General features: G+C 72.7%; 101 protein-coding genes (2 of these 101 running past the window's edge). 60 read left to right on the forward strand and 41 right to left on the reverse strand.

Translation table 11 applies throughout. The features are described from left to right. The 3 genes from J2S41_RS38475 to J2S41_RS38485 all read left to right on the forward strand — a co-directional run. Positions 1-889, forward strand: the 3' portion of a protein-coding gene (locus J2S41_RS38475) for a DUF1800 domain-containing protein (protein ID WP_310375750.1). The gene continues 647 nt to the left of window position 1, outside the view; only the last 889 of its 1,536 coding nucleotides appear in the window; the start codon falls outside the window, past its left edge; the stop codon is at positions 887-889. A gap of 32 nt (positions 890-921) precedes the next feature. Next, positions 922-2,151: a DUF1501 domain-containing protein gene (locus tag J2S41_RS38480; RefSeq protein WP_310375751.1), complete on the forward strand. Its 1,230-nt coding sequence runs from the start codon at positions 922-924 to the stop codon at positions 2,149-2,151. A gap of 183 nt (positions 2,152-2,334) precedes the next feature. Beyond that, the gene (locus J2S41_RS38485; protein ID WP_310375752.1) at positions 2,335-4,458 is read left to right on the forward strand and encodes a bifunctional metallophosphatase/5'-nucleotidase; all 2,124 of its coding nucleotides are present in this window, start codon (positions 2,335-2,337) and stop codon (positions 4,456-4,458) included. Between the two features lie 160 nt (positions 4,459-4,618). Here the strand turns inward: J2S41_RS38485 and malQ are convergent, their stop codons facing one another. Beyond that, positions 4,619-6,577: a 4-alpha-glucanotransferase gene (malQ, locus tag J2S41_RS38490; RefSeq protein WP_310375753.1), complete on the reverse strand. Its 1,959-nt coding sequence runs from the start codon at positions 6,575-6,577 to the stop codon at positions 4,619-4,621. An 80-nt stretch (positions 6,578-6,657) separates the two neighbouring features. Next, positions 6,658-7,935, reverse strand: coding sequence for an ABC transporter substrate-binding protein (locus tag J2S41_RS38495; RefSeq protein ID WP_310375755.1), 1,278 nt, complete (start codon positions 7,933-7,935; stop codon positions 6,658-6,660). A gap of 132 nt (positions 7,936-8,067) precedes the next feature. Between J2S41_RS38495 and J2S41_RS38500 the strand changes: the two genes are divergently transcribed. Genes J2S41_RS38500 through J2S41_RS38510 form a run of 3 tightly spaced genes read left to right on the forward strand, consistent with a single transcriptional unit; the run spans position 8,068 to position 10,168 of the window. After that, positions 8,068-8,313 (forward strand): hypothetical protein, encoded by a 246-nt coding sequence (locus J2S41_RS38500; RefSeq protein ID WP_310375757.1) that lies wholly within the window; start codon positions 8,068-8,070, stop codon positions 8,311-8,313. 22 nt (positions 8,314-8,335) lie between these two features. Then, positions 8,336-9,166, forward strand: coding sequence for a phosphoribosylaminoimidazolesuccinocarboxamide synthase (locus J2S41_RS38505; protein WP_310375760.1), 831 nt, complete (start codon positions 8,336-8,338; stop codon positions 9,164-9,166). A gap of 21 nt (positions 9,167-9,187) precedes the next feature. Next, positions 9,188-10,168 (forward strand): acetylxylan esterase, encoded by a 981-nt coding sequence (locus J2S41_RS38510; protein WP_310375762.1) that lies wholly within the window; start codon positions 9,188-9,190, stop codon positions 10,166-10,168. A 154-nt stretch (positions 10,169-10,322) separates the two neighbouring features. Here J2S41_RS38510 and J2S41_RS38515 read toward each other — a convergent pair whose 3' ends face one another. After that, positions 10,323-11,624 (reverse strand): family 16 glycosylhydrolase, encoded by a 1,302-nt coding sequence (locus tag J2S41_RS38515; protein ID WP_445343943.1) that lies wholly within the window; start codon positions 11,622-11,624, stop codon positions 10,323-10,325. Positions 11,625-11,776: 152 nt separating this feature from the next. Here J2S41_RS38515 and J2S41_RS38520 point away from each other — a divergent pair, with 152 nt between their 5' ends. Next, positions 11,777-12,715 (forward strand): ribose-phosphate diphosphokinase, encoded by a 939-nt coding sequence (locus J2S41_RS38520; RefSeq protein ID WP_310375765.1) that lies wholly within the window; start codon positions 11,777-11,779, stop codon positions 12,713-12,715. Between the two features lie 816 nt (positions 12,716-13,531). Here J2S41_RS38520 and J2S41_RS38525 read toward each other — a convergent pair. Then, on the reverse strand, positions 13,532-15,502 hold the full coding sequence (locus J2S41_RS38525; protein WP_310375767.1) for an MFS transporter: 1,971 nt from the start codon (positions 15,500-15,502) through the stop codon (positions 13,532-13,534). A gap of 28 nt (positions 15,503-15,530) precedes the next feature. Further along, positions 15,531-15,947 (reverse strand): ATP-binding protein, encoded by a 417-nt coding sequence (locus J2S41_RS38530; protein ID WP_310375769.1) that lies wholly within the window; start codon positions 15,945-15,947, stop codon positions 15,531-15,533. A 121-nt stretch (positions 15,948-16,068) separates the two neighbouring features. Here J2S41_RS38530 and macS point away from each other — a divergent pair, with 121 nt between their 5' ends. From macS to J2S41_RS38550, 4 genes are read left to right on the forward strand one after another with little or no spacing between them, the layout of a single operon-like run. Further along, a complete protein-coding gene (gene macS, locus J2S41_RS38535) occupies positions 16,069-17,193 on the forward strand; it encodes a MacS family sensor histidine kinase (RefSeq protein WP_310375770.1) in 1,125 nt (374 codons plus the stop codon). A 27-nt stretch (positions 17,194-17,220) separates the two neighbouring features. Then, positions 17,221-17,856 (forward strand): response regulator, encoded by a 636-nt coding sequence (locus tag J2S41_RS38540; RefSeq protein WP_310376853.1) that lies wholly within the window; start codon positions 17,221-17,223, stop codon positions 17,854-17,856. A 20-nt stretch (positions 17,857-17,876) separates the two neighbouring features. Continuing rightward, on the forward strand, positions 17,877-18,743 hold the full coding sequence (gene folP / locus J2S41_RS38545) for a dihydropteroate synthase (RefSeq protein WP_374728310.1): 867 nt from the start codon (positions 17,877-17,879) through the stop codon (positions 18,741-18,743). Then, positions 18,740-19,459 carry a pyrimidine reductase family protein gene (locus J2S41_RS38550; RefSeq protein WP_310375773.1) on the forward strand — a complete coding sequence of 240 codons (720 nt, stop codon included), beginning with the start codon at positions 18,740-18,742 and terminating at the stop codon, positions 19,457-19,459. Before folP ends, J2S41_RS38550 begins: the two co-directional genes overlap by 4 nt. A gap of 52 nt (positions 19,460-19,511) precedes the next feature. Here the strand turns inward: J2S41_RS38550 and J2S41_RS38555 are convergent, their stop codons facing one another. Continuing rightward, entirely contained in the window at positions 19,512-20,495 is a 984-nt protein-coding gene (locus J2S41_RS38555) for an SDR family oxidoreductase (RefSeq protein ID WP_310375775.1), read from the reverse strand. A gap of 159 nt (positions 20,496-20,654) precedes the next feature. On the opposite strand from J2S41_RS38555, the gene J2S41_RS38560 reads away from it, so the two are divergent. Then, positions 20,655-21,821 (forward strand): glycosyltransferase, encoded by a 1,167-nt coding sequence (locus J2S41_RS38560; protein ID WP_310375777.1) that lies wholly within the window; start codon positions 20,655-20,657, stop codon positions 21,819-21,821. A gap of 1 nt (position 21,822) precedes the next feature. Here J2S41_RS38560 and J2S41_RS38565 read toward each other — a convergent pair whose 3' ends face one another. From J2S41_RS38565 to aroA, 4 genes are all read right to left on the reverse strand, one after another. Further along, positions 21,823-22,719 (reverse strand): hypothetical protein, encoded by an 897-nt coding sequence (locus tag J2S41_RS38565; RefSeq protein ID WP_310376854.1) that lies wholly within the window; start codon positions 22,717-22,719, stop codon positions 21,823-21,825. 141 nt (positions 22,720-22,860) lie between these two features. Beyond that, entirely contained in the window at positions 22,861-23,673 is an 813-nt protein-coding gene (gene hisN / locus J2S41_RS38570; RefSeq protein WP_310375779.1) for a histidinol-phosphatase, read from the reverse strand. Between the two features lie 32 nt (positions 23,674-23,705). Further along, positions 23,706-24,701, reverse strand: a complete 996-nt coding sequence (gene rsgA, locus J2S41_RS38575) for a ribosome small subunit-dependent GTPase A (RefSeq protein WP_310376856.1) — start codon at positions 24,699-24,701, stop codon at positions 23,706-23,708. A 54-nt stretch (positions 24,702-24,755) separates the two neighbouring features. Then, the gene (gene aroA / locus J2S41_RS38580; RefSeq protein ID WP_310375781.1) at positions 24,756-26,048 is read right to left on the reverse strand and encodes a 3-phosphoshikimate 1-carboxyvinyltransferase; all 1,293 of its coding nucleotides are present in this window, start codon (positions 26,046-26,048) and stop codon (positions 24,756-24,758) included. A gap of 104 nt (positions 26,049-26,152) precedes the next feature. Here aroA and J2S41_RS38585 point away from each other — a divergent pair, with 104 nt between their 5' ends. From J2S41_RS38585 to J2S41_RS38615, 7 genes are all read left to right on the forward strand, one after another. After that, positions 26,153-26,884: an SOS response-associated peptidase gene (locus J2S41_RS38585; RefSeq protein WP_310376857.1), complete on the forward strand. Its 732-nt coding sequence runs from the start codon at positions 26,153-26,155 to the stop codon at positions 26,882-26,884. 185 nt (positions 26,885-27,069) lie between these two features. Continuing rightward, positions 27,070-27,486 (forward strand): WhiB family transcriptional regulator, encoded by a 417-nt coding sequence (locus J2S41_RS38590; protein ID WP_310375783.1) that lies wholly within the window; start codon positions 27,070-27,072, stop codon positions 27,484-27,486. A gap of 49 nt (positions 27,487-27,535) precedes the next feature. Next, a complete protein-coding gene (locus J2S41_RS38595; protein ID WP_310375785.1) occupies positions 27,536-28,141 on the forward strand; it encodes an alpha/beta hydrolase family protein in 606 nt (201 codons plus the stop codon). Between the two features lie 128 nt (positions 28,142-28,269). Further along, positions 28,270-29,082, forward strand: coding sequence for a sigma-70 family RNA polymerase sigma factor (locus J2S41_RS38600; protein WP_310376859.1), 813 nt, complete (start codon positions 28,270-28,272; stop codon positions 29,080-29,082). 4 nt (positions 29,083-29,086) lie between these two features. Further along, positions 29,087-29,371, forward strand: a complete 285-nt coding sequence (gene rsrA, locus J2S41_RS38605) for a mycothiol system anti-sigma-R factor (protein WP_310375787.1) — start codon at positions 29,087-29,089, stop codon at positions 29,369-29,371. 119 nt (positions 29,372-29,490) lie between these two features. Then, positions 29,491-30,324: an alpha/beta fold hydrolase gene (locus tag J2S41_RS38610; RefSeq protein ID WP_310375789.1), complete on the forward strand. Its 834-nt coding sequence runs from the start codon at positions 29,491-29,493 to the stop codon at positions 30,322-30,324. Further along, a complete protein-coding gene (locus J2S41_RS38615; RefSeq protein ID WP_310375791.1) occupies positions 30,317-30,934 on the forward strand; it encodes a TetR/AcrR family transcriptional regulator in 618 nt (205 codons plus the stop codon). Before J2S41_RS38610 ends, J2S41_RS38615 begins: the two co-directional genes overlap by 8 nt. Before the next feature lie 61 nt (positions 30,935-30,995). Here J2S41_RS38615 and J2S41_RS39995 read toward each other — a convergent pair whose 3' ends face one another. Then, positions 30,996-31,070: a 50S ribosomal protein bL37 gene (locus J2S41_RS39995; RefSeq protein WP_369700219.1), complete on the reverse strand. Its 75-nt coding sequence runs from the start codon at positions 31,068-31,070 to the stop codon at positions 30,996-30,998. A 174-nt stretch (positions 31,071-31,244) separates the two neighbouring features. Between J2S41_RS39995 and J2S41_RS38625 the strand changes: the two genes are divergently transcribed. After that, positions 31,245-31,460: a biotin/lipoyl-binding carrier protein gene (locus J2S41_RS38625; RefSeq protein WP_310375795.1), complete on the forward strand. Its 216-nt coding sequence runs from the start codon at positions 31,245-31,247 to the stop codon at positions 31,458-31,460. 1,108 nt (positions 31,461-32,568) lie between these two features. Here the strand turns inward: J2S41_RS38625 and J2S41_RS38630 are convergent. Then, positions 32,569-34,347, reverse strand: a complete 1,779-nt coding sequence (locus J2S41_RS38630) for a tetratricopeptide repeat protein (RefSeq protein WP_310376861.1) — start codon at positions 34,345-34,347, stop codon at positions 32,569-32,571. 278 nt (positions 34,348-34,625) lie between these two features. Here J2S41_RS38630 and J2S41_RS38635 point away from each other — a divergent pair, with 278 nt between their 5' ends. After that, positions 34,626-35,660, forward strand: coding sequence for an SIS domain-containing protein (locus J2S41_RS38635; protein WP_310376863.1), 1,035 nt, complete (start codon positions 34,626-34,628; stop codon positions 35,658-35,660). A gap of 348 nt (positions 35,661-36,008) precedes the next feature. Next, complete coding sequence (locus J2S41_RS38640; protein WP_310375797.1) at positions 36,009-37,577, forward strand: sensor histidine kinase; 1,569 nt, start codon at positions 36,009-36,011, stop codon at positions 37,575-37,577. Positions 37,578-37,599: 22 nt separating this feature from the next. Here the strand turns inward: J2S41_RS38640 and J2S41_RS38645 are convergent, their stop codons facing one another. From J2S41_RS38645 to eccB, 3 genes are all read right to left on the reverse strand, one after another. Beyond that, positions 37,600-38,889: a WXG100 family type VII secretion target gene (locus J2S41_RS38645; RefSeq protein ID WP_310375799.1), complete on the reverse strand. Its 1,290-nt coding sequence runs from the start codon at positions 38,887-38,889 to the stop codon at positions 37,600-37,602. Continuing rightward, complete coding sequence (locus J2S41_RS38650) at positions 38,882-39,256, reverse strand: DUF2563 family protein (protein WP_310375801.1); 375 nt, start codon at positions 39,254-39,256, stop codon at positions 38,882-38,884. Before J2S41_RS38650 ends, J2S41_RS38645 begins: the two co-directional genes overlap by 8 nt. Before the next feature lie 157 nt (positions 39,257-39,413). Then, a complete protein-coding gene (gene eccB / locus J2S41_RS38655; protein ID WP_310375803.1) occupies positions 39,414-40,826 on the reverse strand; it encodes a type VII secretion protein EccB in 1,413 nt (470 codons plus the stop codon). A 126-nt stretch (positions 40,827-40,952) separates the two neighbouring features. Here eccB and J2S41_RS38660 point away from each other — a divergent pair, with 126 nt between their 5' ends. From J2S41_RS38660 to J2S41_RS38670, 3 genes are all read left to right on the forward strand, one after another. After that, on the forward strand, positions 40,953-42,143 hold the full coding sequence (locus J2S41_RS38660) for a type VII secretion protein EccE (protein ID WP_310375805.1): 1,191 nt from the start codon (positions 40,953-40,955) through the stop codon (positions 42,141-42,143). After that, on the forward strand, positions 42,140-42,841 hold the full coding sequence (locus J2S41_RS38665) for a hypothetical protein (protein ID WP_310375807.1): 702 nt from the start codon (positions 42,140-42,142) through the stop codon (positions 42,839-42,841). The genes J2S41_RS38660 and J2S41_RS38665 overlap by 4 nt, the downstream gene beginning before the upstream one ends. 334 nt (positions 42,842-43,175) lie before the next feature. Next, positions 43,176-44,375 (forward strand): IS110 family RNA-guided transposase, encoded by a 1,200-nt coding sequence (locus tag J2S41_RS38670; RefSeq protein WP_310364796.1) that lies wholly within the window; start codon positions 43,176-43,178, stop codon positions 44,373-44,375. A 744-nt stretch (positions 44,376-45,119) separates the two neighbouring features. Here J2S41_RS38670 and eccD read toward each other — a convergent pair. Further along, positions 45,120-46,511: a type VII secretion integral membrane protein EccD gene (gene eccD / locus J2S41_RS38675; RefSeq protein ID WP_310375809.1), complete on the reverse strand. Its 1,392-nt coding sequence runs from the start codon at positions 46,509-46,511 to the stop codon at positions 45,120-45,122. A 138-nt stretch (positions 46,512-46,649) separates the two neighbouring features. Here eccD and eccCa point away from each other — a divergent pair, with 138 nt between their 5' ends. From eccCa to J2S41_RS38695, 4 genes are all read left to right on the forward strand, one after another. Beyond that, entirely contained in the window at positions 46,650-50,600 is a 3,951-nt protein-coding gene (gene eccCa, locus J2S41_RS38680) for a type VII secretion protein EccCa (protein ID WP_310375811.1), read from the forward strand. Between the two features lie 200 nt (positions 50,601-50,800). After that, positions 50,801-51,115, forward strand: coding sequence for a WXG100 family type VII secretion target (locus J2S41_RS38685; protein WP_310375813.1), 315 nt, complete (start codon positions 50,801-50,803; stop codon positions 51,113-51,115). Positions 51,116-51,140: 25 nt separating this feature from the next. Continuing rightward, complete coding sequence (locus tag J2S41_RS38690; RefSeq protein ID WP_310375815.1) at positions 51,141-51,422, forward strand: WXG100 family type VII secretion target; 282 nt, start codon at positions 51,141-51,143, stop codon at positions 51,420-51,422. 93 nt (positions 51,423-51,515) lie between these two features. Then, positions 51,516-52,715 (forward strand): S8 family serine peptidase, encoded by a 1,200-nt coding sequence (locus J2S41_RS38695; protein ID WP_310375817.1) that lies wholly within the window; start codon positions 51,516-51,518, stop codon positions 52,713-52,715. Positions 52,716-52,758: 43 nt separating this feature from the next. On the opposite strand, the gene mycP is transcribed toward J2S41_RS38695, so the two are convergent. After that, positions 52,759-53,946 (reverse strand): type VII secretion-associated serine protease mycosin, encoded by a 1,188-nt coding sequence (gene mycP, locus J2S41_RS38700; protein ID WP_310375820.1) that lies wholly within the window; start codon positions 53,944-53,946, stop codon positions 52,759-52,761. A gap of 395 nt (positions 53,947-54,341) precedes the next feature. On the opposite strand from mycP, the gene J2S41_RS38705 reads away from it, so the two are divergent. The 3 genes from J2S41_RS38705 (at position 54,342) to J2S41_RS38715 (ending at position 57,800) form a co-directional block, all read left to right on the forward strand. After that, complete coding sequence (locus tag J2S41_RS38705) at positions 54,342-56,048, forward strand: nitrite/sulfite reductase (RefSeq protein ID WP_310375821.1); 1,707 nt, start codon at positions 54,342-54,344, stop codon at positions 56,046-56,048. A gap of 151 nt (positions 56,049-56,199) precedes the next feature. After that, positions 56,200-57,009, forward strand: a complete 810-nt coding sequence (locus J2S41_RS38710; RefSeq protein WP_310375823.1) for a phosphoadenylyl-sulfate reductase — start codon at positions 56,200-56,202, stop codon at positions 57,007-57,009. After that, positions 56,991-57,800 carry a sirohydrochlorin chelatase gene (locus J2S41_RS38715; RefSeq protein ID WP_310375825.1) on the forward strand — a complete coding sequence of 270 codons (810 nt, stop codon included), beginning with the start codon at positions 56,991-56,993 and terminating at the stop codon, positions 57,798-57,800. The genes J2S41_RS38710 and J2S41_RS38715 overlap by 19 nt, the downstream gene beginning before the upstream one ends. Before the next feature lie 370 nt (positions 57,801-58,170). Here J2S41_RS38715 and J2S41_RS38720 read toward each other — a convergent pair whose 3' ends face one another. The 3 genes from J2S41_RS38720 to J2S41_RS38730 form a co-directional block, all read right to left on the reverse strand. Continuing rightward, the gene (locus J2S41_RS38720) at positions 58,171-58,425 is read right to left on the reverse strand and encodes a WhiB family transcriptional regulator (protein ID WP_033345527.1); all 255 of its coding nucleotides are present in this window, start codon (positions 58,423-58,425) and stop codon (positions 58,171-58,173) included. Positions 58,426-59,470: 1,045 nt separating this feature from the next. Continuing rightward, a complete protein-coding gene (locus tag J2S41_RS38725; RefSeq protein ID WP_310375827.1) occupies positions 59,471-59,869 on the reverse strand; it encodes a hypothetical protein in 399 nt (132 codons plus the stop codon). Further along, positions 59,866-60,129: a hypothetical protein gene (locus J2S41_RS38730; RefSeq protein ID WP_310375829.1), complete on the reverse strand. Its 264-nt coding sequence runs from the start codon at positions 60,127-60,129 to the stop codon at positions 59,866-59,868. Before J2S41_RS38730 ends, J2S41_RS38725 begins: the two co-directional genes overlap by 4 nt. A 103-nt stretch (positions 60,130-60,232) precedes the next feature. On the opposite strand from J2S41_RS38730, the gene J2S41_RS38735 reads away from it, so the two are divergent. Then, entirely contained in the window at positions 60,233-60,646 is a 414-nt protein-coding gene (locus J2S41_RS38735; protein ID WP_310375831.1) for a hypothetical protein, read from the forward strand. A 4-nt stretch (positions 60,647-60,650) separates the two neighbouring features. Here J2S41_RS38735 and J2S41_RS38740 read toward each other — a convergent pair whose 3' ends face one another. After that, positions 60,651-61,037 carry an ATP-binding protein gene (locus J2S41_RS38740; protein ID WP_374728311.1) on the reverse strand — a complete coding sequence of 129 codons (387 nt, stop codon included), beginning with the start codon at positions 61,035-61,037 and terminating at the stop codon, positions 60,651-60,653. A gap of 166 nt (positions 61,038-61,203) precedes the next feature. Next, positions 61,204-61,608 (reverse strand): superoxide dismutase, Ni, encoded by a 405-nt coding sequence (gene sodN / locus J2S41_RS38745; RefSeq protein WP_310375835.1) that lies wholly within the window; start codon positions 61,606-61,608, stop codon positions 61,204-61,206. A gap of 87 nt (positions 61,609-61,695) precedes the next feature. Here sodN and J2S41_RS38750 point away from each other — a divergent pair, with 87 nt between their 5' ends. From J2S41_RS38750 to J2S41_RS38760, 3 genes are all read left to right on the forward strand, one after another. After that, positions 61,696-61,992 carry a S26 family signal peptidase gene (locus J2S41_RS38750; protein ID WP_310375839.1) on the forward strand — a complete coding sequence of 99 codons (297 nt, stop codon included), beginning with the start codon at positions 61,696-61,698 and terminating at the stop codon, positions 61,990-61,992. 193 nt (positions 61,993-62,185) lie between these two features. Next, a complete protein-coding gene (locus tag J2S41_RS38755; RefSeq protein WP_310375841.1) occupies positions 62,186-63,331 on the forward strand; it encodes an NAD(P)-dependent malic enzyme in 1,146 nt (381 codons plus the stop codon). An 87-nt stretch (positions 63,332-63,418) separates the two neighbouring features. Then, entirely contained in the window at positions 63,419-64,372 is a 954-nt protein-coding gene (locus J2S41_RS38760) for a zinc-binding dehydrogenase (RefSeq protein ID WP_310375843.1), read from the forward strand. Between the two features lie 140 nt (positions 64,373-64,512). Here J2S41_RS38760 and J2S41_RS38765 read toward each other — a convergent pair whose 3' ends face one another. Beyond that, complete coding sequence (locus tag J2S41_RS38765; protein ID WP_310375844.1) at positions 64,513-65,430, reverse strand: alpha/beta hydrolase family protein; 918 nt, start codon at positions 65,428-65,430, stop codon at positions 64,513-64,515. 41 nt (positions 65,431-65,471) lie between these two features. Further along, positions 65,472-66,392, reverse strand: a complete 921-nt coding sequence (locus J2S41_RS38770; protein ID WP_445343950.1) for an alpha/beta hydrolase family protein — start codon at positions 66,390-66,392, stop codon at positions 65,472-65,474. Between the two features lie 229 nt (positions 66,393-66,621). Here J2S41_RS38770 and J2S41_RS38775 point away from each other — a divergent pair, with 229 nt between their 5' ends. Then, complete coding sequence (locus J2S41_RS38775; protein WP_310375849.1) at positions 66,622-66,801, forward strand: hypothetical protein; 180 nt, start codon at positions 66,622-66,624, stop codon at positions 66,799-66,801. 11 nt (positions 66,802-66,812) lie between these two features. On the opposite strand, the gene J2S41_RS38780 is transcribed toward J2S41_RS38775, so the two are convergent. The 4 genes from J2S41_RS38780 to J2S41_RS38795 form a co-directional block, all read right to left on the reverse strand. Then, positions 66,813-67,910, reverse strand: coding sequence for an acetate kinase (locus J2S41_RS38780; RefSeq protein WP_310375850.1), 1,098 nt, complete (start codon positions 67,908-67,910; stop codon positions 66,813-66,815). After that, positions 67,907-69,994, reverse strand: coding sequence for a phosphate acetyltransferase (pta, locus tag J2S41_RS38785; protein ID WP_310376865.1), 2,088 nt, complete (start codon positions 69,992-69,994; stop codon positions 67,907-67,909). The genes J2S41_RS38780 and pta overlap by 4 nt, the downstream gene beginning before the upstream one ends. Positions 69,995-70,266: 272 nt before the next feature. After that, the gene (locus J2S41_RS38790) at positions 70,267-70,446 is read right to left on the reverse strand and encodes a DUF6104 family protein (protein ID WP_310375852.1); all 180 of its coding nucleotides are present in this window, start codon (positions 70,444-70,446) and stop codon (positions 70,267-70,269) included. A gap of 84 nt (positions 70,447-70,530) precedes the next feature. Further along, positions 70,531-74,217 (reverse strand): multifunctional oxoglutarate decarboxylase/oxoglutarate dehydrogenase thiamine pyrophosphate-binding subunit/dihydrolipoyllysine-residue succinyltransferase subunit, encoded by a 3,687-nt coding sequence (locus tag J2S41_RS38795; RefSeq protein WP_310375854.1) that lies wholly within the window; start codon positions 74,215-74,217, stop codon positions 70,531-70,533. A gap of 411 nt (positions 74,218-74,628) precedes the next feature. On the opposite strand from J2S41_RS38795, the gene J2S41_RS38800 reads away from it, so the two are divergent. Then, positions 74,629-75,594 carry a lysophospholipid acyltransferase family protein gene (locus tag J2S41_RS38800; protein ID WP_310375856.1) on the forward strand — a complete coding sequence of 322 codons (966 nt, stop codon included), beginning with the start codon at positions 74,629-74,631 and terminating at the stop codon, positions 75,592-75,594. 133 nt (positions 75,595-75,727) lie between these two features. Here J2S41_RS38800 and J2S41_RS38805 read toward each other — a convergent pair whose 3' ends face one another. Further along, positions 75,728-76,387: a TIGR03086 family metal-binding protein gene (locus tag J2S41_RS38805; protein ID WP_310375858.1), complete on the reverse strand. Its 660-nt coding sequence runs from the start codon at positions 76,385-76,387 to the stop codon at positions 75,728-75,730. Positions 76,388-76,501: 114 nt separating this feature from the next. Between J2S41_RS38805 and J2S41_RS38810 the strand changes: the two genes are divergently transcribed. The 11 genes from J2S41_RS38810 (at position 76,502) to J2S41_RS38860 (ending at position 89,633) form a co-directional block, all read left to right on the forward strand. After that, the gene (locus J2S41_RS38810) at positions 76,502-77,140 is read left to right on the forward strand and encodes a TetR/AcrR family transcriptional regulator (RefSeq protein WP_310375860.1); all 639 of its coding nucleotides are present in this window, start codon (positions 76,502-76,504) and stop codon (positions 77,138-77,140) included. A 51-nt stretch (positions 77,141-77,191) separates the two neighbouring features. Then, positions 77,192-78,070 (forward strand): DUF4097 family beta strand repeat-containing protein, encoded by an 879-nt coding sequence (locus tag J2S41_RS38815; RefSeq protein ID WP_310375862.1) that lies wholly within the window; start codon positions 77,192-77,194, stop codon positions 78,068-78,070. Next, entirely contained in the window at positions 78,067-79,005 is a 939-nt protein-coding gene (locus J2S41_RS38820; RefSeq protein ID WP_310375865.1) for a helix-turn-helix transcriptional regulator, read from the forward strand. The genes J2S41_RS38815 and J2S41_RS38820 overlap by 4 nt, the downstream gene beginning before the upstream one ends. Positions 79,006-79,171: 166 nt before the next feature. Further along, positions 79,172-79,873 carry a response regulator transcription factor gene (locus tag J2S41_RS38825; protein ID WP_310375867.1) on the forward strand — a complete coding sequence of 234 codons (702 nt, stop codon included), beginning with the start codon at positions 79,172-79,174 and terminating at the stop codon, positions 79,871-79,873. A 6-nt stretch (positions 79,874-79,879) separates the two neighbouring features. After that, positions 79,880-81,502 carry a sensor histidine kinase gene (locus J2S41_RS38830; RefSeq protein ID WP_310375869.1) on the forward strand — a complete coding sequence of 541 codons (1,623 nt, stop codon included), beginning with the start codon at positions 79,880-79,882 and terminating at the stop codon, positions 81,500-81,502. Between the two features lie 81 nt (positions 81,503-81,583). Continuing rightward, positions 81,584-83,179 (forward strand): S1C family serine protease, encoded by a 1,596-nt coding sequence (locus J2S41_RS38835; RefSeq protein WP_310375871.1) that lies wholly within the window; start codon positions 81,584-81,586, stop codon positions 83,177-83,179. 222 nt (positions 83,180-83,401) lie between these two features. Beyond that, on the forward strand, positions 83,402-86,623 hold the full coding sequence (locus J2S41_RS38840) for a cyclic nucleotide-binding protein (protein WP_310375873.1): 3,222 nt from the start codon (positions 83,402-83,404) through the stop codon (positions 86,621-86,623). Positions 86,624-86,658: 35 nt separating this feature from the next. Next, complete coding sequence (locus J2S41_RS38845; protein ID WP_306834945.1) at positions 86,659-86,874, forward strand: hypothetical protein; 216 nt, start codon at positions 86,659-86,661, stop codon at positions 86,872-86,874. Next, the gene (locus tag J2S41_RS38850; RefSeq protein ID WP_310375876.1) at positions 86,874-87,599 is read left to right on the forward strand and encodes an Os1348 family NHLP clan protein; all 726 of its coding nucleotides are present in this window, start codon (positions 86,874-86,876) and stop codon (positions 87,597-87,599) included. The genes J2S41_RS38845 and J2S41_RS38850 overlap by 1 nt, the downstream gene beginning before the upstream one ends. Positions 87,600-87,631: 32 nt before the next feature. Further along, the gene (locus J2S41_RS38855) at positions 87,632-88,240 is read left to right on the forward strand and encodes a DUF6082 family protein (protein ID WP_310375878.1); all 609 of its coding nucleotides are present in this window, start codon (positions 87,632-87,634) and stop codon (positions 88,238-88,240) included. A 91-nt stretch (positions 88,241-88,331) separates the two neighbouring features. Beyond that, on the forward strand, positions 88,332-89,633 hold the full coding sequence (locus J2S41_RS38860) for an ABC transporter ATP-binding protein (protein ID WP_310375880.1): 1,302 nt from the start codon (positions 88,332-88,334) through the stop codon (positions 89,631-89,633). A gap of 419 nt (positions 89,634-90,052) precedes the next feature. Here the strand turns inward: J2S41_RS38860 and J2S41_RS38865 are convergent, their stop codons facing one another. Beyond that, complete coding sequence (locus tag J2S41_RS38865; protein ID WP_310375882.1) at positions 90,053-91,399, reverse strand: serine/threonine-protein kinase; 1,347 nt, start codon at positions 91,397-91,399, stop codon at positions 90,053-90,055. Positions 91,400-91,548: 149 nt separating this feature from the next. Here J2S41_RS38865 and J2S41_RS38870 point away from each other — a divergent pair, with 149 nt between their 5' ends. Genes J2S41_RS38870 through J2S41_RS38885 form a run of 4 tightly spaced genes read left to right on the forward strand, consistent with a single transcriptional unit; the run spans position 91,549 to position 97,334 of the window. Then, entirely contained in the window at positions 91,549-92,385 is an 837-nt protein-coding gene (locus J2S41_RS38870; RefSeq protein ID WP_310375884.1) for a patatin-like phospholipase family protein, read from the forward strand. Between the two features lie 7 nt (positions 92,386-92,392). Further along, positions 92,393-93,439, forward strand: coding sequence for a 1-acyl-sn-glycerol-3-phosphate acyltransferase (locus tag J2S41_RS38875; protein ID WP_310375886.1), 1,047 nt, complete (start codon positions 92,393-92,395; stop codon positions 93,437-93,439). A 10-nt stretch (positions 93,440-93,449) separates the two neighbouring features. After that, positions 93,450-93,770, forward strand: coding sequence for a divalent-cation tolerance protein CutA (gene cutA / locus J2S41_RS38880; protein ID WP_310375888.1), 321 nt, complete (start codon positions 93,450-93,452; stop codon positions 93,768-93,770). A gap of 48 nt (positions 93,771-93,818) precedes the next feature. Next, entirely contained in the window at positions 93,819-97,334 is a 3,516-nt protein-coding gene (locus tag J2S41_RS38885; protein WP_310375890.1) for an SCO7613 C-terminal domain-containing membrane protein, read from the forward strand. A gap of 186 nt (positions 97,335-97,520) precedes the next feature. Here the strand turns inward: J2S41_RS38885 and J2S41_RS38890 are convergent, their stop codons facing one another. The 3 genes from J2S41_RS38890 to J2S41_RS38900 all read right to left on the reverse strand — a co-directional run bounded on the left by J2S41_RS38890 (position 97,521) and on the right by J2S41_RS38900 (position 99,631). Next, positions 97,521-97,928 (reverse strand): hypothetical protein, encoded by a 408-nt coding sequence (locus tag J2S41_RS38890; RefSeq protein WP_310375893.1) that lies wholly within the window; start codon positions 97,926-97,928, stop codon positions 97,521-97,523. 192 nt (positions 97,929-98,120) lie between these two features. Continuing rightward, positions 98,121-99,269 (reverse strand): FHA domain-containing protein, encoded by a 1,149-nt coding sequence (locus J2S41_RS38895; RefSeq protein ID WP_310375895.1) that lies wholly within the window; start codon positions 99,267-99,269, stop codon positions 98,121-98,123. A gap of 59 nt (positions 99,270-99,328) precedes the next feature. After that, entirely contained in the window at positions 99,329-99,631 is a 303-nt protein-coding gene (locus tag J2S41_RS38900) for a 4a-hydroxytetrahydrobiopterin dehydratase (protein WP_310375897.1), read from the reverse strand. A gap of 119 nt (positions 99,632-99,750) precedes the next feature. Here J2S41_RS38900 and J2S41_RS38905 point away from each other — a divergent pair, with 119 nt between their 5' ends. After that, positions 99,751-100,548, forward strand: coding sequence for a hypothetical protein (locus J2S41_RS38905; RefSeq protein ID WP_310375899.1), 798 nt, complete (start codon positions 99,751-99,753; stop codon positions 100,546-100,548). Positions 100,549-100,603: 55 nt separating this feature from the next. Here the strand turns inward: J2S41_RS38905 and rocD are convergent, their stop codons facing one another. The 3 genes from rocD to J2S41_RS38920 form a co-directional block, all read right to left on the reverse strand. Beyond that, positions 100,604-101,824, reverse strand: coding sequence for an ornithine--oxo-acid transaminase (gene rocD, locus J2S41_RS38910; RefSeq protein WP_310375901.1), 1,221 nt, complete (start codon positions 101,822-101,824; stop codon positions 100,604-100,606). A 1-nt stretch (position 101,825) separates the two neighbouring features. After that, positions 101,826-102,629 carry a dimethylargininase gene (ddaH, locus tag J2S41_RS38915; RefSeq protein WP_310375903.1) on the reverse strand — a complete coding sequence of 268 codons (804 nt, stop codon included), beginning with the start codon at positions 102,627-102,629 and terminating at the stop codon, positions 101,826-101,828. Positions 102,630-102,883: 254 nt separating this feature from the next. Further along, on the reverse strand, positions 102,884-103,423 hold the full coding sequence (locus J2S41_RS38920) for a hypothetical protein (RefSeq protein ID WP_310375905.1): 540 nt from the start codon (positions 103,421-103,423) through the stop codon (positions 102,884-102,886). Between the two features lie 157 nt (positions 103,424-103,580). On the opposite strand from J2S41_RS38920, the gene J2S41_RS38925 reads away from it, so the two are divergent. Together J2S41_RS38925 and J2S41_RS38930 are read left to right on the forward strand one after the other, a co-directional pair. Continuing rightward, complete coding sequence (locus J2S41_RS38925; RefSeq protein ID WP_310376867.1) at positions 103,581-105,770, forward strand: esterase-like activity of phytase family protein; 2,190 nt, start codon at positions 103,581-103,583, stop codon at positions 105,768-105,770. A 3-nt stretch (positions 105,771-105,773) separates the two neighbouring features. Further along, positions 105,774-106,760 (forward strand): arylsulfotransferase family protein, encoded by a 987-nt coding sequence (locus J2S41_RS38930; RefSeq protein ID WP_310375907.1) that lies wholly within the window; start codon positions 105,774-105,776, stop codon positions 106,758-106,760. 89 nt (positions 106,761-106,849) lie between these two features. Here J2S41_RS38930 and J2S41_RS38935 read toward each other — a convergent pair whose 3' ends face one another. Together J2S41_RS38935 and J2S41_RS38940 are read right to left on the reverse strand one after the other, a co-directional pair. Then, positions 106,850-107,593: a hypothetical protein gene (locus J2S41_RS38935; RefSeq protein WP_310375909.1), complete on the reverse strand. Its 744-nt coding sequence runs from the start codon at positions 107,591-107,593 to the stop codon at positions 106,850-106,852. Continuing rightward, entirely contained in the window at positions 107,583-108,062 is a 480-nt protein-coding gene (locus tag J2S41_RS38940) for a ribosomal maturation YjgA family protein (protein ID WP_310375910.1), read from the reverse strand. Before J2S41_RS38940 ends, J2S41_RS38935 begins: the two co-directional genes overlap by 11 nt. On the opposite strand from J2S41_RS38940, the gene J2S41_RS38945 reads away from it, so the two are divergent. Continuing rightward, entirely contained in the window at positions 108,049-108,663 is a 615-nt protein-coding gene (locus tag J2S41_RS38945) for an HAAS signaling domain-containing protein (protein WP_310375913.1), read from the forward strand. The genes J2S41_RS38940 and J2S41_RS38945 overlap by 14 nt on opposite strands. A gap of 221 nt (positions 108,664-108,884) precedes the next feature. Then, positions 108,885-109,619, forward strand: a complete 735-nt coding sequence (locus J2S41_RS38950; RefSeq protein ID WP_310375915.1) for a polyprenol monophosphomannose synthase — start codon at positions 108,885-108,887, stop codon at positions 109,617-109,619. 46 nt (positions 109,620-109,665) lie between these two features. Here the strand turns inward: J2S41_RS38950 and rfbB are convergent, their stop codons facing one another. Then, a complete protein-coding gene (gene rfbB, locus J2S41_RS38955; protein WP_310375917.1) occupies positions 109,666-110,625 on the reverse strand; it encodes a dTDP-glucose 4,6-dehydratase in 960 nt (319 codons plus the stop codon). A 97-nt stretch (positions 110,626-110,722) separates the two neighbouring features. Between rfbB and J2S41_RS38960 the strand changes: the two genes are divergently transcribed. Further along, on the forward strand, positions 110,723-111,301 hold the full coding sequence (locus J2S41_RS38960) for a dTDP-4-dehydrorhamnose 3,5-epimerase family protein (RefSeq protein ID WP_310375919.1): 579 nt from the start codon (positions 110,723-110,725) through the stop codon (positions 111,299-111,301). Here J2S41_RS38960 and J2S41_RS38965 read toward each other — a convergent pair. Beyond that, positions 111,273-112,004 carry a ferredoxin reductase gene (locus J2S41_RS38965; RefSeq protein ID WP_374728233.1) on the reverse strand — a complete coding sequence of 244 codons (732 nt, stop codon included), beginning with the start codon at positions 112,002-112,004 and terminating at the stop codon, positions 111,273-111,275. The genes J2S41_RS38960 and J2S41_RS38965 overlap by 29 nt on opposite strands. Beyond that, a complete protein-coding gene (locus tag J2S41_RS38970; protein ID WP_310375920.1) occupies positions 111,974-112,573 on the reverse strand; it encodes a sulfite oxidase-like oxidoreductase in 600 nt (199 codons plus the stop codon). Before J2S41_RS38970 ends, J2S41_RS38965 begins: the two co-directional genes overlap by 31 nt. Positions 112,574-112,632: 59 nt before the next feature. Between J2S41_RS38970 and J2S41_RS38975 the strand changes: the two genes are divergently transcribed. After that, on the forward strand, positions 112,633-112,981 hold the 5' portion of the coding sequence (locus tag J2S41_RS38975; RefSeq protein WP_310375923.1) for a hypothetical protein. It continues 8 nt past the right edge of the window; the window shows 349 of its 357 coding nt (coding positions 1-349); the start codon lies at positions 112,633-112,635; the stop codon falls past the right edge of the window.

Raw genomic sequence — 112,981 nt, forward strand, 5'->3', positions numbered from 1 at the left:
GGAGCTGCACACGGTCGGGCTGATCTACGGCGAGGCCGACGTGCGCCAGGCCGCGGTGCTGCTCACCGGCATGACCGTGGACAGCCGGACCGGCCTCTACCGGTACGACCAGGCCGCGCACGCGACCGGCGCGGTGACCGTGCTCGGCTTCCGCCACCCGAACGCGAGCGCGGCCGGCGAGCCCGCGGTGACCGCGCTGCTCGACTACCTGGCCACCCACCCGGCCACGGCCGAGCGGATCGCCCGGAAGCTGTGCGTGCGGTTCGTCGCGGACGAGCCGCCGGCCGCGCTGGTCGCCGCGCTGGCCAAGGTCTACCTGGCGAACGGCACGGCGATCGCGCCGGTGCTGCGCGCGCTGTTCACGTCCGCGGAGTTCGCCGCGTCGGCCGGCCGCAAGCAGCGCACGCCGCTGGAAGACCTGGCCGCCACGGTACGGACGCTGGGCTTCGGCCCGGACGCCGCCGGCACGGCCGGGCTGTCCTCGCTCTACTGGGCGCTGGAGCCGAGCGGGCACCAGCCGATGGCGTGGGCGCCGCCGAACGGCTACCCGGACGTGGCCGCGGCCTGGGCGTCGCCGTCCGGGATGCTGAGCCGCTGGAACCTGCACATGAACCTGGCCGCGAACTGGTGGTACAAGCAGCTCACCCGGCCGGCGTCGCTGCGGGCCGCGCTGCTGCCGACCGTGCCGGCCACCTACGGCGCACTGGTGGACGCGCTGGCGCTGCGGCTGTGCGGCACCAGGATGTCGGCGGCCCACACCGCCGCGCTCGCCGCCTATTTCGGGAAAAGCACCGGAACCGCGCTGAAATCCACCGATCCCGCGGTGAACGGCAATTTTCCCTATCTCGTCGCACTCGTCCTTGACTCGCCGTACTTCCTCGTGCGCTGAACCCGTACCTGCTATTGATTGGTGTTGAATTCATGACGCTGCCGACCGAGTGCGGATGCGCGGAGAACAGGGGCCTCACCCGGCGCGGGCTGCTGGGCCGCGGGCTGGCGGCCGGGTTCGCGGGGCTGGCCGGCGCCGGGCTCTCCAGCCAGCTGGCGTTCGCCGCGACGCCGCACACCGGCGACGTGCTGGTCGTGGTCTCGCTGCGCGGCGGTTTCGACGGGCTCTCCGCGGTGGTGCCGGTCGGCGACCCGGACTACTACGCGGCCCGGCCCGGCATCGCGGTGCCGAAGTCGCGGATCGTGGCCGGTGACGCCATGTTCGGCCTGCACCCGGCGTTGAGCCCGCTGGTGCCGCTGTGGCAGCAGGGCAGGATGGCCGCGGTGCACGCGGTCGGCCAGGCCGCGCCGAACCGCTCGCACTTCGCCGCGATGGAGGAGCTGGAGCGCGCCGCGGCCGGCACCGCCACGCGTACCGGCTGGCTGGACCGCATGCTGGGTGGGCTCGGCGCGACCGGGCCGCTGGCCGGCGTGGCGGTCGGCTCGGCGCAGCCGCACCGCGGGTTCGCCGGCCCGAGCGCGGACCTGAGCCTGCGCACGATCGACTCGTTCACGCTCGGCGGCGAGTCGAACGGCCGGATGGCGACCGCGCTGTCCGCGCTCTACTCCGGAGTGTCGCCGGAACTGGCGACGCCGGCCCGGTCCGCGGTGGGCGCGCTCGCCGCGGTCGGCGCGGTGCGCGCGGTCACCACGGACGTGACCTATCCGGACACCCCGCTGGGGCGCGCGCTGCGCGACGTGGCCCGGCTGATCAAGGCGGACACCGGGCTGGTCGCGGCCGCGGTGGACTCCGGCGACTGGGACATGCACGAGGGGCTCGCCGGGCGCATGCACGACAACCTGTCCGGGCTGGCCGGCGCGCTGGCCGCGTTCGCGGCGGACACCGCGCTGCGCAACGTCACGGTGCTCACGATCAGCGAGTTCGGCCGGCGGGTCGCGGAGAACGGCTCCGGCGGGCTGGACCACGGGTACGGCAACGCGATGCTGGTGCTCGGCGGCGCCGTGCGCGGCGGCACGGTGTACGGCGCGTGGCCGGGGCTGAGCGCGGCCCGCCTGGTCAATGGCGATCTCGCGGTGACGACCGATTATCGTTCCGTGATCGGGGAGATTCTGCGGAAGCGCTGCGGCGTCTCCGCGACCGCGCTGGCGAACGTATTCCCCGGCGTCAACGGAAACGATCTAGGATTGGTTCTGTCTTCATGATCACTGATTTCCGGACGCGCGAGCGATACGCGGCGGCCGGAGGCTGACCCTAGGATCGCACGGATCGAGGATTGTTCGGCGCCGCACTCGACCGGCGCGTCACCGTCGGTAACCACGGTGGACTCCGCCGCGCTGACCGATCCTCACCACCCTCCAGCCGTTCCATCTCGGAGGCTTCATCCGATGCGTTTGACCCCTTCCAAGGCCGCTGTGGCGCTTGCCGGCGCCGCGGCGCTGGTCGCCACCGCGGCACCCGCGCAGGCCGCTCCGGCCACCGTGGACCTCCAGCTGCTCGCGATCAACGACTTCCACGGCCGCCTGCAGTCGCCGGCGACCGTCAACGGGCAGGCGGTGGGCGGCGCGGCCCAGCTGGTCGGCCTGGTCGACCAGTTGCGCGCGACCAACCCGAACACCGCGTTCATCTCCGCCGGCGACAACATCGGCGCGTCGACGTTCGTGTCCGCCATCGACAACGACAACCCCACGCTGGACGTGCTCAACGCCGGCGGGCTGGACGTGTCGGTGGTCGGCAACCACGAGTTCGACAAGGGCATCGACGACCTGCTCCACCGCGTCATCCCGCGCTCGGAGTTCGACTTCCTGGGCGCGAACGTCTACCGGGACGGGGTCCGCGCGCTGCCCGCCTACTCCGTGCAGGAACTGGGCGGCGTCACGGTCGGCTACGTCGGCGTGGTCACCACCCAGACCGGCGAGATGGTCAGCCCGGACGGCATCCGCGGCGTCGAATTCCGCGACCCGGTCACGGAGGCGAACGCGGTCGCGGCCGAGCTGTCCGACGGCGACGCCGGCAACGGCGAGGCGGACGTGGTCGTGCTGCTCGCCCACGAGGGCGCGGCGGCCGAGAACATCACCTCGGTCGAGGACCTGGCCGGCGACCCGGTGTTCGGCCGGTTCATCGACGCCAGCGCGGACATCGACGCGATCTTCAGCGGGCACACCCACCAGCCGTACGCGTTCCTGGCGCCGGTCCCCGGCACCGACCGGACGCGCCCGGTCATCCAGGGTGGCGAGTACGGCAAGATGCTCAGCAAGGTCACGCTGACCGTGGACGCCACCACCGGTGACGTCACCGCCGCCACCGCGGCGCTGCTCGACGTGGTCGGCGCGCCGTCCAACGGCACCGTCGCCGGCGTGGTCAACGCGGCCGTGGCCAACGCGGCCGTGCTCGGCGCCCGGCCGCTCGGCCAGGTCACCGCGGACATCAAGCGCGCCTACACGGACGGCAACGAGAACCGTGGCCTGGAGTCGCCGCTCGGCAACTTCATCGCGGACGTGCAGCTCGACGGCACCAAGGACGCCGGCCGGGGCGGCGCGCAGATCGCCTTCATGAACCCGGGTGGCCTGCGCACCGACCTGCTCTACGCGCCGGACGGCGTGGTCACCTACTCCGAGGCCTTCTCGGTGCAGCCGTTCTCCAACGACGTGATCACCCAGACGCTCACCGGCGCGCAGATCAAGCAGGTGCTCGAGGAGCAGTGGCAGCCGGAGGGCGCGTCCCGTCCCAAGCTGCACCTGGGCGTCTCCAAGGGCTTCAGCTACCGGTACGTCGAGGACGCGCCGCGCGGCTCGCACGTGATCGCTGGCTCGATCACGCTCAACGGGCAGCGGATCAGCCCCACCGCCACGTACCGGGTGACCTCGAACTCGTTCCTGGCGGCCGGCGGCGACAACTTCACCACGCTCGGCCAGGGCACGGACCGCGTCACCACCGGTGACAACGACCTGACCATGCTGACCGCGTACCTGGCGAAGTACTCGCCGGTCACCGCGGACCAGGCGCCGCGCTCCGCGGTCGGCCCGGCCTGCACGCAGAGCGTCACCGGCACCGTCAAGGGTGCACTGACCGTCTCGTCCGGCCTGGTCTGCGTCGACGGCGCCACCGTGCGCGGCGCGATCACGGTCCTGCCCGGCGCGAGCCTGATCGTCGACGGCGGCACCGTGCAGGGCGCGATCACCGCGCTGTTCGGCGCCGAGGTCGAGATCACCGGCGCCACCGTCACCGGCGCGATCAGCCTGATCGGCGGCACCGGCGCGGTCACCGTCACCGGCGGCACGATCAAGGGCGCGGTCAGCGTGCTCTCCGGCCGGGGCGGCGTCACGCTGGACACCAACACGGTGAACGGCGCCGCGCTGCTCACCGGCAACACCGGCACCGCGGCCAACACGGTCGCGGCAAACACGGTCAAGGGCACGCTCGTCTGCACCGGCAACACGCCGGCGCCGGCCAACGACGCCCGCCCGAACACGGTCAAGGGCCTCGCCCTCGGCCAGTGCAAGGGCCTCTGAGCAGCTCATCCGACGCCGGCACCCCGCGACTTCGCGGGGTGCCGGTTTTTGGTCCACCCGCTTCCGGCGTGGTCGCGGTCCGCACGCTCGGAACGGGCACGGCCGGCCGCAGGAGCGCAGCGGGTGGGCGGCCGGGCTTCCCGCCGGGGCCGTCGTGGGCTCAGTGCTTGTTGAGGATCTTGATGATGCGCTCGACGCGGGGGTCGGTGCGGAACTCCTCCAGCGTGGCGGGGAGCGGGATGCGCCAGTTCGGGTACTGGTCGACCGTGCCGGGCAGGTTGGGCTGGCGGGGTTCGCCCAGGACGTCGTAGGGGGAGGCGACGACCAGACGGCACGGGGTGGCGGCCAGCGCCTCGTGCATCGCGACGATGATCTCCTCGACCGAGACCGGCGCCGGCTCGGGCGGCAGGAAGCCGTTCTCGCGCAGCAGCGCGACCAACTGGCCGCGGTCCCGGCGCGCCTCCGCCTCCGCCTCGGCGACCGGGCCGGCCAGCAGCTCCAGCGACGACCGGACGCCGATGTGCGCCTCGGTCAGGAAGCCGGCCGCGGTCGGCAGGTCGTGCGTGGAGATCGAGGCCAGCGCGTTCGGCTGCCAGCCGGAGAGCGGGATGAAGCCGTCCGCCCACGCGTCCGGGTCGCGGGCGAACCACATGACCGCGGAGCCCAGCATGTTGCGCCGCTGGAGGCCGCGCGTCACGATCGGCAGCACGGTGCCCAGGTCCTCGCCGATCACCACGGCGCCGGCCCGGTGCGCCTCCAGCGCCAGGATGCCGGCCATCGCCTCCGGGTCGTACGTGACGTAGGTGCCGTCCGCGGGGCCCGCGCCGGGCAGCACCCACCAGAGCCGCCACAGCCCGGCCACGTGGTCCACCCGGAGTCCGCCCGCGTACCGCAGGATGCCGCGCAGCATCTCCCGGTACGCCCGGTAGCCGGTCGCGACCAGCTGGTCCGGGCGCCACGCGGCCAGGCCCCAGTCCTGCCCGAGCTGGTTGAACGCGTCCGGCGGCGCGCCCGCGTGCACGCCGGCGGCCAGCACGTCCTGCAGCATCCAGCCGTCCGCGCCGCCCGGGTCGATGCCGACCGCGAGGTCGTGCACGATGCCGACCGGCATGCCGGCCGCGGCCGCGGCGTCGTTCGCGGCCGCGAGCTGCGCCTTGCACAGCTCCTGGAGCCAGCAGTGGAACGCGACCCGCTCGCGCAGCTCCGCGGCGAGCGCGACCACCGCGGGGGCGGCCGGATGCCGCAGCTCCGTCGGCCACTCCCGCCAGTTCGCGCCGTGCACCTCGGCGATCGCGCAGTACGTGGCGTACCCGCGCAGGTCCTGATCGTCCGAACCGGCGTAGCCGGAGAGCGGGAAGAGCAGCTCCAGCGCGGCCCGCTTGGCCCGCCAGACCTCGTCGTAGTCGATCAGATCGCCGAGCGCCGGGCGCAGCGCGTCGATCTCCGCGCGCTTGTCCTGATAGCCGGGCACGTCGCTGATGCGCAGATAGAGCGGGTTCCAGAACCGGCGGCTGGACGGCGAGTACGGCGAGGACGGCACCGGGTGCACCGGGACCGGCGCGTGCAGCGGGTTGAGCAGCGTCAGCCCGGCGCCGGACTCGCCCGACCAGGACGCCAGCGTGCGCAGGTCGCCGAAGTCACCCATGCCCCACGACTCCGCGGAGTGCATCGCGTACAGCTGGAGCATCCAGCCCCAGGCCCGGGGCGCCTCGGGCAGCGCGTCCGGCACCACGACCAGCGTCACGTCCTGGCCCGCGCAGGTCAGCCGGTGCCAGCCGAGCGGCAGGCCGGCGGGCAGCTCGCCGGTCACCTCACGGGACGAGCCGTCCTCGAACGTGATCGTGCCCGGGGACGGCAGCGCCCGGGTGGCGGACGCGCGCAGCACCACGGTCGCGGGCAGCCGGCGCGGGTCGTGCGCGGCGCGGACCTCGGCCAGCGCGGCGGCGACCGAGTCCGGCGTGGAGGCGTCCACGCCGAGCAGGCGCAGCGTGCCGGTGACGGCGGCGCGGCTGACGTTCGTGGGCTCGCGGCGCCAGTTCTCGTACCAGGTGGCGACGCCGTGCGCCTCGGCCAGCGCGACCAGATCGGGCTCCAGGTCCCGGTTGACGTACGTCTCCAACGCGCCCCTCCACCCGTGCTGCGGCCTGCGCCGCCGTGCATACCCTTTCACGGTGGCGCTTACTCCGGGCGGTTTAGACGCTATGTCAGTGCCGCGTTCGCCTCCGTGACGAACTGCGTCGCGGCCAGCGCGGGCGTGAGCGTGCCGGTCTGCGCGGCCTCCGCGGCCTTGACCAGCGCGGCGCGGATCGCGCCGTGGCCCTTCGGCGGCGGCAGCGGCGCGCTGCCGTACCGGGTGCTCATCTCGTTGGTGTACGCGATCGACGCCTTCATGATCGGGTCGGTCAGCGAGACCTCGAGCGCGCGCCGGTTCTGCAGGTTGGGCGCGAGGCCGCGCTCGGTGCCGAGGATCTCCGCCGCCTCCGGGTCGTTGATCAGGAAGTCGATCACGCCGGCGACCGCGTCCGCGTGCGGCGTCTCGCGGTAGCCGCTCCAGTACATCGAGGCGCGCGCCCAGGCCGCGGACTCGGTACCCGGGTACGACACGATGCCCAGCTCGTTCTCGGTTCTCGTCTGCATCTCGGGCAGCTGGTTGGACCACATGAACGAGGTGGCGGCCTTGCCGGTGACCACCGGTTGCTTGGTGACGTCGCCCACGTTCGCCTCGTGGGTGACCGCCGCGGGCGGCGTGATGCCCTGGTCGCGCGCGTCCTTCCACAGCGTGAACCAGGCGGTCGCGTCCGCCTCGGTGAAGCCCAGCGCGGAGCCGGCGTAGAACTCCTTGCCCTGCGAGCGCAGCCAGAGCCAGAACGCCTTGTAGTCGCCGGACGCGTCGGTGGTGCCGGCCACCGCGCCCGCGCTCTTCCGGCTGACCTGCTCGGCCCACCGGAGGTAACGGGGGTAGTCCATGCCGTTGGTCGGCGCGTCGACGCCGAGCCGGCCGAGCAGCGTCTTGTCGTAGACCAGCGCGGCCGTGTTCTCCGCCGCGGCCACGCCGACCTGCTCGCCGTCCACCCGGCCGTACCGGACCAGCCCGTTCGACACCTGGGTCAGGTCGATCCGGTCGTCCGCGACGTAGGCGCCGAGGTCGAGAAGGTAGTCCCGCTGGGCGAACTCGGTGAGGTAGTTGTCGTCGATCTGGAACAGGTCCGGCGCGTCGCCGGCGTCGATGCGCGTCGCCAGCGTGTCGAAGTAGCCGGAGTTCGGCTGCGCGGCCACCGAGAACGAGATCTCGGGGTGGCGCCGGTGATAGAGATCCAGCACCTTCTCGGTCAACTCGATGCGCTTGTCGCCGCCCCAGAAGAAGAACTTGAGCTGCACCGCCTCGTCGCCGGTCCCGCCCTGGTCGCAGGCGGCGGCACCGAGGACCAGCAGGACGGCGGCGGCCGCTCGCAGCGCGGTGGATGGTGAAAAGCCCACGATGTCTCCAGCCAGACCGAGTGACGCCCGTCTCTTCAGCGGCAGCCAGTCTCCAGCGTCCGGCGATTCCTGAAACGACACCCGAACGGGGGTCAAGTCGCCATCCTTGCGGGGGAAGGTCAAGATGGATACATGTCTGACCTGAAGCGCTGGGCCGCCCGCCTGGGCGCGCTGTTCACCACCCTGACCCTGAGCATCCTGGTCCCGGCCGCGGCCTGGGCGAGCACCAACGGCGTCGCCGACGCGCTGATCGAGGAGCGCCGCCGGCGCGGCGGAGGCGGTGGGATCTTCATCATCGGCGCGCTGTGCTGCGTCGGCGTCGTCGTCGTGATCGCGGTCATCGTCCTGCTGGTGTCCCGCGGCCGTCGCCGTAAGTGAGGGCCGTGATGTACTAGCCCGCGTGGAGCTGCTGCACTCGGGCAAGGTCCGGGACGTCTACGCGGACGGCGAGGACCTGATCCTCGTCGCGTCCGACCGCGTCTCGGTCTACGACGTGGTCCTGCCGACGCCGATCCCGGACAAGGGGAAGATCCTCACGCAGCTCTCCCTCTGGTGGTTCGACCAGCTCGCCGACCTGATCCCGCACCACGTGATCAGCGCGACCGACGTGCCGGAGGAGTGGGCCGGTCGCGCGATCCGGTGCAAGCGGCTGCGCATGGCCAAGGTCGAGTGCGTCGCGCGCGGCTACCTGACCGGCTCCGGCATGCGGGACTACCTGCGGGACGGCGCGGTCTCCGGCGTACCCCTGCCGGAGGGTCTGGTCGAGGCGTCCCGGCTGCCCGAGCCGATCTTCACGCCGAGCACCAAGGCGCCGCTCGGCGAGCACGACGAGCCGATGACCTTCGCCGAGGTGGAGAAGGAGGTCGGCGCGGACGTCGCGGCCCGGCTGCGCGACGTCACGCTGGCCGTCTACCGGCGCGGTGCCGAGATCGCGGCCGAGCGCGGCCTGATCATCGCGGACACCAAGCTGGAGCTGGGCTGGGACGCGGACGGCGTGCTGACGCTCGGGGACGAGGTGCTCACGCCGGACTCGTCCCGCTTCTGGCCCGGCGACGAGTACCGGCCCGGCCGCGTGCAGTTCTCGTTCGACAAGCAGTACGTGCGCGACTGGTCGGTGAGCACCGGCTGGGACAAGACGCCGCCCGCGCCGGAGGTGCCGGCGGACGTGGTCGAGGTCACCCGCGCCCGCTACGTCGACGTCTACGAACGGATCACCGGCACGCGCTGGTGAGGACGGGTAATCTCCCGCCTCATGGCGCACTTCGATCTACCGCTGGACGAGCTGCGGACGTACCGGCCGGAGCCGCACGTTCCCGAGGATCTGGACGCGTTCTGGGCGGAGACGCTGGCCGAGGCGCGGTCCGCGGCGGCCCGCCCGGTCGCGACGCCGGTGGAGACCCCGTTCGCGAACCTCCGCACCTACGACGTGACGTTCACCGGTTTCGCCGGGCAGCCGGTCAGGGGCTGGCTGAACGTGCCGGCCGGCGCGGACGGCCCGCTGCCGGTGGTGGTGGAGTTCATCGGGTACGGCGGCGGCCGCGGTCTGCCGCACGAGTGGCTGCTGTGGGCGTCCGCCGGCTACGCGCACTTCGTGATGGACACGCGCGGGCAGGGCGCGTCCTGGCGCGGTGGTGACACGCCGGACCCGGGCCCGGACGGCGCCGGCCCGTCCCACCCCGGCTTCATGACCCGGGGCGTCCTCGACCCGTACACCTATTACTACCGGCGGCTGTTCGCGGACGCGGTGCGCGCGGTGGAGAGCGCGGCCGACCTGCCCGGCGTGGACGCGTCGCGGCTCGCGGTGGCCGGCACCAGCCAGGGCGGCGCGCTCTCGCTGGCCGTGGCCTCGCTGGCGCCGTCGCTGGTCAAGGCCGTGGTGTCGCAGGTGCCGTTCCTCTGCCACATCCGCCGGATGGTCACGCTGACCGACAGCGACCCGTTCCACGAGCTGGTCCGGTTCTTCCGGGTCAACCCGGACCGGGTCGCCGCCGCGCAGCGGACGCTGGACTACGTCGACCTGCTGCACCTGACGCCGCGGGCGACCGCGCCACTGCTGGCGTCGGCCGCGCTGATGGACGCCACCTGCCCGCCCTCGGGGATCTTCGCCGCGGTCAACGCGTACGGCGGCGCGGAGAAGGACATCGCGGTCTACGAGTGGGACGGTCACGAGGGCGGACGCGCCGACTTCCAGGCCCGGAGCGTCGCGTTCGTCAACGGCGTCCTCACGCGCTGATCCCGCGACGGAGAAGCGGGTCGCGGCGTGAGCCGCGACCCGCTTTTTGTGCTCTTTCTCAGCCACCCACCCGACGTGCAGGGAGGAGCGCCAGCGACGACCGGTGCCCGCGGGAGCATGCGGGCAGCACCACGCCGGAAGCGGGAAAATGGATCTAAGCTCTGTTCCACTTCTGGTTCGGCGTGCCCGCGCAGTCCCAGAGCTGCAGCTTCGCGCCGCCGCCGGTCGCGCTGTCGCGGACGTCGACGCACTTGTTCGCCGCGATGTTGACCAGGTCACCGGCGCCGCTCAGGGTGAACTGCTGCCAGCCCGAGCCGTTGCAGTTGGCCAGCTGGATGTTCGTGCCGTTGGCGGGGTTGCCGCCGGCCACGTCCATGCACTTGCCGACCGCGGTCAGCGAGCCGTTGCCGTTGAACGTCCACTTCTGTGCCGCGGTGTTGTTGCAGTCCCAGATCTGCAGCGGCAGGCCGTCCTGCGACGCGCCGTTCGGCACGTCGATGCAGCGGCCGGACTGCACGCCCTTGAGCGAGACACCACCGGTGGCCGGCGGCGGCTGCGTGCCGCCGTCGTAGGAGTAGACCCGCACGTAGTCCGCGACCAGGCTCTGCGGGAACTGGGTGCTGCCGTCCGGGTTGCCCGGCCAGTTGCCGCCGACCGCGAGGTTCATGATCATGAAGAACGGCTTGTCGAAGACCCAGCGGTTGCCGTTCAGGTTGGCCGGCGTCTTGCGGGTGTACTCGACGCCGTCCAGGTACCAGACGATCAGGTTCGGCGACCAGTCCACCGTGTACGTGTGGAAGGCGTCGCCGAGCGGGGCGTTGTGCACCTTCGAGCCGGTCAGGCCGCCACCGCCGGAGTAGCCCGGGCCGTGGATGGTGCCGTAGACCGTGTTCGGCTCCTTGCCGACGTTCTCCATGATGTCGATCTCGCCGCTGTTCGGCCAGCCGACCGAGCCGATGTCCGCGCCGAGCATCCAGAACGCCGGCCAGATGCCCTGGCCCTTCGGCAGCTTCAGGCGGGCCTCGAACCGGCCATACGTCTGGGTGAACTTGCCGTTCGTCATCAGGCGCGCGGACGTGTACTGACACGAGCCGTAGTGGCACTGGAAGCCGCCCGGGTTCTCCCGGCGGGCCGTGATCACCATGTTGCCGGCGCCGTCCAGCGACGCGTTGCTGGCACGGTTCGTGTAGTACTGGAGCTCGTTGTTGCCCCAGCCGTGTCCGCCGGTCTCCATGGTCCACTTGCCGCCGTCCGGCAGTGTGCCGGCGGCACCGTTGAACTCGTCCGACCAGACCAGCGTGCTGGCCGCGGACGCCTCGGGCTCGCTGTTGGTCAGGTACAACGCACTGCCGAGTCCGGTCGCGACGACGGACAGCGCGAGGAGCGATCGGCCGATCTTGCTGGAGTAGAGCCAACGGGCGCGTCGGGGGCGGTGGGCCCCGGGCATCCGGTGCATGGGGGTGCACCTCCGGTCGAACGTGGTGGTAAACGGAACATCTGGATGGCACCTTATCGATGCGCCTCGCGTCAAGAGAGCGCTCTCAAATTTAGGGTGGACTTAGGCCGGGCCTGCTCAACGATGATCAGGCCGTGGTTAAGCTGCCAGCCGTGCGTGACATCGCAGTGTTCAGCGGAAGTGCCCACCCGGAACTCGCCGAGGAGATCTGCAGCCACCTCGGCGTACCGCTTCTCCCCACCCGCGTCTCCCGATTCGCCAACGACTGCCTGGAGGTCCAGCTACAGGCCAACTGCCGGGAACGCGACGTCTTCCTGATCCAGCCGCTGGTCCCGCCGGTCCAGGAAAACCTGGTCGAGCTGCTGCTCATGCTGGACGCGGCCCGCGGCGCCTCCGCCGCCCGCACCACGGTGGTGCTGCCGCACTACGCCTACGCCCGCTCCGACAAGAAGGACGCGCCGCGCATCTCCATCGGCGGCCGGCTCGTCGCCGACCTGCTGGTCACCGCGGGCGCCGACCGCGTGCTCGCCATGACGCTGCACTCGCCGCAGGTGCACGGCTTCTTCAGCATCCCCGTCGACCACCTGCACGCGCTGCGCGAACTGGCCAGCCACTTCAAACAGTACGACCTGACCGACACCGTCGTGGTCTCGCCCGACCTGGGCAACGCCAAGGAGGCGGCCGCGTTCGCCCGCATGCTCGGCACCCCGGTCGCGGCCGGCGCCAAACAGCGCTTCACCGACGACAAGGTCCAGATCTCCGCCGTCATCGGCGACGTGATCGACCGCGACGTGATCGTCCTGGACGACGAGATCGCGAAGGGCAGCACGGTGATCGAGCTGATGGACCACCTGCGCGACCTCAAGGTCCGGTCGATCCGGCTGGCGTGCACGCACGGACTGTTCTCCAGCGACGCGTTGCAGCGGCTCAGTGACCAGCCCGGTGTGCTGGAGATCGTGTGCACGAACACGGTGCCGATCCCGGAGGGCAAGCGGGTGCCGAAGCTGCGCATGCTCTCGGTGGCGCCGGCTCTCGCGGAGGCCATGCGCCGCATCCACAACGGCGAATCGGTGAGCGCCCTCTTCCTGTAGCGGTCCCCCCAGCCCTTCACGGCTCTCGCGGTACGCGCCCGAAATTTCGTCATATCGCGGTATCTCGGGATCTCGCCGAAGGCGTGATCGTGGTTTCGGATTCGCTGGTCGGTCACCTTGTGAGGCGTAGGCACGTTATTCGGCGCGAATTACGTGCCTGGGGCTCACATAGTCGCGGTGGGCGATCGACTGGCGTTCGCAATATGGTGAAATTTCGGGCGCGCAGCGCCCGGGTGCCGGTAGCGGGAACCGTCTCGCCGGGGTTGCGCGGGCTGCCGAGGGTCTCGCGGGTCGCGCTGGTCCCGGGTGCTCTCATGGGACGCGCCGGGTTCGGGGTTGTGCGGGTCTTCTTGTGGGTCTCGGGTGGTTTCGTGGGATGCGGGTCTCGTGGCGCGTGCGGAGTTCGGCTGGTCCCGGCGGGTTCGGGGTCGTGTGGGTCTTGCGAGGCTCGGGTGGGCTCGCGGTTCCGCTCCGCGCCGGTGAGTACCTCGGCGTCGGGTCGCGCCGATCTCGTGTTCGCGCGGGTCCGGCCGGTCCGCTGCGTCCGCGGTGAATCAGATCGTGCCTCACTTGCTTACATGTCCTCACGCCTGCCCGAAATTTCACCATATAATTGTCTCGTCGCATCGCTCGGCGAGGCGTGATCTTCGTGCGGATCCGCTGGTTGGCCACTTTGTCAGGCGTAGGCACGTTATTCGGCGCGAATTACGTGCCTGAGGCTCACATAGTCACAGTGGACGGCCAGTTGCCGCTCGCAATATGGTGAAATTTCGGGTCCGGAGTGCCCGGACGTGCCAGCGACCTAAGCCGTCATGCTCAGGCCACGTCGATGCGCTGCTTTGGGGCGAACCGAACGTCGCCGGAGTCGGACTTGCCAGCCAGGCTGACCTTGCCAGCCTGGCTGGATATATCGGCTCCGCCGGATGTGTCGGTCGCGTCGGACGTGCCGGACTCGGTGGAGATATCGGTCCCGCCGGATGTGCCGGTCGTGCTGGACATGCCGGTCCCGCTGGACGTGCCGGTGCCGCCGGAGGTGCCGGTCCCGCTGAACGTGCCGGTCCTGCCGGAGGTGCCGGTGCCGCTGGACGTGCCGGCCTCGTCGGAGGTGCCGGTCGCGCTGGACGTGCCGGTCCCGCTGGACGTGCCGGTCGCGTTGGAGGTGCCGGTCCTGCCGGAGGTGCCGGTCGCGCTGGACGTGCCGGTCCCGCTGGACGTGCCGGTCGCGTTGGAGGTGCCGGTCCTGCCGGAGGTGCCGGTCGCGCTGGAGGTGCCGGTCCCGCCGGACGTGCCGGTCGCGCTGGAGGTGCCGGTCGCGTTGGAGGTGCCGGTCCTGCCGGAGGTGCCGGTCGCGCTGGACGTGCCGGTCCCGCCGGACGTGCCGGTCCCGCCGGACGTGCCGGTCCCGCCGGACGTGCCGGCCTCGCCAGACGTGCCGGCCTCGCCGGACGTGCCGGCCTCGCCGGATATAGCCGGCTGGGTTGTGGCTGTGCGGGGGGCCAGCAGAAGTGTGGCCAAGGCGGCGGTGGCGGTGAGTGCCAAGGCGCCGGTGAAGCCCCACGGGCCGAGCCCGTGGAAGACCAGCCCTGTCACGGAGAGTGCGATGCTGGCGGCGGCAGCGTCGGAGATGGCCTTGGCGCCGAGGTTGAAGCCCTGGGTCTCGGAGGTCGAGAAGGCGAGCACCGCGGTGCTGACCCGTGGGTACATCGTGCCCATCCCGCCGCCCGCGAGCAGCCACCCGAGGCCGGCCACCAGCGGATGCAGGCTGAAGGCGGCGGTGGCGAGGACCAGCAGGACTCCCACCGCGAGCAGCCCGCCACCGAGCCGGATCACGACGTGGTGCGGGGTGCGGGCCGCGAAGCGGCGGCCCTGGAGGTCGGAGGCGAGGGCCCAGGAGAGCGCGGCCGCGGTGAGGAACGCGCCGGACAGCCAGGCGGGGTAGCCGTACCGGTCCTGGAGGAGCAGGGGGAGGTAGGCCTCGGTGCCGAAGAAGGCGGCGCCGGCCGTACCGCAGATCAGGATGGTGGAGGGCAGGCCGCGGGTGGCGCGCAGCGTGCCGCGGGGGAAGAGCGGGCGCAGCGCGAGGGCGGCGGCGATCAGGGCCGGTGCGACCAGCAGCCAGGTGGAGGCGAGGCTGAGCGCGAGGACGGCGGTCGCGACCACGGTGGCGGCGGCGGTCCGGAACAGGTCGTGGCGGGACAGCGGGGTCGGCGTGACCGGGGGGAGGCGGCGCAGCGCGGGCAGGATGAGCGTGGTGACCAGCGCGACCAGGGCGAGTACGCCGAGGAAGACCCAGTGCCAGGAGAGTGCGTCGGTGACCAGGCCGGCGGCGAACGGGCCGATCAGCGACGGGACGACCCAGGCCGCGGCGAACAGGCCGAAGACGCGGGGGTGGAGCGCGGGCGGGTAGACGCGGGCGACCAGCACGTTGAGCGCGACGGCGTAGGCGCCGTAGCCGAGGCCCTGCAGCAGGCGGCCGGCGACGAAGACGGTCATGGTGCCGGCCAGGCCGGCGAGCGCGAGTCCGGCGGCGAAGACGCCGATGGCGGCCAGCAGCGGGCCGGCGGGGCCGCGACGGTCGGCGAGCGTGCCGCCGGTGACCATGCCGACCGCGGCGGCGGCGAGCGTGGCGGCGAATCCGAGCGTGTAGAGGTCTCGGCCGCCGAGGTCGGCCGTGATGACCGGCATGACCGTGGTGACGGCCAGCGACTCGAACGCGGCGAGGAAGACCAGGCTGACCGCGCCGATCGTGGTCAGCAGATGGCGGCGGTCGAACACGCTGTCGATCATGGCCCGACGGTACGAGCTGAAGCCGGGTTCAGGTCAACCCGGAGGAGACCCGCACCGTGGTCCCGTCCGGGCCGCTGGCCACGTCGATGCGGTCCGTCAGCCGGCCGGCCAGGAACAACCCCCAGCCGCCGGGCGCGGCCGGGACCGGCAGCCGCTCGGCTCGGGCCGCCACGTCGAAGCCGGTGCCGCGGTCCGCCACCTCGCACGCCAGTGACGTGCCGTCCCGCCACAGCCGGAGGCCGCCGTGCCCGCCGCCGTGCCGGACCGCGTTGGTGAGCAGCTCGTACACCGCGAGCACGAAGTCGTCGAGCCGCTCGCCGCGCAGGCCCGCGTCCGCGGCGCAGGCCGCGACCCGGTGCCGCAGCGCGGTCACGGTGGCCGCGTCGAACCGCGTCTCGAGCAGCACGGAGGAGCCCGCGAGCGGGGGAGTGGGGTGGTCGGCCATGCGCGGTTCCCCTCGCCTGCTGGTCAAGGGCGTACGGCATCACCACAGTACGCGTTCCACCGCTCACCGGCGCACCGGCGTGTGGCACGGTGACACCGTGCAACCAGGTCTAGCGACTCCCATGTGGCGCGCGATCGGCGCGTACCGGATCGCCTCGCTCGTGTACGTCATGGTCCTGATCGTGCGCAACGTGGACCGGTACGAGAATCCGCTCGCCGCCGGCCCGGTGCTGGCGCTGATGGTCGGCTGGACCGCGTTCGCGACCGCCGCGTTCTCCCGGCCGCAGTGGCGGGGCTGGCCGATGCTGATCGCGGACCTCGCGGTCTCGCTGGTCGTGGTGATCGTCAGCCCGTACGTGGTCGGCCAGGCCACCCTGAACGACGGCGTGCCCACGCTGGCCGTCGCCTGGCTCGGCGCGCCGGTGCTGGCCTGGGCGGTCTCCGGCGGCCGGCGGCGCGGGCTGGCCGCCGCGCTGGTGCTCGGCGGCGCCGACGTGCTGGTCCGCGACCGGCTGCACCCGTCCACGCTGAACGGGGTGGCGCTGATGGTGCTGGCCGGGTTCGTGGTCGGGCTGGTGGCGCGGCTCGCGGTGGACGCGGAGGAGCGCATGCAGCGCGCGATCGAGCTGGAGGCCGCGACGCGCGAGCGGGAGCGGCTGGCCCGCGACATCCACGACTCCGTGCTGCAGGTGCTGGCGCTGGTGCAGCGGCGCGGCGCGCACCTGGACGGCGAGGCCGGCGAGCTGGCCCGGCTCGCCGGGCAGCAGGAGGCGAAGCTGCGCATGCTGATCGCGGACGGCCCGGCCGGCCCGCCCGCGGGCGAGGAGGGCGAGGCGGACCTGCGGACGGTGCTCGGCCGGTTCGCGTCGGACACGGTGTCGATCGCGAGCCCGGCCACGCCGGTGCCGCTACCGGTGCGCGCGGCCGAGGCGGTCGGCGCCGCGGTCGGCGCCACGCTGGACAACGTGGCGCGGCACGCGGGACCGGCCGCGCGCGCGTGGGTGCTGCTGGAGGACGACGACACCGCGATCACGATCTCGGTCCGGGACGACGGCCCGGGCTTCCCGGCGGGCCGGCTGGAGGAGGCGGCGTCCCAGGGCCGGCTGGGCGTGGCGCAGTCGATCCGCGGCCGCGTCGCCGACCTGGGCGGCACCGTGGAGATCTATTCACAACCCGGCGAGGGTACGGAGGTGGAGCTGCGCGTGCCGCGACGTGGGCGCTCCGGCCGTACCGGCGGACGGTCGTGACCTTAAGGTAAGCCTGTGACCCGGGTGATGGTGGTGGACGACCACCCGATGTGGCGGGACGGCGTGGCCCGTGACCTGACCGAGGCCGGCCACGAGGTGGTCGCGGCCACGGGGGAGGGGCGGCAGGCGGTGCGGATCGCGGCCGCGGCCCGGCCCGACCTGGTGGTGCTGGACCTGCAACTGCCGGACATCGACGGGGTCGAGGTGATCAGCGGGCTGCTGGCCGCGCTGCCCGGGGTGCGCATCCTGATGCTGTCCGCCAGCGGCGAGCAGCAGTCGGTGCTGGACGCGGTGAAGGCCGGTGCCACCGGTTACCTGCTGAAGTCCGCCGGTCAGGCCGAGTTCCTGGCCGCGGTGGAGGCGGCGGCCGCGGGCGAGGCGGTGTTCACGCCGGGGCTGGCCGGGCTGGTGCTGGGCGAGTTCCGGCGGCTGGCGACCGAGCCGCCGCGCACCGAGGACGACGGCGCGCCGCGGCTGACCGACCGGGAGACCGAGGTGCTGCGGCTGGTCGCGAAGGGGCTGTCGTACAAGCAGATCGCCGAGCGGCTGGTGCTCTCCCACCGCACGGTGCAGAACCACGTGCAGAACACGCTCGGCAAGCTTCAGCTGCACAACCGGGTCGAGCTGACCCGGTACGCCATCGAAAAGGGTCTGGATCAGTGAGTTTCTTCGAGCCGGAGATCGTGTCGCCGAAGCGGCGGATCGGCGCGCGCGAGTTCGACTTCTCCCGGCAGGTCGCGGTGATGGCGATCGTGAACCGGACGCCGGACTCGTTCTTCGACCGGGGGCGCACGTTCGCGCTGCGGGCGGCCGTGGACGCGGTGCTGGCCGCGGCGGCGGACGGCGCCGACTGGATCGACATCGGCGGCGTGCCGTTCGGCCCGGGCCCGGAGGTCACCGAGGCCGAGGAACTGGACCGGGTGATCCCGGTGGTCGAGGCGGTGCGCGCGGCCAGCGACGTGGTCATCTCGGTGGACACGTACCGGACCGGTGTGGCGCGGGCCGCGATCGACGCGGGCGCGGACGTCATCAACGACACCAGCGGGCTCCAGGACGACGCGCTGGCGTCGCTGGTCGCGGAGAGCGCGGCGCACCTGGTGATCACGCACAGCCTGGCCTCGCCGCCGCGCACGCCGCACCCCAGGCCGGTCTATCGGGACGTGGCCGGGGAGATCGGCGGGTTTCTCGCCGATCGGGCCGCCCGCGCGGTGTCGCTGGGCGTGCCGCCGGAGCGGATCATCATCGACCCGGGCCACGACCTGAACAAGAACACCCGGCACACGCTGGAGCTGTGCCGGCGGCTGCACGAGATCACCGCGATCGGCTACCCGACGCTGGCCGCGGTCTCCAACAAGGACTTCATCGGCGAGACGCTGGACCTGCCGGCCGGGCTGCGGCTGCCGGGCACGCTCGCGGCCGTGGTGCTGAGCATCGTGCAGGGCGCGCGGATCGTGCGGGTGCACGACGTGCCGGCGGCGGTCTCGGCGGTGCGGCTGACCGAGGCGGTGCTCGGCTGGCGCGAGCCGGCCTACACCCGGCACAACGCATGAGGTCGCTGCTCGCCGGCGGCGACCCGGTGGATCTGACCGCGGCGTACGCGATGGACCGGCCGTCGCTACGGGTCAACTTCGTGGCCAGCGCGGACGGCGCGGCCACGCTGGACGGGCGCTCCGGCGGGCTGGGCAACGCCAACGACCAGCACATCCTCGGCCTGCTCCGGCGGCTGGCGGACGTGCTGGTGGTGGGCGCGGGCACGCTGCGCGCCGAGGGGTACGGCCCGCTGGTGCTGGGCGGGACCGCCGTGGCCTGGCGCCGCGATCACGGAATGCCGGACCACCCGCGCCTGGCCGTGGTCTCGGCCCGGTTGCACGGCCTCGGCCCGGAGCACCCCTCGTTCGCCGGCGCGCCGGTCCGGCCGCTGGTGGTCACGGTCGGGGCCGCGCCGGAGGATCGCCGCCGCGCGCTGGCGGACGTCGCGGACGTGCTGATCTGCGGCGACGACGAGTTGGACGCGGCCGCGCTGCCGGAGATGCTGGCGGCGCGCGGCCTGCCGGGCGTGCTCTGCGAGGGCGGGCCCACGCTGTTCGGCGCGCTGGTCGCGGCGGACCGGGTGGACGAGCTGTGCCTCACGCTCAGCCCGTGGCTGGCCGGCGCCGGCGCGAGCCGGATCGTGGCGGGGCCGCCCGCGGTGCCGCGCCCGCTCACGCTGCGGCACGTGCTCACCGACGACGAACTGCTGTTTCTCCGGTACGCCCGCCAAGTCTGACCCCTCGGTCAGCAAAAACCGTCCCGCTGCTCAGCCCATACTGCGCCGCGACTCAGCGAGCGCGGCGCCGCGCGGTCAGGATCGCCGCCGCGCCGACGGCCAGGCCGGTGGCCGCGCCGGCCCGGAGCAGCATCCGGGTCCGCCCGTGCCACCCGCCGCGCTCCTCCCCGGTGGCCCGGCTGCCGGTCAGGTTGCCGGTGGTGTCCGGCGCGCCCCGGCGGCCCACCGCGGTCCGCGCGCCGTACGCGCCGAGCACCCGCTCGGTGATCCCCGGCATCAGCCGCCACTGGTACCCGAGCAGCGCCGCGGCCAGTCCCGCGTACGTCTCCCGGCGCGGGTGCTCCAGCATCCGGACGATCGCGCGGGCGACCACCCCGGGCGGGTAGACCGGCGGCGGTGGCGTCGGCTCGCGTCCGGAGTGATTCGCGGCATGTGCGAAGAACGGCGTGTCGATGGTGGCGGGCAGCACCGTGCAGACCGAGATCCGCCGCCCCCACGGCTCGTGCCGCAGCTCCTGCCGCACGGTGTCGGACAGCCCGCGCACGCCGTGCTTGGCCGCGTTGTACGACGACATGTACGGCATCGTGACCTCGGCCAGCACGGACGCGTTGTTGACGATCACGCCGCCGCCGGCCGCGCGCAGGTGCGGCAGCGCGGCCCGCATGCCGTACGCGGTGCCCAGCAGGTTGACCTCCACCACCCGGCGGAACTCCTCCGGCGGCACGTCGCCGAGCAGCCCGTACGCGGCCTCGGTGGCGTTGTTCACCCACCCGTCGATCCGCCCGGCCGAGGCCGCCGCGCGGGTGGCCAGGTCCGCGACCGCGGCCGGGTCGGTGACGTCGGTCGGCACCGCCAGCGCCCGCCCGCCGGCCGCCCGGCAGTCCTCCGCCACCCGGCCGAGCGCGTCCGTACCGCGCGCGGCCAGCACCACGGACGCGCCGCGCCCGGCGAGCGCGCGGGCGGTGGCCGCGCCGATGCCGCCGGACGCTCCGGTGATCACGATCGTCGACTGGGAGAGCGGTCTGCTGAGGGGCATGTCGCCCGCGTACCCAGCGGCGCCCGCGGCTATCCGGAACCGGGTGAGGTTTTGCGACCGCCCCGCCGGGTTAAGCAGTGACCGGCTCTCTCAGCTGTACGTCACCCTGCCGGCGGCTGGTTTTCTGGTGTCCGTATGTCGAAACAGCGGAGGTGAGCGATGCGTGTGGGCCTGATCAGGGCCAATGCCCGTCCCATGGAGGCGGGCACGTCCAGGGTGGCGGCCGAACTGGCCGCGCTCGGCCACGACGTCCGAATCTTCGAGTGCCGCGGCTCCGGGCCGGCCGCCGGCGATGAGGTCTTCACCGAGTCCGGGTACGCCGTGCACCGCGTCTCGCCGCCCGCGCCCCAGGGCCAGGGGCCGGCCGGCCGCTTCGTCGCGCAGTTGGCCGGCGTGGGCCGCCGGCTGGCCGACCGGTGGTCCAGCGGCTGGGTCCCGGACGTCGTGCACGGCCACTACTGGCTCGGCGGGCTGGCGGCCGCCACCGCGGCCCGCGGCTCCGGGCTGCCGATGGTCCAGACGTTCTACTCGGTCGGCTCCGCGCAGCGGCGGCTCGGCAAGCCGGACGCCTGCCTCGGCGAGCGCATCGCGATGGAGCGGGTGCTCACCCGGGCGGCGGACGTGACGGTCGCGCAGTCCCCGGACGAGGCGGACGAGCTCACCCGGCTGGGCGCGCCGCGCGCCTCGGTCGCGCTGATCCCGTCCGGCGTCGACACCGCGATGTTCCAGCCGGACGGCGAGGCGGAGGCCCGGACCGGCGGCATGGAGCGCATCGTCTCGGTCGGGCTCGGGCCCGGGCACGGTCAGGATCACCTGATCAGGGCGCTGCGGTACGTACCCGGGGCGGAATTGGTGATCATCGGCGACGCGGGCGGGGACGGCCACGGCGACGTGGTGCGCGCGCTGGGCGAACTGGCCCGGCGCAGCCGCGTGGAGGACCGGGTGCGGATCGTCGGCGCGGTGCCGCACGAGCGGATGGCCCGCTGGTACCGCTCCGCGGACGTGGTGGCCTGCACGCCCCGCACCGCGCCGAGCGGCGCCGTCCCGGTCGAGGCGATGGCGTGCGGCGTGCCGGTGGTCGGCTACGCGCTGGGCGGCATCGCGGAGAGCGTGGTGGACGAGGTCACCGGCCGGCTGGTGAAGCCCGGCGACGTGCGCGCCACCGGGTCCGCGCTGCGCGAGCTGATGAGCCGGAAGGTGCAGCGCACCGCGTTCGGCGACGCGGCCGTGGACCGGGTGCGGTGCCGCTACACCTGGGAGCGCACCGCGTCCGCGCTGGAGGCCGTCTACGAGCGCCTGCTGACCCCGCAGGCGGTGCCGGCCTGAGCTAACTCCGAGACCGCTCCGAGCCGACCGTGAGGGGCACGTACTTTCCCGGCGGCGCGGGCGGCGGCGTGACCCGGCGCCGTGCCGGTGCGGTCTCATGGTGGTGCTGTGGCTCGGCGTACCGGGTCAGGCCGATCACCGCGAGCAGCGTGACCACGAACCCGAGCGTGGCCAGCCACTCGCGGCCCGGCCAGATCCGGTCGCCGAGCAGCAGCAGGCCGACCACCGCGGCCGGCACCGCGCCGGCCGCGTCCATCGCGGCCACCGCGGCCGTGGTGGAGCCGCGTTGCATGGCCATGCCGAGCAGCAGCTGTCCGACGATCGAGTGGGCGATCAGGAGGTAGAGCAGCGGGTCGCTGAGCAGGCCGACCACCGAGTGGGCGGAGGCGAGCGGCCGGGCCGCGACCGCGGCGGCGGAGAACGCGATGCCGGCCAGCGAGCCGAGCACCACCGAGCCGGGCGCGCCACGGAGCCGGACCGCGAACACGCCGAGGAACCCGAGCACCAGCACGGCCACGCCGAGCGCGATCACGCCGGACATCGGCAGCGGCCGGGCGGGCGCCGGGCGCGCGGCCACGACCAGCGCGACGATGCCGCCGAACAGCACGGTGATCAGCGCGATCTCGGCCATGGGCAGCCGCCACTTGAGCAGCACGACGCCGAGCACCGCGGTCACCCCGAGCCCGGCCGCGACGGCCGACTGCACCAGGAACAGCGGCAGGTCGCTGCGGGCCAGGAAGGCGAGCACGAATCCGAGCACCTGACAACCCAGTCCGACGAGGTATGCCCGGTGACCGGCCAGCCTCAACAGCAGCCCGGGGTCGAACGTGTGGTGCACGGTCGTCCGGGTCGCCGCGATGGATTGAAGCAGGTTGGAGACGCCGTACGCGATGATCATCGCGCCCAGGAACCACCATCCAGCCGACATCACCTGGCGAGGATAGACCGCGCCAGGGGGCCGCCGCAGTTGCACCGGGGCAACTGGTGGACCTTAACCGGGTGATCTTTCAACCGGGTGGTCGTACCGTTACGAAGAGGTTCACAACGCGCGGATGCCGGAGGAGGTGAGCCGTTCGAGCACCTCGGTGTGCAGGCGCCCGTTCGTGGCGACCGCGCTGCCGCCGCCCGGGCCGGGCCGCCCGGTGAGATCCGTGAACCGGCCGCCGGCCTCGGTCACGATCGGGACCAGCGCGGCGACGTCCCAGAGCGACAGCTCCGGCTCGACCATCGCCTCCACCGCGCCCTCGGCCACCAGCATGTAGCCGTAGAAGTCGCCGTACGCCCGGTTCCGCCAGGTCTGGCGCATGATGTCCAGCATCGGGGCGAGCCGGCCGGACTCCTCCCACCCCATCAGGTCGGAGTAGCAGAAGCTCGCGTCGCTCAGCCGGCCGACGCCGGAGACCCGGATCGGCGTGGCCGCGGCGGTGTGCTTGCCGGCGAACGCGCCGTGCCCGGTCGCGGCCCACCAGCGCCGGCCCAGCGCGGGCGCGGAGACCAGTCCGACCACCGGCGTGTCGCCCTCCATCAGCGCGATCAGCGTGGCCCAGACCGGGACGCCGCGGATGAAGTTCTTGGTGCCGTCGATCGGGTCGATGACCCAGCGCCGGGTGCCTATGCCGACCGCGGCCTCGGTCTGGCCGTACTCCTCGCCGAGCACCGCGTCCCGGGACCGGGTGCGGGCCAGCGTGGCGCGGATCGCCTTCTCCACCGCGGTGTCCGCGTCGGAGACCGGCGTGAGGTCGGGTTTGGCCTCCACGTGCAGGTCCAGCGCCCGGAACCGGGCCATCGAGATGGAGTCCGCGGTGTCGGCGAGCACGTGGGCGAGCGAGAGATCGTCGGCATAGCTGGCCATGGCGGAAAAACTAGCCGATCACACCGAGTGGGCTAACCTCGGTCGGGCCCTTCCAGCCCGTCGCCGCCGGATCGGGAGGCCAGCAGCCGCCGGTACGACTCCAGCCGCCGCGCGTCCGCGTGCCCGGCCGCCACCCAGGCGGGCAGCGCGCACTCCGGGTCGCCCTCCGTGTGCTCGCAGTTCGGCGGGCACTCGACGGTGCCGTCGATCAGGTCCGGGAAGCCGTGCAGCAGGCTCTCCGCGGAGACCAGCGCCAGGCCGAAGCTGCGGACGCCGGGCGTGTCGACGATCCAGCCCGGATCTTCCCTGCGCCGCGTGGGGAGCCGCAGCGCGACCGCGCTGGTGGAGGTGTGCCGGCCCTTGCCGACCGCGCTGACCACGCCGACCGCCCGGTCCGCGTCCGGCACCAGCCGGTTCACCAGCGTGGACTTGCCCACGCCGGAGTGGCCCACCATCACCGAGACGCGCCCGGCCAGCACCTCGCGCAGCGCGCTCAGGTCGCCGTCCGGCGCGGAGAGCACGTACGGCAGGTCCAGCTCCGCGTAGTAGCCGAGCACCTCCTCGGGCCCGGCCAGGTCCGCCTTGGTGAGGCAGAGCAGCGGCGTGATGTCCGCGTCGTACGCCGCGACCAGGCACCGGTCGATGAACCCGGTCCGCGGCGGCGGGTCGGCCAGCGCGCTCACGATCACCAACTGGTCCGCGTTCGCCACCACGACCCGCTCCAGGCGGCCCTCGGCGGTGGTGTCGTCGTCGTCCGCGGTGCGGCGCAGCACCGAGGTGCGCTCCTCGATCCGGACGATCCGGGCGAGCGAGCCGGCGCTGCCGGAGACGTCGCCGACCAGCCCCACCCGGTCGCCCACGACCACCGACTTGCGGCCCAGCTCGCGGGCGCGCATCGCGGTCACCGGCTCGTCGTCGACCATGCAGGTGTAGCGGCCCCGGTCGACCGCGACCACGAACCCCTCGATCGCGTCCTCGTGCTTCGGACGGGTACGGGTGCGGGGGCGCGACGACCTGCCCGGTCGGATGCGGACGTCGTCCTCGTCGTACTCCCGCCGCTTGCCGGCCAGTGCGGTCCTCCTCTATCGAACATCCTCGACCATCGCCGACCATAGTGCCGGGAAGTCGGGCAGCGTCTTCGAGGTACACGCTACGTCGCTCAGTTCCACGCCGGGGACCGCCAGGCCGATGACCGCGGCCGCGTGCGCCATCCGGTGGTCGCGGTCGGTGTCGACCACGCCGCCGCGCAGCGGCCGGGGCGCGATCCGCAGCCCGTCGGCCAGCTCGGTGACGTGCGCGCCGACCGCCCCGAGCGCGCGGGCCAGCACCGCGAGCCGGTCGGTCTCGTGGCCGCGGATGTGCCCGATGCCGCGCAGCGTGCTCGGCGAGTCCGCGAGCGCGGCCACCGCGGCCAGCACCGGCGCCAGCTCGCTCAGCCCGGAGAGGTCCGCGTCCAGCCCGTGCACCCGGCCGGTGCCGCGCACGGTCAGGCCGCCGGTGCCGAGCCGTACGTCCGCGCCCATCCGCCGCAGCAGCCCACGCAGCTGCTCGACCGGCTGCATGCTGCTGCGCGGCCAGCCGGGCAGCACCACCTCGCCGCCGGTCACCAGCGCTGCCGCGAAGAACGGCAGCGCGCTGGACAGGTCCGGCTCGATCTCCCAGCCGCGCCCGGACAGCCGGCCCGGCGCGACGCTCCACACGTCCGGTGTGGCGTCGTCCACGCCGGCGCCGGCCGAGCGCAGCATCGCCACGGTCATCCGCAGGTGCGGCGCGGCCGGGACCGGCGGGCCGAGGTGCCGCACCGTGATGCCGCGCGCGAACCGCGGGCCGGCCAGCAGCAGCCCGGAGACGAGCTGGCTGGAGGCGGACGCGTCGATCACCACCTCGCCGCCGTGCACCTCGCCGGTGCCGTGCACGGTCAGCGGCAGCACGCCGCCGGGGGCGCCCTCCACCCGTACGCCGATCGCGCGCAGCGCCTGGATGAGCGGGCCGAGCGGGCGCCGCCGGGCGAGCGGGTCGCCGTCGAACGTGGCCACCCCGGCCGCCAGGCCCGCGACCGGTGGCAGGAACCGCATGACGGTGCCGGCCACGCCCACGTCGATGTGGCCGGCCGCGTGCAGCGGGCCGGGGCGGACCACCCAGCGGTCGTCCGCGGCGGTGGAGACGTGCGCGCCGAGCGCCCGCAGCCCGGCCACCATCAGCGCGCTGTCCCGGGCCAGCAGCGGCGCGGCCAGCGTGGACGGGCCGGTCGCGAGCGCGCCGAGCACGAGCGCGCGGTTGGTCACGGACTTGGACCCGGGCAGGTGGACGACGGCGCCGACCGGGCCGGCCGCGGTGGGCGCCCGCCACGGCTGGGTAACTGTAGGTTTCGCCACCGTCACAGTCTGACGTGTCCGTCCATTGCCCTCCGTCGCTCTCTCGCTGAGCGGGAAGCGCGTATCCGGCCGGCATGTCGTACCCCCGGCGTAGCGTGGACCTCATGTGCGGCAGGTATGCGACCACCCGGAGTTCCGTCGATCTCGGCGCGCTATTCGGTGCCGAGGACGAGACCGAAATGCCGATTACCGCGCGATTCAATGTTGCGCCGACTGATCCGGTGCCGATCGTGCGCGTCTCGCACCGGCGTGAGCGCCGCGTTCTGCAGACCGCGAGATGGGGCCTGCTGCCGCCGTGGGCCAAGGACGTGCGCGCCGGCGCCCGCATGATCAATGCGCGCGCCGAGACGGTCGCGACGTCGCGGGCGTTCGCGCCGTCGTTCGCGCGCCGCCGCTGTCTGGTGCCGGCCGACGGCTGGTTCGAGTGGACCGCGCCGGCGGGTGGCGGCACGCGCAAGCAGGCGTACTACATGACGCCGGCGGACGGCGGCGAGCTGGCCTTCGCCGGACTGTGGACGGTCTGGGGCGAGGGTGACGACAAGCTTCTGACCTGCAGCATCGTTACCACGGCCGCGCGCGCCACGCTCACCGCCGTGCACGACCGGATGCCGCTGGTGCTGCCGCCGGACCGGTGGGACGCCTGGCTCGGCGAGGGCGCGGACGAGGAGGTGCTGCTCGCGCCGCCACCCGACGACTACCTCGCCGGGCTGGAATTGCGGCCGGTCGGCCCCGCCGTGGGCAACGTCCGGAATGACGGTCCTGAACTCATTGCACCGATTCAAGCCGATGCGCTTCGTCCCCCACCGGACGATCCGGCGACATTGACACTCTTCTGAGCGATGCTTTGTGGACCACTTCTTTGTAAAAAGATGTGAGCAATTCCCCGATATTCGATAGAAACTCTTGCCTGCCCTCCGCGAAGTGCGGTAGAACACAGCGCCGGCGGTTGGCGCGATTGTGGTTTCGGTGTGGTCGCGCCATACCAAGAAAACATTGCCAGCCCCACGGGGGAGGTGGGTGAATGACACGGGCGCGCATGCCACGCCCGCAAGAGGTCGCCGCAGCTCGCAAGGATCCGCGACTGCTGCGTGCCCTCGCCGAGCGACGCCTGGACGAGGCGTGGCGGACCAGGGGGGTCTGCCAGAGCGTCGATCCGGAGACGTTCTTCCCGGCTCCTAACGAGCCGGCCGACGCCGCCATCGCCATGTGCGGCTCCTGCGAGGTGCAGGGCGCCTGCCTGGCCTGGGCGCTGGAGGTGGGTGACTGCCATGGGGTCTGGGGCGGCACCACGCCGCGCGAGCGCCGGGCCATGCTTCGCGTCTGGCAGGAGCAGGCCACCGGCGCCGGCGGGCAGGGTGATCAGGTCGCCGCGGAGATCGTGCTGGACGGGCCCCCGGTGCGGGACAGGTTGCTGAGGCTGGTGCCGGCCGGGCGGTGACCGCCCGGACCGATCTCCTCGCGTGGGGCGCGCGGGGGAAGATCGAGGCATGAGCGAGATCGTGATCGGTACGGCTCGCGGGCCGGCCGGGGTGGACGTCGACCGTCCGCCGGCCGCGCCCGTGAGCCTGCTGGTGCTGGGCCACGGCGCGGGTGGCGGCGTGGACGCGCCCGACCTGGTGGCGCTCCGCGATGCCGCCCGCGCGGCCGGGGTGCTCGTCGCGCGCGTCACCCAGCCGTACCGGGTGGCCGGCCGCCGCGCCCCCGCGCCCGCCGGTCACCTCGACGAGGCGTTCATCGAGGTCGTCCGCCGGCTGCATGCGGAACACCCCGTCCCGCTGCTGCTCGGCGGCCGGTCCAGCGGTGCCCGGGTCGCCTGCCGCACCGCGCGTGAGCTCGGCGCCGCGGCGATCGTGGCGCTCGCGTTCCCGCTGCACCCACCCGGGAAGCCGGAGAGGACGCGGGCGCCGGAGCTGGCCACCGGGCTACCCACGCTGGTGGTCAACGGCGACCGGGACGCGTTCGGCGTGCCCACCGCGGGCGGCACGGTGGAGGTGGTGGTGCGCCCCGGTGAGACCCACGACCTCAAGCGCGACCCGGCCGGCATCGCGGCCGAGGTCGTCGACTGGCTGCGCCGACGAGGCTGGACGAACTGAGCCACGGCTCACGTCGTACCCCGGATGCTCTGTGGAATGTTGAACCCCGGCTCGTGGTTACAGCCCCCGGAAGGCAACGAGCGGAAGGGGTGGATCTCGTGCGATCCGCAGTACGCGACCCGGGCCGGATGTCATCCGGTCCCGGCGCCGAGCGCGTCAGGGCGCTGCTGAACGGTCCCGAGTGGCCCGCGGCGCCGACCGAAGCCGAAGATCGGGGCAAATTGTCTGTGTTGACGACTACCAGTCGGGTGACACACCTGACACCGGACGTTTCCGAAACCATCGGCGGGGCACTCCACGTATCCTCTGCGGGACAGCGGAGGGGAGACGAACGGGTGACCCGAGCGGAGACAGCCGAGGAACGGCGCGCGCGCTTCGAGCGCGACGCCATGCCGTTCGTCGACCAGTTGTACGCGGCGGGCCTGCGCATGACGCGCAACCCGGCGGACGCCGAGGATCTGGTGCAGGAGACGTTCCTGAAGGCGTTCGCCGCCTTCCACCAGTTCGAGGAGGGCACCAACCTCAAGGCGTGGCTCTACCGCATCCTCACGAACACGTACATCAACTCGTACCGTCGCCGGCAGCGTCAGCCGATCCAGGCGCCGACCGAGGAGATCACGGACTGGCAGCTCGCCGAGGCGGAGTCGCACAGCTCCAGCGGGCTGAAGTCGGCCGAGACCGAGGCGCTGGAGCGGCTGCCCGACAGCGACATCAAGGACGCGCTGCAGCAACTCCCCGAGGAGTTCCGGCTCGCCGTCTACCTCGCCGACGTGGAGGGCTTCTCCTACAAGGAGATCGCGGACATCATGGGCACGCCGATCGGCACCGTGATGTCCCGGCTGCACCGTGGCCGGCGTAACCTCCGCAAGCTGCTGGAGCGCTACGCTGCGGACCGGGGTTTCAACCGGGCCCCCGAGTCGGCGGCAGCGCAGGAGGTGTGACGCGGTGAGTTGCGGCGAGCCACACGAGACGGACTGCGACGAGGTGCTCGGCGAGGTGTACCTGTACCTCGACCTGGAGTGCGCCGACGAACGACGCGAGGTGATCCGCGAGCACCTGGACGAGTGCTCGCCCTGCCTGCGCGAGTTCGGCATCGAGCAGGAGGTGAAGGCGCTGGTGTCCCGCTGCTGCGGCGACGAGACCGCGCCGGAGGAGCTGCGCGCGCGGCTGCGCTCGAAGCTCAGCGAGCTGGTCGTGGAGGCCGGCACCCGGGAGTACCTGCCCGACTGACCACCCGATTCGAGAAGCGGCACCCGGTGACGGGTGCCGCTTTTTTCGTGCCCGCTTGACACGGCTGGCTAATCGGATTAGCTTAAAGCTAACGAACTTAGCCAACCGTGGAGGTCGTCATGACCGAGTTCCTCACCGTCGACGGCGGCACGCTCGCCTACCAGGTGACCGGCGCGTCCGGCCCGCTGATCGTGCTCGCGCACGGCATGGGCGACAGCCGCGACGCATACCGTTTCGTCGTCCCCGAGCTGGCCCGGGCCGGATACCGGGTCGCGGCCGTGGACCTGCGCGGCTGCGGCGAGTCCAGCGCCCGGTGGCCGTCCTATTCGCGCACCGACATCGCCGGCGACCTGATAGCGCTGATCCGGCACCTGGGCGGCCCGGCCGTGCTGGTCGGCCACTCCATCTCCGGCGGCGCGGCCACCATCGCGGCCGCGACCGCGCCCGAGTTGGTCACCGCCGTGGTCGAGCTGGCCCCGTTCACCCGCAAGCAGTCGTACAAGCTGGGCGACCTGGCCGTGCCCCGGTTCCGCCGCGGCCTGGTCGGCCTGCTCGGCACCGCGCTGTTCGGCAGCGCCCGGCAGTGGCGGCGCTACCTGGAGGTCGCCTACCCCGGCCGCCGACCGGCCGACTGGGACGCGAGCATGGCCCGGATCGAGGCGATGCTGCGCGAGCCGGGCCGGATGACGGCGTTGCGGCGGATGGGTCAGACACCCCCGGTCGACGCCGGCGCCCAGCTCGCCAACGTCCGCTGCCCGGTGCTGGTCGTCGAGGGCACGCTCGACCCGGACTGGGCCTCGCCGCGCGCCGAGGGAGAGGCCGTCGTGGCCGCGCTCCCGTCCGGCCTGGGCCGCCTTGAGATGATCGACGGCGCGGGTCACTACCCGCACGCTCAGTACCCCGCGGAGGTGGTCACCATGATCCTGTCGTTCCTCGGGTCGGTCCGTGCCTAGGGCCGGCCTGGACCGGGACACCGTGGTGGCGGCCGGCGCGGCGCTCGCCGACGAGGTCGGCTTGGCCGGGCTCACCATGGCGCTGCTGGCCGAGCGGGTCGGCGTCCGGACCCCCTCGCTCTACAAGCACGTCGACTCGCTGGACGCGCTGCACCGCGGCATCGCCATCCGGGCCCAGACCGAGCTCACCGCCGTGCTCGCCCGGGCCACCGCCGGCCGCTCCGGCCCGGACGCGGTCCGGACCTTCGCCCGGGCCTGGCGCCGCTGGGCCGTCGACCACCGCGGCCGCTACGACGCCGGCGTCCGGGCGCCCGCGGACGACGACGAGGAGCACCTCCGCTTGTCCAACGACACCCTGCAGGTCCTCTACGACGTGCTGTCCGGCTTCGACCTCACCGGCCCTCGGGTCACCGACGCCGCCCGCGCGCTGCGCTCCGCCCTGCACGGCTTCGCCATGCTGGAGTCCTCCGGCGGCTTCGGACTGCGCCGCGACCTCGACCGCAGCTTCGACTTCCTGGTCGAGACGCTGATTGCCGGCCTGCGGGCCGAGCACGACTCGCTCCCCGCCGACCGGGACGGCCCGCCCCTCACCCACCGCACGCCTCCCTGAACGCGAAAAAGCCGCCGCCCGGCACCGTGATGCCCGGAACGGCGGCCTTCGCGCCGGCTGGTCAGCTGTTGGGGCGCTTGCCGTGGTTCGCGCCGCTCTTCTTACGGGCCTTCTTCTTGCGGGCCTTCTTCGCCATGGCCGCGTCCTTCCACTCGTCGGTGCGCCGCGCGCTCCACCCGCCCACACGGGCCCGCGACACGGCGATCTGATCCACCGCTGATGCTAATCGCCCAGCGAGCCCGGCCTGCGAGCGCCCGCGTCATGATTGGATGCAGGGTAACGAGGCGCGACGAGGGAGGGACCGCGAGCGATGTCCGAGGAGATTCACGCCGAAATGGTCGCCAACGTCTGGAAGGTCGTGGCGAGCGAGGGCGACACCGTGGCCGAGGGCGACACCCTGGTCATCCTGGAGTCGATGAAAATGGAGATCCCTGTGGTCGCCGAGGCCGACGGCACCCTGACCCGCGTCGCCGTCCACGAGGGCGACGTGGTCCAGGAGGGCGACCTGATCGCGGTCATCGGCTAGAAAATCCCAGATTTTCCCACTTCCGGCGTGGTCGCGGTCCGCACGCTCCCGCGGGCACCGGTCGTCGCAGGGCTCCTCCCTGCACGTCCCGCAACCACTCACCCCACCCCAGCGGCTGCCGCCTCCCGACGGCAGCCGCAACTCCCGGTTGCCACCCTTCCCGCGACCCACTCACCCCACCCCAGCGGCTGCCGCCTCCCGACGGCAGCCGCAACTCCCGGTTGCTACCCTTCCGCGACCCACTCACCCCGATTCCGGCGGGTGCCGCCCCCGGCGGCGGTGGGCTGGCCTCTGGTGGCCCGTCTGCCGGCAGTCCCGTTGGCGCCGAGACCCTGATCGTCAGCGGTCCGCGCGAATGATCCACTGGTGAGAGATACGTAGAGCACGTGTGGAGCCGCCTATTACGTGCTCTACGTATCTTTAGTCGCCGATACCCGCAGTGAAGAGGCCGCTATATCACGATATTTCGGTCAGGTCTCGCGAGGTGGTGCGGTCGCATCCGGCGGTGTGGCCCCGCGCCCCGCGCCCCGCGCCCCGCGAGTCGCGAGTCGCGGCGTGGGGTGGTGGGCCGTTGGCCGCCGCGAGGTGGTGCGGTCGCATCCGGCGGCGTGGCGGGGAAACCCGGCCGTGCGAGTCGGGTGGGTGATCGGCGAACCTGTGGTGGGAGACGGTGGAGGTGCATCCGGTGGCGCGCCGGATGATCCAGGCCGCGCGAGTCGCGTGGGATGTGGTGGCCGGTGGCCGTGAGGTGCGAGGCGATCGGGGACGTGGCTGGCAACGCGGCCGGGCAAGTCGCGTGGGGTGACCGGCGACGGGACCGGCTCCGATGCGGCGTCGGAGCGGCGGCGGAGCCGCCGCGGGGTTTGCCCGCGGGAGCATGCGGACCGCACCACGCCGGAAGCGGGAATATCGAAGTCAGGGGTCGCCGCCGGGAGTGGAAGCGTAGGGCGTGTCTGGTAGATCTTCGCCGGCCTGCGGCGTGGCCCGGGCGCCGCCTGGCCGCACGTCGCGAAAGCCCACATACGACACCGGTATGCGGACTTCCGCGCCGCACACCCGGACGACACCTGGACCTCGCCTCGGCTCGACGAGATCCACCAGACACGCGCTAGCCGCGACCGCCGAGCAGCCGCCGCCAGAAGCCGGCCTTGCGCTGCGGGGGTGCCGGGGGCTCCTCCACCGGCCGTTCCGCCGCGATGATCGTGCGTGCCACCAGTTCCGTCTTCGCGTCGAGTTCCGGGGTGGCGAGGGCGAGTTGCGCGACGGACCAGGCGATGGTGACCGGGCGCCGGCGTACCACCTCGGCGATGTCGGCCAGGCGCTCGCGCACCAGCGTGGCCACGTCCGCGCGGACCTCCGGCGTCACCCAGGCGGCCGTGACCAGGGCGAACAGGGCCGCCTCGGTGATCCAGTCCTCGACGCCCCAGGCGAGGTCGAGCAGGACGCGGCGGCGGGTGCTGGTGCGCCAGGGCTCGTCGGTGCGGTGGTGCAGCAGGCCGAGGCAGGCCCACACCTGCACGCTGCGGACCCAGAGTGACGGATCGTGGGCGGCGAGTGCGGTGCCGAGTTCGGTGGCGGGCGGGGCCGGCGGGTGGACCAGCAGTGCGAGCAGGTCGTCCATGTCCAGCAGCGCCAGTGAGACGGCGGCGTCGTACGCGGACTGCGGGTGTGGCCAGGCGGGCAGCGCGAGCTGGCGGATGCGCTCGACCGCGGCATCGGACGGCTCGCGCAGCGCGGGCATCGCGTCCGTCTCGAAGAACTCCCAGACCGATCGTCCGCCGGTACGGCGGGGAAGGCGGATGTCGGGCTCCGGCACCCGCTCGACCATCACGGCCATGTCCGGTAGCGCGGCGCCGACCGTGCGCATCGCGGACGGCGGCTCCAGGTTGCTCAGCCGCAGCCGGCCGCCGGTGATCGGGCCCTCGGTCTCCAGCATCTGCCGCAACACGTTGATCACCGCCTCGCCCGCGGCCGGGAGCCGGCCCAGCCAGGGCACGTCCTGGCAGCATTCGGCCAGGTCGGTGTGCTCGTGCGAGTCGTCCGGGTGGTGCCGTTGGAAGTCGGCGAGCGCCACGAGGTGGGACAGTTTGCCGTCGCGGCGGTAGCGCAGCCGGTGCGCGGTGTGCACGGCGCAGTCGAACTCGGCGTCCCGGGCCAGTGCGTCGTCTATCCAGCGGATCGCCTCGTCGAGCTGCCCGTTGTCGGCGAGTGTGCCGGCGATGTCCGCGTACACGGAGAGGTCGGCCGGGTCGTGCGCGACGGCGCGGCGCAGCGCGGCGATCGACTCGCGGGTGCGGCCGGCGCTGCGGTACGCATACCCGAGCCACACCTCGCCGAGCTTGGACGGCATCACCCGCACGCCGCGCTGCGCCCAGTCGATCGCGATCGCGGTCTCGCCCATCCGCCGGGCCAGCGCGGACGCGGCGCCGAGCAGCAGCGCGTGCCGGGGGTGCGCGGCGGCGGCGTGCTTGGCGACCCGCAGGTACGGCCGGAGCGGCTCGCGCTGCTCGTCCGGCACCGGGTCGGGCACGCCCGCGCAGACCTGCATTATCGTGCGCGCGAGCTGGTCCGGGTCGACGCGCGTGGCCAGGTCCGGGTCGGCCACCCAGGGCACGCCGGCCCAGTCCACGGTCGGCTGGTGCCCGGTGGCGGCCGCGAGCAGTTCCAGCGCCTCGCCGGGCTTGCCGGCCGCGGCCAGCAGGTGCCCGCGCGCGACCACGGCGCCGATGTACACGTGGTCGGCGAGCGGGAAGAGGTCGAGGGCGCCGCCGGTGCGCGCCGCCAGCTTCGCCAGCAGCTCGTGCACCTCGGGCATGGTGGGCGCGTGCACCAGCGCGCCGGCCACGTGGTCCGCGGCGTGCCCGTAATCGGCCTCGTCGAGCGCCATCCGGGCCAGAGCCAGTTCGCCCTCCGCGGAGAGGCGTGGGTCGCCTATCCCCTCAGTCAAAGCCTTATGTCCCTTGCGACGGCGTATGTCCGGGTGTCCAGCTGTCGTTGATCGTTCCCCCAGAACCGCAGCCTATGGCACGGCGGCTCGGACGTATCCATCCCGGCCGCTGTTGCGCGATCTGTTGCGAATAGGCGTTGTTTCGTGCAGCATTGAGCATAGAGCGATCACCTGATGCGCGAGGAGTCGTCATGCCTGAGGTGCAGCCCGGATCCGGGATGGCCACCGACATCGCGGAGCAGCCGGCCGGCTTCGCCCGCCTGCTCGAGACGCCGCACGCCACCGCGATCGCCACGGTCGCGGCCGCGGTCGTGGCCCGCCGCCCGCGGCACGTGGTGTTCGTGGCCCGCGGCACCTCCGACCACGCCGCGCTCTACGGGGCGTACCTGACGGAGATCCGCCTCGGGCTGCCCGCCAGCAGCTCCTCGCCGAGCGCGATCACCGTGTTCGGCGCCCGCCCCGACCTCTCCCAGGCGCTGGTCGTCGGCGTCAGCCAGAGCGGCGGCTCACCCGACCTGACCGAGGTGATGCGCGTGGCGCGCGCGTCCGGCGCGCTCACGGTCGCGGTCACCAATGTGCCCGGTTCGCCGCTCGGCGAGGCCGCGGAGCACGTCATCGACGTCGCGGCCGGGCACGAGCGGGCGGTCGCGGCCACCAAGTCGTACACGGCGGAGCTCCAGGCGCTGCTCATGCTGATCGAGGGCGTCCGGGCCGGCGACGGCGCGCTCCCGGCGGACGAGCGGGCCGCGCTGGCGGCGCTGCCCGCGCACGCGGAGCGGGTGCTCGCCGATCCCACCGCCACCGAGCTGGCGGCGCGCTACCGTTTCGCGGCGCGCATCCTGACCACCGGGCGGGGGTACGCGTACCCGACCGCCCGCGAGGCCGCGCTCAAGCTGATGGAGACCTGCTACCTGCCGTCGCTGTCGTTCTCCGGCGCCGACCTGATGCACGGCCCGCTGGCGCTGGCGGCCCCGGACGTGCCGGTCCTCGCGGTGGTCGGCTCCGGCCCCGGCGGCGCCTCGATGAGTGAGGTCCTCGGCCGCCTCACCGAGCGCAAGGCCGACGTGGTCGCCATCGGCTCCGGCGACGTCCCCGGCGCCGCCGCCCGCATCGCCATCCCGGCCCTGGACGAGCGCTACGCCCCGCTGCTCGACATCCTCCCGGCCCAGCAGCTCGCGCTCGCCCTCGCGGTCGCCCGCGGCGAGGACCCCGACGCCCCTCGCGGCCTCAAGAAGGTCACCGCCACCCTCTGAAGGATGACGGCGCCGCGCTCGACGTGGCGCCCTGTCCCGAGACATCGGGCACGCCGCCGTGGCACCGGGCACCCAGGCGAGCAGCCCGACGTCTTGCGTCTTCCCGCTTCCGGGTGGCCGGGGCCCGCATGCTCGCTCGGGCCGACCTCGTGGCGGCTCCGCCGCCGCGTCGGAGCCGGTCTCGCCGTGCCGGACCCCGTGCGGGACCGGCAGGGAGGAGCTCTGCGACGACCGGTGCCCGCGGGAGCATGCGGAGAGGGACCACGCCGGAAGCGGGAAGAAAGGCTTTGTGAACTTCTGGTCGCGACTGGGCCGTGGGTGGAAACGAGGCTGTGAAAGGCTAACGGCGTGTCCACGCTGCGCGACCTCGTCGAGGAGCACACCAGGCTGTCCTCGTCCGACATCGACCACCTGCACCGGCTGGCCGGCGACTGGCAGTTGCTGTCCGATCTATCGTTCGCCGATCTGCTGCTCTGGGTGCCGGTGGGTGACGGGAGCACGGTGCGGTCGTTCCTGTGCGTGGCGCAGGTGCGGCCGACGACCGGGCCGACGGCGTACCTGGACGATCAGGTGGGCCGGATCATCGGCGGGGCCGAGGTGGCGCACCTGGTGATCGCGCACCACCAGGGGCGGATCTGGCGTGAGGGCGATCCGGTCTGGTACGGCGAGACCCCCGCGCGGCACGAGGCGATCCCGGTGCGGACGCGCGACGAGGACGGCGAGCCCGGCGAGGTGATCGCGATCATCGGCCGGGACACCAACCTGTCCACCGCGCGCACCCCCAGCCAGCTCGAGCTGAACTACCTGACCACCGCGGACGACCTGGCGCAGATGGTGGCGGACGGCACGTTCCCGCCGCCGCGGCATCCGGGGGAGACCACGTCCGCGCCGCGGGTCGGTGACGGGCTGATCCGGATGGCGGCGAGCGGGCGGGTCACCTACGCCAGCCCGAACGCGCAGTCCGCGTACCGGCGGCTGGGGTTCTCCTCGCACCTGGTCGGCGAGGACCTGCCGGCACTGACCGGGCGGCTCGCCCGCGATCCGCTGGACGGCACGGACATCACCGCGAAGCTGCTCTCCGCGCTGCGCGGCGAGGCGCCGGCCCGGCGCGAGATGGAGGCGCGCGGCGCGACCGTGCTGCTGCGCGCGCTGCCGCTGATGCCGGCCGGCGTGCCGATCGGCGCGCTGGTGCTGGTGCGGGACGTGACCGAGGTGCGCCGCCGGGACCGCGCGCTGGTCACCAAGGACGCGACGATCCGGGAGATCCACCACCGGGTGAAGAACAACCTGCAGACCGTGGCCGCGCTGCTGCGCCTGCAGGCCCGGCGGGTGGACAGCGCGGTCGCGAAGTCCGCGCTGGAGGAGTCGGTGCGCCGGGTCGCGTCGATCGCGCTGGTGCACGAGACGCTCTCCATGTCCGGCAACGAGACCGTGGAGTTCGACGGGATCTTGGACCGGGTCGCCACGGCCGCGACCGAGGTCGCGGCGACCGACTTCACGGTCGCGATCCGGCGTCAGGGCAGTTTCGGCGTGCTCGCCGCGGAGACGGCGACCAGCCTGGTGATGGTGCTGAACGAGCTGCTCATCAACGCGGTCGAGCACGGCTTCCCGGCGCGGGAGGACGACGGGCCGGACCTGGCGGAGCTGACCGTGCCGCCGGGCAGCGCGGAACCGGTCGGCGAGGTGGTGGTCACGGTGCAGCGGCAGCGCAAGCAACTGGTGGTCACCGTGGCCGACAACGGCCGGGGGCTGCCGGAGGGGTTCGTGGACGGGCGTGACGGCCGGCTGGGCCTGCAGATCGTGCGCTCACTCGCCACCGGGGAGCTGCGCGGCACCATCGAGCTGCGCAACCGGGCGGGCGGCGGCACCGAGGCGGCGCTGACCGTGCCGCTCGGCAAGCCGGGCGCGACCTCCTGAGAGGCCGCGCCCGGGATCACGCTCAGCGGCCGCCGAGCACCGGCGGGGGAGCGGAGCCGTCCTGGCCCCACACCATGTCGTCCTCGGTCAGCCAGGTGGTGCGCTCGTCCGCGTCGTCCTCCTCGCCGGTGGCGCCGCGACCGCCGGCCGCGTTCTGCGCGCCCCGCGCGCCGGCGGCGTTGCGGTTCTGCAGCGCGTCGACGCCGCCCGCGCCCTGGCGGGGGACGCCGAGCCGGTCCTTGCCCGCGCCCTGACCGGTGCCGGCGCCGCCGCCCGGCCGCGCGGCCGAGGAGGAGCCGAGACCGCCGGGACGCGCGGCGGACTGGCCACCGCCGAGGCCGAGCGCGCCCGCGGCCAGCCCGCCCGCGGCGAGACCGCCGGCCGCGAGGCCACCGCCGCCGAGGCCGTCACCGAGACCGCCACCGCCACCGCCACCGCCGCCACCGCCACCGCCGCCTCCGCCGGAGCCGAGGCCGGGCGTGGCGGCGCTCAGGCCGGTGCCCGTGCCGTCGCCGTCACCGGTGCCGTTGCCACCGCCGCCGGTGACGCCGGAGAGCGAGGTCGACGGGTCGGTGTCGGCCGTGTCGCCGCGACCGTCGGGGTCGCCGGTGCCGGAGACGAGCGACGGGCTGTCCGGTGCGTCGGCCCGGCCGGAGCCGGTGGACGAGCCGGTGCCGGTGCCGCCGAGGCCGCTGACGTTCGTCGCGCCGGGGCCGCCGGCGCTGCCGGGGCCGTCGTTGGAGACCGAGCCGGGCAGGTCCGGCGGGGTGATCGGCGGTGCGACGCCGCCGGTGGCCCAGGACAGCTGGTATTCGCCGGCGAGGTTGGCGACCAGCTCGACCGTGCGCGCCTTCGCCTTCTCCCGCTGCTCCTCGTCGCGGTTGTGGCCCCAGACCGCACCGACCACCGCGCCGGGCACGCCGGCCACGGCGCCGCCGGTCAGCGCGCCGCCCCACATGCTGGCGTTGTCGTCGGTGTCGGCCGGGTCGTCCACCGTGGCCTGCGCGGTCTTGAGGTTCGCGGCGAACGAGGCGAGAGCGATCTTGACCTGGCGCGCCTGCCGCGCGTTCTCCGAGGCGAAGTTGGCGATCACGGTCACCCGGCGGGTGAACTCGTCGCCCGAGTCACTGCTCCACTTCTCGTTCAGCGAGGCGAGGTCGCGGGTGAGCGCGGTGGCGATGTCGTCCAGCGTGTCGGCGACCGTGCCCCAGTTGTCGCCGGCGGTCTCCACCGAGGTGGGGTCGCCGTTCTGGAGCTGGTTGTAGAGCGCCTCGTGGCTCTGGCTCTGGTAGTACGACCTCAGGTCAGACATTGCTCGACTCTCCCAGCGGTGCGCCCAGGTCACCCACGGTCGACGCGATCTCGTTGGCGCTGACCCGGTTGAGCTCCTCGGTCGTGGTGTAGTTCCGCAGGATCTCGGCGGTGGCGGTCTGTGCCGCGACGATCGCCGTGCGCAGTCGACGGGCGTTGCCGAGGTGCTGAGCGTGCCGGGTCGAGTAGTGGGAGCTGATCGTCGAGGCGTGATGGAACGTGCCGACCTGGAGCGGCGCGCTCAGCTTGTTGCTGAGCACGCTGATCACGTGGTCGACCTCGATCAGCCGCTGTGTGAGCTGGTCCTGGAACTCTTGCAGTGAATCGACGTCTACAGTGGTGTTACCACCGCGAGCAGCCGGGCTCATGACTCTTCGCCTCCCCGTCTATAAGCGAAATCCGAATCGGCTGTACGGCATTGGACGGCGGGTGACTCGGGCATCGACGGACGCCGTGGCACCCCCGAAGTGCCAGCGTAACCAATGGGTGCACGCCGCCGCACCGGCCGCCCGGACGGTGTCCGAACTATCCGGTTGCCGCCGCACTCGTCACGCTTCGCCGCGCGGCCTCGATCTCCAGCGCGGGCCCGGCCGGAATCAGCTCGATCAGCTCGAGCGGGACCGGCGAGACCGGCGCGCCGGTGTAGCCGAGCGCGGCCTGCGCGCTGCCCCCCGTGTTGCCCAGCGCGAACTTGCGCCCGTCGTCGGTGAGCAGGTAGACCGTGGAACCCGGCGCGGCCTTGCCGTCCGGCAGCATGGACTGGATCAGCGCGCCCGCGCCGCCGGTCACCAGCACCCGGTCCACGGTCGCGGTCGCGCCGCGGATCGCGGAGTCGGTGTTCCCCTCCAGGCCGATGGCCAGCTCGTCCGGGCGCGTGTCGAACACCTCGATGGTGTGCCGGCTGTTCGGCACGTCGTAGAGGTCGCAGATCGCGGTGCGGTCCCTGGACACGGACTGCCGCAGCCGCGGCATCGAGGCCGGGAAGCCCTCCGGCTCCACCCGCTCGTCCGTCTGGAGCCGGTCCACCTCCTGCGCCGTGGTCTCCCGCGGGTCGTCGCCGGTCGCGGCCGTCAGCAGCTCGGCCGTCAGCCGCCCGACCTGGGACAGCCCCGAGCCGGCCAGCACGTAGAACCGGTCGTTGACCTCGAACACGGTGCCGACGTCCGCGGTCTGGCCGTCCACCGTGCCGTCGAACGGCGTGCCCAGCCCCTCCAGCCGCGGTGCCTCCAGGTTCGGCCCGGCCTTGACCGCGTTGACCAGCTCCGCGGCCACCGGCAGCGCGCTGTTCGGATCCAGGCCGACCAGCGCGGGCCTCGGCACGGCCAGCCGCGTGTTGTTCCACAGCAGGTAGAACGCCTTCTCACCGCCGGCGTCGGCCGCATTCACCAGCACCGCCTCGTCCCCGGCCAGCGTGGCCGCGCCGCCCAGCGACCGGTTCACCAGCAGCGTGCTCACCGGCAGGTCGGTCTGGTCGGTGGTGAAGTTCGAGCAGACCCGCCACTCGTCGCCGGCCAGGTCCTTCGGATCGGGCAGCGCGTCCGGCGCGTTCAGGATGCCGACCGGGAGCGTGCGCGGCCGGTTCTTCAGCGAGCCGGCGGACATGTGCCGGATGGTGGGGCTCTCGGTGCCGATGATCAAGCGCGCGGACGCGTAGTTGGTGACCAGGTACAGCTTGTCCCGGGTGAAGACGTACTTCGCGCCGGTCTCCTTCTCGACGACCAGCGTGTCCGGCTCCAGCGGCGCCCGGTTCTCGGTGAGCAGCCCGTACGCACCGAACACGCCGAGCACCAGCGCGCCCACCAGCACGCTGCCGACCAGGGCCAGCCCCAGCCGCCGCATCGGCAGGTCGTTGGTCTCCGGCTCGCCGGAGACCATCGCCGACACGATGCGGCGGGTCACGAAGCGGTACGCCTGCACCTGATCACGGCGGGTACGCATGAACGATTTCCTCCCCCGAAGCTGCGCCGCGAGACGTCACGGGTTCCTGCCGTGTCGCGCGCGTCCCTACGATAAGGGTCCGCCGGTAGGGCCGGGGGACCGCGAGGCGAGGAAGGGCACACGGGGATGACCATTACCGACACGAGGCGACGGGGCGCGCCCCCGCTCCCGGCCGAACGCCGGCGCGGCAGGCTGGGCGGCCTCTCCGTGGCGCAGCTGGTCTGCGTCGAGGTGGCCGTGGTGGCCGTGCTCGCGTCGCTCGGCGGCCCGGTGTGGGCGCTGCCCGTGGCCGGCGTGCTCGCCGTGGTGCTGCTGGTGCTGGCGTTCGCCCGGCGCAAGAGCCGCTGGTGGTTCGAGCACCGCGTGGTCAGCCGCCGGTTCCGGGAGCGGGCCCGGGCCGCCGCCGCGTCGCCGGACCGGGAGCTGGCCGCACTCGCGCCGCACCTGAGCGTGACGGAGATCCGGGAGCGCGGCACGCCGATCGGCGTGGGGCGCGACGACATGGGCTGGTTCGTGGCGCTGGCCGTGGACGCGGGCGGCGACACCGCCGCCGACGCCGGGCTCGGTGCGGACCGGATCGGCCGGATTCTCGCCGAGTCCGCGCTGCCGGTCTCCGCGCTGCAGGTGGTCACCCATCTCGTACCGGCGCCGACCTCGTTCCTCGACCACGCGGCGCCGGCCGTCCGGTCGTACCGGGAGCTCCTCGGCGGCCTCACCATCCCCGCGGACTCGCGCGTCTGGGTCGCCGCCCGGCTGCGCCCCGCGGACGCGCTCGCCGCCAGCGCCAGCCGCGGCGGCGGGCCCGAGGGCGTGCACCGCGCGCTCGCCGCGCTGCTCGGCCGGATCGGCAAGACGCTGGACAGCGCCGGCTTCGTCTCGCAGCCGCTCACCGCGACCGAGCTGACCGCGGCCGTCGCCACCGTGGCCGGCCTCACCGGCGCGGCCGTCACCGGCGACGCCGTCCCCGCCCCGCAGGCCCCCCGGGAGAACTGGGCGGGCTGGCAGGGCACCGAGGCGATCCACGTCGGCTTCCTCGCCACCCGGCTCTCCCCGTCCGGCCTGTCCGTCGCCGCCCGCCGCCTCCCCGAGGTCGGCGCGCTCTCCGCCACCGTCGCCGTGGTGCTCAACCGCCGGCCGGACGGCGACCTGCGCATGCAGGCGATCGTGGACGTCGCGGCGCGCGCGACCACGGCCGCGGAGACGTTCGCCGCGGTCACCGGCATCTTCGACCAGTGCGGCATGCAGCTTCGCCGCCTCGACGGACAGCACGCCGCGGCGATCTACGCGACCGCGCCCACCGGAGGAGCGATCGGATGACCCAGTTGCACGCCGTCACCGGACGGTTCACCACGGAGCCGGACGGGCTCGCCGCGCTCACCACTCCGGTACCCCGCGGTGGCCTGCTGCTCGGCCGCGACCGCAACGGGGTGCCCGTACCGCTGCGGATCTTCCGTCCCGAGGGCACCGACGTCGCGCTGATCGGCAACTGGTGGGCCGCCCGCCTGATCGTCTTCCGCGCGCTCGCGCTCGGCGCCCGCGTGGTGGTCAGCTCGCACGCACCCGACCAGTGGCAGAACCTCGGCCAGTGGGCCACCGGCCGCCCCGACCGCCTGATGCTGGTCCACGGCCTGGCCAACCCCGGCTCCATCCCGTCCGGCACCGCCATCCAGCCGATCCTGCACGTGGTCGACGTCAACCCCGAGGCCGCCGAGGCCGCGCTCACTCAGCCGCTCCAGCCCTGGCAGGCCCGCCTCACCGTGGTCCAGCAACTGGTCCCCGCCGCCGGCACCGTCCTCCGCGCCGCCGACTTCGCCATCGTCCAGCGCCTGAACGCCACCGAGGCCTCCGTCGGCGCCGCCCCCCTCCGCCTGACCGGCCGCGACGTCAAGCTCTTCCAGCGCCTCAACGTCGACATGGCGGTCCTGCTCGGCGTCGGCCCCGAGGCCCAGTACTTCTGGTTCACCCCGACCACGATCGAACAACAGTCCCTGGGGCAGGCCCCTCGACGAGCCTGAAACCCCTTCCTTTCCCGCTTCCGGCGGGTCGGCTCCCGCATGCTCATTGGTCAACATGGGTGGTGCCCGGGTCTGTATGGGTCGGGTAGCACCGGGTGTTCGTTGGGTCATTGCCTCTGCTTGCGAGATTTTTGAGGTCCTGCGGGAGTTCTGCGAGGCCTGACGGGCGCCCGGGGTGCCACCTTGACCGACGACAGAGCTATGCACCTTGTCGAGTGCCGGTCAATGAGCTTTCGGTGGTGGTGGTCCCCGGGAGCCGCCTGGTGTTTCCCCTGCTGCTGCAACAGCGAGGAATCCTGTGGTGAGTGTGGCAAAGACGGTGGTGTCGGGTCGAGTGCGGTGGGCGGGAGTCGACTGGGCGAAAGATGATCATGTGGTGTGTGTGGTCGACGAGGCCGGGCGGGTGGTGGAGCGGGTCACGGTGACGCACAAGGCGGCGGGGCTGGCCCGGATGGTCGGGGTGCTGGACCGGCATGAGGTGGACGCGGTCGGGATCGAGCGGGGTGACGGGCCGGTCGTCGATGCGCTGCTCGATGCGGGTCTTCCGGTGTTCGTGATTGCTCCGGGGCAGGTGAAGGCGTTGCGGGGCCGGTATGGGTCGGCGGGGAACAAGGATGACCGGTTCGATGCGTTCGTGCTGGCCGATGTGGTGCGCACGGACCGGGCTCGGCTCACGCCCCTGTGCACCGATCGGGATGACACGGTGGTGTTGCGGCGGTTGTCGAGGGCGCGTAAGGACGTGATCGGGCATAGGGTCGCGGCGGCGAACCAGCTACGGGCGCATCTGGACACCGCCATGCCCGGGACGGTCGGGTTGTTCGCGGACCTGGACTCGCCGATCAGTCTGGCGTTCCTGGCCGTGTTCACCAGCCAGGACGCCCTGGACCGGTTGACCGAGGCCCGGCTGGCCCGGTGGCTGGCCCGGCAGCGGTATTCCGGGCGGACGTCAGCGGCGGTGTTGCTGGCGCGGATCCGGTCCGCGCCCCGCGGGCCGCAGGGCCCGGCCGGGGCCGGGCTGGCAGGGATCACCGTCGCGCTCGTGGCGATCCTGCAGAGCCTCGTCGCGCAGATCAAAGCCCTCAGCACGCAGATCGGTGAGGCATTCGACGCCCACCCCGACGCGCCGATCTTCGCCGGCCTGCCGAAAGCCGGCACGATCCGCGCGGCCCGGCTTCTGGCCGAGATCGGTGACGCCCGCGGCCGGTTCCCCACCCCGAACGCGATGGCCTGCCTGGCCGGCGCCGCTCCCTCGACCCGCCAGTCCGGCCGATCGAAGGTGGTCACGTTCCGCTGGAGCGCGGACAAACACCTTCGTGACGCGGTCTGCGACTTCGCCGCCGATAGCCGCCACGCCAACCCATGGGCGGCGAACCTCTACCACCGCGCCCGCGAACGCGGCCACACACACCAGCACGCCGTCCGGATCCTCGCCCGCGCCTGGCTGACAGTGATCTGGAAATGCTGGACCACGAACACCCCCTACGAACAGGACAAACACGGCCAACTCCAACTCATACTCGACCAGAGACGTTGACACAGAGCAACTCCCGCGGGCACCGGTCGTCGCTGGCGCTCCTCCCTGCCGGTCCCGCCTGCCAAGCCCTCGCGGGTTTGGGCGGTCGTCGGGGCTTGTCCGTGCCGGTGGCGTCTGTGGCAAGCCCCGAGGCATCGGGGTCGCCGGCGCCTCTTCGAGCCGGTGAGGCCTCGCAAGCATGTCGGGCACTCTGTGCCCGAAATCTCACGATAAAGCGTCTGGGAGCGCGCTCGGCGAGGTGAGATGCTGCCGCGCGCCTGTGCCGCCTGTCGATACCCTTTATCGCGATATTCGGGCATGGGTGGCCTGATCAGGCGGTCGGCCTTGGGCTTCGCTTCTGTGACGTAGCGAGCTGACGCGACCAGACAGCGTCGTTCGGCCACCTGGGCGGTCCGACCCGCCGGAGCTGGCGGCCCGACCTGGTGGGTCCTGTGGACCTGGTGGGTCCTGTGGACCTGGTGGGTCCTGCGGACCGGTGGGTCCGCCGGCCCGGCGGACACAACGGGCCGGACCCGCCGGACCTGGCGGCGCGCCGAACCGGCAGGAGCCACCGGACCGGCCCGGCGGACCCTATGGACCGGCCAACCTAACGGACCGGACCCGGCGAACCTGGCCCACCGGCGAACCCGGCCCGCTGGTCGACCCGTGTCCCGGCGCGGTGGGATGGGGAGATCCGCGGGAGACCGGCTCAGGCGAGCCGGAACCGCGGATTCCGCGAGGAGTGATGAAAGTGGAGCAAAGGGGCTAGGCGCTGATCGTGGTGATCCAGTTGTAGAGGCCGCAGACCCAGGCCGCGAGCGGGACCACGGCCAGGATCAGGACGATCTCCCAGATGTCCAGCAGCCGCCCCCAGATCGGCGCGATCCGCTTGCCCGCCACGGACAGGCCGTAGATCAGCGACACCGCGGCCACGATGATCAGGCCGCCCAGGACCAGGCCCAGCCGTGCCGCCCAGCCGCCCCAGCCGAAGACGGCGAACGCGGTCAGGATCAGTCCCGCACCGCCCGCGAGCAGTGACGGAAGGCGCTCGCGGCGGGACGGGTACGGCCGGGCGCGCAGCAGCAGGAGCAGCGCGAGGACCAGGCAGAGCAGCGTGGCGCTGAGCCGGCCGTCGAACGCGAGCGTGATCTCCGCGCCGAGCGCGATGGCGGAGACGGTCCAGATGAGCGCGGTCAGGTACTCGTCGGCCCGCTCGCTGAGCTGGAGGACGTGGCGCCCGTCGACGGACTCGTCGTCGGCCTTGAGGTCCTCCGGGCCGGTCGGGATGGACGGCACCGGTACGCGGGCCAGCCGGTACGACATCATCGGCAGCACCGGGTGGAACGCGAACACCACGGCCGCGACGATGGCGGCGGCCGGCGCGGCGGAGAGCCCGAAGACGAGGCAGATGCCGGCGCCGAGCGCGAGCGCCACGCCGGCCGCGGCGGAGCCGAGGAACAGCGGTGTCGCATAGCCGACCGCGAGCGTGGCGACCACGCCCAGCATGAGCAGCACGGCCGCGCCGATCAGCACGTGCGGCGCGCCGAGCTGCCCGATCGTGGCGTCGCCGGCCAGCAGCAGCGTGCCGCCGACGGTGCCGTAGACCAGCGCGACGCCGGCCACCATGGCGCCGCTGCGCCCGTCGCCGGCCGCGCGGGACAGCATGGTCGCGGTGAGCATGAGCAGCGCGGCGGCGGCCAGCGCGGCGACGCCACCGGGCAGCTGCGGCGGGCCGGAGAACAGCACGCCGATCGCGCCGGCGAGCAGCGCGGCGGCCGCGAAGCCGACCGAGAAACGCCTGGTCATCGCCGTGTCCCAGCGGCCCTCGCGGGTCTGGGTGGCGGTGGCGACCGCGTCGACGATGTCGTCGAAGACCACCTCGGGACGGGCCGCGGCGCGGGGCGTGAAGTAGAGCAGCTCGCCGTCGCGGATCTCCAGCTCGACCGCGGTGCGCGAGCTGTCCAGCGGCTTCCCGCCGAGCCGGGCCAGCGCCCAGCCGCCCTGCGCGGCACCCTGGTCGGCGACCTCCTCGCCGGCGTGCCGGAGCACGGTCGGCAGCAGGTCAGCCAGCGGTACGTCGGACGGCAGCGCGAGGTCGAGCCTCGTCCTGGGCGCGACGATGGTGACCCTGCTGCTCCCGCTCACTGTGGCGGCCATGGTTGCCTCCCCGTGGATCCAAGCCACTCACGATTCGTGAGGAGAGTACCTACGATGGCGAACGCTAGGATGCCCACCCGACGCCGGGCTCGGTGAGGGCGGCGTCCGACGGGGGAAGATCGGGGAGGCGAGACGCGGATGAGTACGGTGCTGTTCCGGCGGCCACCGCGGCGGCAGGGGCCACAGTTGCCCCGGGGCGAGGTGCTCCTGGAGTCACCGCCCGAGCTGCCGGAGGAGCTGCCGAAGAGCCTCGGCCAGCTGATGATGATCCTGCCGATGCTCTGCGGCGTGGGCGCGATGGCGTTCCTGTACGCGGGGCGGCAGGGCGGCACCATGATGTGGATCGCGGGTGGCCTGTTCGGCGTCTCGATGCTGGGCATGGCGGTGGGCCAGTTCGGCAACAACAACGACAAGGCCGAGCTGAACGCGGACCGCCGCGACTACATGCGCTACCTGGCGCAGGTGCGCAAGCGGACCCGGCGCGCGGCCGACCAGCAGCGCGCCGCCACCACGTGGAAGCATCCGGAGTCGGACGCGCTGTTCTCGTTCGCGGCGTCCCGGCGGATGTGGGAGCGGCGGGTCACCGAGGACGACTTCGGCGAGGTGCGGATCGCGCTCGGCCCGCAGCAGCTCGCGGTGCAGATCGTCACGCCGGAGACGAAGCCGGTGGAGGACCTGGAGCCGATGTCCGCGATCGCGCTGCGCCGGTTCGTCCGGTCGCACTCGGTCGTGCCGGACCTGCCGATCGCGCTGTCCATCCGGTCGTTCAGCCGGATCGTGCTGCGCGGTGACCGCGAGCCCACGCTCGGCCTGACCCGCGCGATGCTCGGCCAGCTGACCACGTTCCAGGCGCCGGACGACCTGATGATCGCGGTGGTCGCGGCGCCGGACCGCGCGGCGAGCTGGGAATGGACGAAGTGGCTGCCGCACGCGCAGCATCCGCGCCGCACGGACGCCGCCGGTCCGCGCCGGATGGTGTTCACCACGCTGCTGGCGGCCGAGCAGATGCTGGCGGACGAGTTGGCCAGCCGGCCCCGGTTCAGCCCGGACGCGAAGCCGCTGACCACCGCGCCGCACGTGCTGGTCGTGCTGGACGGCGGCGAGGTCTCGGCGAACTGCCAGCTCTACGGCCCGGGCCTGCTCGGCACCACGGTGGTCGACCTGTCCGGCGCGGTGCCGCGGGACGCCGGCCGCTGGCTGCTCTGCCTGGACGTGACGACCGAGTCGGTCGAGGTGTTCCGCGGCAAGTCCAGCACCCACCTGGGCCGGCCGGACCAGCTCAGCATCGTCCAGGCGGAGGGCCTGGCGCGGCAGCTCTCGCCGTACCGGCTGTCCCAGCAGAGCGCGGCCTCCTCGGACGAGCCGCTGGCCCGCAGCATGGAGCTGCCGGACCTGCTCGGCATCGGCGACGCCGCCGGCGTGGACGTGAATCAGACGTGGCGGGCCCGGCCGCACCGCGACCGGCTGCGCATCCCGCTGGGTCTCGGCCCGGACGGCAACGTGGTGGAGCTGGACTTCAAGGAGTCCGCGCACGAGGGCATGGGCCCGCACGGCCTGATCATCGGTGCCACCGGTTCCGGCAAGTCGGAGCTGCTGCGCACGATCGTGGGCGCGCTCGCGGTCACGCACTCGTCGGCGGAGCTCAACTTCGTGCTGGTCGACTTCAAGGGTGGCGCGACGTTCGCCTCGCTGGACGCGCTGCCGCACACCAGCGCCGTGATCACCAACCTGTCGGACGAGCTGCCACTGGTCGACCGCATGAAGGACGCGCTGGCCGGTGAGATGGTGCGCCGGCAGGAGGCGCTGCGCGCGGCCGGCAACTACGTCTCCCGGTTCGACTACGAGAAGGCGCGGGCGGCCGGCGAGGAGCTGGAGCCGATGCCCAGCCTCCTGATCATCTGTGACGAGTTCAGCGAGCTGCTGGCCGCGAAGCCGGACTTCATCGACCTGTTCGTCATGATCGGCCGGCTGGGCCGGTCGCTCGGCGTGCACCTGCTGCTCGCGTCGCAGCGGCTGGAGGAGGGCAAGCTGCGCGGACTGGACACGCACCTGTCGTACCGGATCGGTCTGCGCACGTTCTCCGCGGTGGAGTCCCGGATCGTGCTGGGCGTGCCGGACGCGTACGAGCTGCCCAACGCGCCCGGTCACGGCTACCTGAAGACGGACACCGCGACCATGCTGCGGTTCCGGGCCGCGTACGTGTCCGGCCCGTACAAGCCGCCGGGCCGCGCGGTGCGTTCGCAGGCCGTGGTGCAGCGCCAGATCCTGGAGTACGGCACCGAGTTCATCCCGGTGCCCGAGGTCTCCGAGCAGGTCGTCATGGTCGAGGAGGAGGAAGAGGGCCTCGGCAAGCAGCAGAGCATGCTGGACGTGCTGATCGAGCAGCTGCGCGGCCGCGGCCCGGAGGCGCACAAGGTGTGGCTGGAGCCGCTCGGCGTGCCGCCCACCATCGACGCGATGCTGCCGCCGCTCACGCCCGACCCGGTGTTCGGCCTGTCGCCGGCCGCCTGGCGGAACGCGGCGAAGCTGATGGTCCCGGTCGGCATCGTGGACCGCCCGTACGAGCAGCGCCGCGACCCGCTGGTGGCCGACCTCTCCGGTGCTGGCGGCAACGTGGTCATCGTCGGCGGCCCGCGGTCCGGCAAGAGCACGATCCTGCGGTCGCTGCTGATGTCGCTGGCGGTCACCCATTCGCCGCGCGAGGTGCAGTTCATGTGCCTCGACTTCGGCGGCGGCGCGCTGCGTGCGCTGGACGGGCTGCCGCACCTCTCCGGCGTGGCGGGCCGCCGCGACGGCGAGGCGGTGCGCCGGACCGTGGCCGAGGTGGTGTCGCTGATCGACGAGCGCGAGGCCCGGTTCACCGCGATGGGCATCGACTCGATCAGCACGTACCGGCGGCGGCAGGCGCACGGCGAGGTGCCGGACGACCAGTTCGGCGACCTGTTCCTGGTGGTGGACGGCTGGGGCACGCTCCGCGAGGACTACGAGGAGCTGGAGCAGACGATCACCATGCTCGCCCAGCGCGGTCTCGGCTACGGCGTGCACGTGGTGCTGACCGCGGCCCGCTGGTCCGAGATCAGGATCAAGATGCGCGATCTGCTGGGTACGAAGCTGGAGCTGCGCCTCGGCGACCCGAACGAGTCGGAGATCGACCGCCGGGCCGCGGCGAACGTGCCGGAGCGCTCGCCGGGCCGCGGTCTCACCCGGGACAAGCTGCACTTCCTGTCCGCGATCTCCCGGCTGGACGGCAAGTCGCTGCTGGACGACCTGGCCGAGGCCACGGTGTCCGCGGTGGAGCAGATCCGCGCCGCGTGGCCGCACGCGCCGGCGCCGAAGGTGCGCCTGCTGCCGCGCATGCTGTCGGTGACGGAGCTGAACCGGATGGTGGACCCGTCGCTGCCCGGCCTGCCGCTCGGCGTCAACGAGGCGAACCTGGCCCCGGTGCTGCTCGACACGGCCGGCGAGCCGCACCTGGTGATCTTCGGCGACGCGGAGTGCGGCAAGACCAACCTGCTGCGGCTGATCGGGCGGCAGATCACCGAGAGGTTCACGCCGGCCGAGGCGCGGATCGTGATCGGTGACTACCGGCGTGGCCTGCTCGGCGCGATCGAGGGTGACCACCTGCTCGACTACTCGCCGTCGAGCGAGGTGTTCGGCACGAACATGAAGCAGATCCGCGGCGCGCTCCAGGCCCGGCTGCCGGGCCCGGACGTGACGCCGCAGCAGCTGCGGGACCGGTCCTGGTGGCGGGGCCCGGAGCTGTACGTGCTGGTCGACGACTACGACCTGGTGGCCACGGCGGGCAACAACCCGCTGAGCGCGCTGATCGAGCTGCTGCCGCAGGCGCGCGACATCGGCCTGCACCTGATCCTGGCGCGCCGGATGGGCGGCGCGGCCCGGGCCGCGTACGAGCAGGTGCTGCAGCGGCTCCGCGAGCTGGACACGCCGACGCTGCTGATGTCCGGCAACCGCGAGGAGGGGCAGATCGTCGGCAATCTGCGGCCCAGCCCGCAGCCGCCGGGCCGGGGCACGCTGGTGCGCCGGCGCGACGGGCAGAACTTGATCCAAACTGCCTGGACAGAGCCTTAGGAAGACAATTTGCCCCGACGGCGAAGTCCGATAAAAACGTCTGTATTGGACATATCGCCGCCGGGGCCCTGGCCGAGGCTGTAACCACTGGACCTGGTGCGTTACGGTCAAGGCCGAGTGTCCGTCGGTGGGGTTTCAGACGCCGCCGCGGGGGAGGCGCAGCGACTGGCTGCACTAACGATGACGAAGGGGTGAAGACCATGGCGTCCCCGTTCGAGGTCGATCACGCGACACTGCATACCGCTGCGAACGACGTGCGGTCCACGCGGAGTGAGGTCGACGGCGAGCTCAAGAAGCTGTGGAACGTGGTGGACGACCTTGCCATCGCCTGGCAGGGCTCGGCTTCCACCGGTTTCCAGCAGCTCATGGCCCGTTGGAACGAAGACACGGGCAAGCTTCAGGAGGCGCTGACCAACATCGCCGACCTGCTGGACAAGTCGGGCACCACGCACCAGGTGAACGACGAGGAGCAGCAGCAGATGCTGGACAAGTTCCACTCGGCCCTGAACCCGTAAGCAGCGAGAAGGCAGGAGTGACGCGATGAGCGTTGTGAAGGTTGATTACGCGGTTCTGGAGAGCTCCACCCAGCAGATCAACACGATCTCCAAGACGATCGACGAGAAGCTGGACACGCTGCGTCAGATGCTGCAGAAGCTCCAGTGGGACGGCGAGGACCGCGCGGCGTACGAGGCCCACCAGGCCTCCTGGGACGCCGCGGTCCGCGACATCAACAAGATCCTGAACGACATCGGCCAGGCCGTCGGTGTCGCCAAGGAGAACTACGTCTCCACCGAGATGTCGAACTCGCGCATGTGGCACTGATCCACGCGTGAGGGCCCGGTTCGGTTTCCACCGGACCGGGCTTTCTGTCTTCTCAGGACGATCATGGTTATTCGACGACGGGGAAAGGGACCGATGAAGCTCGCGTCGGCAATGGCCGCGGTGGTGGCCTGCGGAAGCGCCGTTCTGCTCGCGCCCGGTGCGGCCCAGGCGGCGGCGCCTCAGACCATCGGGGAGTACCAGAGGTGGTACTACGACGACTACCTCAAGATCCCCGAGGTGCAGCGGGCCGCGGGCAGCAGGGGCGAGGGCGTCACGATCGCGCTGATCGACAGCGGCGTGGACGTCACCCGGCCGGACCTGAAGGACGCCGACATCCGCGACGGCGGCGGGTACGGCAACTCGGGCGCGGGCGAGAGCGGGCTGAAGGACCTGGGCTACCACGGCACCGCGATGGCCAGCATCATCGTCGGCCAGGGCACGGACGAGAACCACCTCAAGGGCATCGCGCCGGAGGTCACGCTGCTGTCCATCCAGATCGGCGCCGAGAGCCAGGGCGAGACCACCCACTCGGAGGCGATCAGGGCCGCGGTGGACCAGGGCGCCGACATCATCAACATGTCGATCTCCCGGATCAACCCGACCGGCGACCTCACGTACATCAACCCGCTCGACCGGGAGGCCGCCGCGTACGCGCTCGGCAAGGGCGTGATCATCATCGCCGGCGCGGGGAACGTCGAGCAGACCGGCCCGGTGATCGGTCCGCCGGCCAACATCCCGGGCGTGGTCGCGGTCTCCGGCCTGGACAAGAACGGCGAGTTCTGGACCGGCGCCGCGGAGGGCCCGGAGGCCGCCATCGCCGCGCCGGCCGTGGAAATCTTCGCGGCCGTGCCGGAGACCCATCAGCTCTCCGGCTACGGCAACAGCACCGGCACCAGCTCGGCCACCGCGATCGTCTCCGGCATCGCCGCGCTGATCAAGGCGAAGCACCCGGACCTGGACGCGGCGAACCTGATCAACCGGCTGACCGCGACCGCGCGGGACCAGGGCCCGGACGGCCGCGACCCGCAGTACGGCTTCGGCGCCATCGACGCGGCGGCCGCGGTCGGCGCGGACGTGCCGGCCGTCTCGGCGAACCCGGTCGGCGACCCGATGGACGGCGCGGACACCGGCGCGAGCCCGCCCGCCGAGGAGCGGTCGTTCCTCGACGAGTACCTGTGGGTGCTGGTCGCGGGCGGCCTCGCGATGGTGCTGCTGGTCGCGGTGATCGGCGCGATCGCGGCGCGGCGCACCAAGCCGGCACCGCCCGGCTACCCGCAGCCCTACCGGCGCTGAGGATCACCACCCTTGAGGGGGTACGGCGTACCCGCGTACCCCCTCAGAGGTTGTTGTGGTCCGGTCGCCAGCCGTTGCGGCGGCCGCGGCGGACCAGCGGCGCACCCGCGAGCATCGCGACCGCCAGCACCAGCACGATCGCGATCGCCCAGATCGCCACGAGCCGCGCGGTCGCGGTCGGGTCCGCCGGTTCGCCGGCCAGCGTGATGCCGCCGGCCGGGCCCGGCTCCTTGGAGCTGAACACCGCGGTGAGCGACACGTACGGGTTGACCACGCCGAAGCCGAACGCGTTGTCCCGGCCCTGCGGCGGCGCGTCCGCGGTCTCGGTCAGCCGGGTGCGCACGTCCGCCGCGGACATGTCCGGGTAGTACGACCGGACCAGCGCCGCCGCGCCGGACACGAACGCGGCGGCGAAGCTGGTGCCGCCCTCCGCCTCGCCCACGAACTTGTCGCCGGTCGGCGCCGGCCCGTAGAGGTTGAACCCGGGCGCGGTGATGTCGACGAACGGCCCCTGCACGGACGACGACACGTGCTTGCCCGCCTCGTCGACGCCGGCCACGGCCAGCACCGTGTCGTACGCCGCCGGGTAGATCGTGTTGTTCTCCGGCTTCTGGCCCTCCTGGAGGTTGCCCGCGGCCGCGACCACCACCACGTCCCGCTCCTCCGCGTACGCGATGGCGGAGCGCATCTCCGCCGTGTCCTCGGTCTGCAGCGAGAGGTTGATGACGTCCGCCTCCTGGTCCACGGCGAACCGGATGGCCTGGGCGATACGGCCCGGGGCGGACGGGTCGTCCACGAAACCGACCTCGTCGAGCACGCGCAGCGGCAGGATCGACGCGTCCGGCGCGATGCCGGAGAAGGACTGGTTGACCCGGTCCCGCCCGGCGATGATGCCGGCCACCACCGTGCCGTGACCGGCCAGGTCGCACTGGCCCTGGAAGTTCTGGAAGCCGAAGTCACGCCCGTCGAGCACGCGCCCGTCCAGGATCGGGTGGTCGCCGTTGACGCCGGAGTCGATGACCGCGACCGTGACGCCCGCTCCGCGGCTCAGCGGCCAGGCGGTCTCCGGCGCCAGCCGGGTCAGTGCCCAGCTCCGCTGCGCGGGCGCGTCCTCGCCCTCCGGGCCGCCGCAGGCCACCGCGGCGTGGGCGGTGCCGGGCAGCGCGAGCGGCGCGAGAAGCAGCGCGGCCAGCGTGAGCCGCGCGAGACGACGGGGAAGGGTGAGACTCACGGCCCGAGACTAGCGGCTGACCGCCAGACCGCACCGGCGTGGATGAACACCGGCGTGGATGAACACCGTGTTACGCCGTGACGGTAACCACAGCGTAACCGGCATCTGGGACGAGGTGCTCGGGGCCTGGCCGGGGCGGGATCGATGTGGCAGCATGAGGGGCGTGACTACCGCCGCGCACCGTGCCATGACGCTGGGACTGACGTCCCGCCGTCATGTCGACTACGGTCGCGTGCGCAGCGCCATCTGTCCGGCCTGCTGACCTCGCCCGCACCTTTCTTGCCCGGGCGTGCACTCGCCGGCCCCCTGACGATGACGTCGCTGGTCCCGGATTCTCCGGGACGGCCGCCGTGTCTGCGCGTCCTTCACACCGAGCTACACCGGAGGACGCCGCGATGGCGGTTAGCACCACACCCACGACCGGCGGCAACGCCCGCCCCGCCCGTCGCCCGCGCGGCGAGGGCCAATGGGCGCTGGGCCACCGTGAGCCGCTGAACCCCAACGAGCGGACGAAGAAGGACGACAACCCGCTCAACGTCCGCGCCCGGATCGAGAACATCTACGCCCACCGCGGCTTCGACTCGATCGACCCGGCCGACCTGCGCGGCCGCTTCCGCTGGTGGGGGCTCTACACGCAGCGCAAGGCCGGCATCGACGGCGGGCGCACCGCGGTCCTGGAGCCGGAGGAGCTGGAGGACAAGTACTTCATGCTCCGCGTCCGGGTGGACGGCGGGCAGCTCGACCTGGCCCAGCTCCGGGTCATCGCGGACATCTCCGAGCGGTACGCACGCGGCAGCGCGGACATCACCGACCGGCAGAACATCCAGCTGCACTGGATCCGGGTGGAGGACGTGCCCGCGATCTGGAAGGCACTGGAGGAGGTCGGCCTCTCCACCACCGAGGCGTGCGGCGACTGCCCGCGCGTGGTGATGGGCAGCCCGGTCGCGGGCGTCGCCGCGGACGAGGTGATCGACCCGACGCCGGCGCTGGACGAGATCGTGGAGCGCTTCATCGGCGACCCGGCGTACTCGAACCTGCCGCGCAAGTTCAAGTCGTCGATCTCCTGGCTGGCCGACATGCCGTACGAGGTGAACGACATCTCGTTCCTCGGCGTGATCCACCCGGAGTACGGTCCCGGCTTCGACCTCTGGGTCGGCGGCGGCCTGTCCACCAACCCGATGCTGGCGCAGCGCCTCGGCGTCTGGGTCCCGCTCGCCGAGCTGGCCGACGTCTGGGAGGGCGTGGTCGGCATCTTCCGCGACTACGGCTACCGCCGGCTGCGGCACCGCGCCCGGCTGAAGTTCCTGGTCGCCGACTGGGGCGTGGAGAAGTTCCGCGAGGTGCTGGAGAAGGAGTACCTCGGCCGCAGCCTGATCGACGGGCCCGCGCCGGAGCTGCCGGAGAGGCCGATCGACCACATCGGCGTGCACGAGCAGGCGGACGGCAACCGGTACGTCGGCGCCGCGCCGGTCGTCGGGCGGACCTCCGGCGAGCAGCTGCGAAGGCTGGCGGACGTGGCGGAGGCGCACGGCAGCGGCCGGGTGCGGCTGACCGCGTACCAGAAGCTGCTGGTCCTGGACGTCGCGCCGGAGAAGGTCGACTCGCTGGTCACCGCGCTGCGCGAGATCGGGCTGGAGTCGTTCCCGTCGGTCTGGCGCCGGTCGACCATGGCGTGCACCGGCATCGAGTTCTGCAAGCTGGCGATCGTCGAGACCAAGGCGCGCGGCCAGCAGTTGGTCGAGCGCCTGGAGCAGCGGCTGGCGGACGCGGACCTGAAGGACGCGGACATCTCCATCCACATCAACGGCTGCCCGAACGCCTGCGCCCGCACCCAGATCGCGGACATCGGGCTCAAGGGCCAGCTGGTGATGGGTCCGGACGGCCGCCAGGTGGAGGGCTTCCAGGTCCACCTCGGCGGCGGGCTGGGCATGGCCGAGGGCCACAAGGCCGGCTTCGGCCGCAAGCTGCGGGGTCTGAAGACCACCGCGGACGAGCTTCCCGAGTACGTGGAGCGCCTCACCCGGCGCTACCTGGCCGGCCGCACGGACGGCGAGCGCTTCGCCGACTGGGTGGTCAGGGTCGAGGAGGACGAGCTTCGATGAGTGAGCGCGCCGCCCCGCTGTACTGCCCGTACTGCGGTGACGAGGACCTTCGCCCGCACGCGGAGACGCACGGCGCCTGGGAGTGCCGTTCCTGCGTGCGCGTCTTTTCGATCAAGTTCATCGGAATACTCCGAGAGGCGGTGAATCCGAGATGAGCCCGATATCCGCGGTCGGCCTCGGCCTGGTCAAGGCCGACGCCGCTCCGGAACTGTCCACCACCATGTCGGCTCTGGTCGCGCCGGTCGCGGCCGAGGCCGTCGACGAGCCGAGGCGCACGCCGGACGAGCTGAAGGCCATCGCGGCCGAGGGCAACCGGCTGCTGGAGGGCGCGCCCGCCGAGGAGATCGCGCGCTGGGCCGCCGAGACCTTCGGTGACCGGTTCTGCGTCACCAGCTCGATGGCGGATGCCGTGCTCGCGCACCTGGTCTCCCGCGTGAAACCCGGGGTCGATGTCGTCTTCCTCGACACCGGCCTGCATTTCCCCGAGACGCTCAAGGTCCGCGACATCGTGGCGGCCACGCTGCCGGTCACCGTGCGCTCGATCCGCCCGCGGCTCACGGTCGGGCAGCAGGACGGCGAGTACGGCCCGCGCCTGTTCAATCGCGCGCCGGACGAGTGCTGCTTCCTGCGCAAGGTGGAGCCGCTCAACCGCGCGCTCGCCGGGTACGACGCGTGGGCCGCCGGCCTGCGCCGCGACGAGTCGCCGACCCGGGCGAACACGCCGATCGTCGGCTTCGACCCGAAGAAGGGCAAGGTGAAGGTCAACCCGATCGCCACCTGGACCCAGGCCGACGTGGACGCGTACATCGCGCGGTGGAACGTGCCGGTCAACGAGCTGTTCCGGAAGGGCTACACCTCGATCGGCTGCTGGCCGTGCACGCGGCGGACCAAGGCCGGCGAGGACCCGCGCGCCGGCCGCTGGGCGATGTTCGAGAAGACCGAATGCGGGCTGCACCTCTGAGCCCCGCGCTGGTCCTGGTCGCGCACGGCAGCCGGGACCCACGCGCGGCCAACGCCACCCGCGCGCTGGTGCGCGCGGTCGCCGCGGTGCGCCCCGGCGTGGACGTGCGAGCGTCCTATCTGGACCATGCCGGCCCGCGCCCCGGTGACGTGCTGCACGCGCTGGAGTCGGCCGGCCACGCGCGCGCCGTGCTGGTGCCGCTGCTGCTGACGGCCGCGTACCACGGGCGGATCGACGTGCCGGACGTGCTGCGCACCGCGCGCGCGGAGGGACTGCGGATGCCGGTCGCGATCAGCCAGGTGATCGGCCCGTTCGACGGCGTCGTGCCGGACCTGCTCCTGTCCGGCCTGCTGCGCCGCCTGAGCGAGGTGACGGCCCTTCCCGGGTACGGACCAGGCGCGCCGATCGGCGTGGCGGATGCCGGTTTCGACGCCGTGGTGCTGGCCGCGGCCGGTACGAACGACGTGACCGCGCGCGGGACGGTCGAGCGGGCCGCGGTGGCGCTGGGGGACGCGCTGGGCGTCCCGAGTGCGGTCGCCTACGCGTCGGCCTCGCCGCCCACCGGGGCGGAGACCGTGGCGGCGCTGCGCGCAACCGGCGCCCGGCGGATCGCGATCTCGGGATACTTCCTGGCCCCGGGCCTGCTCTACGACACGGTGGTGGAGTCGGCGCGGTCGGCCGGGGGCGTGGTGGCGGTGGCGCCGCCGCTGACGGACGCGCGGGACATCGCGCGGCTCGTGCTGTCGCGGGCGGACGCGGTCACCTGGGGTGGCGAGGTGCTGGCGGCCTGACGCCCGGTGCGGTCAGGGCGTGTCCGGCGGATGTCCGCCGGCCTGCGGCGCGGCCCGGCCGCCGCCCGGCCGCACGGCACGAAAACCCGTATCCGGGCGCCCGCGCCGCACACCCGGACGACACCTGGACCTCGCCTCGGCTCGACGAGATCCACCCGACACGCCATAGTCGTCCCTGCCGGGCCGAGTGCACCCGATACGTACCATATTCGCGTTTTGGGTTTTTTGGTATTCCGGGGTTTGAATGGGCCGCGCGGTGGGCATCTGAGCCGCGATGAGTTGCGTGGTGAGTTGCGTGACCGCGGGCCCCGGGCAGCAGAACGCCCCGGGAGGGGCGCTCCCGGGGCGTCGAGCCTGTGATGCTGGTGATTCAGGCGGAGTGAGCGCGAACCCGCAGGCCGCCGCGACGCTTGACGGCGCGCCGCTCCTCTTCACTCATTCCGCCCCAGACGCCCGCGTCCTGACCCGACTCGAGCGCCCAGGCCAGGCACTCCTCGGTCACGGGGCAGCGCCGGCAAACCGACTTGGCCTGCTCGACCTGCAGGAGCGCCGGGCCGGACGTCCCGATCGGGAAGAACAGCTCGGGGTCCTCGTCGCGGCAGACAGAATCGTGGCGCCAGTCCATGGCGGCAACACTCCTTGTTCTTCGGATCGGTTTCGGTGAATGCGTATTACTTATTTCTATGCGCGCGCGACGTTGATCACGACGGTGTGCAGCCATCGGTCAACAGTGCGTGAGCAGGCGTTTGGGGAGTCCGTGGCTGTGGCGGAACGGTCGCACAGCGTGCGCCTACCGGCAACATCCGCGTAACTCTTTTCGCTTGTGAATGCTTTCACGAACTCTGGCAAAGTCAAGAGGCACGCTCCGAAAAACTTGGGAGCGGTGAGCTAGCTCACGACCTCTTTGTCCGAATTTCGGTCTTGCTCCGACACCCGGCACGCGACAGTCAAAAGTCAATGTAGTACGGTCCCCGCCGCATTGCCGTCATTTCCGGCCCGGTTTCTTGTGCCGGCCGCCACGACCCTGATCACGCGGACCTAGGTCATCCGGCCTGATATTGGGCGGGTACCCACTCCCTAGCAGATTACACGCGGCGAGTCGGGCACATCGCGAAACTGTACTTTCTGTCGCATGCCGAGCTACTCACCGTCAGGCGAGCGGGGTGCCGGTCGGCCCCGGCACGGCAGATACGGGCAGGTCATGCAAGCTCAACGCCCGATCGCCCCCACTGGTGGCGACCTCCGGGAAAATCCGCCACCAAAGTGCGGACGATGGCTGCGACGCGTAACCGACTGATCGCAGTCCCATCCAATGCGAGATCCAAATGACCCAAGTGGACTCACCGAAACCGTCCGCTCACCGATAAGCGCCACGGGCGCTGTCGCCGGATCATCGGCGCACCCAATGCGGCCGCCGCCGGGCGCGGCACGGATGCCGCCGATCCCGCAACCGAGTAACGCACCGATCAACAGAGTGTGCGAAGCACCGGAGTGGACGATGGGACCGCTCTCTGGCGCTAGGTGATCGACGGAAGGCGCATCCATTCCGATGCGACGCAGTCACGTCGAGTGATGACACCGGGGCAATGCCGGCCGTCGCCGATGTTGTCACGACCCCGCCGTGCTCCGGCGTCGTACCGGAGGGGCGATGTAGGGCCGGTGCCGATCGATCAGTTCGGCGAGATGGGGATGACGGTGCCGTTGTCGGAGAAGCTGGCGTAGAGGTCGGGCGCGGCGGTCAGGATGGCCGCGCCCCCGTTGCCGTCGGACGCGACGACCGTCGAGGCGACGTCGAGCCGGTCGGTGGCGTCGTAGGCGGCCGACAGCCTCTCCCACTCGGTCGGCTCGAGCCCGAGGACCCTGGTGTGCCGGTGGGTGAGGAGCACGTCGAGCAGGTGGATGTCGGCGACCGCCGGCCACGCCTCGACGACGCACAGGACCGGCAGGGCGACGACCGCGGCCTCGTCGGAGACCTCGCCGAGAATCTCGCCGACGTCGATCGAGCCTTTGCAGTAGGCCGAGACCGCGGTGGCGTCGAGAACGACGCGTATGGGCCTGTCGTCAATCATGAGGGCCTCCCGCGGTCGAGCTGGGCGCGCAGGGCGGCGCGACGCTCGGGGGTGTTGCGTTCGCGGGCCTCGCGGAGGACGCGGCGTGCCCACTCGCGGGCGCGCCGCCGCTCCTCGTCGGTCACGTCGGGCTTCGCGGCCAGGGTGAGATCCTCGTAGCCTGCCGCGCAGCCGGGCTGGACCTTGCTGGGCCTGAGGCCGGACTCCGGCGCGAGCTGTTCGTCGGGGGGTGTGCTCTGGTCGTCGTGTGTTCGTGGCATGTCGACGCTCCTGTCGTCATTGGACCGGGTGGTACGCCGTCGAACATAGTCGATTATGTCGGCGCCCGCCAGGCCCCGCGGGGAGCCCGGTATCGTGAGGGCCGTGACCGCTGAGCACGCCACCCCCGAGGCCTCGCCGCTGACGCTGACGGCGGCGGTGCTGCTGTTGAAGGCGGAGGCGGTGGTGGTCGGGGCGATCGCGATCTTCCTGGTCTTCAAGGACCTCACGTCGACGCCGTCGGACGTCGGGGTGGCGGTGAGCCTGACCGTCTTCACGGTCCTGGCGTCCGCGGTCATCTACGCGATCGCGCGGGCGCTGGGGCATCACCGCGGCGGTGCGCGCGCGCCGGGCATCGTCGTGCAGCTGATGCTGCTGGCGATCGGCTACTACATGATCCAGGGCGGCCTGGCCTGGCTGGGGATCGCGATCATCGTGCTGGGCGTGGCCGTGATCGCGCTGATCGTGGCGCCGCCGTCCACCCGTGCGCTCGGCTACGGCCCGGCGGACGGCGGCTGAGCGGTCAGAAGCCGGTGCGGCGGGTCAGGAGCGTGATGGTGGCCTTGCCGCCGGACGCACCGGCGGAGGCGGCGGTGGTGAGCGCGGTCAGCACCTTCCACGCGAAGCTGGACTCGGACGGCAGCTTGGCGCCGCGGACCGTGGGCACGCTGACCTGAACGGTGAGCGCGTCGTCCGTGACCGAGAAGCGGCACTCCAGGTCGGCGCCGCGCGGTGCGATGGCGAGCAGCATGGCGCAGGCCTCGTCGACCGCGATGCGCAGGTCCTCGATCTCGTCGAGCGCGAAGTGCAGCCGGGCCGCCAGGCCGGCGGTGGCGGTGCGCAGCACGCTGAGGTATCCGCCGTCCGCGGGCACCGTGAGCAGCACGACGTCGTCGGTCGTGGGCTCCATCGTCAGATCCGTCACCGTGCCATCCCCCCGATCGGCGACTCTACCGTCTCCGTCGCCCGCGGCGCGTGCCCGAGGCACAACTTCCCGGCGTGGTCTTTCCGGCATGTCGTGAGTGCAAACCGGCCGGCGCACCGGAAAGCGGTGCACCGGCCGGCGAGCGGGCCGTTCAGGCCTGCTTGGTCTCCCAGAAGATCTTGGAGATCTCCTCGATCTTCGCGAGCAGCTCCTCGGCCTTGGCCGGGTCGGCCGAGCCCTTGGCGCCGGCGGCGCCGGCCAGCTTGGTGGCCTCGTTGAAGAGGCTGTGCAGCTGCGGGTACTTCTCGAAGTGCGGCGGCTTGAAGTAGTCGGTCCAGAGCACCCACAGGTGGTGCTTGACCAGCTCGGAGCGCTGCTCCTTGATGATCAGAGCCCGGGTGCGGAACTCCGGGTCCTGGTTGGCCTGGTACTTCTCGCAGATCGCCTTGACCGACTCGGCCTCGATGCGGGCCTGTGCCGGGTCGTAGATGCCGCACGGCAGGTCGCAGTGGGCGCTGGCAACGGTGCGAGGAGTAAACATGCGCGGGAGTCGCATCAGGATTCCTCCGATGAGCAGTTGCGATGATCCTCGGGGGGAACACTACTCCTGGCATTCGTGCCCCGACCGACAGAGGTGAAACGCATGGTGCTCCCGGTCCTGGTGCACGGGCCGTCGATGGTGCCGACACTGCGGCACGGCGATGCGGTGCTGGTCTGGGAGCGCGCCCGGATCCGGCCCGGCGACGTGGTGGTCGGCGAGTTCCGGTCCCGGCCGGGGCTGCTGGTGATCAAGCGGGCCGTGCGCGCGCAGGACGGCGGGTGGTGGCTGGAGGGCGACAATCCACTGGTCACGGACGACTCCCGGGCGTACGGCGTGGCCGACGTGCGCGGCCGTGTGACATTTCGATACTGGCCGAAGCCCGCGTTTCTGCGCCGATAGCCGTTACTGTCGAGTTCGACCCCGCTCACCCGTGGGGTCCGGGCCGGGCACTATGCTCGGCCGCTACACCGGGTGACCCCCGTGCACTCCGCCGGTCAGCGCTGACCACGGCCTGCTTCCGGCTGAGCATGTCTTCTTCCTGCTCGGCCGCGTGCGCGCGCCGGGCGAGTCTCGTCACGGAGTGGAGTCCCCAATGGCATCCGCCGATCCCGTCTTCGAGCTGCACCGCGGCGGCAAGATGGCCGTCGCGTCGACCGTGCCGCTGACCAGCCGCGAGGATCTCTCGCTCGCCTACACGCCCGGGGTGGCCCGGGTCTGCGAGGCCATCGCGGAACGCCCCGAGCTGTCCGTCGACTACACCTGGACCGGGAACGCGGTCGCGGTGGTCACCGACGGTTCCGCCGTGCTCGGGCTCGGCAACATCGGGCCGCGCGCCGCCATGCCGGTCATGGAGGGCAAGGCGATCCTGTTCAAGCAGTTCGGCGGCGTGGACGCGGTGCCGATCTGCCTGGACACCCAGGACGTCGACGAGATCGTCCGCGTGGTCACCGCGCTGGCGCCCTCGTTCGGCGGCATCAACCTGGAGGACATCAGCGCGCCGCGCTGCTTCGAGGTGGAGCGGCGGCTGGACGAGGCGCTGCCGATCCCGGTCTTCCACGACGACCAGCACGGCACCGCGATCGTCACGCTGGCCGCGCTGCGCAACGCCGCCACGCTGCTCGGCCGCGAGCTCGGCGACCTGCGGGTGGTGATCAGCGGCGCCGGTGCGGCCGGCGTGGCGGTGACCAGGATGCTGATCGCGGGCGGCGTGCGCGCGGAGCGCGTGGTGGTCTGCGACTCCAAGGGCATCCTGCACCGCGGCCGGGCCGGGCTCGGCGGCGCCAAGTCCGAGCTGGCGTCGATGACCAACCGCACGCTGCTGGCCGGCGGCATCGAGAACGCGCTGGCCGGCGCGGACGTGCTGATCGGCGTCTCCGGCGGCACGATCGACGAGACCGCGGTGGCCCGGATGGCACCCGGCGGCATCGTCTTCGCGCTCGCCAACCCCACGCCCGAGGTGCACCCGGACGTGGCGGCGCGCTACGCGGCCGTGGTGGCCACCGGCCGCTCCGACTATCCGAACCAGATCAACAACGTGCTGGCGTTCCCGGGCGTCTTCCGCGGCGCGCTGGCGGCCCGGGCGCGCACGATCACGGACGCGATGAAGGTGGCGGCCGCGGACGCGATCGCGGGCGTGGTGGCGTCCTCGCTGACCCCGGACGCGATCGTGCCGTCGCCGCTGGACCCGCGGGTGGCTCCGGCCGTGGCCGAGGCCGTGGCGGCGGCCGCGAAGAACTAGCCGAGGCCGTGGCGGCGGCCGCGAAGAACTAGATGTGCGCCGCGCCGGTACGGGCGTGCGGCCCGTACCGGCTGCTAGCGTGCGGGGATGCGTGCCGCGTTCGCGTCCAGGATCGACGACGCCGACCCGCTCTCCGCCCTCACGGTCGGTGAGCGGCCGGAGCCGGAGCCCGCCGGCGACGACTGGGTGACCGTGGAGGTGCGGGCCAGTTCGCTCAACCACCACGACCTGTGGTCGCTGCGCGGCGTCGGCCTGACCGAGAAGCAACTGCCGATGATCCTCGGCTGCGACGCGGCCGGGGTCGCGCCGGACGGCCGCGAGGTGGTCGTCTACCCGGTCGTCCCGACGCCGTCCGACCCGCGCGGGGTCACCATCCTGTCCGAGCACCACCAGGGCACGCTGGCGGAGCGGGTGGCGGTGCCGGCGGCGAACCTGATCGCGAAGCCGGCCGCGCTGAGCTTCGCGGACGTGGCCTGCCTGCCGACGGCGTGGCTCACCGCGTACCGGATGCTGACCTCCCGCGGGCGCGTCGCGGAGACGGACGCGGTGCTGGTGCAGGGCGCCGGCGGCGGCGTGGCGACCGCCGCCGTGGTGCTCGCGGTGGCGATGGGCAAGCGGGTGTACGCGACCAGCCGCGACCCGGGCAAGCGCGAGCGCATCGCCGCGCTCGGCGCGACCGCGCTGGAGCCCGGCGCCCGGCTGCCCGAGCGCGTCGGCGTGGTGATCGAGACGGTCGGCGCGGCCACGTTCGACCACTCGCTGAAGTGCGCGGGCTTCGGCGCCCGGATCGTGGTCTCCGGCGCCACCGCCGGCCATCTCCCGCAGGTCAACCTCCGCCGCGTCTTCGCGATGAGCCTGGAGATCCTCGGTACGTCGATGGGCACCCCGGACGAGCTGTCCGCACTGCTGGAGTTCCTCGCCTCCACGGGCGTCCGCCCGGTGGTCGACTCCGTCTTCGGCTTCAGCGAGGTGGACGCCGCCTTCGCCAAGCTCGCCTCCGGCACCGTCTTCGGCAAGATCATCCTCGACCACACCCGCTGAGCCCGGCCCGGGGGCGGGAGTCGCGGCGGGATCTGCGGGAGTGGTGCGGCGCCGGCAGGGAGGAGCGCCAGCGACGACCGGTGCCCGCGGGAGCATGCGGGAGGTGACCCCGCCGGAAGCGGGAAGATGAATGTCCGCTTCTAGAACTGGTCGTCGAGTTCCGCGATGTCGCCCTCGGCGGCCGCCTCCGGGAGGCGTTCCAGGGCGCCCTCGTCGCCGTAGAGGGACCAGCGGAGGAACTCGGTGGTGGTGCCGGCCAGCACGTCGAAGGAGCTGCCGGCGGAGAGCGCGCCGACGTGGTCGCCCTGGGGGAGGGTGAGCATGGCCTTGGGCCACGGGACGGCGTCGAAGGCGGACTTTCCGGACGAGTACGGCACGACCTGGTCGAGTTCGCCGTGGACGAAGAGCATCGGCGTCTCCTTGCCGGAGAAGCCGGTGCCGACGCCGAGCGTGCTGCCGGCCAGCACGATGCCGGCGTCCAGGCGGGCGTCGCGGCCGCGGGTGAACTCGCCGATCGTGGTGATGCCGCCGGCGGAGTGACCGGCCGCGGCGACCCGGTCGGTGAGCAGGCGCCCGGCGAAGCGGTCGCCGTCGTCGTCGTTGAGCGCGAGCACCGCGGTCAGCACCGCGGACGCGTCGGCCGGCTGGTTGAGCACGTCGAGCGCGTTCTGCGCGCTGCCGGCCGTGGTGTTCGGATAGGCGGGCGCGACGACCACGAAACCGGCGGACGCCCACCGGGTGAGCAGGTCCGTGTAGTCGGCCGGCCGCCCGCCCAGGCCGTGGCTGAAGACCACGACGGGGAACTCGCCGGTCTCCGCGTTCGGGTACCAGATCGTGGTCGGCAGCTTGCGGTCACCGCGGGCCAGGTCCAGCGTGCGCCGCCCGACCGCGAAGGACTCGGCGGGCGCGACACCGGGCGGCGGCGGCCCGGCGTCCGCCGGCGTGGGGTCGGCGGCGGCCGGCCGGGACAGGCCGGGCCGGTCGTCGATGCCCAGAGCACAACCCGAGGGCAGGAGCATCAGCGGTACGGCGAGCGCGAGCAGTCGGCGGCGGTACACCCGCCCGATTGTGCCCGCGGGATCTCCTGTTCGACCAACTCCTATATCTTCCCGGTGATCGTGGAGACGCCGGCGAGCGTGGCGTCGATCGGGAGCCGGGCGCGGGCGCTCGCGTCGCCGTAGAGCGTCCAGCGCAGGAAGTCGGTGATCGTGTTGTTCGCCTCCGGGAAGCCGCGCTGCCCGGGCGTCAGATACTCGCCGTGGCCCTGCCCGGCCAGCGTGACGAACGCCTTCGGCCACGGCACGCGGTCGTAGGCGGCCTTCGCCACGTAGGGTGCGACGACCGGGTCCGCGCCGCCGTGCACGAACAGCAGCGACGCCTCCGGGCCGGCGAACGTGCCGGGCAGCCCCCCGCCCGCGATCACCACGCCGGCCCGCAGCCGCGGGTCGTGGCCCTCGATGAACAGGCCGGCCGTGGTGAAGCCGCCGGCGGAGTGACCGGCCGCGGCGACGTGGCCGACGTCGAGCCGGCCCTTGAACGGGTCACCGCGCAGCGTGTCGCGCCGGATCACGTCCTGGATCACGAACTCGGCATCGCCGGGCTGGTTGCGCACGTCCCAGCGCTGGAAGTCGGCGGCGCGCGCGTGCGTGAACGGGTAGGCGGGCGCGGCGATCACGAATCCGGCCGCGGCCCAGCGGGTGAGCAGCGGCGTGAAGTGCTGCGGCGAACTGGCCAGCCCGTGGCTGAACAGCACGATCGGGAAGCGGCCGGCGGCCGGGCGCGCGTCCCGGCGGATGCGCTGCTCGCCGGGGCGGCCGTCGGCCGGGTACCAGACCGTGGTGGGCAGCGGACGGTTCGGGCCGCGTGTCAGGTCCAGCGTGCGGACGCCGACCGGGTACGGTGTGACCGGTGCCACGCCGACGGCCCGGCTGAGCGCCTCGGGCGCCACGGCCTCGGCGGCCTGGCACGCGGATAGCGCGATCAGCAGGGTGGCGGCGAGCAGCGCACGCGCGCCCCGCATCGTCATGTCTGGAACGGTAAGGGCGCCGCGGGCCATCGACCCTGGCCGAACGGATGGTTCCGGCAAGGCCGCACAGATACATTACTTTAAGTGTGCACTCCGTAACCGTGCGTGTTTTTGTATGACGGGTATCTATGTAAACATGCCCCATGGAGTGCTTTTTCGGGCCACGTGTCGGCTAGGCGCACGGCTGTGCGTGAATGTCGTAGCGCTTCGCTATCGTCGGGGCATGGCAGATGAGTACGAGGACCCGAGCGGCAGCACGATGGCGTTCCGGGCCTACATGAACCGTCAGGAGCAGGAGCAGCAGGCCGAGGCCGCTCCCGCCAAGTCCAACCTTCCGCTGATCATCGGCGGGGTTGTGGCGGCGGTCGCGGTCGTGGCCGTCGTGCTGTGGATTGTCCTGTAGTTCCTGGTTGATCAGCCGCCGAGCACGGCGCGGGCCTGCGTGGCGATCTCGAGTTCCTCGTCGGTCGGCACCACGCACACCCTGACCCGTGACGCCGAGGTGGAGACGATCCGTTCGCCGCGCTCCGGCGCGGCGTTCCGGTCCCCGTCCACCTCGATGCCGAGCGCGGCGAGCCCGGCCAGCGCGGACGCGCGCACGGTCGCCGAGTTCTCGCCCACGCCCGCGGTGAACGTGACGGCGTCGACCCGGCCGAGCACCGCGTAGTACGCGCCCACCAACTCCTTGATCCGTCGCGTGTAGACGTCGAACGCGAGCGTGGCCGCACCGTCGCCGTCCGCCCGGCGGCGCTCGATCTCCCGCATGTCGCTGACGCCGGCCAACCCTCGCATGCCGCTGCGCTTGTTCAACAGCTCGTCGATCTCGTCCAGCGACATGCCACCCACCCGGTGCAGGTGGAAGATGATCGCGGGGTCCAGGCTGCCGCTGCGCGTGCCCATCACCAGACCCTCCAACGGGGACAGTCCCATCGAGGTGGCGACGCTGCGACCGCGCTCCACCGCGCAGACGCTGGCGCCGTTGCCGAGGTGCAGCGTGATCACGTTGGTGTCCTCGGGGGCCCGCCCGATCAGCGCGGCGGTGCGGCGGGAGACGTACGCGTGCGAGGTGCCGTGAAAGCCGTACCGGCGGACGCGGTGGGCCTTCGCGGTGTCCGCGTCGATCGCGTAGGTCGCGGCCTCCGGCGGCAGCGTGCTGTGGAACGCGGTGTCGAAGACCGCGACCTGCGGCACGTCCGGCAGCAGCTTGCGCGCGGTCTCGATGCCGGCCAGGTTCGCCGGGTTGTGCAACGGCGCCAGCGGGATCAGCCGCTCGATCGTGCGCACCACGTCGTCGTCGATCAGCGTGGGCTCGGTGAAGTCCGGGCCGCCGTGCACGACGCGGTGGCCGACCGCGTCGAGGTTCTCGAGCTCTTCGCTCCGGAACACCTCCTGCAACGCCGTCTGATGATCGTCCACCTCCTCGACCAGCCCCTTGGCGACAGTGGTGTCGCCGTCGAAGAGGCGGTACTTCAGCGAGGAGGACCCGGTGTTGAGCACCAGTACGCGCGTCACTTCGACTCTCCGGCGGCCTGGATCGCGGTGATCGCGACCGTGTTGACGATGTCCTTGACGGTGGCGCCCCGGGAGAGGTCGTTCACCGGGCGGCGCAGCGCCTGCATGACCGGGCCGACCGCGACCGCGTTCGCCGAGCGCTGCACCGCCTTGTACGTGTTGTTGCCGGTGTTCAGGTCCGGGAAGACGAACACCGTGGCCTTGCCCGCCACCGCGCTGTCCGGCAGCTTCGTCGCGGCCACGCCCGGGTCGATCGCGGCGTCGTACTGGATCGGGCCCTCCACCGGCAGGTCCGGCCGTCGCTCGCGGACCAGGCGGGTGGCGGCCGCGACCTTCTCCACGTCCGCGCCCGAGCCGGACGTGCCGGTCGAGTAGGAGAGCATGGCCACGCGCGGCTCCACGCCGAACCGGGCCGCGGTCTCCGCGGACGAGATCGCGATGTCGGCGAGCTGCTCCGCGTTCGGATCGGGGTTGACCGCGCAGTCGCCGTAGACCAGCACGCGGTCGGCCAGCAGCATGAAGAAGACGCTGGACGCCACGGAGACGCCGGGCACGGTCTTGATGATCTCGAAGGCGGGGCGGATCGTGGCCGCGGTGGTGTGCGTGGCGCCGGAGACCATGCCGTCCGCGCGCCCGGTGTACACCATCATGGTGCCGAAGTAGCTGACGTCGCGCACCACGTCGCGGGCCAGCTCCAGCGTCATCGCGCGGTGCTTGCGGATCTCCGCGTACGTCTCGGCGAACTCCTCGGCCCACTCGCTGGTCGCCGGGTTGTGCAACTCGGCACCGGCGATGTCCAGGCCCAGCTCGCGGGCCTTGCGGTGGATCTCGTCCGGGTCGCCGAGCAACGTCAGGTCGGCGACGCCGCGGCGCAGCAGGATCTCGGTGGCGCGCAGGATGCGCTCCTCCGCCCCCTCCGGCAGCACCAGCCGGCGGCGGTCCGCGCGGGCGCGGTCGATCAGGTCGTACTCGAACATCATCGGCGTGACGCGGGCGCTGCGCGTGACGTCCAGCCTGCGGACCAGCTCCTCCGTGTCCACCGTGGACTCGAACGCGCCGATCGCGGCCTGCACCTTGCGCGGGTTGCGGGCGTTCAGCCCGGACTCGATCCGGCTGGCGGCCGCGATGGTGTGGTAGCTGTCGGTCTTCACGGAGAGCACGGCCAGGCCGCTGTGCAGGCTCTCGATCAGCCGCGCGACCCGGGCGTCCGGCCGCTCGCCGAGGGTCAGCACCAGGCCGGCCACGGACACCTCGCCGGCCGCGTGCGCCGCCGCGGCGGCCACCAGCAGATCGGCCCGATCCCCTGGAGTGATCATCAGGCAGCCGTCGGTCAAATGATCAAGCAGCACCGGTACGTGGGCCGCGCCCACCACCAGGTCCAGCACGTCCCGGTCGAGCGCCCGCGCGTCGCCGCTGAGGATCTCCGCGCCCAGCGCCTGGGCCATCTCCGCCACGGTCGGCGCCGAGATGGTCGGCACCTCCGGGATGACGTAGGTGGGGACCGTCTGGTCCTGCGGCGTGGGCGTGCCGGCCGGCACCCGGTTCGCGATCACCGCGAGCACCGTGGCGCCAAGATCCTGCACGCTGTGGTACGCGCCGCGCGCCGCCGACGCCACCTCGGCCGCGTCCGCGTCCCGCCCGTCCACGACCGGGATCACCACGCTGCCGAACTCGGTGGCGAGCCGCACGTTGAACGCGAACTCGCGGGGCAGGCCGGGACCCGGCTCGCCGTTGTCGTCGAAGTCGCTGCCGATCACCACGACCGCGTCGAAGTGCCGCTCCAGCGCGCGGTAGCGGTCCACCACGCGGGAGATCAGCTCCTCCCGGTTGCCGGCCGCCACCATGGTCGCGGCCTCCGCGAACGTGGTGCCGAACAGCTCCTCGTACGGCCGGTCTATCCGGTACCGCTCACGCAGCAGCGCCAGCATCGGATCGGCCTCGCCGCGGGCGGCCACCAGCGGCCGGAACACGCCCACCCGCGGCGTCTGCCGGGAGAGCAGCTCGGCCAGGCCGAGCGCGATCGTTGACTTTCCGCCGCCGGGTCCGAGCCCGGCAATGTAGACGCTTCGCCCCACGTGGCTCAACCTACCCGCGGCGACCACCGGAACACCCAGGTCTTACGACCTTGATCAACGTCACGCGGGACCTTGCTCACGCGCGGCCCCCGGTTTCGTGTCGGCGGGGGTCGCCGGCGTTTGTCGTGCGGGTCGCCGGCGTTGGTCGTGCGGGTCGCCGGCGTTGGTCGTGCGGGTCGCGTGGGCTGCCGGGTACTCGTCGTCGGGGTTGCTGGCGTTCGTCGCGTGGGCTGCCGGTTACTCGTCGTCGAGTCGCTGGCGTTGGTCGTGCGGGTCGCCGGTTACTCGTCGTCCGGGTCGTCGAGGCGGGCGAGCCAGGTGGCGAGGCGCTCGATCGGCGTCTCGAACTCGGGGTTGAGGTCGACGAAGTCGCGCAGCCGCTCGGCGACCCACTCCAGCGTGACCTGCTCCTCGCCGCGGCGCTCGGTCAGCTCCTCGATGCCGCGATCCGTGAAGTACATGGTGTTTTGCTCCTCAGACGGGTGCTCCCCGCCACCGGCTGTTCCGGTGGCGGGGAGCGGTGCTCGTGCGGGTCGCCGCGGTCCTTACGGGCGCGGCAGCGAGGCCTCGATGAGCGCGGACTGCTCCGCCTCGTGCAGCTTCGCCGAGCCGACCGCCGGCGCGGCCGCGGCCGGGCGGGAGATGCGGCGCAGGCGCAGGCCGTCGAGGTGCTCCAGCAGGTTCAGCGCGATGAAGCTCCACGCGCCTTGGTTGGCCGGCTCCTCCTGGACCCAGGCGAAGTCCTCCGCGTTCGGGTACTTCGCCAGCTCGGCCTTCAGCTCCTCGACGGGCAGCGGGTAGAGCTGCTCCATCCGGACGATGGCCGTGTCGGTGATCTCCCGCTCCGCGCGCGCCTGCACCAGGTCGTAGTAGACCTTGCCGCTGCACAGCAGCACGCGCTTCACGGCCGCCGCGTCGGTGATGCCGGCGTCGCCGATCACGGTCTGGAACGTGCCGTTCGTGAAGTCCGCGACGGACGACACGCAGAGCTTGTGGCGCAGCAGCGACTTCGGCGTGAAGACGATCAGTGGCTTCCGCTTCGGCGACAGTGCCTGGCGGCGCAGCAGGTGGAAGTGGTTCGCCGGGGTGGTCGGGTTCGCCACCCGGATGTTGTCCTCCGCGGCCAGTTGCAGCCAGCGCTCCGGGCGGCCGGAGGTGTGGTCCGGGCCCTGGCCCTCGTGGCCGTGCGGCAGCAGCAGCGTCACCGCGGACTGCTGGCCCCACTTGACCTCGCCGGAGGAGATGAACTCGTCCGCGATCGACTGGGCGCCGTTCGCGAAGTCACCGAACTGCGCCTCCCAGAGGACCAGCGCCTCGGTGTTCTCCACCGAGTAGCCGTACTCGAAGCCCATCGCCGCGTACTCGCTCAGCAGCGAGTCGTGCGCGAAGAACCGCGCCTGGCCGGCCGCGAGCTGGCTGATCGGCAGGAAGTCCGCGCCGGTGCGCCCGTCCACCACGGCCGCGTGCCGCTGCACGAACGTGCCGCGCCGCGAGTCCTGGCCGGAGAGGCGGACCGTGACGCCCTGCGCCAGCAGCGAGCCGAACGCGATGATCTCGCCGAAGCCCCAGTCGATGTTGCCCTCGCGGGCCATCTTGGCGCGGCGGTCGAGCAGCTGCTGGACCCGCTTGTGCGGCGTGAAGCCCTCGGGCAGCTCGATGTGCGCCTGACCGATGCGGGCCACGGTCTCCGCGTCGATCGCGGTCTCGACCTCCGGCTCCGGCTCGTGCACGTCCGGGCGGGCCCGGCGGCCGGAGGACGACGTGTTCGCGTCGCGGGTGGCCTTGAAGACCTGCTCCAGCTGACCCTGGTAGTCGCGCAGCTGCTCCTCCGCGTCGGCCACGGTGATGTCGCCGCGACCGATCAGCTCCTCCGTGTACGCCTTCCGCACGCTGCGCTTGTTGTCGATGATCGCGTACATCAGCGGGTTGGTCATCGACGGGTCGTCGCCCTCGTTGTGACCGCGGCGGCGGTAGCAGACCAGGTCGATCACCACGTCCTTGTTGAACGTCTGGCGGTACTCGAACGCCAGCCGCGCGACCCGCACCACGGCCTCGGGGTCGTCGCCGTTCACGTGGAAGATCGGGGCCTGGATCATGCGGGCCACGTCCGTGCTGTACAGCGAGGAACGGCTGTACTCCGGCGCGGTGGTGAAGCCGACCTGGTTGTTGACCACCACGTGCACGGTGCCGCCGGTGCGGTAGCCGCGCAGCTGGGAGAGGTTCAGCGTCTCCGCGACCACGCCCTGACCGGCGAACGCGGCGTCGCCGTGCACCATCAGCGGCAGGACCGTGTAGCCCTCCAGGCCGAGGTTGAGCCGGTCCTGCTTGGCGCGGACGATGCCCTCCAGGACCGGGTCGACGGCCTCCAGGTGCGACGGGTTCGCCGTGACGCTGACCGTGGTGCCGTACTCGCCGTCCGGCGTGTTGAACTTGCCGGTCATGCCCAGGTGGTACTTGACGTCGCCGGAGCCGTGCGCCGACCGCGGGTCCAGGTGGCCCTCGAACTCGGAGAAGATCTTCTCGTACGGCTTGCCGACGATGTTGGCCAGCACGTTCAGCCGGCCGCGGTGGGCCATGCCGATGACGACCTCGTCCAGCTGGTTCTCCGCGGAGGCCTGGAGGATCTCGTCCAGCAGCGGGATCAGCGACTCGCCGCCCTCCAGCGAGAAGCGCTTCTGGCCGACGTACTTCGTCTGCAGGAACGTCTCGAACGCCTCGGCCGCGTTCAGCCGGTTGAGGATGTGCTTCTGCTCCTCAGGCGACGGCTTCGTGTACTTGATCTCGATGCGGTCCTGGATCCAGCGGCGCTCCTCCGGATCCATGATGTGCATGTACTCGATACCGACCCGGCGGCAGTAGGTGTCGCGCAGCACGCCGAGCACGTCGCGCAGCTTCATCTTCTGCTTGCCCGCGAAGCCGCCGACCGGGAACGTCCGGTCCAGGTCCCACAGCGTGAGACCGTGCTCCAGCACGTCGAGGTCCGGGTGCCGGCGGATCTCGAACTCCAGCGGGTCGGTGTCCGCCATCAGGTGACCGCGCACCCGGTACGCGTGGATCAGCTCGACGACGCGGGCCGCCTTGTCGATCTGGCCCTCGGAGGTGCGGGCCACGTCGCGCACCCAGCGGACCGGCTCGTACGGCACGCGCAGCGCCGTGAAGATCTCGTCGTAGAAGCCGTGCTCGCCGAGCAGCAGCTCGTGCATGACCTTCAGGAACTCGCCGGACTGCGCGCCCTGGATGATCCGGTGGTCGTAGGTGCTGGTCAGCGTGATGACCTTGCTGACGCCCAGCTCGGTGAGGGTCTCGTCGGACATGCCCGCGTACGGCGCCGGGTACTCCATCGCGCCGACACCGATGATCGCGCCCTGGCCGACCGTGAGCCGCGGCATGGAGTGCACGGTGCCGATGCCGCCCGGGTTGGTCAGCGAGACGGTGGCGCCGGAGTGGTCCTCCATCGTCAGCTCGTTGCGGCGGGCGCGGCGCACGATCTCCTCGTAGGCCTGCCAGAAGCCGCGGAAGTCGAGGTTCTCGCAGCCCTTGACGCTCGGCACCACCAGCGAGCGGGAACCGTCCGGCTTGGCCAGGTCGATCGCGATGCCGAGGTTCACGTGCTCCGGCGTGACCAGCGTGGGCTTGCCGTTGGTCTCGACGTAGTTGTTGTTCATCTCCGGGTGCAGCGCCAGCGCCTTGACCAGCGCGTAGCCGATCAGGTGCGTGAAGCTGACCTTGCCGCCCCGCCCGCGGGCGAGGTGGTTGTTGATCACGATGCGGTTGTCCACCAGCAGCTTCGCCGGGACCGCGCGGACGCTCGTGGCGGTCGGGACCGCCAGCGACGCCTCCATGTTCTGCACGATCTTGGCGGCGATGCCGCGCAGCGGCGCGGTGCCGGGGCTGACCTTGGCCGGCTCCTTCTTGGGCTGGGCTTTGGCCTCCGGCTTCGCGGCCGGCTTGGGCGCGGGCTTCGGCTGTGCCTTGGGCTTCTCCTTGTCGGCCGCGGGGGCATCGGTGCCCACGCGCGCGGCCGAGGTGGCGCCGGCGGCCGCGGTGGCCTCCGTCGGCGTCGCGATCGAACCAGCATCCGCCGTCGGCTTGTAATCAGCGAAGAAGTCGTGCCAGGCGGGGTCCACGCTCGTCGGGTCGGCGAGGTACCGCTGGTACATCTCTTCGACGATCCACTCGTTGGGGCCGAAGCCCGCCAGGGGATTGTCCTGCGAAGTTTGCTGGGTCGACACGGCCGGTATCGCCTCTTTCAGAGCGGTTTGTCTGTGTCGCGGTAGGTGACAGGCATTCGTTGACTGCCGCGAGCTGACGTGGGGTCAGACTTCGGTTTCCCAGGCTACGCCGTGTGATTCGGGGTCATGTCGGCGACATCCGTCCGTGTCGAGATTCACAGCATTGGGGTCTTTTCGCCCTAGGTGCACGTTCGATTGCGTACGTGTGGTTCCTATGCTTGTCGTGCCTGCTCAGCATGGTTTCTCCGATCGACGGGCGGTATGTCCGCCGGTCTTCCGGTGCGGCCGTTGAGTCGTGACACAGAGTCATACGCAGGGGTGATCTCGCTTGCGTGCATCGTTCATGTGCTTGACATCGAGATCGGGGGTTACCGACACGCCGCTGAGGGATCACCCGCTTACACAGTGAACATGGACACCGTTGACCCGTCGGGCGTCCTCCCCGGACCGGCCATCGTGCCGCCCTGGCGCCCGCCGCTGCCCGCCCCGCTCGCTCAGCCACGGTCCAACTGCGACAGCGGCTGCCTGCCCGTCCCGGGCTTCCATCGGCACGTCTCCGGCCTGCGTCAGGTCGGTCGTGCGGTGGCGCTGATCGGCGCCCTGACCGGTGGTCTCGCACTCCTGCCGTTCCTTCCCTTCCTGACCTCGACCGGCCGGCACGTCGCCGGCCGCTGGTGGGCCCGTGCGGTGCTCGGCGCCGCCGGAGTCCGGCTGGTCGTGCGCGGCGCCGGTGCCGTGCCGCGTCGCCGGGCGCTGCTCGTGGCCAACCACAACTCCTGGTTGGACACGGTCGCGCTGATGGCCGTGTCGCCGGCCCGGATGACCGCCAAGCACGACATCCGCCACTGGCCGGTGATCGGCGTGCTGGCCTCGCTGGTCGGCACGATCTTCATCGACCGCCGGCGGCCCCGGATGCTGCCGGGCACCGTCGCCCGGATCGCGGATGCGCTGCGCGACGGTGGCGTGGTCGCGGTCTTCCCGGCCGGCACCACCGGCTGTGGATACGCCAACGGCCCGGGCCACCGCGCCGACAACTCGCTCACCGGGCGGTGGCGGCCCGCGGTGTTCCAGGCCGCGGTCGACGCAGGTGCGGTCGTGGTGCCGATCCGGCTCAGCTACCGCGAGGGCGTGGAGGGTGCGGACAGCACCGTGGCCACGTTCCTCTCCGCCGAGAGCCTTTTCGCCTGCGCGTTCCGCGTGATCGCGGTCCGCGGCCTCACCGCCGTGGTCACGGTCGAGCCGGCCCTGCACCCCGGCAACGACGCGGACCGTAAGGTGCTGGCCAGCGCCGCGGAGGGCGTGGTCCGCCCGTACCGCCGTCAGTCCTCGACGCCCGTCGCCGAGGCTCCCCAGACCCACCTGGATCTCGCCGCCTGACCATCCCGTCCACCGGCGCCCCGCGCCCATGCAGCTCACCTCGCCCCTCATGACCCTCATGACCGTCCTCGCCCGCACCGCCAAGCCTCCGGCGCCGCCCGACGCGGCCCGGAGGCTTCACGTTTCCGTGCGCTCACGGGCGCCACGCCGGGTTGCGCCCCAGGTAGCGCAGGACGGACGAGGCGTCGTCGTCGGGAAGGTCGCCGGTGTATGCGCTGCCGAGCGCCCGAGCCTCCTCGATGGGATCGAACGGCGGGGCGAAGGCCCCGTACGGCCGGAGCGGCTCGACGAGGTCGGTGGCCACCAGGAGCAGTGAGAAGGCCACCTCCGGGGTGAGCGGGGACGGCTGACCGGTGGCGACCGCGACGTCCCAGGCGTGGATCGCGGCGTCGAGCGCGCACGCGCCGGCGGCCAGCCGCGGCGGCATCGGACCGGACGGCAGCGGCGTCGGCACGGCGGGCACCGCGTCGGGCACGGTGGTGAACGCGGCCCGGACCAGCGCGATCGCCTCCGAGGTGCCGCGCATCGGATCGGGCCAGGGGGCGGCGGACGGCGCATAAGGATCGCCGGGAGGCCAGAGGCCGCCGGTGATGGTGGCGGCGAAGCGGGCCTGATTGCTCACCGCGTGCCGCACCACCTGCGTGACCGTCCACTCCGCGCACGGCGTCGGCAGGTCCCAGCCGCCGACCGGCACGCCCTTCACCGCCAGCCGTAGCGCGGTGTGGGAGTCGGCCAGCAGATCGCGCCACGGCAGCGGTGCGTGCTGGCCGGTCTGCGCGACGAGCTCGTCCATGAGCGTCCCTCTCGTTTGTGCTGGCTCGTTTCCTTCACCGTCTCAGAACGGAATGCTTCGTTCCGCTGAAGCGTATCGGATCGGAATGATCCGTTCCAGTGGTAGAGTGAGATCGTGACGGATGAATCCGGCCGGGGCCTCTCCGGGCGCCGCGGCCACGCGAAGCGCAACGACGAGGTGATCCTCGCGGCGGCGCGAGACGTGTTCGTGCATGATCCGGGCGCGCCGATCGCCGCGGTCGCCGGGCGCGCGGGCGTGGGCATCAGCGCGCTCTACCGCCGATACACCGGCAAGGACGATCTCCTGCGCCAGCTGTGCCTGAGCGGTCTCCGGCGGTTCATCCGGGAGGCGGAGGCCGCCGAGGCGGAGCCGGACGGCTGGGCGGCGCTGACCGGTTTCCTGGAGCGGGTGGTCGACGCGGACGTCCACTCGCTGACCGCGCGGCTGGCCGGCACGTTCACGCCGACGCCCGAGCTGCTCGAGGCCGTCGCGCGGGCCGACGAGCTGGCCGAGCGCCTGGTGCGGCGCGCCCGGGAGGGCGGTGGCCTGCGGGCCGACGTGGTGGCGGACGATCTCGCGCTGATCCTGGAGGGCTGCGCCGCGATCCGGGCGGCCGACGCCCACCGCACCATCCAGCTCCGCCGCCGTCACCTCGCGCTGCTGATCCGCGGCCTGTCCGACCGCGAGGGCGCTCCGCTGCCCGGCCCGGCGCCGCGCCCGGGTGAACTCAGTCGTTGGCCGGCTCAGCCGTAGCTATATCGCGATGTATCGCGTAGAGTGGCGGCAGGGACGAGGGGGTGCGGCATGGCGACGTGGACGGTGGAGGAGCCGACGAAGATCAGCTGTCCGGAGGACGTGCGGCGGCTGGAGGTCGGTCTGCTGGTCGGCCGCCTCACGGTGATCGGCACCGACGGCCCCGCGCGGGTCGAGGTGTCGCGGGTGGGCAGCCGGGCGGTGCGGGTCGACCTGGAGGACGGCGTGCTCCGCGTCCGTCAGGAGGGAGTCGGCGCCTGGCTCGGGATACTGTCGTGGATCATGCACCTGACTGAGCGGCTCGCGGTCGACGTGTCGATCGCCGTGCCGCCCACGACTCCGGCCACGCTCGGTCTGGTCTCCGGCAAGGTGATCGCGTCCGGCCTGTGCGAGCGCACCGACGTGGACGTGACGTCCGGCGGCATCACGCTGATGGGCGTCGGTGGCCACACCCGGGCCAATCTCGTCTCCGGCCCGGTCGAGGCGGTCGGCGTGGCCGGTGAGTTGATCATGGATACGGTCTCGGGTGAGCTGATCCTGGCGGACAGCCCCGCCTCTCGGGTGCGAGCCACCGCGCTCTCCGGCAGCATCACCTGCGACCTCGACGGCGCGGCGGACAGCGACATCCGGCTGGACACCACGTCCGGCAGCATCACCGCGCGGGTACGGGAGGACAGCGATCTCGCCGTTGACCTCCACGCCACGGCCGGGCGGGTGAGCAGCTCGTTCCCGGAGCTGCGCGTGCGACGGTCGACCATCGGCGGCAGCGTGGTGTCCGGGCAACTCGGCGAGGGCGCGGGCCGGCTGAGGGCCGCCGCGGTCTCCGGCAGCATCGCGCTCCTGTCCCGTCCGGCCGTGCACGTGGACGAGGACGAGGACGGCGAGCCCGCGACCGCCGGTCGGCGCGACTCGGCCGAGGGGCCGGCATGACGGCCGTCTTCAGCCACGGCCGGCTCCGGCTGTACCTGCTCAAACTGCTGGATGACGGGCCCAAGCACGGGTACGAGTTCATCCGCCTGCTGGAGAACCGCTTTCTCGGGCTGTACGCGCCGAGTGCCGGCACGATCTACCCGCGGCTGGCCCGGCTCGAGGCCGAAGGGCTGGTGACGCACACGGCGGCCGGCGCGCGGAAGACCTATGAGATCACCGAGGCGGGCCGGGCGGAGCTGCTCGAGCGCGCGGACGAACTGCAGGCGCTGGAGGCGGAGATCTCCGCGTCGATCAGCGACCTGAGCAGCCTGGCCGGCCAGATCCAGTCACAGGTGCAGGGCTCGGTCCGCGACCTCAAGCGCGAGCTGCGCGACGCGACCCGCCAGTCCCGCCGGGCCCGCTCCGAGACCTCCCGCTGGGGCCCGCCCTCAGCCGCGGCCTGGCCCGGCTGGGACCGCCCGGCCCCGGGCGATCCGGCGCCCGATAGTGCGGCGCCTGGTGGCGCCGCCCCTGGTGGTGCGGTGCCTGGTGGTGCGGCGCCCGGCCGATCAGGGCCCGGTGGTCCGGGGATCGCCGCGCCCGGCGTTCCACCGCTGTCACCGCCCGGCACCGGGAACGGGGGCGTGGGCACGCCACCGCTCAGCACCCCCAGCGGCATCCGCATCATCTTCGACAACGGCTACACCGGGCGCGCCGAGCCGGCCGGGCCGGAGACGGTTCCCGGCGCACGGTCGGGTCCCGGCGGGCAGGCGGCGCCGGGCCACGCCGGCGCGCAGCAGGAGGGGGAGGGCGAACTCGGCCGGGCCCTCGGCGTCTTCGTCGACGAGGCGCAGGCGATGATCCGTGGCGTCCGGGCGACGGAGGCACAGGTCCGGGAGGTCGGCGAGGTGCTGGACGCGACACTCACCCGGATCCGTCGCCTGCTGCGCGACTGACGCGGGCATCGCGCATGATCCGGGCAGCGTGGCCGTGACAGCCATGGGCCGGGTCCGGCGGGGCGCGACTTCGGTCGTACCATCGAAGGTTCTGGGCTCGGGGTTTCACAGACTGTTCTCAGGAGGTCTCCAGAAAGCCTCCAGACCACCGGGTAATGATGGCGGCATGGCCGCAACACAGACTGAGGCACGACTGCTGGTCGTCGAGGACGATCCGAACATCCTGGAGCTGCTGTCGGCCAGCCTGCGTTTCGCGGGCTTCGACGTCGCGACCGCGGTCAGCGGGAGCGCGGCGGTGGCGGCGGCCCGGGACCGGCGTCCCGATCTCGTCGTGCTCGACGTCATGCTGCCGGACCTGGACGGGTTCGAGGTCATCAAGCTGATGCGGGAGGGCGGCGCGCGCACGCCGGTCGTCTTCCTGACCGCGCGCGACGCGACGGACGACAAGATCCGCGGGCTCACGCTGGGTGGCGACGACTACGTCACCAAGCCGTTCAGCCTGGAGGAGCTGACCGCGCGCATCCGCGCCGTGCTGCGCCGCACCAGCGCCACGGCCGAGGAGAGCTCCCGGCTCACCTTCGCCGACCTGGAGCTGGACGAGGAGACGCACGAGGTCTACCGCGCCGGCAACCGGGTGCAGCTGTCGCCGACCGAGTTCAAGCTGCTCCGCTACCTGATGCTGAACGCGAACCGGGTGCTCTCCAAGGCGCAGATCCTCGACCACGTGTGGAACTACGACTTCCGCGGTGACGACAACATCGTCGAGTCGTACATCTCCTACCTGCGGCGCAAGGTGGACACCACGCAGCCCCGGCTGATCCATACGCTGCGCGGCGTGGGCTACGTGCTTCGCAAGCCCGCCCAGTAGGCGGCGATGAAAGCCCGCCTGCGCAGCACTCCGCTGCGGCTCAAGCTGGTCGCGGCCGTGCTGGTGCTGGTCAGCGCCGCACTGGTCGTGATCAGCGTGAGCAGTGCCTACTTCCTCCGGTCGTACCTGGTCCAGCTGGTCGACGACCAGTTGGACTCGATCGCCGGGGACGCCAACACCGCGGCCACGTTCGCGGACGGCGGTGCGGTGCGGGTGCCGACCGACTACTACGGCCGGGTGACCGCGCCGAACGGCGTCGGCAAGGACCCGGTGTACGACAGCCACCTCGGTCGGGACGACCTTCCGCCGCAGGTCAGCGGCCGGGACGAGATAGCCGCGGTGGCGGGCGAGCCGTACACGGTGAAGTCGCCGAACGGCCGGGTCCGCTGGCGCATGCTGGTCACGGTGCTGCCGAACGGCGAGGTGCTGCACATCGGGGAGAACCTGGAGGCGGTCGACCTCGCGGTCAAGCGGCTGGTCTGGATCGACGGGCTGGTCGGCGGCGCGGTGCTGATCATGCTGGCCTCGATCGGCGCCGGCATGGTGCGCACCAGCCTGCGTCCGCTGGACCAGATCGAGCAGACCGCGGGCGCGATCGCGGCCGGTGACCTGAGCCGTCGCGTTCCCGACCCGGAGCCGGGCATCGAGGAGCCGCAGAGCGAGCTGGGCCGGCTGTCCCGCGCGCTGAACGCGATGCTCACCCAGATCGAGGCCGGCTTCGCGGCGCGGGCCGCGTCCGAGGCGGCCGCGCGGTCGGCGGAGACCGTCGCGCGCGACGCGGCGCTGCGCGCGCAGGCGTCCGAGGCACGGGCCCGCAGCTCGGAGGCGCGTATGCGGCAGTTCGTGGCGGACGCGTCGCACGAACTGCGCACGCCGCTGACCACCATCCGCGGCTTCGCGGAGCTGTACCGGCAGGGGGCGGCCTCGGACACGGCGAAGCTGGTCCGCCGGATCGAGGACGAGGCCGCGCGGATGGGCCTGCTGGTCGAGGACCTGCTGCTGCTGGCCCGCCTGGACCGGGAGCGGCCGTTGGACCTGAGCCCGGTCGAGCTGCCGGTGCTGGCCGCGGACGCGGTGCAGGCCGCGCGCGCGGTGGCGCCGGAGCGGCAGATCACGCTGGAGATCGCGCCCGGCTCCGGGCCGTTGGTGGTGACCGGCGACGAGTCCCGGCTGCGGCAGGTCTTCGGCAATCTGATGACGAACGCGCTCACCCATACGCCGCCGGACGCGTCCGTCGCGCTGCGGCTGCGCGCGGAGACGGACCCGGACGGGCGGCGGGTGACCGGCGTGGTCGAGGTGGCCGACACCGGCGGCGGGTTGTCCCAGGAGCAGATCGACCGCGTGTTCGAGCGGTTCTATCGGGCGGACGCGGCGCGCACCCGGACCATGGCCGGGACGATCAGCACCGGGCTGGGGCTGGCGATCGTGGCCGCGATCGTGTCCGCGCACGAGGGCGTGGTCGAGGTGGAGAGCGCGCCGGGTAGCGGTGCCACGTTCCGGGTAAGGCTTCCGCTGGTGCCGACGGAACTCGACGCGGACTCGGACGAGGCTGAGGACGACCTGGACGACTTCGCTCAGGTGGTGGGCTCCGACCCGGCGGAGGCGGACATCCGCCCTGATAAACACTGATACGTCTCCCGTTTGGGATTCACAGATAACCTTCAGGGCGATTTCAGGGCCGTCGCAGATGTCGGCGGGAAGGTGGGAGACATGAACGAGCACGAGACCACCCCCGAGGGGCAGCGGGCCCCCGCCGGAGAGGCGCAGGGGACCCCCGCCGAGGGCTACCGGCACCCGGCCGACGGGCAGCGGGGGCCGTCCGGCTCGAGTGACGAGACGACCCGGCCGAGCCTGTCCGAGCCCGTCACCCAGCCGGTGCCGACCAGCGTCGTCCCGCCCACGGTGACCGGCGGCGCGGACCGTCCCGGCTACGGGCAGTACCCACCGAATCCATGGGCCGCGCCGGCCCCCGGTCAGACCGCGCACCTGCCGGCCGCGACGCCCGCCGCCGCGCCGGCCGGCGCGCAGCCGACGTCGCAGTGGGCGCAGCCGGCGGCGGGCGCCTATCAGCCCGCCGGCTACCCGGCGTCGGCGTACCCGGGCCAGAGCCACCCCGGCCTGCCGGGCCAGCCAGGGCAGCCGGGCCAGCCGGGCCAGCCAGGGCAGCCGGGGCAGCCGCTGCCGGGACAGCCGTGGGTCGCGCCCGCCGGGCCGGTGCCGCAGCCGCAGGGCGACCGCCGGTTCGGCCGGTTCGCGGCCACCGCCGCCGCGGCCGTGGTGCTGGCGCTCGCCGCCGGTACGGTCGGCGCGGTCACCGCGAACGCGCTGGACGACGACGTCCCCGGCCTCAACACCACGAGCACCAGCGGAAACGGCGAGCCCGCCCCGGTCATCGACCGGTCCTCGCTGGCCTCCATCGCGGCCGCGGTGCAGGACAGCGTGGTCTCGATCACCACGGACACCGGTGAGGGCTCCGGCGTCGTGCTCACCGCCGACGGCTACATCCTGTCGAACAACCACGTGGTCGGCGGCGCCCAGGGCGGCAAGGTCACGGTCAACTTCGCGGACGGCACCCGGGCCGAGGCCACGGTCGTCGGCCTCGACTCGCGTACCGACCTCGGAGTGATCAAGGCGGAGGGCGTGTCCAACCTCACCGCCGCGAAGTTCGGGGACAGCGCGGCCGTCAAGGTGGGCGACACCGTGCTCGCGCTGGGCAGCCCGCTGGGCCTGCAGGGCTCGGTCACGGCCGGCATCATCTCCGCCAAGGACCGCACCATCCAGGTCGGCGGCGAGCAGCAGCAGGACCCGTTCGGCGGGCAGTCCTCCGCACCGCAGTCCATCGCCGGCCTGCTCCAGACCGACGCGCCGATCAACCCGGGCAACTCCGGCGGCGCGCTGGTCAACACGAACGGCGAGGTGATCGGCATCAACACCGCGATCGCCACCTCCGGGCAGGGCAGCGGGTCGATCGGCCTGGGCTTCGCGATCCCGAGCAACAAGGCCAAGGAGGTCTCCGAGGCGCTGAAGACCGGGCAGAAGGTCAGCCACCCGTTCCTCGGCGTCAGCCTCACCGAGGCCGAGGGCGGCGGCGCGCTGGTCAGCAACGTCAGCGACGACAGCCCGGCGCAGAAGGCCGGCATCCAGCGCGGCGACGTGATCACCCAGATCGACGGCAAGGCCGTGAACAGCTCCGACGACGTGATCACCGCGGTGCAGGCCGGCAAGGTCGGCCAGCAGATGACCGTCACCTACACGCGCAACGGCAGCGAGAAGACCGCGACCGCGACGCTCGCCGAGGCGTCCTGACCCACGAGCCGCACCAGGGTGGGGGCTTCGCTGCCGCGGAGTTCCCACCTCCTCCCCACGTGGCGGGCGACATGACCTAGGGGGTTGGTCATGTCGCCCGCCACACCTGTTTCCGCTGGTCAACTTTCGGACTATCGGTCATGGCGCCCGGTCGATACTCTTCGTCCGGGGCGGCGGGCCCCAGGTGGCGGGGGACCACCAGGCGAAAACGGAGTGCGAGCAGTGTCCATCGTTGAATCACGGCTGAGCGTCTGGGAGGCACTCGCCGGAGCCGCGCCCGGTCAGCCGATCGGCCCCGCCGACACCGACGTGTGGTCCGCGGTGATCGACCGGATCAACCCGGCGCGGGCCCGGCCGGAGTTGCGGGCCGGGATCGAGACCGCGGAGCTGACCAGCGTCCGCGGTGTGCCGTACGTGATGCTCCGCTCGCCCGACGAGGCCGGCCCCTCGCGCTACCTGCGGCTGAGCCCCGAGGAGTGGCAGCTCGCGCACCTGATGGACGGGTCGCGTACCGTCGCCAGGCTGGTCGCGGAGTTCGCCCACATCTCCGGCCGGCTCGCGCCCGACCAGGTGCGCCGCCTGGTCGCCGACCTCGCCGCCAACCGCATGCTCAGCGAGCTGCCGGTGGACGCGTTCGGCCCGCTGGAGCAGGTGCGCCGCCGTCCGCTGGCGGTCCGGGTCGGCACCGGGCTGCTGGCCGCCGCGCGCGGTCGCCGGATGGTCGTGGCGAACGTCGACCCGATCGTCGACGTGCTCTACCGGTTCGGCGGCCGGCTGTTCTTCACGCCGGTCGCGGCCGTGCTGTTCGGCATCGTCGCGCTCGCCGGCTTCGGCCTCTTCGCCTGGACCTGGTGGCGCGGCGACCAGTCCGTCTTCCTCACCAACGGCTCGTTCCTGCTCGGCGCGATCGTGCTGCTGGCGCTCAACTTCGTGGCGCTCGCCGCGCACGAGCTCGGCCACGCCCTGGCCACCAAGCACATGGGCCGGCGCGTCCCCGCCGCGGGGTTCCTGGTCTATTTCGGCATCCCGTCCGTGTTCGTCGACACCAGTGACGTGTGGATGGCCGGGCGCCGCGCGCGGCTGCGCACCACGATCGCCGGTCCGGCCGCGGGACTGGTGCTGGCCGGCTCGGCGCAGCTGATCGGGCTGATCTTCCCGGCCGTCGCGCCGCTGGCGTTCAAGCTGGCCTTCGCGTGGTACCTGAACGCGCTGTTCAACCTGAATCCGCTGCTCGCGCTGGACGGCTACTACCTGCTGATGGACTGGCTGGAGATCCCCAACCTGCGCGCCCGCGGGCTCGCGTTCGTGGGTGGCCGGCTGCGCCGCCGCCCGCCGCGCTGGAGCGAGCTGGACGGGGAGGGCCGGCTCGTCGGGCTGTACGGCGTGCTGGCCGTGCTGTGGCTGGCGATCGCGGCGAACGTGTTCTACCGGGTCTGGGCCGACCGGGTGCAGGGGCTGGTCTCCGGCCTCTGGCACGGCGGGTTCGGGCCGCGGCTGCTGCTGCTCCTGATCGTCGGCGGACTCTGCGCGCCGTTGGCGTACCTGCTGGTGAGTTGGCTCCTGCGCCGCGTGCGGCGCCTCGCCGAGCTGCGCCAGGAGCGGAAGCGGGCCGAGGACCTGCCACGGCGGCTGCACGCGCTCAACCGTTCCATGCTGGGCAAGCTCCCGGCGGAGGTGCTGACCCGGCTCGCCCGGCAGGCGCACTGGGAGCGCCCCGGTGACGGCCGTCAGCTGATCTCCGCGGGCGGCGCACAGCCCACGGTGTACGTGGTGATCGAAGGCGCGCTGCAGGGCCGGCGCCCCGGCGACCCGGGCGGCATCCTGCGCCAGCAAGCCGGCCCCGGCACCACGGTCGGACTGGACGCCGCGCTGGCCGGCGCCCCGGCCGCGCTGGACTGGTACGTGGCCGGCGAGACCGTGCTGCTCGCCATCCCGTCCACCGCGGTGGCGAACGCGATCGGTCCGCTGCCCGGGCCGCCGCCCACCGACCGGGCGTACGCGGAGGCGCTGTTCGACGACACGCCCGCGCTGACCGGGCTCTCGCCGGAGGGCCGGATGGGCATGCTCGCGGCCGCGCGCTCCTCCGCCGTGAACCCGGGCGAGGCGATCCGGCTCGACGGGCCGACCGACGCGGTGATCATCGAGTCCGGTGCGATCGAGCTGCCGGACGGTGGCGAACTGCGGCGCGGCACCATGATCGGCCCGGTCGGCGAGGGCTACCCGGGCCCCGTCGCGGTCGCGCGCACGCCGGTCCGGCTCTGGACCATCCCGGCCATGGCCGGCGCCGCGGCCACGTTCGCCGGCAGCGCGTCCTTCGAGGGCGCGGACCGGCCGCCGCTGCGGCCCGCGGCCGGCGTGCACTCCGGCGGCGACTACCCGCCGCTGGCCGCGCCGCCCGGCATGCCGCCCGGCGGCGTCGACTACGGGCTGGACGGCCGGTTCGAGCGACGGCTGTGGTGGCTGGTGCTGCTGCTCCTGCTGCTCGCGTTCGCGCTCACCGCCGCGCAGCTGCGGCCCGCGCCGGCCTGGGCCGAGATGGCCTCCGACCGGGTGCTGCTGACCGCCGAGACGGGCTCGGTCGAGGTCGGCGTGGCCGGCCGGAGGGTCACCCTCGACGAGGGCGGCCGCTACCAGCTGCCGGTCGGCGCGGAGGTCCGGGTCGGCGACCAGGCGCGGGCGTCGCTGACGTTCCGCGGCGGCGCGTTCTCGGTGCTCTGCGCGGGCAGCACGCTCGCGGTCCGCGAGCTGCGCACCGAGGGGGAGCGGACCCGCTCGCCGTACGGCAGCCTGGAACTCACCGACGGGCGGATTCTGTCCGACACGTCGTCCACCAGCGGCGCGTTCCGGCCGCTGGAGCTGGAGATCTCCAGCGCGCGCATCTCGATCACCAGCGCCGGCGCGGCGTGGTACGCGGTGGAGAACGGCCAGACCGTGGTGTCGCGCGGCGAGGTGCAGGCGGACGGCGTCACGCAGCCGGAGACGCGTGGCGACCTCGACTGCGGTGACGGTCTGCCGGACCCGATCCCGGCGCCGACGCAGCCGTCGTCCGCACCGTCGCCGTCCCCCTCCGCACCGTCGCCGACGCCGTCGCAGTCGCCGTCCCCGTCGCCCTCACCGTCCACGTCGCCGTCGCTGCCGGTGAACGTGGTGCCGGACGATGACGACGAGGACGACGGCGGCGGGGTCGTGGTGCCGCCACCGGTGACGCGGTCGCCCACGCCGGGGCGGACGACGGCGCCCGCGCCCACCACGGGCGCTCCGCGTCCGCCGACGACTGCGCCGACGACGAGCCCGCCCCCGGACCCGGATCCCGACCCGACGGTTACGGAGCCTCCTGACGAGCCGCCGATCTCCAGCGGTACGTTCACGCCGACCGTGCCCGCGGAGCAGTCCTCGGTGCCGGCCGTGCCGCCGTCGGTCGCCGAGACCGTGATCCTTTTCTGATGACGTACGCCGTTCCGGTGCCCTGAGGAGGCCATGTGCTCTGCTGGTTCTGCGCCAAGGCCGCGCGCGGCTCGTGCCGGTTCTGCGGCCGCGGCGTGTGCGAGGATCACGCGCGCTTCGGGCCGTACCTGCTGGAGGTGCACCGCTCCGACTCGCGCCGCCGCGCGGAGGGCCTGGTCGTGGACGACGCGCTGCAGTGCGGGGCCTGTCATCCGCGCCCGCAGCCCGTACCCATGCCGGAGCTGGACTGATGCCGGGCTTCGACGACGCACTGGAACGGTTGATCACGGACCCGGCGTTCGCTGCCGCGCTGGCCGCCGACCCGGACCGGGCGCTCGCCGGCTACACGCTGTCACCGGACGAGACGGCGCTGCTGCGCAGCCAGATCTCCACGGGTACGGGGGACGGCGGCCACCGGGCGGTGGAGGCGCGCACCAGCCAGTCGAGCGTGTTCGGCCTGTTCGGCGAGGCCTTCTCCGCCGCCGCGGACCTGGGCCCCGGCGGCACCGCGAGCTTCGGTGACGCGTCGTCCCACGGCTTCGGCGCCGCACCCGCCCACGCGGCCGGCCTCGGCTCCGCGCCGCGGGGCAGCGAGGGCTTCGGCCCGGCCGCGGACACCGGCCTGGGCCCCGCCTCGTCCGCGTCGCTGCACGGCACCGGCCCGGGCGCCACCCCCGCCGCCGGCTTCGGCGCCGCGCCAACCCCGGTCGCGGACGGCTACCGGACCCGCGTGGACGCGGACGGCGACGGCACCTGGGACCCGCACTCCGTCCGCTCCCGCCCCGGCGGCGGCGTCGAGATCCTGGTCGACCGCGACGGCGACGGCCGCACCGACTTCACCGGCCACGACACCGACACCGACGGCCTCATCGACCACGCCGACTACGACACCGACCACGACGGCACCCCCGACCACCACCTCACCGACACCAACAACGACGGCTGGCTGGACACCCGCACCCCACCGCGCCCCTGACGCGCTCCCGGCTGCCGGCCGGATCCACTACGTTGGAGTCCGTCGATGCATTCCTCATCGAGGTGATCCGTTCGGGAGGTCCGGTGCGGCGCTTCCGAAGCAGGCGCGACTCGGCGAGCATGGTGTTGCTGTCCGCCGTGGTGTTGCTGTTCGCCGTGGTCGGCCCAATCGGTTTCATGGCCGTCTTCGCCGGGATGCCGGAACCGGCGGTCGACAGGATGAGCAAGATTGGCCAGGCGTACGGCGGGATCTCCGTTCTCCTGTCCGGTGGCGCAACCATCGGCGTGGTCATCGCGCTCGTGATGCAGGCGCGTCAGCTCCAGCTGTCCCAGGCGCAGGGCGCCCGAATGATGCACCGGCGCTGGTGGGTCATGGCCCGCGACACCGTGGAACTGGCCGCGGAGAGCGAGCGGCGGCAGCGGTTCTTCCACATCGCGGACTCGGCATTCGACGCCGCCGTTCCGGTGCCGGTGGTCGTCAGGCCGCCGGTGCCGTCGGCATGGTGTCGGAGGATGCCGATGATGGTGGCAGCGGGTGGCGCGACTGCCCTGGTACTGGCCGCCTCCTTCGCGGCGGGCCGTCGCGGTGTCAAGATCCGTGCGCTGATCGGAGCTGATCGGACGGGCGGCGCGCCGAGGTGACCTCGGCGTGAACGCGCCGCTCGGCGCGGGGAGAGTGCCGTCTGTCGATGTGGTGTGGCGGAGGGGGTGGGGGGCGTCTGACGATGGCGGCATGACGGCCGTGGCGCTCGACCACCTGAGTAAGGTGTTCGACGACGGGACCGTGGCTGTCAATGATCTTTCGCTCGCGGTGGCGGACGGCGAGCTGCTCGTCCTGCTCGGGCCCACCGGCTGTGGGAAGTCGACCGTGCTCCGGCTGGTGGCGGGGCTGGAGAGCCCGACCGCCGGGCACGTGCGGTTCGGCGGGCGGATCGTCGATCATCTGCACACCCGGGATCGGAACGTGGCGATGGTCTTCCAGCACTACGCGCTGTACCCGCATCTCACGGTCGCGCAGAACATCGGGTTTCCGCTGCGGTCCGCGCCGGGTGTGGGGGAGCTGGTGGCGCGCGCGGCGGAGCGGCTGGGGCTGAGCGGCGTGCTGGACCGGCGGCCGGCGCAGCTCTCCGGGGGTGAGCGGCAGCGGGTGGCGATGGCCCGCGCGCTGGTCCGGCAGCCGCGGGTGTTCCTGCTCGACGAGCCGCTGGCGCACCTGGACGCGGGCCTCCGCCACGAGCTGCGCACCGAGGTGGCCGCGACCGCCCGGCGGGTCGGCGTGACCACGCTGTACGTCACGCACGACCAGGGTGAGGCGCTGGCCGTCGCGGACCGGGTGGCGGTGCTGCACGGCGGTGCCCTGCACCAGGTCGGCACGCCCACCGAGGTGTACGACGACCCCGCGACCGTCTTCGTCGCGGCGTTTCTGGGCACGCCGCGGGCCAACCTGTTCGAGGGCGCGGTCTATCCCGCGGACGGCGGGGTGACCGTGGACCTGGGCAGCCAGGTGCTGACGCTACCGCCGGACGACGCGCGCGCCCACGCCCTGCTCCGGCACGAGCGGGTCACGATCGGCCTGCGGCCCGACGCGCTGCACGCGGCCATGCCCGCCCCGGACGGCGGCGCCAGCCTGCGCGGCCGGGTGCGGCACGTGGAGCACCACGGCCACGAGGGCATCGTCTACCTGGACGCCGGCGGCCTGCCCACACCCCCGGCGCACACCATGATCCGGACTTCGGACCCGGCGCACCTGGCCGGCCTGCTCGCGGACCCGCCCGCCCCGGAGCCGCGGCGCAGCGTGATCGGCCGCCTGCTGCCGCGCCTCACGGCCGAGGCGCCCGCGACCGCCCGTACCCGCTACGGGTTCTACCCCGCCTACGAGCCGGCCACCACCCTGCCGGACTCCACCGCCGACGGCGACCTCGTGCTCCGCGTACCGGCCGCTTCCGGCCTGCCCAGCCCCGGTGACCACCTGACCGTCTCCGTGGATCTGGATCGCCTGCTGCTGTTCGACACCGCCGGCACCCGCATCCGCTGAGCAGGACGCCGGCGCGGGAACGCCGAAAGGGCTCCCCGGCGCAACCAACGGGGAGCCCTTTCAGCGTGGCGGCAGGGTCTACCGGACGTATATGGCGGGCCGATGAAGAAGCTCGGGTGCGGTGGCTGGTGGTACGCGGTGTTCTGCCAGGCGGTGGCGATGCGGTTATAGGGGCGTCGTGCATCGGCGCGTGGGCGTCGGTGCCGCGTGGAGAGTTGCGGTGGTCGGCGGAGGCGGAGCCGATGACCGTGCCGGTGATCCTCCGACCAGGGGCCGGAGGATCACGCCGAGTGATGCGGGATGGCGCCGCGAAGGAAGTGGGCGAAGACGTGGAGCCGCGTGCGCCAGGCAGAACGGTAGTCGCCAACATCAACACCGGGGCCGACTTAATAGTTACTTAAGGTAACGATCACGTCGGTCTAAACCGCGGTCGCGAGCCGGTCCAGCGCGGCGCCCAGTTCGGTCGCGCACTCCGCGGTGATCTCGCCCTCGCGCAGCCGGTCGCCCACCTTCACGTGCAGGTTGTGCACCTGTGACGCCAGGTCGTGCACGCCGCCCGCGGCCAGGTTGTTCTCCAGGTTCCGTACCAGGTTGCGCAGGTCCTGGCCGGCGTCCGGGCTGATCTCGCCGCTCGCCACGCCGTCGTCCAGGATGTGGCCGAGCGCGGCCATCGCCTCCCGGACCGTGGGCACCGGCGCGCTGGCGGCGACGGTCCGCCGCGGCGCCGTCGACGGGGACACATAGGACGGGCTGCCGAACGGGGCCGGGACCGAGGTGGGCGACGCCGGGGTGGGCTCCGGCGCGGCCGACTCGGCCGGCGGCCGCAGCATCGTGCCGGCGACCAGCGCGGCCGACGCCGCGACCAGCACCGCGCACGCCGCCAGCAGGGCGGCGCGACCACGTGCGGGCGCGGGCGCGGCGACCGGCACGGGCGGAAGGGCCGGCGGGGGCAGCAGCGCGCGCAGCACCTCGGCCGCCTGGTATGCGGTCGGCCGGCGCAGCGGGTCCCGGTCCAGGCAGCGCAGGCAGATCGCGGCGACGTCGTCCGGCATCCCGTCGGTGGGCGGTGCCGCCGAGACCGCCAGCGCCTCGGTCAGGTCGTCCCAGGTGTCCGCCGGGTACGGCACCCGCCCGGTCACGGTCTCGTAGAGCAGCACGCCGAGCGCGTACACGTCCGTGGCGGGCTGGGCCGGCGTCCCGTCCAGCCGCTCCGGCGCCACGTAGGCCGGCGTGCCGAACGTGTCGCCGTCCTCGTCCTCGTCCGGCGCGCCGATGTGCGTGGCGATGCCGAAGTCGAGCACCTTCGCGCCGAGCGCGGTCAGCATGATGTTCGCCGGGGTCACGTCGCGGTGCACGATGCCGAGCCGGTGCGCGGCGGCCAGCGCCTCCGCCACTTCCGCGCAGACGCGTACCGCGTGGTCCCAGCGCAGCGGGCCCTGGGTCAGCCGCGCCTCCAGCACCTCGCCGCTGAGCAGCTCCATCACCACGAACGCGGTGACCGTGCCGTCCGGGTCGACCTCCTCGCCGTAGTCGTGCACGGCGGTGACGTGCGGGTGGACCAGCGCGGCCGCGGCCCGGGCCTCCTGCCGGACGAGCGAGCGGAAGCGGGCGTCCGCGGCGAGCGAGTCGGCCAGCACCTTGAGCGCCACGGTCCGGTCGAGAACCTCGTCGTGCGCGCGCCAGATCACGGACATGCCGCCGGCGCCGATCCGATCGATGAGGCGGTACCTGCGGGCCAGCAGCCCGCCGGGGTGCAGCGAGGGCATCTCTCACACCTGATCACCTGGTCGGGACAACCGGATACATCAGGCTGCGCGAATCCGAACCGGTTGTCAACGGGACGTTACGCGGCCCGGCGTACCGTGCGAATCGGGCGATCCGTGCCGGTGAGCGGCGACATGTAAGGATGTTTCCCATGGTCAACGGCCCGGTCGCGTTCGTGCTAGGCGGTGGCGGCGTGCTCGGCGCCGTCGAGGTGGGCATGCTGCGTGCCCTGTTCCGCGCCGGGTTCACGCCGGACCTCGTGGTCGGCACCTCGATCGGCGCGGTCAACGGCGCGCTCGTGGCGGCCGACCCGGTCGAGGCGGTCACCGACCGGCTGGTGCGGCTCTGGGCGTCCCCGGAGGCCGGCGAGGTCTACGGCGACTCGCTGGCCCGGCAGTTGCGCCGGTTCGCGGCCCGCACCCACCTGCACTCGCCCACGCCGCTGCGCCGGCTGCTGGAGCGCGAACTCGGCGAGCAGACCACGTTCGAGGAGCTGCGCGTGCCGTTCCGGTGCTGCGCGGCCAGCATCGAACGGGCCGCGGAGCACTGGTTCACCAAGGGGCCGCTGGTCCGCGCCGTGCTGGCGTCCGCGTCCGTGCCCGGCCTGCTGCCGCCGTCCGAGATCGACGGTGAACACTACGTGGACGGCGGCATCGTCAACTCCATCCCGGTCGACGAGGCGGTGCGCTGCGGCGCCAAGCTCATCTTCGTGCTCCAGGTGGGCCGGATCGAGCGGCCGCTCAGCCCGCCGCGCCGCCCGTGGGAGGTGGCGCAGGTGGCGTTCGAGATCGCCCGGCGGCACCGGTTCGCCCGGGAGATGGCGTCGCTGCCCGATGATGTGAGCGTGCACGTGCTGCCGACCGGAGGCGGGGAGCCCCGCGACGACTCGCCGTGGGCGTACCGCGACATGGCCGCGGCGGGCCGGCGGATCAGTCGCGCCTACACCGCCTCCCGGCGCTACCTCGACGCCCAGGTGAGGACGGAGTAGACCGACGATGCCGCTACCCCCGCGGTGGTTCCGCAGGATCGTGCTCGGCCCGCTGATGATCGTGCTCGCGGCCGTACTGCTGATGTGTCTGCCGTTCCTGCTCCTGGTGCCGCTGCTGGCAGCACCGGTCCTGCCCGGCCGCCTCCGGCTGCTGCGCGTCGTCTGGGTCGGCATCGTCTACACGGTCTGGGACGCGATGGCGCTGATCGCGCTGTTCGGCCTCTGGCTGGCCTCCGGCTTCGGCTGGAAGAAGCGGTCCCCGGCGTTCCAGCGCGCCCACTACGTCCTCACCGGCTGGTTCCTCAAGACGCTGTACCGGCTGCTGCGCGGCGCGCTCAATGTGGACATCGAGATCGTCGGTACGGACCCGGACGTGGCGCTGCCCGGCCGCCCGGAGATCGTGGTCTGCCGGCACGCCGGCCCCGGCGACTCTTTCATCCTGATCCACTCGCTGGTCAACCGGTTCGACCGCGAGCCGCGGATCGTGCTCAAGGACACGCTGCAGTGGGACCCGGCGATCGACGTGCTGCTCAACCGGCTGCCGACCCGGTTCATCGCGCCCGGCCACGTGCCCGGCGCGGACATCGAGCAGCAGATCTTCGACGTCACCATCGGCCTCGACCCGAACGACGCGCTGGTCATCTTCCCGGAGGGCGGCAACTTCACGCCGAGGCGCCGGGTCAAGGCCATCGACCGGCTCCGCGCGCTCGGCCTGGAGCGGATGGCCCGGCGCGCCGAGAACATGCGGCACGTGCTGGCGCCCAAGCCGGGCGGCCTGAACGCGGCCATCGACGCGGCACCGGACGCCGGGGTGATCTTCGTGGCGCACACCGGGCTGGACAAGATGCTCACGGTCGGCGACGTGTGGCGCGAGCTGCCGACGGACAAGACCATCATGATGAGCTTCTGGTCCGTACCGCCGGAGGAGATCCCCCGCGGCGAGCAGGAGCGCATCGAGTGGCTGTTCGACTGGTGGAAGCGGATCGACGACTGGATCGAGGCACATCAGCCACAGCCCGCGCGGCCGATACGCGCCAGGCGCCGCGGGCGGTAGCCTGCCCGGCGTGGAGCAGACACACCTGGTGACCACCACCGTGGACGCCCGCCCGGTCGCCGACTCGCTCGCCACCGCCGCGGTCCAGGCCCGCCTGGCCGCCTGCGCGCAGGTCGGCGGCCCGATCACCAGCACGTACTGGTGGGACGGCGCGGTGCGGACGGCCGCCGAGTGGGTGGTGCAGCTGAAGACCACCACGGACCGGCTGGACGAGCTGATCGAGCAGTTGCGCGCGCTGCACCCGTACGACGTACCCGAGATCGTGGCCGTGCCGGTCAGCGCGGGCAACCCCGACTACCTCTCCTGGGTGCACGCCTCGACGCACGACTGAGTACGCGAACTCTGTCCGCCCGGCTCGCGGACGCGACAGGATGCCGACGTGCAGTCAGAAGTGGACCTCCTCGCGCCCGAGTACCCGTGCCCCTGGTGCGGCACGACCGCCACGCTGGCCGGCGGCTGCCCCGGCTGCGGCCGCGCGCCCAACCCGGTCGCGGCCGAGGTCATCGGGCTGGACGGGCGGATCGCCGCGCTCGCGCCGCTGGTCGAGACCGCGCGCGCCGAGCTGGAGTCGGCGCGCCGCGTCTACGATGAGCGGTCCCGGAGCCTGCGCGGCCTCCAGGACCGGCGCAACGGGCTGCTGGCGCGCATCCACGCGGAGCGGGTGACGGTACCGGCCGGTCCGGAGACTCCGGCGGCTCCGACGCCGCCGGAGCGGCCGTCGCGTCCCGAGACGTCCACCCGGACCGTGCAGAACGTGCTGTTCATCCTGGGTGGGCTGCTGCTCGGCACCGCCGCGATCGTCTTCACCACGATCGCGTGGGCCACGTTCGGGCTGGCCGGCCGCGCCGCGATCCTCGCCACCGTCACCGCGCTCACGCTGGCCGCGCCGCTGGTGGCGCTGCGCCGGAAGCTGACCGCGACCGCGGAGACGTTCGCCGCGCTGGGTCTGCTGCTGATCCTGCTCGACGGGTACGCGGCCTGGTACGTGAACCTGCTCGGCGTCGCCGCGCTCGACCCGGAGCGGTACGCGGGCGTGGTCGCGCTGGTCGCCGCGCTGGTCGCCGCCGGCTACGGCTGGGCGACCGGGCTCACCGGCCCGCGCCTGGCCGCGATGCTGCTGGCCCAGCCGGTGCTGCCGCTGGTCCTGCCCCGCACCGGCGCCTACGGCACCGCGCTCGTGCTGGCCGGCGTGGCCGCGATCGACCTGGCCGCGGCGCGCTTCCCGGTGCCGGTCCGGCCCGCGGCGCGCACGGACGACCCGGCGGTACGCGGGGGACTGCGCACGCTCGCCTGGGTGCTGTTCGGCGGCTGGCTCGTCGCCGCGTCCGCCGCCGCGCTGTTCGCGCTGGTCCCCGAGGACGGTGTGCCCGCGATCGTCGCGCCGACCGCGCTGCTCGCCGTGGGCCTGCTGCTGGTCGTGGCCTCGCTGGTGGCCGGCGTGGCCCGCCTCCAGGCCGTGGCGTCCGGCGTCCTGGTGGTGCTGGTCGCGATCGCGGCCACCCGGCCCGCGGTCGAGTACGGCGACCGGTTCTGGCTGGTCACCGGCACCGCCGTGCTGACCGTGCTCGGGCTGGCGGTGTGGCTGGTGCTGCCGCGCCTGCCGGAGCCGATCCGGCCCGGCCCGCGCACCGGCGCGCTGATCGTGCTCTGCGGCACGTACCTGGCGCTGGCGACGGTGACCGCGGTCGCGGTGCTGGTCACGATCGCGCAGGCGGGAGAGACCGGCCGGATCGACGCGATGATGGACTGGCAGGTGCCGCTCGCGCTGGTCACGCTGCCGCTGGTGATCGCGCCGCTGCTGGGCTGGTACACGCCCCGCGTCTTCGTCCCGGCCAACGCCGAGGCGCCCCCGGCACCGGCCACCGGCAAGCCCTGGCGCTGGGGCGGCGGCTGGCGCGGCTGGCACGACCCGGTGATCGTCGCCGCGGCGATGGGCGTGGTGTCGCTGCCGGTCGGGTTCACGATGCCGATGGCGGCCGCCGCCGCGCTGGACCTGGCGGCCGGCGCGGTCCTGCTGCTCACGGCCGCGCGCGAGCGGTTCGCCCGGTCCGTGGTGGTCCGGTCGGTGGCGGGCGCGTCGCTGGTCCTGGTCGCGCTGGCGATGTCGGCGGGCCGGCCGCGGATCTTCGCGGTGCTGCTGCCGGCCGCGGTGCTGCTCGGCGTGGCGGTCGCGCTGACGGCGTACCGGCGGAATCCCCGCCTCGGACGTCTGACGCTGGGGGTGGCGTTGACCGCCGTGCCGTTCGCCGCGGTGGCGGTGCTGGCCGGCACGTCGAACCGCGTCGGCGACCCGCTGTGGGGCGACGCCGCGGCCTCGGCCGCGTCCCGGCTGGCGTTCGCGGCCGGCGCGGTGGTGCTGGTCGCGACGGCCGCGGTGCGGCGCTGGTGGCCGGCCTATCTCGGCGCGGCGACGGTCGCGTCCGGGCTCGTCGTGATTTACGTCGGCCTGCCGCCGGACGCCGGGCGCGACCCGCGTGAGCTGTACGCGGCCGGCGCACTGCTGCTGACCGCCGTGGCGGCCTACGCCTTCACCGCCGAATGGGGCCGGGCGCTGCTCGCCCTCACCGGCCTGCCGCTGGCCGGCGCCGTGCTGCTGCACGCCGGGGACGCGATCCTCACGGTCGTGGTCGCGCCCTACACCTGGCTCGGCCGCGGCTGGTCCGAGCGGCCCACCGGCACCGGCCTCTCGCCCGACGCGCTGACGCTGCCCACCTGGAGCCAGGCGGTCGCGGTCGCGCTGCTGGTTCCGGTGGTGTTCCTGGCCGTGCTGACCGCCGGCCGCACCCGCCGCTGGGCGCTGCTCGGCGCCGCCGCGACCGCCGCGCTCACCCTGCTGACCGGCCTGGCCGCGGCCGGCGCACCGTGGCCCGCCATCCCGGCCGTCGCGCTCACGGCCGGACTCGCGGCGCTGCTCGCCGCCGCCTGGGTGCCGAGGAGCGCGGCGCTGCTCGTACCCGTGGGAATCGTCTTGAAGGGCGCCGGACTCGCCGGCGCGTCACCGCGGCCGGCCACCACGCTGGCCGCGCTCGGCCTGTCCCTGATCGTGGGCGTGGTGATCGGCGTGACCGGCCGCGGCCTGCGGTCCCGGCTGAGCGGCTGGCTCGGCGCGGTGCTGGCCGCGGTCGCGCTCGCCGGCACCACCGGCGCCGCCGCCGACCTGCCGCTGCGCGTCACCGCGCTGGCCGTCCTGGGCGTCGCCGTGGCCGCGCTGGCGCTCGGCGCGCTGCTGCGCCGCCCACGCCCGGCCGAGGCCACCGCGGTCGAGGTGGCCGCGCACGCCACCGCCGTGGTCGCGTTCCTGCTGGTCCTCGGCGTCGACCTGCGGTACGCCGCCGTCGTCGCGCTGCTGTGGAGCATCGCGCTCGGCGTCCGCGCGATCCCCGGCCCGTGGCGGTGGGCGCTCGGCCTGATCGCCGCCGGCTGGCTGCTGACCGCCTGGTGGCTGCTGCTCGGCTCGACCGGCATCGGCGTCTGGGAGGCTTACACGCTGCCCACCGCGCTGGTCGCCGCCGTGGTCGGCCTGCTCGCCGCGCGCGCCCGCCCCGCGCTGAGCAGCTGGCGCGCGTACACCGTGTGCCTGGTCGCCGCCCTGCTCCCCAGCCTCGCCGCCGTCCTGCTCGGCGACGCCTCCTGGCAACGCCGCCTGCTCCTCGGCCTCGGCGCGATCGCCCTGGTCCTCGGCGGCTCCATCCGCCGCCGCCAGTCCCCGGTCATCCTCGGCGGCGGCACCCTGCTCGTCCTCTCCGTCACCGAGGTCGCCCGCGTCTGGGACCTGCTGCCCCGCTGGCTCCCGTTCGCGATCGGCGGCCTCGTCCTGCTCACGCTCGCCATCACCTACGAACGGCGCCTCCGCGACCTCACCCGCCTGCGCGCCGCGGTCGACCGGATGACCTGACCACCCTTACGTCACCCGCTCCCGGGGGCGCACCCCGCGCTTTCGGCGGCCGGCAGGGACCCTGCCGCGGCTTCGCCCGCGCGGCGCACCCCGCTGGAACGACGCGGCCTAGCGGTAGTGGGGATTGCGGCTCGCTGCACGAGCCGCAATCGCCCAGGTGGCGGTCCGCCGTAGTGGTACCAGCTGTTACGGGTAGCTCGGGTACGGGTATGACTGCCAGTTGTTGCAGTACCAGCTATACGGGTCCCAGCGGGCTCCGTAGGCGGCGTAGTAGTCGCTGCCGTGCTGATCGCGGCACGCCCGGTCCACGTCGATGCCGTGGTTCGGCCCGTTGATGAACTCGTGGTAGTTCGCTGCGCATCGCCAGCCGTAGACGTCGGCGCCGCCGGCGATCCAGGCGATCTGGCCCCCGCCGTGCTGCGTCTGACAGGCGCGATGCATGTCGATTCCGGGGAAATCGGCGAAGGCTGGGGCGGCACCGGTGCCGGCGAGGGCGGTGCCGGCGATCAGTGCGACGCCCATCATGGCGAGGCGCCGCCGAAGCCCGTGTGACCGCCGTGCGGGTGTGCGAGTGGCGAACGTCGAGGTCCGCATGAACCAACTCCCTTCCCGGCCAGTGTTCATCGCCCACTGGCCCCGACTGGGTTCCTTGGTGGACAGGACGACTGGCGGATGGCCGTGGTTCACATCGATGCGATGCGAAATCACGCGTGCGGGATCTGGTCGCCGCCGCGCAGCTCAAGCGCGGCGCGGCCCGCGCGGTGGAATCTCGGACGCAGCCCCGCGTCAGGAGCGGGGCACCACCCGGAGGCTCATCGTCGGCGCGTCGGTGAGGACCGAGACCGGGTCCGAGACGCCGCCCGAGCTCCAGTTGCGAGCCCGCCCCACGTGGACGCCCGGGTACAGCTCGACCAGGTCCGTCGGGTCGAGGGCGCGGGTCTTGCGCTTGATGATGAGCCGGTCGTCCTCGTCCATGCTGCCGCCGGGACGGATGCCGGTGCCGTTGGTGCTGACGTCGGTGACCGACAGCTCCCCGCCCCGCAGGTCGAAGCGCACGTGCGCGCGGCTGATCCACTTGCGGGCCTCGTCGGAGAGCCACTGGCCGAGCATGATGCCGTTGTCGGGGGCGCGGCCGACCTCGAGCGGCTCGTTCTCGACCACCACGAAGCGCTGGCGGACCACGCCGCCGACGCGGATGGCGAGGGCCTCGGCGGCCGGGCGCGGGCCGGCGTCGGAGAGGCGGGCGCCGTGCCGGGGGCAGGTCGGGGCGCCGTTGCGGAGCGTGGGCGGCGGCTGGGCGCCGGGGCGCGACTCCTGCTCGGGCTGGCGGAGGTCGGCGAAGAAGCTGTCGCCGCCGTCCGCGCCGCCGAAGCTGGCGCACGGGCTCTCCGGGCAGCGCCACATGCGGCTCATCAGCCGTACGCCGGCCTGGGACGGAGCTCCGGGCGAGGCCTGGCCGCCGCCGACGCGCGCGACGAGCGCGGCGCCGCCGTGGCCGACGACCGGCGCGACCACCCGGCCGGGGTCACCGATCCACGGGTACGACCCGCGGAAGCCCTCGAACCGGTCGCGGCTGAGCACCGGCAGGCCGAGGATGTCCGCGACCTCGAGGACCCGGTCGTTCATCTGCGGCACCACCTCGACGACCCCGTCGTCGGCCCAGCGCCGCGCGACCATCCGCTCGTTGGAGGTGAGGTCGGCGTCGGAGAGCAGCGCGCGGGGGAGCACCACGTAGACGGGTACGTCCTCCTCGGCGAGCTGGCGGCCGAGCGCGTCGACGACCATGCCGAGGCGCAGCATGCTCGCCGGTCTGCCCTGGTCGAGGTCCTGGTAGCGGACGACCTCGGACAGGTCGAGCACGGCACGCGCCATCGCCGGATCGACGCACAACCGCCGCTCGATCGCGTCGAGCACCTTGCTGGTCTCGAATCTCACGCTGCAACCTCCCGCCCAGGGTGCCCATATCATGCACCGAGCACCCGGCGGGGTGAAAGCTAGCCCTGGTCCAGCACCCGGGCGACGATCTCGTCGATGTGACCGGCCAGCGTGATGTCACGCTCGGTGACGCCGCCGTCGGAATGCGTGGTGAGGCGGAACGTGACCGTACGCCAGCGGATGTCGATGTCCGGGTGGTGGTCCAGCTCCTCGGCGATCTTGGCGACGTCGACCACCGCGACCACGCCGGCCGGGAAGCTCGGGAACTCCACGGTCCGCACGATCACCTCCTGATCGCCGATCCAGCCCGTGAGCTGCGCGAGTGCCTTGCCTACCGCTGCGTCGTCCAGCAACTGCGCCATGGCTCGACCCTAACCGGCCTGCGCGTCGTTTGCTGGGAGACGAGCGCGGGGAAAGACAGTGTGGACGCGCCGTGGCGTCCCTTTCGGGGACGCGGGCCGGAGACAGGAGGACAGACCTGATGGACCGCCGGATTCTGTGGGTTCCGGGCGTGGCCGTCGCGGGCGCGCTCGCGCTGGGCGGCTGTGCGGAGAACGGGGAGCCCACGCTCACCCTGCCGTCGGTCGCGGTGACGCCCACCGCCGTGACCACGACCGTGCCGCCGAGCGCGGCGGACACCGCGCTGGCCGCGTCGACGCAGGCGCTCGGCACGACCAGCTACAAGACGACGATGACGATCGGTGACGCGGTCTCGGTGACCGGGCAGATAGACCCGGCGAAGGAGACCGGCGACACCACCACGCGGCTGACCGGCGCCAACGGCGGGGACATCACGATCCAGACCCGGCTGATCGGTACGGACGCGTGGGCCAAGGTCACCGGCCTGGGCGAGGCGCTGCCGGCCGGCTGGATGCACCTGGACACGCAGAAGGCGTCCGGCACCGACAACTTCACCATCTCGCCCGGCCAGACCGACCCGGCCAAGGCGGCGAAGTTCATCGCGGCCAGCGCGGACGTGCAGCAGACCGGCCCGAACGGCTTCAGCGGCACGGTCGACCTGACCAAGGTCGCCGGCGTGACCGGGCTGGGCAGCGTGACGCTCGGTAACGGCACGTCGCAGAAGGTGCCGTTCACGGCCACCACGGACGCGCAGGGCCGGCTGTCGAACCTGACCGTGGACCTGCAGAAGGTGTCGCCGGAGGCGGCGGGCCCGCTGAAGATCGACTACACCGACTACGGTACGCCGGTGACCGTGCAGCCGCCCGCTCCGGCCGAGGTGACGGAGGCGCCGGAGGAGCTGTACAACCCGTTCGGCTGAGCAAGGCGTGACAAAGGGGCCGCTGTTCGGCGGCCCCTTTGCCGTGGGCGCGATCTCAGGGGGAGCTGAGGATCGCGCCCAGCCGGCCGAGCGCGAAGTCGATGTCGTCCTCGGTGACCGTGAGCGGCGGCGCCAGCCGGATCGTGGAGCCGTGCGTGTCCTTGACCAGCACGCCCTGCTCCATCAGCAGCTCGCAGGCGCGACGGCCGGTCATCAGCGCGGGGTCGATGTCCACGCCGGCCCAGAGGCCGCGTCCGCGTACCGCGACGACGCCCTTGCCGATCAGCGCGGTGAGCCCGGCGTGCAGGCGCTCGCCGAGCGCGGCGGACCGGCGCTGGAACTCGCCGGTGGCCAGCAGGTTCACCACCTCGGTGGCGACCGCACAGGCCAGCGGGTTGCCGCCGAACGTGGAGCCGTGCTCGCCCGGGCGCAGCACGCCGAGCACGTCGCGACGGCCGGCGACCGCGGAGACCGGCACGATGCCGCCGCCGAGCGCCTTGCCGAGCAGGTACAGGTCGGGGCGGACGCCCTCGTGGTCGCAGGCGAACGTGCTGCCGGTACGCCCCAGCCCGGACTGGATCTCGTCCGCCACGAACAGCACGTTCCGGTCCGTGCAGAGCGCGCGCACGCCGGTGAGGTAGCCGGGCGGCGGCACCAGCACGCCGGCCTCGCCCTGGATCGGCTCGATCAGCACCGCGACCGTGTCCTCGGTGATCGCCTCGGCCATCGCGGCCAGGTCCCCGTACGGCACGACCGTGAATCCCGGCGTGTACGGCCCGAAGTCGTTCCGCGCGTCGGGATCGGTGGAGAAGCTGACGATCGTGGTGGTGCGCCCGTGGAAGTTCCCGTCCGCGACCACGATGGTGGCCCGCCCGGCCGGCACGCCCTTGACCCGGTAACCCCACGCGCGGGACACCTTGATCGCGGTCTCCACCGCCTCGGCGCCGGTGTTCATCGGCAGCACCAGGTCCTGGTGGCACAGCTCGGCCAGGCCCTGGCAGAACGCGGCGAACCGGTCGTGCACGAACGCGCGGCTGGTCAGCGTGAGCCGGTCCAGCTGCGCGTGCGCGGCCGCGATCAGCGCGGGGTGCCGGTGCCCGAAGTTCAGCGCGGAGTACCCGGCCAGGCAGTCCAGGTAGCGGCGCCCGTCGACGTCCGTCACCCAGGCGCCCTCGGCCGCCGCGATGACCACCGGCAGCGGGTGGTAGTTGTGCGAGGTCCACCGCTCCGCGTCCGCGAGCGCCTTCGGCGTCAGCGTGAGGTCGTCGATGATCATCTCAGGCTCCCGCGCGGATCTCGAGGGTGCAGCACTTCGGGCCGCCGCCGGCCTTGCGCAGCTCGGACAGGTCCACCCCGATCGGCGTGAAACCGCGGTCCGCCAGCTGCTGGGCGAGGTTCCCGGCCTGCGTCGGGAGCACCACGTTGCGGCCGTCGCTGACCGCGTTCAGGCCGAGCACCGCGGCGTCGTCCGCGCCGGCCAGGATCGCGTCCGGGAAGAGGCGGCGCAGCACCTCGCGGCTGCCGGGCGTGAACGCCTCCGGCAGGTACGCGACCGTGCGCTCGTCCAGCACGCAGAGCGCGGTGTCCAGGTGGTAGAAGTTCGGGTCGACGAGCTGGAGCGAGATCACCGGCCGGCGCAGCACCTCCTGCGCCTGCAGGTGCGACTCGTGCGCGGTGCGGAAGCCGGTGCCGGCCAGCAGCACGTCGCCGGCGAGCAGGATGTCGCCCTCGCCCTCGTTGACCGCCTTCGCCTCGACCACGTCGAAGCCGGCGCGGCGGAACCAGTTCGCGTACGCCGGGCCCTCGTCGGCCCGCTCCGGGTCCCGGAACTGCACGGCCAGCACGGTGCCGTCGACCACGGTGGCGCCGTTCGCGGCGAACACCATGTCGGGCAGGCCGGGCAGCGGGTCGATCTCCTCGACCGTGTGCCCGAGATCGGTGTAGACCTGCCGCAGCGCGGTCCACTGCCGGACGGCCAGCTCCGTGTCGTACGGCGCGGTCGGGTCCATCCACGGGTTGATCGTGTACTCGACGGCGAAGTACGTCGGGCGGCACATGAGGTAGCGCCGATGCGAGAACATGGGCTGCGGCTCCTGGTCGAGGGGGAGGGTCTCTCACCTCGAACGGTATTGCCGCTGCCGTTTTCCGATCCACCGATAACGCTTGCGTCCGACGTTGATTCGTTGCGTTGATCCGCCCCTGGGCGGTGAAACGTTGCGCAGACAGCGTTATGGGGGCGGTGAACCACCGCCCCCAAGCCATGGCGCCGGGCGAACCGCCCTTGTGCCCCGGTGCCCGAGCGAACCGCTCCGGGCGCCTGCCTTACATATGCCCGTCAGAACCAGTTCGGAAACTGTGCGTCGAGCCACTCCCGGGCCGGCCGCACCGTGTCGGTGTCCAGGCTCAGCCAGGGCAGCTCGCCGGTCACCGCGAGGATGCCGACGATCAGCGCGGCGCCGCTGACCAGCATGCCGATCAGCGCGTCGAGCTTGCCGGCCACGTGCCGGCGGCGGGTGGCGACGAAGCCGCCCAGCGAGGCGAGCAGCGCGATCGCGGCGACCGCGATGCCGTACCCGGCGAGCGGGCCGGACAGCACCAGCGCCGCGGCGGCGATGCTCAGCGCCAGGCCGACCGTGGCCAGCAGGCTGGTCCGCGCGCGCGGGGCGCGCTCCACGGGAACCACCGGCGGCGCCGGCGGCGTGGCCGGGCGCTCGATGACCTCCGTGGTCGTCTCGGTCCTGTCGGTGGAACTCTTCGGGTACGGGGTCCGGTCGTCGACCTTCGCGCGCGGCGCGACGGCGGGACGAGTGGCCGTGGTCTCGTCCTCAGTGGTCGTCGTCGTGCCCGCCGACCGGGTGAACGTGGGGAGCCGCACGATGCACCTCCTGAAGGGATATGGGGGGTCGCACCTGCTGTACCCGCCGGCGCCCGTCGCCACACATCGCGCGGTGTTCACCCGCGCGACGGCTGATGCTCGCCCGCTCGTGCAAGCGTCGTTCCTCATGGCTCACCGCACGATTCCGGCCGTGCTCATGACACTGGCCGTCACCTCCGCGAGCCTGCTCGCCGGCAGCGCCGCCGACGCGCACGCGCGCAAGGTCTACTTCGATCGCACCGCGACCTACCCGGTCTTCCAGAACCGGCCCGCCGGTGAGGACCCCGCGACACCGACCGCCGCCGAGATCTCCTCGGTCAGCGAGGACGGCCGGACGCTGGTCTACACGGACGCGCCGGCCGGCCGGATCGGTTTCGTCGACATCTCGAACCCGGCCCGCCCCCGGGGCCTCGGCACGCTGGACATGGGCGGCGAGCCCACGTCCGTCGTCGTGCGCGGCGGATACGTGCTGGCCGTGGTGGACACCAGCGAGAGCTTCACCAGCCCGTCCGGCGTGCTCCGGGTGGTGCGGCTGCGGGACCGCGCGGTCGTGCGCGAGATCGGCATGGGCGGCCAGCCCGACTCGATCGCGCTGAGCAAGGACTCCCGGTACGCCGCGATCGCCATCGAGAACCAGCGCGACGAGGACGTCGCCGACGGCGACCTGCCGCAGGCGCCGGGCGGCTTCATCCAGATCGTCGACTTCCCGTCGGACGACCCGGCTCGCTGGTCCGCGCGCGCGGTGCCGCTGCCCGAGGCCACGCTGGCCGCGGCCGGCATCGCCGCGCCCAGCGACCCGGAACCGGAGTACGTCTCGATCAACTCGCGGAACCAGCTGGTCGTCACGCTCCAGGAGAACAACGGCGTCGTCCTGATCGACCTGCGCGGCGGCCGGGTGGAGAAGGCGTTCAGCGCCGGCCGGACCACCGTCACCGGCATCGACACCGAGGACGACGGCACCATCGACCTGAGCGGGTCGATCACGGACACGCCGCGCGAGCCGGACGCGATCTCCTGGATCGACGACCGCTACGTGGCCACCGCGAACGAGGGCGACTGGCGGGGCGGCACCCGCGGCTGGACCGTCTTCGACACCCGCACCGGCCGCGTCGCCTGGGACGCCAGCAACACGTTCGAGCGGCTCGCGGTCACCTACGGGCTGCACAACGAGGGCCGCGCGGACAACAAGGGCACCGAGCCGGAGGGGCTCGCGGTCGCCACCTACCAGGGCCGGCGGTACGCGTTCGTCGCCGCCGAGCGGAGCAACTTCGTCGCGGTCTACGACCTGAGCGACCCGGTGCGCCCGGCCTTCCAGCAGATCCTGGCCACCACGAACGGCCCCGAGGGCCTGCTGCCGATCCCGTCGCGCGGCCTGTTCGCGGTCTCCAGCGAGGTCGACGAGGCCGAGGCCAACGTGCGGTCCAGCCTCACGCTGTTCGCGCTCGGCACCGAGCGGCCGGGCTTCCCGAGCGTGGTCTCCACCGGCGACCTCGGCTGGGGCGCGCTCGGCGCGCTCTCCCCGGTGCCGGGCCGGCCCGACCGGCTCTACACGGTGACGGACGCGGCGTACTCACCCACCCGCATCCTCACCATCGACACCGGCCGTACGCCCGCCCGGATCGACCGCGCGCTGACGGTCACGGACGCGTCCGGCGCGCCGGTCGGCTACGACGCCGAGGGCATCGCCGCACGGCCGCGGGGCGGCTTCTGGCTCGGCGTCGAGGGCGCCACCGGCGGCGGCAACCAGCTCGTCCGGCTGGACGCCTCCGGTCGTACCGTCGAGGTGGTCCCACTGCCCGCGGAGATCTCGTCCGGGCTGGCCAAGCAGGGCATCGAGGGCGTCTCGGTGGTCACCGACCGGTCCGGCGAGCACGTCTGGACGACGCTCCAGCGCGAGCTGAGCACCGACCCGGCCGGCGTGGTCCGGATCGGCCGCTACGACGTGGCCACGAAGACCTGGACCTGGTTCGGCTACCGGCTGGAGCAGACCACCACGGCCGGCGACTGGATCGGCCTGTCCGAGATCGTGGCGGTCGACCGGGACACGCTCGCGGTGATCGAGCGGGACAAGCTGAACGGCCCGGCCGCGCGGGTCAAGCGCGTCTACACGGTCGAGGTCCCGTCCCGGGACCCGCGCCCGGGCACGCTCCCGGTGCTGCCGAAGCGGCTCGCCGTCGACGTGCTGCCCGCGCTGCGCGCCGACAACGGCTGGACCCAGGAGAAGCTGGAGGGCCTGACCATCGGCGGTGACGGCGTCGTCTACGCGATCACCGACAACGACGGTCTCGAGGACGCCACCGGCGAGACGGTCCTGCTCCGCCTCGGCCCCGCCCGCAAGATCTTCTAACCCGTGCGGGGGGTACGGCACGCGCCGTGCCCGATCCCGTACGACCTGAGCCCGCTCGGCGGTCCGGTGGACGGGGTGCTGCACGACGGTGTCATCCAGGAGGTCGACATCGCGACCGGGCGGAAGGTCTTCGAGTGGCGGTCCAGCGACCACGTGGGCCTGGACGAGTCGTACGCGCCACTGCCCCAGGGCGACGCGGCGCACCTGCCGTACGACTACTTCCACGCGAACTCGGTGGGGCTGGCCGCGGACGGGAACCTGATCGTGTCGGCCCGGCACACCTGGGCGTGCTACAAGATCGACCGGGAGAGCGGCGACGTCATCTGGCGGATCGGTGGCAAGAAGTCGGACTTCGCGGTCGACGAGCGGACCGCCTTCTCCTGGCAGCACGACTTCCGGCAGCGGCGGGACGGCTCCTGGGGCCTGTTCGACAACGGCGCCGGGATCACCAAGGAGCGCGAGTACTCGCGCGGCGTCGTGTTCACCATCGACGAGACCGCGCGGACGACCAGGTTCGTCGCCGAGTACGTGCACCCGGACCGGCTCTCCGCACCCACCCAGGGCAGCTTCCGCGAACTCGCCGACGGTGGCTCGTTCGTCGGCTGGGGCCAGATGCCACACTTCACCGAGCACGACCCGGACGGCACGGTACGGCTGGCCGGCCACCTGCCGCCCGACAACCAGTCCTACCGCGCCTACAAGGCCGAGTGGACCGGCACCCCGGCCGACCAGCCCGCGCTCGGCCTGCACGTGGACGGCGGCAACGTGGTCGTCTCCGTGAGCTGGAACGGCGAGACCCGGGTCGCCCGGTGGCGGGCACGCTGGGGCACGCAGCCCGGTGCACTCAACGGCGGCGCCGTCGAGCAACCCCGCACCGGCTTCGAGACCACCCTCCAGGTCCCCGGCACCCCCGAGTACGTGGTCGCCGACGCCCTCGACGGCTCCGGCAAGGTCCTCGGCACCTCCTCCGCCATCCCGATCCGCGTCTGACCCGTCCGGTCAGGGGTTGATCGAGGCGGGCATACCCGGCGCGGGCGTTCGCACGGCGGCACCGCGGTCGGCTACGACAGCACGTGGAGCTAGTCGATCGATTCTCGCCAGACCTCGGCCGCCTCCCGGCCGCGGGCGATCTCCGCGACCAGGCGTTCCCGTTCGGCGGCGTCGGCGCGGCTGGCGGCCTCGCGGGCCAGGCTGGCGGCGATCTTGGCCTGGCGGCGGGCGACCTCGCGTGCGCCGCTGTGTGCCGCGTTGCGGGCCGCGGCGGCGCGCTCCTGCCACTCGAGGTTGCGGGCGACGGCGCGGGCGCGCTGGCCGGCACCGAGCTCGGCCATGGCGCGCGCGGTGGTGGAGTAGGGGCCGCTCATCACGTCGTCGCCCTCCTCACGGTCGGAGAGGCGCCAGCGCCGCAGCCGCTGCCGCATGCGCCACAGCGTGCGGTCGCGGTCCTCGCCGCGGACCCAGGCCGCGCCCTGGCCGGGGTGGGTGTCGCCGTCCGGCAGGTAGTTGAGCGCGTGCAGCACGTCCCGGACGCACCAGCCGGCCATGAAGTACGGCCGGACGATCTCGTAGATCAGGTCGTTCTCGATCGGCGCGATGATCGGCACGAACACCTTGAGCGTGTCGATCGCGGCCCACGCGGTCTCCCGGCCGTCCGGCGCGAGGCGCGGGTCGAACGGGAGCGCGCGGCTGGTCTCGGCGTGGCAGCGGCGGCAGCGCCAGACCCATCCCGTAGGGGCGCGGACCAGTTGCTGATCGTCCGGCGACGCCTGGCACTGCTGGCAGGGGAACGAGGACGGCCGCGAATCGGTACTCTCAGTAGTCATCAGTCGCTCCCCGCACGCTCGGACGCATCGAGGCTAGCAGCGTGTGGACGAGGACGAGCGGGACCACTCCGGCCGGGTACCAGAGCACGTCGATGAGATCGAACTGCACGCCGAGCGCCAGCCGGGCCGCGACCGATCGCTCGGAGAGGTACGCGGGAACGCCGGTGAGCTGCGAGAATTCGACGGCCCAGCAGAAGCCGACCGCGATCGCGCCGGAGATCCACGGTGCCAGGCGGGGTGCGGCGAAGACCACGGCGGCGTACACCATGGACGCGTAGAGCGCGGTGCCGGAGACCTGCTCGATCACACCGTCGGCAATGGCTCGGATACTCAGAGCGACGATGAGTGCGGCGGTCGCGGTCAGTGTCGCGAGCGAGCGAGCCAGCATCGCGCGATCGTAACGATCAGGGACCACCCCGATGGTCCCCGGACCGGTGCGCGGAGAGAATGGTGCGGTGCCGAGCGTCATCGACGAGTACGTGGCCGAGGTCGGTCGCGGCCTGCGCGGCCCGGCCCGGCTGCGCCGCGACATGCTGGCGGAGATCCGGGACGCGCTGACCGACGCGGCGGAGGCCGACGGCGTGGAGACCGCGGTCGCGGAGTTCGGCCCGGCCCGCGAGATCGCCGGCGGGCTGCAGGAGGTGCTGACGGTCGCGCACGCACGGCGTACCGCGCTGCTGCTGATCCTGGTGCTCGGCACGTCGTGGGCGCAGGCCGCGCTGGCCGGCCTGGACGGCTGGCCGCAGTGGCAGGGCGCGGCGCCCGGCGCCGGCTATCTCTGGCTGGCCGAGGCCGTGGACCTGCTCTCCGGCGTCTCGCTGGCCGCGGCCGCGGCCGCCGTGGTGCTGCTCGGCTGGGGTGCGCGCCACCTGTGGCGCCCGGCCGAGCTGGCGCGTCTGGTCGCGGGTGTCACCATGGGAGTCATGGCGCTGACCGCGCTCGGCGGCCTGCTGCTGACCGCGCTGTCCCCGCACGGCGAGCTGAGCGGGGCGGCGCTGTGGTGGGCGGTGCCGTTCACACTGGTGCAGGTCTCCGCGGTGCGGACGTGGCGGACGGCACGCGCGGGCTGACCCGTTCGGGTGATCTCGCCCGGATGGCGGGCCTGGAAGGGAAGGGTACGGTGCCTACCGGTACGGTATGCGCGCACGAGCGACCGTGCACTGCCATCACATGCGCCGATCTATTGCGTCATCCGTTACGGTTTCGGGGTTGAAGTGGCGGTCAATAGGGGCGTCGGCGCCGGAACGTCGCCCGGATGTCGGATCTAGTAGCAGGTAAGAGGGCACAGATTATGGGAGACGGCTCCCCCAAGATCACGGTCGTTGTCCCGACCTATAACGAACGGGACAATCTTCCCAGGCTCGTCGAGATGCTGTCCGCCCTCGGGCTGCCGAACCTCCACATCCTCGTGGTGGACGACGATTCCCCGGACGGCACCGGCGAGATCGCCGACAAGCTCGCGGCGGAGTCGCCGCAGGCGGTGGGCGTGCTGCACCGCACCACCAAGGACGGCCTCGGCCGGGCGTACGTGGCCGGCATCGGCCGCGCGCTGGACGAGGGCGCGGACGTCGTGCTCCAGATGGACGCCGACCTGTCCCACCCGGCCTCGGTGATCCCGGTGATGGTCGAGAAGCTGATGACCACGGACGCGGCCGTCGTGATCGGCTCGCGGTACGTCTCCGGCGGCTCGGTCGCCGGCGACTGGGGCCTGCACCGCAAGTTCCTGTCCGCCTGGGCGAACTTCTACGTCAACACGATCCTGCGGCTCGGCGTGAAGGACGTGACCGCGGGCTTCAAGGCGTGGAAGGCGGAGACGCTGCGCACGATCGACGTCGGGTCGATCCACAGCAACGGCTACGCGTTCCAGGTCGAGATGAACTACCGCACGGTCCGGCACGGCGGGAAGATCTACGAGGTGCCGATCCGCTTCGAGCAGCGCGCCGACGGCGTCTCGAAGATGAGCCTCGCGGTGCAGATCGAGTCCGCGCTGATGCCCTGGCGCCTGCTCTTCGGCCGCAAGGTCTGACAAACCCGGCACAGGGGGTACGGCCGGAGTCGTACCCCCTGTTCGTTCATGCGGTCTTGAGCGGCTCCCACCAGGCGCGGTTGTCCCGGTACCAGGCCACCGTCTCGGCCAGCCCGGTGGTGAAGTCCGTCCGCGGTGCGTACCCCAGCTCCTGGCTGATCTTGGTGATGTCCACCGAGTAGCGGCGGTCGTGCCCCTTGCGGTCCTCGACCGGCTCGACCGAGTCCCAATCCTTGCCGCAGGCCTCCAGCAGCAGCCCGGTGAGCTCCTTGTTGGTCAGCTCGGTGCCGCCGCCGATGTTGTAGATCTCGCCCGCCCGGCCGCCGGCCAGCACCAGCGCGATGCCCCGGCAGTGGTCGTCGACGTGCAGCCAGTCGCGGACGTTGCCGCCGTCGCCGTAGAGCGGGACCTTCCGCCCGTCCAGCAGGTTCGTCACGAACAGCGGGATGACCTTCTCCGGGAACTGGTACGGCCCGTAGTTGTTCGAGCAGCGGGTGACCAGCACCGGCAGCCCGTGCGTGCGGTGGTAGGCGAGCGCCAGCAGGTCCGACCCGGCCTTCGCGGCCGAGTACGGCGAGTTCGGCGAGACCGGGAAGTCCTCCCGCCACGAGCCGGTCTCGATCGAGCCGTAGACCTCGTCCGTGGACACGTGCAGGAACCGTCCCACGCCGTGCCGGACCGCGGCGTCCAGCAGGATCTGGGTGCCGAGCACGTTGGTCCGGACGAACGCGGCGCCGCCGTCGATCGAGCGGTCCACGTGCGTCTCGGCCGCGAAGTGCACGACCGCGTCCGTCCCGGCCATCAACTCGTCCACGACCGCGGCGTCACAGATGTCCCCGTGCACGAACCGGATGTCTCCCGCCGAGTCGAGATTCGCCCGGTTCCCCGAATAGGTGAGCGCGTCGAGCACCGTGATGCGCGCGTCGGCCAGGCCCGGGTACGTGGACGCCTCGCGAACGAAGTGGGACCCGATGAAGCCGGCGCCGCCGGTGACCAGAACTCTCATGGACATGAGCCTACGCACTCCTCCGACCAGCCACTATGCGCTGCTCCCGGGCTCGGTAGAGTGAAAGAATCTTGCGAACGGACTGGTAGGTGAGCCGATGAAGATCCGCCCCTTGAGCATCGAAGGCGCCTACGAGGTCACGCCGGTGGTGCACGGCGACGCGCGCGGCAGCTTCACCGAGTGGCTCCGCTTCGACAAGCTGGCCGAGGTGCTCGGCCGCCCGGTCACCATGATGCAGGGCAACATCTCGGTCTCCGCGGCCGGCGTGGTGCGCGGCATCCACTACGCGGACGTGCCGCCGGGCCAGGCGAAGTACATCACCTGCGTGCGCGGCTCCGTGCTCGACGTCGTGGTGGACCTGCGGACCGGCTCGCCCACGTTCGGCGCGTGGGAGGCCGTGACGCTGGACGACGCCGCACGCCGCGCGGTCTATCTGAGCGAGGGCCTCGGCCACGGATTCTGCGCGCTCACCGACGACGCCACCATGGCCTACCTGGTGTCGACCACGTACGACCCGGGTGCGGAGCACGGCATCCACCCGATGGACCCGGACCTGGGCATCGACTGGCCGACGTCCACGCCCGTTTTATCCGGGAAGGACACGAATGCGCCGTCGTTCGCCGAGGCCCGGGACCGCGGGATGCTGCCTAGCTGGGACCGAACCGCTCGGTCTTGACCCGCCGCGGATCGTGCCCCAGCGCGACCAGGATGTCCGCCACCGTCTCCACGAACCCGGTCGGCCCGCACACGAAGCAGGCCGGGTCGAGGCCCGGCGGCCAGCCGTGCGTGTTCACGTCCGCCACCGTGATCCGGCGCGGGTTCTCGCCGTGCCGGGTGTAGACGTAGGTGACCTCCAGGCCGTGGTCGTCCCGCGCCCGCCGGCGCAGCTCGTCCGCGTAGTACACGTCGTCCGGCGTCCGCACCGAGTAGATCAGCCGGAACACCGAACGGTTCCCGTGCTCGCGCCGCGCCCGGATCATCGCCATCAGCGGCACGATGCCCGACCCGCCGGCCACCAGCAGCACCGGGTCCAGCTGCTCCGGCCGCCACACGAACCAGCCGCCGATCGGCCCGCGCAGCTCCACCGCGTCGCCCACGCCCAGCACGTCCACCAGGTACGGCGAGACCTCACCGTCCGCCACCGACTGCACGGTGATCTCCACCCGCTCGCCGTCGGCCGGCGCCGACATCGAGTAGCTGCGCTGCGCCGTGTAGCCGTCGTCCGCCGTGAGCCGCACGTCCACGTGCTGGCCGGCCAGATGCCCCGGCCAGCCCGGCACGTCGAACACCAGTGTGCGCGCGGACGCGTTCTCCGCCCGGGCCTCGGTCAGCGTGGCCCGGCGCCAGCTCAGTCGCCCTGATACCGCTGCTCGCGCCACGGGTCTCCGTAATCGTGGTAGCCGGCCGCCTCCCAGAACCCGGGCTCGTCGTCCAGCATCAGCTGGATCCCGCGCACCCACTTGGCGGACTTCCAGAAGTAGAGATGCGGCACCAGCAGCCGCACCGGCCCGCCGTGCTCCGGATGCAGCGGCTCGCCGTCGAACTCGTAGACCAGCCACGCCTGCCCGTCGAGCAGATCCTCCAGCGGCAGGTTCGTGGTGTAGCCACCGTACGAGTGCGCCATCGCGTAGTCGGCCGCGCTCTCCACGTCCGCGAAGAGCGTGTCCAGCGAGACGCCCTTCCACGTGGTGCCCAGCTTCGACCACTTGGTCACGCAGTGGATGTCCACCGTCGGCGTCTCCGCCGGCAGCGCCATCAGCTCGTCCCACGACCAGGTCCGCTTCTCCCCGGTCTCCGTGGTCACCGCGAACTCGTACCGCTCGGTGGGGACCTTCGGGGTCGGCCCGGCGGAGAGCACCGGAAAATCATGAGCCAGGTACTGCCCCGGCGGAAGCGTCGGCTCCGCGTCGCGGGTCCGCCCGCGAAATCCGGGCGATAGATTTGCCATCGGCCCAGTATGCCCGTGTCCGATGGGACGCGCGCCCGCCGATCGCTATGGTTTTGGTCATGAGCGAGCGGACCGTCGACGTGAGCATGGAGGCCGCCCTCGCCACCGACGAGTCCGGCCACCGCCCCGCCCTGGTCACCCTCGCCACCCGCGACTGGCAGCTCAACATCCGCGCCACCCTCGAAGACCTGGCCCGCCTCGCCGACATCCGCGCCGCCGACCGCCTCAGCCACCGTTCCCTGGCCGTCGGCACCACCGCCGGCGCCCCCGTCCACTGGGCCGCCAGCAACGGCCAGGCCAGCCTCCTCGTCGGCGCCGACGACGAGGCCTGGGACATCGCCGTGCTCATCCCCCTGAGCACCGTCGAGGAACTCGCCCAACTGGCCCGCCAGGAAATCCTCGAACACG

Origin of the sequence: Catenuloplanes atrovinosus, assembly GCF_031458235.1 — a bacterium.
Taxonomy (GTDB): domain Bacteria; phylum Actinomycetota; class Actinomycetes; order Mycobacteriales; family Micromonosporaceae; genus Catenuloplanes; species Catenuloplanes atrovinosus.

What these genes read in the sequence shown, in the direction of transcription:
- J2S41_RS38480 (WP_310375751.1), top strand. Translation starts at nt 922, where the DNA reads ATGACGCTGCCGACCGAGTGCGGATGCGCGGAGAACAGGGGCCTCACC.
- J2S41_RS38485 (WP_310375752.1), top strand. Translation starts at nt 2,335, where the DNA reads ATGCGTTTGACCCCTTCCAAGGCCGCTGTGGCGCTTGCCGGCGCCGCG.
- J2S41_RS38500 (WP_310375757.1), top strand. Translation starts at nt 8,068, where the DNA reads ATGTCTGACCTGAAGCGCTGGGCCGCCCGCCTGGGCGCGCTGTTCACC.
- J2S41_RS38510 (WP_310375762.1), top strand. Translation starts at nt 9,188, where the DNA reads ATGGCGCACTTCGATCTACCGCTGGACGAGCTGCGGACGTACCGGCCG.
- J2S41_RS38515 (WP_445343943.1), bottom strand. Translation starts at nt 11,624, where the DNA reads ATGCACCGGATGCCCGGGGCCCACCGCCCCCGACGCGCCCGTTGGCTC.
- J2S41_RS38525 (WP_310375767.1), bottom strand. Translation starts at nt 15,502, where the DNA reads ATGATCGACAGCGTGTTCGACCGCCGCCATCTGCTGACCACGATCGGC.
- J2S41_RS38530 (WP_310375769.1), bottom strand. Translation starts at nt 15,947, where the DNA reads ATGGCCGACCACCCCACTCCCCCGCTCGCGGGCTCCTCCGTGCTGCTC.
- macS (WP_310375770.1), top strand. Translation starts at nt 16,069, where the DNA reads ATGTGGCGCGCGATCGGCGCGTACCGGATCGCCTCGCTCGTGTACGTC.
- J2S41_RS38540 (WP_310376853.1), top strand. Translation starts at nt 17,221, where the DNA reads ATGGTGGTGGACGACCACCCGATGTGGCGGGACGGCGTGGCCCGTGAC.
- J2S41_RS38550 (WP_310375773.1), top strand. Translation starts at nt 18,740, where the DNA reads ATGAGGTCGCTGCTCGCCGGCGGCGACCCGGTGGATCTGACCGCGGCG.
- J2S41_RS38555 (WP_310375775.1), bottom strand. Translation starts at nt 20,495, where the DNA reads ATGCCCCTCAGCAGACCGCTCTCCCAGTCGACGATCGTGATCACCGGA.
- J2S41_RS38560 (WP_310375777.1), top strand. Translation starts at nt 20,655, where the DNA reads ATGCGTGTGGGCCTGATCAGGGCCAATGCCCGTCCCATGGAGGCGGGC.
- J2S41_RS38565 (WP_310376854.1), bottom strand. Translation starts at nt 22,719, where the DNA reads ATGATCATCGCGTACGGCGTCTCCAACCTGCTTCAATCCATCGCGGCG.
- hisN (WP_310375779.1), bottom strand. Translation starts at nt 23,673, where the DNA reads ATGGCCAGCTATGCCGACGATCTCTCGCTCGCCCACGTGCTCGCCGAC.
- J2S41_RS38585 (WP_310376857.1), top strand. Translation starts at nt 26,153, where the DNA reads ATGTGCGGCAGGTATGCGACCACCCGGAGTTCCGTCGATCTCGGCGCG.
- J2S41_RS38590 (WP_310375783.1), top strand. Translation starts at nt 27,070, where the DNA reads ATGACACGGGCGCGCATGCCACGCCCGCAAGAGGTCGCCGCAGCTCGC.
- J2S41_RS38595 (WP_310375785.1), top strand. Translation starts at nt 27,536, where the DNA reads ATGAGCGAGATCGTGATCGGTACGGCTCGCGGGCCGGCCGGGGTGGAC.
- J2S41_RS38600 (WP_310376859.1), top strand. Translation starts at nt 28,270, where the DNA reads ATGTCATCCGGTCCCGGCGCCGAGCGCGTCAGGGCGCTGCTGAACGGT.
- J2S41_RS38610 (WP_310375789.1), top strand. Translation starts at nt 29,491, where the DNA reads ATGACCGAGTTCCTCACCGTCGACGGCGGCACGCTCGCCTACCAGGTG.
- J2S41_RS38625 (WP_310375795.1), top strand. Translation starts at nt 31,245, where the DNA reads ATGTCCGAGGAGATTCACGCCGAAATGGTCGCCAACGTCTGGAAGGTC.
- J2S41_RS38630 (WP_310376861.1), bottom strand. Translation starts at nt 34,347, where the DNA reads ATGGCGCTCGACGAGGCCGATTACGGGCACGCCGCGGACCACGTGGCC.
- J2S41_RS38635 (WP_310376863.1), top strand. Translation starts at nt 34,626, where the DNA reads ATGGCCACCGACATCGCGGAGCAGCCGGCCGGCTTCGCCCGCCTGCTC.
- J2S41_RS38645 (WP_310375799.1), bottom strand. Translation starts at nt 38,889, where the DNA reads ATGTCTGACCTGAGGTCGTACTACCAGAGCCAGAGCCACGAGGCGCTC.
- J2S41_RS38650 (WP_310375801.1), bottom strand. Translation starts at nt 39,256, where the DNA reads ATGAGCCCGGCTGCTCGCGGTGGTAACACCACTGTAGACGTCGATTCA.
- eccB (WP_310375803.1), bottom strand. Translation starts at nt 40,826, where the DNA reads ATGCGTACCCGCCGTGATCAGGTGCAGGCGTACCGCTTCGTGACCCGC.
- J2S41_RS38660 (WP_310375805.1), top strand. Translation starts at nt 40,953, where the DNA reads ATGACCATTACCGACACGAGGCGACGGGGCGCGCCCCCGCTCCCGGCC.
- J2S41_RS38665 (WP_310375807.1), top strand. Translation starts at nt 42,140, where the DNA reads ATGACCCAGTTGCACGCCGTCACCGGACGGTTCACCACGGAGCCGGAC.
- eccD (WP_310375809.1), bottom strand. Translation starts at nt 46,511, where the DNA reads ATGGCCGCCACAGTGAGCGGGAGCAGCAGGGTCACCATCGTCGCGCCC.
- eccCa (WP_310375811.1), top strand. Translation starts at nt 46,650, where the DNA reads ATGAGTACGGTGCTGTTCCGGCGGCCACCGCGGCGGCAGGGGCCACAG.
- J2S41_RS38685 (WP_310375813.1), top strand. Translation starts at nt 50,801, where the DNA reads ATGGCGTCCCCGTTCGAGGTCGATCACGCGACACTGCATACCGCTGCG.
- J2S41_RS38690 (WP_310375815.1), top strand. Translation starts at nt 51,141, where the DNA reads ATGAGCGTTGTGAAGGTTGATTACGCGGTTCTGGAGAGCTCCACCCAG.
- J2S41_RS38695 (WP_310375817.1), top strand. Translation starts at nt 51,516, where the DNA reads ATGAAGCTCGCGTCGGCAATGGCCGCGGTGGTGGCCTGCGGAAGCGCC.
- J2S41_RS38705 (WP_310375821.1), top strand. Translation starts at nt 54,342, where the DNA reads ATGGCGGTTAGCACCACACCCACGACCGGCGGCAACGCCCGCCCCGCC.
- J2S41_RS38710 (WP_310375823.1), top strand. Translation starts at nt 56,200, where the DNA reads ATGAGCCCGATATCCGCGGTCGGCCTCGGCCTGGTCAAGGCCGACGCC.
- J2S41_RS38715 (WP_310375825.1), top strand. Translation starts at nt 56,991, where the DNA reads ATGCGGGCTGCACCTCTGAGCCCCGCGCTGGTCCTGGTCGCGCACGGC.
- J2S41_RS38720 (WP_033345527.1), bottom strand. Translation starts at nt 58,425, where the DNA reads ATGGACTGGCGCCACGATTCTGTCTGCCGCGACGAGGACCCCGAGCTG.
- J2S41_RS38725 (WP_310375827.1), bottom strand. Translation starts at nt 59,869, where the DNA reads ATGATTGACGACAGGCCCATACGCGTCGTTCTCGACGCCACCGCGGTC.
- J2S41_RS38730 (WP_310375829.1), bottom strand. Translation starts at nt 60,129, where the DNA reads ATGCCACGAACACACGACGACCAGAGCACACCCCCCGACGAACAGCTC.
- J2S41_RS38740 (WP_374728311.1), bottom strand. Translation starts at nt 61,037, where the DNA reads ATGGAGCCCACGACCGACGACGTCGTGCTGCTCACGGTGCCCGCGGAC.
- sodN (WP_310375835.1), bottom strand. Translation starts at nt 61,608, where the DNA reads ATGCGACTCCCGCGCATGTTTACTCCTCGCACCGTTGCCAGCGCCCAC.
- J2S41_RS38750 (WP_310375839.1), top strand. Translation starts at nt 61,696, where the DNA reads ATGGTGCTCCCGGTCCTGGTGCACGGGCCGTCGATGGTGCCGACACTG.
- J2S41_RS38755 (WP_310375841.1), top strand. Translation starts at nt 62,186, where the DNA reads ATGGCATCCGCCGATCCCGTCTTCGAGCTGCACCGCGGCGGCAAGATG.
- J2S41_RS38760 (WP_310375843.1), top strand. Translation starts at nt 63,419, where the DNA reads ATGCGTGCCGCGTTCGCGTCCAGGATCGACGACGCCGACCCGCTCTCC.
- J2S41_RS38770 (WP_445343950.1), bottom strand. Translation starts at nt 66,392, where the DNA reads ATGCGGGGCGCGCGTGCGCTGCTCGCCGCCACCCTGCTGATCGCGCTA.
- J2S41_RS38775 (WP_310375849.1), top strand. Translation starts at nt 66,622, where the DNA reads ATGGCAGATGAGTACGAGGACCCGAGCGGCAGCACGATGGCGTTCCGG.
- J2S41_RS38790 (WP_310375852.1), bottom strand. Translation starts at nt 70,446, where the DNA reads ATGTACTTCACGGATCGCGGCATCGAGGAGCTGACCGAGCGCCGCGGC.
- J2S41_RS38800 (WP_310375856.1), top strand. Translation starts at nt 74,629, where the DNA reads ATGGACACCGTTGACCCGTCGGGCGTCCTCCCCGGACCGGCCATCGTG.
- J2S41_RS38805 (WP_310375858.1), bottom strand. Translation starts at nt 76,387, where the DNA reads ATGGACGAGCTCGTCGCGCAGACCGGCCAGCACGCACCGCTGCCGTGG.
- J2S41_RS38815 (WP_310375862.1), top strand. Translation starts at nt 77,192, where the DNA reads ATGGCGACGTGGACGGTGGAGGAGCCGACGAAGATCAGCTGTCCGGAG.
- J2S41_RS38820 (WP_310375865.1), top strand. Translation starts at nt 78,067, where the DNA reads ATGACGGCCGTCTTCAGCCACGGCCGGCTCCGGCTGTACCTGCTCAAA.
- J2S41_RS38825 (WP_310375867.1), top strand. Translation starts at nt 79,172, where the DNA reads ATGGCCGCAACACAGACTGAGGCACGACTGCTGGTCGTCGAGGACGAT.
- J2S41_RS38830 (WP_310375869.1), top strand. Translation starts at nt 79,880, where the DNA reads ATGAAAGCCCGCCTGCGCAGCACTCCGCTGCGGCTCAAGCTGGTCGCG.
- J2S41_RS38835 (WP_310375871.1), top strand. Translation starts at nt 81,584, where the DNA reads ATGAACGAGCACGAGACCACCCCCGAGGGGCAGCGGGCCCCCGCCGGA.
- J2S41_RS38850 (WP_310375876.1), top strand. Translation starts at nt 86,874, where the DNA reads ATGCCGGGCTTCGACGACGCACTGGAACGGTTGATCACGGACCCGGCG.
- J2S41_RS38860 (WP_310375880.1), top strand. Translation starts at nt 88,332, where the DNA reads ATGACGGCCGTGGCGCTCGACCACCTGAGTAAGGTGTTCGACGACGGG.
- J2S41_RS38865 (WP_310375882.1), bottom strand. Translation starts at nt 91,399, where the DNA reads ATGCCCTCGCTGCACCCCGGCGGGCTGCTGGCCCGCAGGTACCGCCTC.
- J2S41_RS38870 (WP_310375884.1), top strand. Translation starts at nt 91,549, where the DNA reads ATGGTCAACGGCCCGGTCGCGTTCGTGCTAGGCGGTGGCGGCGTGCTC.
- J2S41_RS38875 (WP_310375886.1), top strand. Translation starts at nt 92,393, where the DNA reads ATGCCGCTACCCCCGCGGTGGTTCCGCAGGATCGTGCTCGGCCCGCTG.
- J2S41_RS38890 (WP_310375893.1), bottom strand. Translation starts at nt 97,928, where the DNA reads ATGCGGACCTCGACGTTCGCCACTCGCACACCCGCACGGCGGTCACAC.
- J2S41_RS38900 (WP_310375897.1), bottom strand. Translation starts at nt 99,631, where the DNA reads ATGGCGCAGTTGCTGGACGACGCAGCGGTAGGCAAGGCACTCGCGCAG.
- J2S41_RS38905 (WP_310375899.1), top strand. Translation starts at nt 99,751, where the DNA reads ATGGACCGCCGGATTCTGTGGGTTCCGGGCGTGGCCGTCGCGGGCGCG.
- rocD (WP_310375901.1), bottom strand. Translation starts at nt 101,824, where the DNA reads ATGATCATCGACGACCTCACGCTGACGCCGAAGGCGCTCGCGGACGCG.
- ddaH (WP_310375903.1), bottom strand. Translation starts at nt 102,629, where the DNA reads ATGTTCTCGCATCGGCGCTACCTCATGTGCCGCCCGACGTACTTCGCC.
- J2S41_RS38925 (WP_310376867.1), top strand. Translation starts at nt 103,581, where the DNA reads ATGACACTGGCCGTCACCTCCGCGAGCCTGCTCGCCGGCAGCGCCGCC.
- J2S41_RS38935 (WP_310375909.1), bottom strand. Translation starts at nt 107,593, where the DNA reads ATGACTACTGAGAGTACCGATTCGCGGCCGTCCTCGTTCCCCTGCCAG.
- J2S41_RS38940 (WP_310375910.1), bottom strand. Translation starts at nt 108,062, where the DNA reads ATGACGCTCGGCACCGCACCATTCTCTCCGCGCACCGGTCCGGGGACC.
- J2S41_RS38950 (WP_310375915.1), top strand. Translation starts at nt 108,885, where the DNA reads ATGGGAGACGGCTCCCCCAAGATCACGGTCGTTGTCCCGACCTATAAC.
- rfbB (WP_310375917.1), bottom strand. Translation starts at nt 110,625, where the DNA reads ATGAGAGTTCTGGTCACCGGCGGCGCCGGCTTCATCGGGTCCCACTTC.
- J2S41_RS38960 (WP_310375919.1), top strand. Translation starts at nt 110,723, where the DNA reads ATGAAGATCCGCCCCTTGAGCATCGAAGGCGCCTACGAGGTCACGCCG.
- J2S41_RS38970 (WP_310375920.1), bottom strand. Translation starts at nt 112,573, where the DNA reads ATGGCAAATCTATCGCCCGGATTTCGCGGGCGGACCCGCGACGCGGAG.